Raw genomic sequence first — 115343 nt, forward strand, 5'->3', positions numbered from 1 at the left:
AAAATGTTTTTTGTAGTATTCCATATGTTTTGGAGGGCAATCATGGTTTTCATGCATTAATTGAATGGATTGTTGCTTTTGTATATTCGTAGGGTGTAAAGGGTCATAGTATTGATACGTAGATAAGTAATTTTGTAAAGTATGTTGGTCCATATTGTATAGTACGGGTGTATCATGCAAATGCTCGTCTGATACTTCCCAAAAGAGCGTATGATGGAAATGCAAGTTCTGGCTGAATAACTGTAACACAGCGTATTTAAAACCTTCGTTGCTTTGAGATAAATTTATATTCGAGATTTGGTAAATCGTTTTCAAAATACTTTCATACTCGTTTTTTGTAAACAAATAAATCACCACTTTCTCTCTTTTATGTATTCTATATTCTCTTAAAATAAATATTATCCTTTCGGGTAATGTCTTTTTTTATTTTCTGTATTTAAACTGAGTGTAGGAAGTGAGTGGTTTTCATACATGAAATGAAGGAGTGGTTACATGAATTTACAAGAGTATGCTTCATATGATGGATTGGGACTAGCGGAATTAGTAAAAAACAAACAGGTAACACCGAAAGAGCTTGTACAATTAGCAATTCAAGGAATAGAAAAAGTGAATCCAACGATTAATGCGGTAGTGAGTGTTCTTGAAGAGCAAGCAGACAATGCCATTACAAATTTAGATGAAACACAACCTTTTGCCGGTGTACCATTTTTGATTAAGGAATTAGTATTACATGCAGAAGGGGTTCCTCACAGCATGGGGAGCCGTATTGCAGAAAACACAGTAGTACCTGTGGATAGTGAACTAATGAAGCGTTTCAAAAAAGCAGGGTTAGTATTGTCAGGTACAACGACAACACCAGAGTTCGGCTATAATGCAGCAACAGAAGCGGTTGTCTATGGACCAACAAGAAATCCATGGGATCCAAATTTTAGCCCAGGTGGATCAAGCGGTGGATCAGCGGCGGCAGTTGCTAGTGGGATTGTGCCAATAGCTCATGCAAATGATGGCGGTGGATCGATTCGTATCCCAGCTTCTTGTAGCGGATTAGTAGGCTTAAAGCCGACACGTGGTCGGATTCCCGAAGGACCATTCAATAGTGAATTATTAAATGGAATTGCAATCGAATTTGCTGTAACAAAATCGATTCGTGATACAGCTGCACTACTTGATCAAGTAGCTGGACCAGATATCGGCAGCTATTCAAAATTAGAAATGAATCATGCTCCTTACGGTAACTTAATTCAAACACAGGTAAGACCGCTAAAAATTGCTTGGACAACTGAACCAAATTCGGATGTACACGTTGATCCAGAATGTGTAGAAGCGGTTCATAAAACAGTCCAATTGTTAAAAGAATTAGGACATGAGGTTGTAGAGGCAAGACCGAAATATGAACAAGCTGCTTTTGCAAAGGCAACAGTGAACATTTGGACAGCGAATATTTATATGATGATTCAAGGGGCAGCAGCTAGTAGTGGCTTGAAGCCTTCACCAGAATATATTGAATCGGCTATTTGGAAATGTTATGAGTATGGTCGTGAATTAAAGGCGAGTGAGTTGTTAGAGGCAACAGCAGTCAATGCGGGAGTATCTCGTCAAGTTGCGACATTCTTTGAAGATTATGACGTATTATTAAGCCCAACGATTGCTACATTACCAGCAAAAATTGGTGAGCTAAATGCCAATAATCCATCGATTGATGCTGTAGAATGGACAGAGCAAATTTTCACGTATGCACCGTTTACGAATTTATTTAATGCAACAGGGCAGCCTTCATTGTCATTACCAATAGCTATGAGTAAAACAGGGTTACCAATCGGTTTACAATTTACAGGTAAATTTGCAGATGAGTTAACTTTACTACAATTAGGTAAGCAACTAGAGGAAGCTGTACCGTGGAAAGATCGTATACCAACTATTCATGTGAGTAAGCCTATCAACCAAAATGTAACAACTGTTTAAATTAGAATAAGGATTAATTTTAAGGCAGCATCGGGAAATAGATTATTTTCCGATGCTACCTTTTTCCTTTGTATGAATGAAAATCTAATGCGCGTGATGATGTTCATGCTGTGTATCAAAATTACATAAAAGTGTATTTTCATGCTTGTGTGAGGCTGTTTCTAGTTGGATAGTCACATGATGTATCGATAAATGTTGCAGTTGATGCTCTAATGTTTGAAGTATAAGTTGGCCTTCTTTTATCGTCAGTGTGTCTTGAACGACGGCATGGCAAGATAATGCATTTTGGCCACTTGTAATCGACCAGATGTGAAGGTCATGCAGGTCAAGTATACCTTCTGTTTCACGGAATGTACGGATAATTTCATCGATATTTACATTCGATGGTGTACCTTCCATTAATACATGGACGGCATCTTTTGTGACACGGAATCCACTCACTAACACTAAAGCAGCGACAATGACACTGGCTAATGGATCAGCCCAACCCCAATCGAAAAAGAGAATGAGAAGCGCGGCAATAATAGCGCCGACCGAGCCGAGCATATCACTAATCACGTGTAAAAAGGCAGCTCGCATATTCAAATTGTCCTTTGTATCGCCCCCACGCATTAATATCCAAGCAACCACAATATTTACAAGTAATCCGATACTCGCAATATATAGCATCCCCGTTGAAGCTACTTCTGGCGGATTGGCAAAGCGTCCGATTGCTTCGTAGAAGATGAAAAGGGCGATAGCAATTAAAGTAATGCCATTAAAAACAGCAGCCAAAATTTCAAACCGTTTATAGCCATATGTTTTTTGATTATTTGCGGCTTTCTCTCCGAGCGAAAAGGCAAGAATACCAATAGCAAGGGAGATCGCATCGCTTAACATGTGACCGGCATCGGATAAGAGCGCTAAGCTATTCGTGAGTAGTCCGCCAATGACTTCGACAATCATATAGCCTGTAATAATAATAAAAGCAATAAATAAAGTTTTTTTGTTTGCTCCGTGTGTATGGTCATGACTATGACCATCATGATGGTGTCCCATAATAAACCCTCCTACATATGTTTGGCATGTTCAATCATTTGTTGTAAAACGGCCATTACGTGCTCATCGTCCTGTGTGTAATAAATCGTCGTTCCTTCCCGACGAAACTTCACTAATCGCATATTTTTTAAAAATCGCAGCTGGTGTGAAACGGTAGATTGCTTCAGGTTGAGGTGCTCTCCAATCTCATGTACGGCATATTCTTGCTTAGATAATAAATGTAAAATACGAATACGCGTAGGATCTCCTAAAGCTTTAAACGTTTGTGATACTAAAAATAGTACTTCCTCATCTAAATCTGTAGTTATGGTTTCCAATTTTTCATTATTCATAAACAATGCACATCCTTTATATTAATATATGCTTATATGATTAATTGTTCATATATAAATATAAGGTATGATGTGTTTAAAAGTCAAACTTTTTAGAAAAAAAGGTGGTTTTATTTATTTCTGTACAAAAGCTTTTCATCAATAATTTAAATAACAGCTGACACTTGTACATATAGTGAAACATAATGAAAAAGGAAAGAAGTGAGAGAGTAAATTAATGGAAAATTGGATTGAAGGCATTATGAATGAATGGGGATATATTGGGATTGCTTTATTGGTGGCATTGGAAAATATATTTCCACCTATTCCTTCGGAGTTCATTTTAACATTCGGTGGTTTTATGGCTATTCGAACTGCTATGACTGTACCCGGTGTCATTATCGCTTCTACGATTGGCTCGGTAGCAGGGGCGATTTGCCTTTATAGTATTGGTAAGTTAGTACAATTATCGACTTTAAAACGATTGTTAGCAGGGAAGGTCGGATGGCTTCTTCGACTTCGCCCGCAAGATATTGATTCGGCCGCTGTATGGTTTCAAAAGCATGGATTTGCGACGGTGTTACTCTGTCGTTTTATTCCGGTCATTCGTAGTTTAATTTCGATTCCGGCTGGGATTGCTCGGATGCCGTTCTTACTTTTTATTCATTATACAGCACTAGGTACATTGATTTGGAATACGGTATTAATTATGCTAGGGGCATGGGCGGGGGATAATTGGTCAAGTATTGTCACGACATTTGATCAATACAAATACTATCTCTTGATCCCGGTAGTTGTTTTTATTATTTATTCCATGCTTCGTTTGAATAAAAGACAAAAGGGGATTGGATGAAAGCTAAATGGGGTTTACGCATCATTTTATTATTTGGTGTTTATGCCGTTGCGATGTATTTTTATATTTTTTACAGCAGTAATAATAGTATACCAGACGTATTAAAAGGAACGGCAGCAGATCCAAGCACGTATATGACTGGACGAGAGCTATATTTAAGTGAGAACTACTCGAAAATAAGAAATTTTTTATATTTTATTAAAACACCATTTGAGTGGTTAATTTATCTGTTTGTTCTCATAACAGGTCTATCCAAACTGCTCGAAAAGTGGAGTTTAAAGTCAAAATGGACGATTGTAAGAAACGCCTTATACGTATTGTTGCTATCGGTCGTAACGTTTTTAATGTTGTTACCTATTAATTATGTTGCCTATTTTTTTGCCAAGAGCTACGGGGTGAGTACACAACCTTTTCAACAATGGTTGACACAATATGCGATGAACTTTGGTTTGGAATTTATTACATCACTTATCTTTGTCAGTATTTTATATTTCTTTATTCGCCGAGCAAAACAGCGTTGGTGGGTGTATGTATGGGCCGTTCAAATTCCGATTACGCTATTTTATGCATTTATACAACCACAAATCATTGACCCCCTCTATAATGATTTTACTGCGATAGAGGATAAACAGCTGGAGGAAAAAATACTGGCACTCGCAGAGCAAGCAAATATTCCAGCAGATCATGTATACGAAGTGGAAATGGCGGATGAAACAACGGCGATGAATGCGTATGTCAATGGGATTGGTTCGAATACGCGGATTGTATTATGGGATACAACACTGCAGCAATTATCGGAGGAAGAGGTACTATTTGTCATGGCACATGAGATGGCGCACTATGTACATAAGGATATATACAAAAATTTACTTTATTATTTTGGCATTACGTTCATCCTGTATTGGCTAATTGCTAAATGGATGCCTCGAATTATTGCGAAGTACGGAACGATTTTAAATATTAAGCGTATGGAAAGCCTTCATTCCTTACCGTTGTATTTAATTCTTTCATCGATGTTGTTTTTTGCAACGAATCCGCTAGATAACGCAGTGAGCCGTCATCACGAAATACAATCAGACAATTATGCGTTAACATTAATAGAAGATGAAGCGGCAGCCATTTCTTCATTTCAAGCTTTAGCGAGAGCGGGGCTTAGTGAGGTAAATCCGCCGCTACTTGTAAAATGGTTCCGGTATACACATCCACCACTAGTGGATCGGATTTATAATTTAATGGAACAATAAGGAGAATAACCATGTCCTCTACGGTGGGACTTGGTTATTTTTATCGCTCTCCGATAGAATACGCACACTCCAAGGAATGAGAAGGGGGTAGCCCAATGAGTAAGTGGGAGAGGAATGTCGGTTGGCGATTGCCAAAACTTGCATCATTGTGGTAAAATGGGAACAAATGTTCTTTCGGTGAGGTGAAAAGATTAGCGAAAGCGATTAGTGAAGTATCTTGGTCACGATTTCGAACGATGCTCGCATATAAAGCAACATGGTATGGCAAGCAAATCGTTGTGGTGTCAAAAACATTCGCCAGTTCTCAACTTTGTTCGTGCTGCGGTGACCAAAATAAAGACGTGAAACAGCTGAATGTCCGTGAATGGGATAGCCTAATCCAAACTTTCGGTTACGAAAGTGTTCTTAGGAATCTCCCACTTCTAAGCGTAGCGAAAGTGTGAGTAGTTCAATATGGTATAATAGTAACGAGGTGAATGAAATGTTTATATCAGAAAAGCAAGTAGAAGTCCGCTATGCAGAGACGGATCAGATGGGGGTAGTCCACCATGCAAGTTATATTATTTGGTGTGAGCTTGGACGTACACAAATCGTCAAGGATTTAGGGTTTAATTATGCCGAATTAGAGCGTTCTGGCTATGTTTCGCCGGTATTAGATATATCTCTTCAATATAAAAAAGCGATGCGTTACGGTCAGGTTGCTACAGTTCGTACTTGGATTGAATCGCATGGTAAATTGCGTACTACATACGGCTATGAAATTTTACATGAAGATGGCTCAGTTGCCGTAACAGCTACGAGTCAGCATACGATTATTCGAAAAGATACATTCCGTCCTGTACCACTCCGTAAAATAGACGAGGCGTGGGATGAGAAATATAAGCAAGAAGCGCGGGTAGTTGAATAGCGGAAAGGGGGTATCTGGAACGTTTTCGTGTTCTGGATACCCTCTTTTTAATCAATAGATACTAAGAAATATTACTGTGGCAGTGGTCGTAAAGATTCCATCCGCAGATGGCTCCTTTTTCACTTTCAAGGTATTTAAATTGTTGGTATAATTAAGTTTGTGACTATTTTTGAACGAATGAAGGAAAGGGTGTTCAGATGCAGACAGTAGCAACTGAGAAATTGCGTTTACATATCGTACTGACAAATACAGCACGTGAAGCGATTAAGCAGCATGTTCAAGATGAACACGCCTTTTTTAATTTACAAAAAGCGTTTGTTGTGTTCGTTGAAAAACTTGAAACGGATGGTACACAGCTTTCCTTAACGCTTTATTTTGACCCGCAAATCAATAAAGGGCTTGCAAAGAAATTTCCTGAGCGCGTTTGTATTATGGATTGCTTATTTGATATGAAAAGCGGCCTAGTAGCAAAAAGCTTCCGGACACGTGGTATTGGTACACCGGTTGCGACGAATCGACGTGAACGGATGTTAGTTCATTTTGTACCAACACGGATTAATGGTCATACATATCCGGATAAGTTTATTACATCGCTTGCAAATCTGCCGTTCTCTAAAGAGCGATATGATTATATTAATAAGCGCATTACGAGCTGGGAAGGGTATTTAAAAGTTTTAAATAAAAACGCAGAAATTGAAGACATTGAAGCGAACTTTTCAAGTCCACGTTTTAATGTCGAGTTTTCACATGTTGTCATGCAGTTATCGGGAATCGATGCTAAGCAGTGGAAGCAATTGAAAGGTTTGAGTTCTCGCGTACGCGGCTATCACGTGGATTTAGGAGATGTTGTGAAAGTCAATCGTGGTGATCGTACCGTAGAAATCGAGCTAAAACCGGATATGGCGCGTCGTGCACGAAAAAATGAGCTCCATTTTGAATCGAATAAAATCGAATTTAGCAATGCAGCGACAAAAGCACAATTACAACGCTTGCTGCGCGGCTTTGAGCGATTGAAAGAAGGTCTGGCAGCGAATGCGAACTTAGAAAATATTTTATTTGAAGATAAACCGGTTATCGCAGAGCGCCGCCAAGACGTCGAATTGCAATTTCATAATGCATTAAATGAATTCCAACAAGCGGCTGTTGTAGGAGCCATGAGTGCGGAAGATTTATATGTTATTCAAGGTCCTCCAGGCACAGGGAAAACAACGGTTATTTCTGAAATTTGTTATCAAAATGCAAAAGCGGGCTTAAAAACGCTTGTTGCCTCTCAATCCAACTTAGCGGTGGATAATGCGTTAAGTCGTTTACTTTCAAATAAAGATATCCGTATTCTTCGTTATGGTCGAACAGAGTCCATCGAAGAAGAAGGGAAGAAATTCATCGAAGAAAATGTTTCAGCCTATTGGAAAACACAAACGTATGAAACGATTACACATGAAGTAGAGCATCATGCTTCAAAAGAACAGCAATTAAATGATGAAATTGCTGAAACGAAGCAAAAAATGGAGACACTGACAACGCAAAAAGCGGAGCTAGAAGAGCAAATTGAAAAGAAGCAACAGGCACAAGAGCAGCTTGCTGAAATAGAGCAATCGATTACCGCCTTAAAAAAGCAGCTAGGTTCACTGAAAAAAGAGCGAGAGGAAACAGAGGCGGCACTGGACAAGCTTCGTGCTAATATTACCGGCTATGAAGCGGACATCGCTAAGTTAGATGAAGATTTATCCCAATTTGATACAGAAGAGGTCATTCAAAAGCGTTTAGAAGAGGCAACGAAATTGTTCGATGAAGCATCTGTAGAGCTAGAATTAGCGGAATTATTAGCAGAGCAAACAGAGGTACGTACACAACTTACGACTTCCGAACAAAAACTGCAGCACTTAACAGGCGGCATATCTGCGATTGAAGCACAGGCACAAGAAATTACGGCACTAAAGAAAGTGTATGAAGTCGAACGCTATATAGAGGAGCATGGTCTTCGTCGTAGCTTCGTATTAGATCGACTTCTCATGTCTCTCGGTGAACGTCAGCAACAACTCGAAAAATATAAAGGCATTAAAGATATCGCTGCACGCCTCGATAAAGCGATTGTTTATAGTGAAACGACACTTGGTATTCATGTCAATCACTTGCCACTTCCACCGAATCACACATACTCTATTGGAGAAGTAAGTGATTTTTTATCCAAGCTCAGTAAAGCATTTGTGGAGAAAAAAATTAATACGACAAATGGGACCCGTTCTATTCAAGGGCTACATTTACGAAAAGCATACATCGATGAGCAAATGCATCATTATAGTGCCTTAATTAGTGACACGGTCATTATTTTTGAACGTTTAAAAGAAGGACTCATCGCCGCCTTACAAGAACAACAAGGCGCAAATGAAGGTGTCATTCAATCACTGCAAGATCAAATTCAACGATTAAAAGGGAAGTTAACCGTTACATCGATGCATATCGAGTCACTGCCAGTGCAAGAGGCGCGTCCAGTAGACACATTACGTACAATACGTATGGAAGCAGACAAAACAAAAAAAGAAGCAACGAATTTACTTGCCAGCATAGCAGAAATTACATCTGCCAAAGCACAAAAGCAAGAAGCGCTTCACATTGTTCAGCAAGAGCTACAAAGCGGAGAAAAATTACTAGCAGAAACAGTGGCTACATTAAAAGACGTCAATCATACAGGACTCACACTTGAAAAAGAAAAACAAGAGTTGGAGCTACTCGTTAAGCAGAATCCTGAACAAGCATTAGCGAATGTTGAACAAGTGCTTGTTGCATGCACAGCTCAAATAGCAAAACTGGAGGAGCGTATTGCACTTCTTCCTGTTACACAAAGCTTGCAAAAACAGTGGCAACAGATGCTAGCATCAGCGAATGAGCATGACTTAGATGAAATTCGTAAGCTGTATGTGAAGCATGCCAACGTGATTGGGACAACATGTGTAGCTTCAGCTAATCGTGAGTTTATGGATAACTACCCAACATTTGATGTGGTCATCATTGATGAAGTATCGAAAGCGACGCCACCAGAGCTACTACTCCCAATGCTAAAAGGAGCAAAAATCATCTTAGTAGGGGATCACCATCAGCTACCACCGTTAATTGGCGATGAAACATTTGAAGAAACGCTAGAACAAGTATTAAAAGAAAGCGATACATTTGAAGAAAAACGGGAGCTTGAAAAACTGCTAGAAGAATCGCTATTTGAGCGTCTATATAAAAACTTACCAAAAGCGAATAAAACAATGCTTGCTATTCAGTACCGCATGCATGAAAACATTATGCAAACAATCGCACCATTCTATAAAAATGAAAGTGATGAATTGCAGTGTGGCTTATCTGATTCCGATGCCCTACGAGATCATCAGCTTGAAACAACGCATTTCAACCGCAACCATCATTTACTGTGGTTTGATGTGCCCAATGAAAAGCCTTATTTCGAGCAACGTATGCAGGAGGGGGCAAGTTTATTTAATGAAGCAGAACTGGCCATTATTAAAAACCTTCTTCTTGATATGAACAATGCAACAGAAAAAGCAAAAGCGGCAGGTACGCTAGAGCAAGATGCTTTAAAATCGGTTGGGGTTATTAGCTTCTATGCAGAGCAAGTGAAGCGGATTAATCGCCTAATCGAACAGGAAATTAGTGTGCCGCATCTCCATATCCGTACAGGTTCAGTCGATAAGTTTCAAGGGATGGAAATGGACGTGATTTTAGTGTCGATGGTACGAAATAACGGGGGCAACGGGGAAATTGGATTTGCTAAAGATTATCGTCGTCTAAATGTTGCGCTTTCAAGGGCGCGTGAATTACTCGCTCTCATTGGCAGTACACAAATGTTTGCACAAAAACCGAAAAGACGGGAAGTGCGTGACATGTACAGTCATGTACTTGAAACAGTCAAAACACAAGACGGCTACCGTGCATTTAAGGAGGCGCACTAAATGGAACTGACAACATTACAAAAGCAGTTAGCCTCTCAGCTCACACAACTGGACGGGGCGAAAATTGTCCATGATATGCGCTTCTGTATTCCAGTTCATACGTTTAAAGTAACGTATCATCCCGTCTTAAAAAAGCCGATGGACATTTTAATGAAAATGATGCTGCTATCTTTTCAAACGGGTGTCTTTCAAGACGGGGAAACCGTAGCGGATGTGCTGCTTGTCGAGCCGCTTTTTATTAACGATTTATTAAATAAAATGATAAAGACAGGTCTTGTTGAAAAAGACACGACGTTACAGTTAACTCCGAAAGGCGAAAAGCAATTAGCCGAAGGTGTTTATGAGGAAGAGCTTGATGCGGTAAGTGATGTATTGCAATACAGTCCGCTTCATGAAAGCTTTTTGCGCGGGGATATTGAGACCGTTCTGGATTTTGATGAATTCCCAGACGAATTATCGTATGCATCCGATATGGAAGTAGGCCAACTAGATGAACAACAAATGATGGAGCTTCTAACCGACCAGCAAGAAGATGAAGAGGAACTGAACACGTACGTTACCTCTATTCTATCGAGTGAGGAAATTCAAATTAATGACGTTCCATGCCTAGCCTTTATTTTACACAATGAATCAGAGGATGCATTGTATGCGCGTGTTTATAATACGCTAACAAATGAATGGGACAAGCAACTGGAAGACGTATTACATGCCAATGAACGGGCGATGTGGAAAGAGCGGTATTTGTAAGAAGCATAAGAGGATAAAAAGAACTGTTTTCCAAAATGGAGACAGTTCTTTTTTTGTTTTAAGGGAATATACATGGTTTAGTTAGAAAAAAGCCCACAATTAGCTAGAATTTCCTTTGTACTTAGTAAAGTAGCTTCTTTTATTCCTACATGATTAATTTTCATAAAGGACTGCACAGCTTGATATCCAACTGCATAGCCTGCAAATGGTGATAAGCCAACAGGTTGATATCCTTGTTCTTTCGCAATCGTATCGCCGAACATATAGCTACTAACTTCAGCAAAACCTTTTACATGCAAGGCCTCTTTTATTACTTCAGTTGAATAAGCCAAGTCTTCCTTCTCAAAATCACTAACCCAAGGACCTAATAGCTCTTCTCCATAAAGTTCTTTTGCAAAGGATTCTGCTAATCCCTCAATGATTAAATAATCACCAACCGTAATGTTACCATGATCCCAATCGAAATAAGAAAAACGAATATTATGGTGAAATTCATGTGCAATGACAGCTGGGAGTTTAGAAATGTTATAGGCATTAGGAAATAGAATGACTTGAATGAATCCTGGAATTCCTCCAAAACCAGTATATCCTTTTTGTAATTGGAGTTTCTTTGGATTGGCTATATACAAACCAGATTTTAATTCATCCGTATTTAGCGTTAAATTGTTTACGTTCATAAAATCCAAACAACGCTGTAAAGCATCATGTACCTTTTGTATAGCTTGAATTTTTTTAAAGCGTGCTAGTGCCTCAGTCCCCATTTCTGTTTCCCACACATTAAGATATCCGAGCATTTCTGTAGCCATAATAACATCGTAGCCACCCGGGGACTTTGAAGTTAAAGGAACATTAATTATATTCCACATCTCTTCAAAGGGCTTCATCATAGTATACCGAAAATAGTTTTCTCTTTCATTATTCAGCGTAAATAACTTTTCGTATTGTTCTAGTGTATTCTCAATTATTATTTTCATTGCTATTCACTCCTTTAAAGGTAACTATAGGGGGTGACGCAACGTAAAAGTCAATAAGATATCCATTTTATTGAAACAATTGGAAATTTAGTTCGTATATAGTAAGAAGGAAATAGTGTATTCAAAATAACTGTAGTACTTCCAGTTATCTGAAGTGAGAAGGAGGGTTAACGTGAAAAGGGTCATGGTTGTAGGAAGTTCAGGTGTTCTTGGGAAGTTAATATGCACGGAGCTACTTCGGATTTTTGGCAATACCATTCACTTGGTCGTAAGTGATTACAAAACTAGTAGGGGGAAAGAAACAGCTACCACGCTTGGTAGTGGTGTTCGTTTTCAATATTTAGATATTCATCATAAAGAGAGTGTTGAACAGGCACTTCAAGAGGTAGATATCATCATTGTTGCGACGAAGCAAACAACACCGATTATTCAAAAGGTATGTATTGAACAGAAGGTCTTTTGTATTGATGTAACGGTATTTGGTGATTTCGTGATTTCGTACATAAAGTAAGTTTATTGAATGAAGTGGCAAGAAATCAACAAATAGGATCCATTGTCATGGCGGGGTTTATTCCGGGTTTATCCGGCTTACTAATTAAAAAAGCAGTTTCTGATGTCGATCAGATTTCATCAGTGAATATTGGCTTTCTCCAAAATATAAATGCAAAAGCAGGATTAACTGGCATATTAGATATGCTTGCCTTAGTAAACCAAGATATTACTACAAAAGAAAATGATAAGAGGTTATCAGGTTTCACCAAAAAAAGAAGAATGGAATTTCTTCCTTCATTTAAACAAAAGGAAGTGAGACTTATTGAACATCCGGAAAAGTTATTTATAGAAATGAAATTAGGCATTCGCAATATTCGTTATTGGACGGCATGGAATAATAATGCTTTTAATAGAGTCATCTCTAGTTTAAAACAATTTCATCTCATTGATTTTATACTTAATATGAAGCAAAAGAAAATTCTTTCGACAGTTGTTAAACATAATCCAAATAAACCTGAACATGCTTTTCTCACAGTAGAGGTGAAAGGAATAGTAGGCGGTCAAAAGTGTATTAAAACCTTAGCATTATCTGTTTTTTCAGATTATCATGCCACAGCAATGGTTACGGCAGCATTAGCTAAAATTGCTTCTGAGAAAAATTTGAAAGGAGTTTTATTCCCTTTTGAAATGACAAATCTAGATGAAATTTTGTCGATTATGGATTGTGAGGAAATAGCATTGGAGAAGAAAATAATCTATTTCAATTAATGAAACGAAGACAGAAAATAAGCTTCATTATAAATCAAGAGGGAGAAGTTAAATATGCCTTATTTAAAAATGACAGATGGAGTAGAAATTTATTATGAAGTTTATGGGGAGGGGCAACCGCTTGTTTTTATTCATGGCTTAGGTGCCTCTTGTTCGATGTATAAGCCGCAAGTGGAGTATTTTAAACCGTTCTTTAAAATTATCCTAATTGATTTAAGAGGTAATGGGAACTCCGGAAAGCTTGAAACGAATATACAAGGTGTGTTACCTAAACAGGCTGATGACATCAAACAGCTTTTACGCTATTTACATATAAAAAATGCACTGTTTGTAGGCGTCTCCTATGGCGGTGTTTTAATACAAAAATTAGCGATTGTTCATCCTGAAGTGGTAAGGGGACTAATTATAGTTGATAGTTTTTGTGATACTTCTATCAATTCTATTCAAAAATTATTTGCGATGGTAGGAGCTTATCAAACTTGGGTTTTACATATGCCTAAAAAGTTGATTGCTAATTTGACAAAGACCTCTTACAAGCAGTGGCCACTAGCTAGTGATGAGATGCATCATATTATTTTAAATATGCGAACGAAGGAGACGAAGATTCAAAGAAAAGCCGTTAATAAAGTGAATTTCACGAAAGATTTAAATACTATAAACGTGCCTGTTCTATGTCTAGTGGGAGATTATACAACTTTAGGTGTACAAATGATGATGCAAGTAGCTAGTTGTATACCTAACTCGGAAATGAGGATAATTGAGAATTCTTTCGATCCGAGTAACCTTTGTCAGCCAGAAGTATTTAACCATTTAGTTCAGAACTTTATGGTGAAATTAGATGTTCCCGCTGACATGCACAAATAGTACTGTACGTTTGAATAATCAATAAAGTTTCAGAAAAATAAATTTATTTACCAATCGACCTATAATTATGTATTAATTTTGAATTTTTAAATAAAAATTACCATATTTTATTTATTCCTTTATCATTAGTAGTGTAACAAATGAAAGGGGGAGATTGAATGATAAAACGATTGTTATCATTCATTTTAGTAGCAGCGTTAGCCGTTTCAATACCAGTTACGGCTTTAGCAAACGATACGACGTCTGTTACAAATGAAAGTAACCAAGTGACAATTAAAGCTTTTCTTGAAAAAGCCGTCACTGCTTTAACGTATGAGCATGGTTCGGACTACATGCGAGCGGAAATTATAGAAAATTGGCTTGGGGATGATCCGTTCGAAGATGAAAATGCTTATATTACACAAGATGAAGCTGCACTTGTGTTAATAAAAGCATTAGGTTTAGAAGAGGATGAGAAAACACTAGCTGACTATAAAAAATCAGCTGCAAAACTAGGATTCTTTAAAGGGATTTCGATTTTACAGCCAGTTACAGAAACAAATTCATACAAAATCTTTGATAATGTACAACAATATTTAAATAAAGATATTGATAACACAGGAGTAGCTGAAATTTCAGTCGAAGATTTTATGAGAAACCCTGGCAATGGAGGCTACCAACTTTCTCCAGATGGACAGTACATTTCTTTTGTATCTGATTGGGAAAGCCGTTTAAATGTGTTCGTTAAAAACATGAATGATGACAGTGAGCCAGTACGAGTAACAAGCACAACAGATCGTAATATTGCTGGATTCTTCTGGAAAGATGATCATATTTTCTATATGAAAGATAATGGTGGAGATGAAAACTACCATATTTATTCTTCATCATTTAATGGTGCAACAGAGCAAGATTTAACACCATATCCGAATGTTGTCGCATATCCAATTGATTATTTAAAGGACGTCAAAGATGAAATCTTAATTATGATGAATAAAGAAGATGCCACTGTATTTGACGTGTACAAATTAAATGTAACAACAGGTGAAACAAAATTAATTGCAAAAAACCCTGGGAATATTCAAAGCTGGATTCCTGATAGCAATGGGCAAATTCGTATGGCTGTTGCAACAGATGGTGTTGTAGGGACTGTTTTATACCGTGAAACAGAAGAAGAGGCATTCAAACCATTTATGGAGATTGAAGCGGGTGATACGGTATCGCCACTAGGGTTTTCACAAGATAATCAATCGATTTACGCTTTATCCAATAAAGGGCGTGATAAGATTGAACTAGTCAAATTTGATTTAAAAGGCAATGAAGAAGTTATTTTCTCCAATCCTAATGTAGATATTGCCGGAGCATTGTATAGTTCATCGAAAGATCGACTTCTTTACGGTGCATACATTACAGATAAAGTACATTACGAATTTTTTGATAGTGAGTTTGAACAAATTTTTAATCAAATCAAAGAAAAGCTAGGTGTGCATGAGAGTGAACTAGGTATTAACGATTATAATAAAGAAATGACGAAATTTATCGTAAGTGTTTCGAGCGATACAGTGTACAGTCAATATTACTATTATAATGCGGACACGGATACAATTACACCATTAGCAGAGCTAGCCTCTTGGTTAGATGTGAACAGCTTAGCAGAAATGCACTCTATTTCATATAAAAGTAGAGACGGCTTAACGATTCACGGCTATTTAACATTACCGAAGAATAAAGTAGCTGAAGATTTACCGTTAATTGTTATTCCGCACGGTGGACCATGGGCTCGTGATGTATGGGGATTCAATCCTGAAGTGCAGTTATTAGCAAACCGCGGCTATGCTGTTCTGCAAATGAACTTTAGATCGTCAACAGGCTACGGGAAAGCGTTTGTAGATGCAGGGAATAAACAGTGGGGATTAAAAATCCAAGATGATATAACAGATGGTGTACAATGGGCGATTGACCAAGGAATTGCAGACCCTGAGAACATTGGTATTTACGGTGTTTCATTTGGTGGATATGCAACATTAGCTGGTATTACGTTTACACCAGACCTGTATGCAGCTGCTGTAGATTATGTAGGGATTTCAAATATCTTTACATTACTCGACACAATTCCACCATATTGGGAAACGCAACGCGATGTGTTTTATGAGCGAATAGGGCATCCTGAAAAAGATAAGGAATTGTTAAAAGCCGCTTCACCAGTATTCCATGTTGATAAAATTAAAACACCTTTGTTTGTTGCACAGGGAGCAAATGACCCACGTGTTAATAAGCAAGAGTCTGACCAAATTGTTGAAGCGCTAAGAAAAAGAGGCGTTGAAGTGCAATATATGCTTAAAGATAACGAAGGACATGGCTTCACGAATGAAGAAAACCGTATTGAATTTTACAATGCAATGGTTGACTTCTTTGCAGAACATTTAAATTAAGATAAAAAGATGATTTCTGTTTTCAAAGCAGAGATCATCTTTTTTATTGGATACCTTTATCGTGAGTATGTTTCAGGCAACTCAGCACGTAACTTTACTATTTAATTAAGTTATCCAACTCACTAAGACTATGTATTTCAGTGAACATATTATAACTCATAGATTTATTTCTATTTATCCATATTCCATTCATTCCACATTTTTTACTGGCAATAACATCAGCTACTAGTTCGTCACCAATATAATAAGTTTCCTGTGGATTCACGTTGGCTTGATGACAAGCTTTTAAAAAAATCTCAGGGTTAGGTTTAGCTATTCCAACTTCACTTGCCGTAACGATATAGTCAAAGTAATGATGTATTCCTAGAAGTTTTAATTTTCTTACCTCTTTAATATAATGACCATTACTTATAATACCGAGCCTAAACTGTCGTTGTTTTAATCGATCCAAACAAGGTACTACGTCATCAAAAGTATTACAATGCTTATCATAGCACTTGAGTAAATTATCAAATCTACTTTCGGCCTCTTGATCGGTTAGATGATAACCGAAGAATTCCTTCATTTCCTTTATTTTGTATTTTTGAAAAGATAAATCTTTCACTACATTATTTTTTAAGTAACTCGTGTACGATCTATACCATAAATCCGTGAATTCTGTTCGACTCATTTCCAACTCATTTGAATACTCTTTATAAAAATCAATTGTTGCGAGTCGATCTGCGTGCTCGCGATTAAATAAGGTGCCGTTAATATCAAAAAATATCACGTGTACTTCCCTCCAAAAATAATATATGGGTGAAGAAATTCTATCAATTGCTTTAAATATTTCTTTTTCAATCTCAAATTTTGTTTTTCAATCCATTATAACTTAGTGTAAACTAGAAAAAATTTCATATTATTAACAAATTGTGAAATTTCTAATTTTTGTTATTTACGATATTCATGATAAAAACGCTATCCCTTATTTTACTAACGAAATCGCTCATAATATGTTCCATTCTAATTTTAGCTGCTTCAAAGTTCACTATAAATTGACAGTGAGCTTTTCTTTCTAAGTGGGATATATTTGACGTTTTTGTAAAATAACTTTGAAATCTGATTTACAAAATGGTGAACTCCCTATATTTCACTTTTCTCACAATGTTTCTTCAAATTTCTCACATAACTTTCCGTTACGATGTAGCCATTAACGTAAAAGGAGGCTACAACAATGAATTTTCCATCCGTTGACTTTCCATGGTTTGGAAACGGGACAGTTATTGCAGCGATAGCGATTATCCATGTCATGATTAGTCATGGGATCGCAATCGGGATGACCGTATTGACGGTGTCAGCTGAATACCGTGCAATGAAAAAGAAAAATAACGAATTAAATGAACTCGCTAAAAAGATGGCGAAATGGATTTTAATTATTACGACGACAATGGGGGCTATGACAGGAGTAGGGATATGGTTTTCAACGACGGTTTTGCAGCCCGATTCCATCGGCTCACTACTTCGCATATTCTTCTGGGCATGGGTCGTTGAATGGATTGTCTTTATCACAGAAGTTGTGTTGCTCATTATTTATTATTACACATGGGATAAATGTCAAACGATTGCCCAGCGTAAAAAACATATTAATTTAGGGATTGCGCTAGCCCTTTTTTCATGGTTGACGATGGCGATTATTACAGGTGTTCTTGCGGCAAAGCTAACGCCAGGAAATTGGATTGAAACGAAATCATTCTGGGATGCATTTATGAACCCAACGTACTTACCGTCACTTGGTTTCCGTATGTTCTTAGCAGTTATGTTAGCGATTACGATTACGTCATTCTTTGTGAGATGGCGATTAAAGAATAAAGAATTACAATCAGAAATGCTCAATGTTTTTGCTTTCTGGGGGGCGATTAGCTTACCAGGAACGATCATCACAGGATTATGGTATTTAAAAAGTATTCCCGCAGAAACATATGACATGATTGTATGGTCTACGGGCATGAGTGACACGATGTTTCAGGTGATAAATGGGGTAGGGTTATTACTACTCATCGTCTTTTTATTCTGGATTACAGTAAAACCGAAAACATTGCCATGGGTTTTATCACTTGTTGTATTTGCGACTTCTTTAAGTTTTATCGGGGAATTTGAAATGGTTCGGGAGTCTATACGTAAACCGTATATTATTTATGACTATATGTATGCCAATGGTTTACTAGCAGAGAAACAGGATGAAATCAATGAGGAAGGCTATTTAGTGAATGCTGCTTGGGCTACATATGATACAGTTGACCAATATACAACAAAAGCAGAAGCAGGACGCGATATTTTCATTGGTCAATGTTTAATTTGTCATACGGAAAATGGTTGGCGTTCCAGTCGTGCGATGGCTAATCGTGTGGATGGCTGGTCTGAAGAGTCGATCAAAACATTTATACCGACGATGCACAATGTCCGTAAAGCGATGCCACCGTTTATGGGAACAGAAGAAGAACTAGAAGCACTTGCCGCCTATTTAGCAAAAATTACAGAACAGGAAAACGAGGTAGCTGCGAATGAATAATATTGTGCTTAGTTTCATATCAAACGATATTAATTTGCCGATTCCTGCAAATATTGGATTACTGGAAGTACTTATCGTCATTACATTTATTTTGCATATTTTATTTGTGAATTTTACGATTTCACTAGCTTCAAGTGCGGTATTACTTGAAGGAGTAGGGATCATCAAAAAAAATAGTAAGCTAGATGCAATGGCAAAAATTTGTTCATGGCATGCATCGATTCATAAAAGTATTGCTGTTGTATTAGGAGTTGGACCGCTGTTAATAATCAGTGTTATTTATACGCAGTACTTTTACAACTCCACGATATTAATCGGTAAAGCATGGTTAAGTGTAATACTCCTATTAATTATTGCATTTCTTTTACTGTATTTATATAAGTTCACATGGGAGCGTTGGCAACAGAAAAAAGCGCTACATATGATGGTGGGGGGACTTGGTGCAGCGATTTTGTTGTTTGTACCGCTCATCTTTATCGTCAATGTTGTGTCGATGCTATATCCCGAAAAATGGGGAGATGCACAGGGGTTCTTTCATAGCCTGATTCACTACCCACAAATTTGGCAGCGCTATTTCCATTTTATTTTAGCGAGCTTAGCCGCTGGTGGATTTTATTTATTTGTTTATTACACATGGAAAGGGCGAAAACAGAAAGCCATTTTAGAGCACGAGCAAGGATTAAAAAAGTTTGGTGTGAAAATGGCTTTATGGGTCACATTATGCCAAATCGCTACAGGATTTATTTTATTATTCTCATTTGAGACAAATATTCGGATGCTTTATTTAGGAGAAGATGTATTATTAACCTCGCTGTTAGTTGCTTCTATTGTTTTAACGATTGTACTTTGTGGACTTCTACATGTAGCAGGAGAGCGAAATAGCGGAAAAGCATTTTTCCTATCTGTCGCAACATTCGTCCTCATTCTTGGGGTCATGGGGTATATGCGCCACGAACTGCGTGAGAATTATTTACAGCCCTATATGGAAGAGCATCCACGTTTCGCAATGGATGAAATAGATTCAAAAAGATAGTAGTCGTTCAGGGTGAGCTCATAACAGGGGCTCATCCTGAATGCTTATAGAAGGTTAATAATGAAATTTGACACGGACGGTTGCACTGATCGTCATTTCCCCTTGTTCGATAGGGGTTGATATGGCCTCATTTGCCATTGCTACCTGGCGATAGAGAGCAGGGCCTTCTGTACGTTCTTCCACAATTTCGATTGGTTGAGGATACAATGGTAAGTGCATTGTCTCTGCTATCGTTTTTGCTTTCATCTGCGCATTTTGTAGCGCTAAACTGAGTGCTTGTTGATAATAGACGTCTGCATTTTCGATTTGAAATTGTAAGGAAGAAATCTGATTTGCGCCGTTTTGTACAGCCACATCCATAACTTTTCCAGCCTGACTAATGTCTGTTACTTTCACGGTAATGGCATTTGTCACCACATAGTCTCTAAATACTTGCTTCCCTTCAATATAATCATACGTTGGAGAGATTGTATAGGCAGCTGTTTGAATAGCTTCTCTTGGTATATTTAATGCTAAAATCGATTGGATAACACGATTCATACTGTTTGCATTGTCTTGCTGTGCTTTTCGTATATCTTGCCCGCGTGTACTCACCGCTATTTCAATCTGAATATAGCTTGCTTTTGCCGTTACCTTACCATTTCCTGTCACTGTAAGCACACGTCGATGAACATTTGTACAATGCATGGCATGCCACCTTCCGTATTCTTCATACTACTTATACTATGCGTGTGTTCTTTGAAGATTGTCAGTCATCACCATTCGGCCTGTCCTCGGGGCAAAAGGGGAGTATTATATCCCTCATTCTTCATGTTTAGCTATGTATTTATTGCTCCCAGGAAGCTGTTTGATTTCCTTCCAAGCGGTAATAGCATCGTCTCGCGTTTTTCCGCTATTTTTTGGGTCTGCAAAATAATCTTGGATGAACTGATTATATTCAAATTGTGGGGCGATTACTTTCTTATACGCTGGGTCCTTTTGGCGTTCTAATTCTTCATACCAAGCGTTGACAACATCACGATATGTTTTGCCAACGTTTTCTTTAAAATAATTTTGAATATAGGTAGAAAAATGAAAATTAGGAATTTCAGCTTTAAAAAAGGCTCTTACAGCTTGGCTACAACGATGATTTTCAGTAATCACTGTATCCAAACTCAAATTGGTAGCTATGTTTTCGATAGAGAGTGTTTTTCTTTTTTGGAGTGGCTGTTGTATTTCGCCTGTTTGCAGGAATACAGCAATTCGATCAGTTAGCTCTAGTTTAGCTCCAGAAGCACTCATGCCATTCTCACGACAAAATGATTGTAGCTCTTCTTTCAACCAGTAATAATTGCGAAACTCGTGTGCATTTAAATCTTTAGTCAGTGGTGGTCTCATATGTTACACCTCCATTTGAATTAATTACCATTATAGAACGTATATTCTTGTTTGTCATCTTGTTTGTATGGAGAAGTATCCTTAAAATAGTTTATTTCATCTGTTCATAGATTTAAATATACTTAAAATTGTTGTTTATGAACGAAATTTAAAGCTCTATTTCCTCTTATCTAGTATAATATGTTAACCCATTTTTTGTTATATCTATTATCCTAAAAATACAGTTAAATAAGAGCAAGGAGGGAGAAAATGAAGAAATTAGAAAACAAACTCATTACCTTAATTCCAATAAGTAGGGAACACGTGGATGGCATTTATAAAGCGGCACAGGACAAGCGCATTTGGGAGCATCTGTCGGTCGATTTAACGGAGCGAGAACAAGTCGTAGCGTATGTACAAGAGGCAGTCGAGAAGCGTGAGGCTGGGACAGATTTTGCTTTTGTGATGGTTGAAAAAGCGTCAGGAAACATTGTTGGTTGTACATGGTTTTTAGATATTTCACGTGAGCATAAACGTCTTGAAATCGGTGCTACATGGATTACACCTGCATATTGGCGAACAGCAGTTAATACAAATTGTAAATACGTATTGCTACAATACTGCTTTGAGAAGCTGCAGTTCAACCGTGTGCAAATCAAAACAGGGCATGAAAATATCCGTTCACAAAGAGCGATCGAACGAATTGGCGCAACAAAAGAAGGGGTCCTCCGTAATCATATGATCCGAAAAGAAGGCACCATTCGTCATACAGTGATGTATAGTATCACGAAAGAAGAATGGCCACATGTAAAAAAGCATTTTGAAGAAAAGTTATTATAGATATATTTCTTTGTGCATTTGGACGGTCAATGAGTAGGAAGCAAGATGTTATTAAGTGGATTTTTATTCCATGTACATTGTTTTCTTGTATAATGAATAGTTGTAATATTTAGTTATTTAATTAGAGACATTCATTAAGGGAGGACGTATCATGCCAGTCATTACTATCAAGTTAGCAAAAGGAAGAACAGTCGAACAAAAACAGCAATTTGTAAATGCAATTACGGCAGAGGCAGAAAAAATTTTGAATGTCAAAAAAGAGTGGATAACAATCATATTTGATGAATATGACCGAGACAATTGGGCTAGTAATGGGCAATTGCATTCAATCCAATTCGGCGAAGGTTACGGTAAGCAAGGAACAGAATAATTCATCCAATCCGATAGCAGGATATATGGATAGCATTTGAAAAGGGTGATGTTATGAGAGTGATCAAAGTGATTTCCACGTTTGCTTTTATGATATTTTTATGTGGATGTGTTCAGGAAGAAGATCCTGCTGAAACGATAAGAGAGTATAATATTAATGAAGCAACCGCAAAAGAACAATTCACTTACCTCGAAGAACTAACAGAAGAAAAGCGAGAGGCTTACAATCGGTTTTTAGAAAGTGGCTCTATAGCAAATCTTACAAACTTCACACCAGAAGAAATGGTCTTAATCCATATGAATTTAGTAATGAATCAAGAATTAGAAAAAATTTACAAAATCACTTATAACGGTGGGAAGATTGATGATAGTACAAAGTTTGTTGAACAGTACATCGAAACCGTATCTTCACAATTTGAAATCGATTATTTAATGTATCGTTATTATGATTCCATTTCAGTTGTAGAGGATACAAGTAACGAAGAAATGAAAATTGTTGAAATGAAGATTTCACTTGGTTCATCCACATATGCAATAACCTTTGCGATGTTAAGAGAAGATGGCATTTGGAAAATGGATTACTATCATTTAATTGAATCTAAATTATAAGTAGGGCGAATGAGCGTGTTAAGGATCAAAAACTTTAACACGCTTATATGTTAAGGAAAAGCAACAAGTAAACTCAACAAAATCATTTAAAAGTTTATTAACTTCTGAATGAGCTACTAACTACATATACTTTCTTTGCTACAAACATTTGCAAAAGAAAGGACAATACATAGTGGATATTATGACGACCGAGTTTTTAACGGCTTTACTGTCTATCATTGTCATTGATTTAGTGCTTGCTGGTGATAATGCATTGCTGATTGGATTGGTGGCGAAAAATTTACCGAAAAAGCAGCAAAAGAAGGTCATCCTCATAGGCACTTTTGGCGCTATTTTTGTACGAGTTCTGTTAACGTTAATTGCTGTTCGATTATTAGAAATTGATGGGCTGTTATTAGTTGGCGGTGTACTGTTAGTTTATATTGCTTATAAGCTTTTATTGAATGAGGAAGAAATGGACGTCAAACCTTCTGAGAAGAGCTTTTGGGGGGCCGTTGGTACGATTTTATTAGCAGATATTTTAATGGGTGTCGATAATATTATTGGCGTTGCGGGTGCAGCACACGGTAATTTCTTATTAGTCGTGATTGGCTTGTTCATCTCGATTCCTATTGTTGTGTGGGGAAGTACAATCGTCATTAAATTGATTGAGCTTTTCCCGCTTATCATTTATATAGGGGCTGGTATTTTAGCATGGACAGCCTCTAAAATGATTATGAAGGATGCTTATGTCGCACCTTTTTTCCAAAGCCATGTATCCATGTTTAGCTTTGAATTATTAGTAGTAGCGACCGTATTGTTTACAGGTTTTATCACGAGACATCGCCTACAAAAAGCAAAAGTGGCAACCAGATAAAAATAAGCCCCTTATTAAGACATATTCTTAATAAGGGTCTACGTTTTTATTTTACAATTAATGCTGGGCAGTTTACACGCTTCATTACTTTATGGCTTACACGGCCTAGTACCATTTCTTGCAATGTATTCAATCCGCGGCTACCGATAACGACTAAGTCTACTCGAGATGCATTGGCATAGCGAACGATTTCCGAACCAGGTGTCCCTTTTAAAATCGTAATTTTGGATTGAATCTTTGCTTCTTTTACTAGTTGTTCAATAGGGGCTACTTTACGGCGACGTTCTAATGCTAGACTTTCTGGCGATGCTGCATGTAGAACATCTTGTTTCGCTTTTTCAAAGTCTGCTACATAGACAATATCAATAAGTGCACCTTCTGAAAGACTTGCAATTTTAATCGCTTCTTTTGCTGCACGGATAGCATTCTCAGAGCCATCTGCGGCTAATAAAATGTGCTTATACATTCCTATTCCTCCTTAGTGACCGCCTGTTAAACCGACTAGTTTATCGTATAATTCTTCACTTGCCGAGTTTAATCCTTTCACGTGAACTGTTGTTCCTTGCTCTTCTAGCTTGGCTACTACTTTTACAACAGCGCCAACTGCTGATTCATCCCACAGGTGAGAGCTTGATAAATCGATCGTTATTTCTTTTGCAGACACTTGTTCAAATGCCTGTACAAAGCTTTGTGTGGAGGCGAAGAAAAGGGGTCCTTCAATCATATACGTTGTGCCGCTTTGTTTTATTTTTACTTTTGAAATACTGGCAACAAAGAATAGCGCACTTAAAATAACACCAATCACGACGCCAATCGCTAAATTATCTGTGTACACAACAATCACAACGGTTGCAAGCATGACAATGGCATCTGCACGAGGGGCTGTTACGATATATTTAAACGATCCCCAGTCAAATGTCCCGATCGATACCATCACCATAATGCCGATCAGGACAGGCATAGGAATATCGACTACTAAGTCACCTAATACTAAAATAAGGAACATTAAGAAAACACCCGCTACTAATGTAGAGAGGCGACCCCGACCACCTGATTTTACGTTAATGACCGATTGACCAATCATCGCACAGCCAGCCATTCCGCCAAAAAAACCGTTAATGAAGTTCGCGATTCCTTGACCACGTGCTTCACGGTTTTTATCTGATTTTGTATCAGTCATATCGTCTACAATTTGTGCTGTTAATAAAGACTCTAATAAGCCAACAACCGCAAGTGCTAATGAATACGGTAAAATAATGCTAAGTGTCTCCAAATTAAATGGCACATCTGGAATAAAGAACGACGGTAAACTTTGTGTAATCGTACCAAGATCACCGATTGTTTTTAATTCCACACCTGACATAAATGCGACTGCCGTTAATACAACAATGGCAATGAGCGGAGCAGGAATCGCTTTAAAAAAGCGCGGTACAGTGTACACAATGAGTAAGGTCACACCGATAAATACATACGTTAGCCATCCTTCACCAAGGAAATGGGGAACTTGGGCCATAAAAATTAAGATGGCTAATGCATTGACGAAGCCAATCATCACGGCATTTGGAATGAATCGCATAAGCTTAGCAATGCCGAAAACCCCCATGACTATTTGAATGATCCCCGTTAAAATCGTTGCGGCTAATAAATAATTCAGTCCATAATCAGCGACTAAGTTTACCATGACAAGCGCCATCGCCCCTGTTGCAGCTGAAATCATACCAGGACGTCCACCGACAAAGGCAATAATGGTCGCAATACAGAAGGAAGCATAAAGTCCAACCATCGGGTCCACCCCAGCAATAATAGAGAAGGCAATCGCTTCTGGAATAAGTGCTAATGCAACGACAATACCTGATAAAATATCCCCACGAATATTCCCAAACCATTGCTCTTTTAATGTTTGCATACTATTTCTCCTTTCGATATAGTACTACCTAAGTAGTTAGTGACTCGCAATGAGTAAAAATACATCCTAAAAATACCAAGTGAATAGTAAAAGATATTAAAATAAAGCGTAATCATAGCCTCCGCGCTTTGCCACAGCCTACACAGGAGCTAAAACAGGCGCGGCCTGTTTGGATCTCCTGTTCCTGCTCCTGACGCTTGCGCTTTCGTCGCAAAGAAAATCTTGGCTCCTGTGGCGATGGCGCGCTACGGCAAAAGTGAATACTTCTCGATATGCTAGAAAAACATTTCTATTCTTTAAAAGAAATCATTTTCTTTTCATTTGCACGTATTATCGCCCAGTCTCTACTATAATGAATGCGAATCTTTCATTATTTTTAAGCAACCGATTTTTTATGGAACAGTAGTTGCTTGTAGCGGAGGCAGGAGAGTGTAGCTGACGGCATGCGCCTTTCGCTACAGAGCAAAGCTTCCTACGGGAAAAGTGAGACAATCAAGACCCCGCAGGAGCGAAGGATGAGCGACGAGGAGGCTTGATGCTCGCCCGTGGAAAGCGAGTGCCGTAGCGGAAAGCAACGGTTAGCCAAATGGTAATATGTGTTTCAAAATTTACTCAATATTAGTCACAAAAATAACATTCATAATAGTACCATTATTATTCCCAAAAAGAAATGGTTTTGGGAAAATGGAGGGGAGAACATGATTTACGGGTATAAGCGTCCTATTCAAGGGGATGAACAAATGACAAACCAATTGACAACCGTGGAAGTGGATCAACTATACATAGAACGACATCCTTATGCTAAAAAGCGAACACAGTTGGAAGATTTGTTGATGAACCTTCAAGCGGGAGATGAAGTGTATGTGGAAAATATCGTTGTACTGGCGGACTCCTTGACGCAATTCGAAGATTTACTGAAAGTCGTTGAACGTGATGAAGTAGCGATTCATTTTCTACATGACAACATTTCAAGTACATCGATGTTACAGATGTCTCTTATAGAAGCAACGACTTTTTTTGCTAAGCTTCAAACAGCTTGTATGAGCCATCGTACAACATTTGGGATGCAAGAAGCGAAAAAACAAGGAAAAGTAATCGGTCGACCGAAAAAATCAGATGATAATTTAAAAAGAGCCTTTCACATGTATCAAAGTAAAAAGTACACCTTGCAAGCGATTAAAGAGGAAACAGGGATTAGTAAGTCGACATTATACCGCTATATCGATCAGCTAGGGGAATAGTATATAAATTTACAAAACCTTTACAAAGGCGATGAACACTTCTATTAAAACATTTGATATTACAACTTTGTAAATTTCCGCTTTGAGCACTCATTCTACCCTTTACACTGCATCAATAACTTGATATGTTGTAGCAAATAAATAGTTTTAAGCATGGAGGAGTCAGTCACATTGGCACCCCCATGCTTTTTTATTGAAAGGAGTTATTTATGCTTAGGTTGTGGGAAATTTTTATCGTGTCGTTCCGTCTAGGATGTACATCTTTTGGGGGTCCGACCGCGCATTTAGGTTATTTTCAACAAACATATGTTAAGCAAAAGAAATGGTTAACAGACGAGGAATACGCGGATCTTGTGGCACTGAGTCAATTTTTACCTGGTCCTGCTTCAAGTCAGGTTGGAATGGGCATCGGTTTAATACGGGGCGGGATAGTAGGGAGCATCGTGTCATTTATCGGCTTTACGATGCCATCTGTATTGTTACTTATGCTATTTGCGGCATTTTATTTGCAGGCTGATTTTAATATGAACTGGATTCATGGCTTGAAGCTTGTCGCTGTGGCGATTGTAGCCCATGCCATTATCGATATGGCGAAGAAACTACTACCAACTTGGCAGCATATTACATTAGCTGTTGCGGCTTGTGGAGTGCTATTATTTTTCGCTACGGCTTGGACACAAGTAATCATCATTTTAGTCGCTGGTGTTATCGGCTACCTGTTATTTAAAGGGGCTCCGAAAAAAGTCACTGCGACGCAATTATTATCTAAAACAACAGGTGCCATTTTACTCGTACTATTTTTTGTATTACTCATCGTGCTTCCTTTTTTAAATAGCATACTAAATATAGAAGCACTCGTATGGTTCGAGAAGTTTTATACGGCTGGGGCGCTCGTATTTGGTGGAGGTCATGTTGTACTCCCGTTATTAGAAGCGCAGTTTGTTCATAGTGGACTTATGTCGTTAGAATCCTTTTTAACAGGCTATGGGGCAACACAAGCGGTGCCAGGTCCACTATTTACATTTGCAGCGTATATTGGCATGGTATTAGGCGGAGTAGGTGGTGCTTTCTGGGCAATATTTGCGATCTTTTTACCCGCATTTTTACTTATACTCGGTGCTTATCCATTTTGGGTATCGTTAAGTCAGCATCCAAAGCTGCGCGGTGCCATCGCTGGGATGAATGCCGCGGTAGTAGGTATTTTAACAGCTGCCTTCTTTACACCGATTGTATCAGGAACAATTAGCAATGTATGGGATGCTGTCTTTGCGATCATTTTGTTCATATTACTAATGAAATGGCAAGTAAAGCCATATATTATTGTAATCATCGGAATTGTCATCGGAATTGTATTTTATTAAAAGTATGTAAAGCTATCCATTCATGCTATTTTAGTATGAGTGGTTTTTTAATCGGTAGTGTAGAGTAAACTTTGGGAACTCATAAAGTCATCATGACGTATATAATAGTATAGAAGGCAATAAATGGGGGACTGTCGAAAACTTTCGGCATCTCCCATTTTGTCTAGGAAAATGATTTCGGGTAGGTGACATGTTGCTTATTTATTATTTAGTTATTAGTTATTTAATCGGTACATTTATGACCGCTTATTTCGTTGGTAAATGGAAAGGAATTAACCTACAACAAGCAAATACAGGCAATTTAGGTGCTCGTAATGCAGGGCGCACATTAGGAAAAACAGCCTTCTTGCTCACTGTTATTGGCGATGGATTAAAAGGGGTTCTCGTTGTATGTTTAGGACGCTATCTCGGTTTTGAAGATGTATGGATTACAGCGGGGATGTTGTTTGTTGTACTCGGTCATCTATACCCGTTTTGGTTAAAGTTTAAAGGGGGAAAGGGAATTGCGACGGGTATTGGTGCTTTACTTACCTTTTCACCGATTCTCCTGTTAGCGCTAATCGCTGGTTTTGTTGTTTCATTACCGTTTACAAAAAGTTTAACGATTAGCATGGTAATTGGTTTTATGACATATAGCATCTATATAGTAGCAACGGGAAAATTTGACCTTTTTATACTCGTTGCGATATTGGCATTACTGACATTTGAGCACCGTCACAACCTAATAGAAAGAGTGAAATAATATGTACTGGACAAAAATCGCGACAACAGAAAAAGAATTTGAGCAAATCGCTAGGTTGAATTACGAAACGTTCGTTGAGGAAATTCCGCAGCACAAGGAAAATGATACACACCGCCTTGTCGATCGCTTTCATCATGAAAATACATACATCATTGTTTACAAAGAAGCAGAGCTTGTAGGAATGGTTGCCTTTCGTGCTATCCGCCCATTTTCGCTCGATGAAAAAATAGGGCCTGTAGAGCACCATTTACCAAAAGAACTTTGTCGTCATCTATGTGAGTTACGGTTACTGGCTGTCAAAAAAGAGCATCGCAACGGTCGCGTCATGCTCAAGTTGTTTAAAGCACTGTATGCCTACTTTTACGAGCAAGATTTTTCTGCTTGTGTGATTTCAGGCACTACACGGGAAGAAAAAATGTATAAGCAAATTGGCTTTACACAATTTGCACCCACTGTTGGACCAAAAGAAGCACAGTACTTGCCAATGGTACTGACAAAGGAGGCGATTCATACATTCCGCCACCGTATGTTAAAAGAGTTGAAAACATTTTACCCTGGTCCTGTGAAACAAACGACGGCTATTTCCCACACGGAACTATCACATCGTAGTATGGATGCGACAATGTTATATCAAAATGTCCAACGACAGCTATTAGCGCTTGCCGATAGCCGGTTTGTAGCAACAATTGTTGGTTCAGGAACCGCAGCAAACGAGGTGATGCTAGGCGCTGTAAAAGCAACTTGTCCGAATGAGCCAGGACTTGTGCTGAGCAACGGGGAATTTGGTGAAAGATTAATGCAACAGGCGAGGAACTGGCAGCTGTCCTTTACGGAGAAATGCTACAAGTGGGGAGAGGCATTTAATCTTGAAGAACTTGAGCACATTATAAAAGAACATGATATAAAATGGCTTGCCTTTGTACACGGCGAAACATCTACTGGCACATTAAATCCTTTCAATGAGCTCACTTTACTTTGCCAAAAATACGATGTAAAGCTTTGTGTGGATTGCATCAGCTCCTTTGGTACACATCCGTTCTCATTACAGGATGTCTTTTGTGCAACAGCTGTGAGTGGGAAGGCAATTGGTGCACTGAGCGGTCTTGCCTTTGTCTTTTATAATGAAGCGCCTATTGCTAGCGATCATATCCCTTGCTATGTCAACCTTTCTACGTACCATGAAAAAATGCCGTTTACAGTTCCAGCATACTTATTAGTAAATACATTTGCAGCACTTGAACAATATCCAGCCCGTTTTGAAGCATTACAAAATCGTCTTGAATCAGTGCTTACTTCTCCGATTTATAAGCACTCCGGCTTGCAAACATGGCACTATCCAATTATCGTTACATTTGTAGAGATGGAAGATTTTTATACGTGTACACAGTTAAATGATTTTGCTTTGCACGGTGCGAGTCGTTACTTAAAACAGCGAGGGCTTGTCCAATTAAGTATTATTCAGCCAACATTTGAAAAAGATTTTGCGGCACTAGTACAATTATTTTCGCACTATAAGAAACTAATAGGATAGAAGGTGACTTTTGTGTCTCAAGTACAAGATGCAAGCCTTATTTTAGAGGGCGGGACATTTCGAACATTATTTACAGCAGGTGTACTCGATGCGTTTATCGATGAAAAAATGAAATTGCCATACATCGTTGCCATTTCAGCAGGTGCGATTAACGCCTGTTCCTACGTAGCGGAGCAAAAGGAGCGTACATTACGCGTTCTTTCTACGTATAGACATGATAAGCGCTATATGGGCATTGGTAATTTCCTGAAAGAGCGTAGTTATTTTGGGCTCGATTTTGCGTATAATGTGTTACCTAATCAGCTCGATCTATTTGATTGGGAGACGTATCGTACTTTTGATGGTCAGCTTGAGTTTGGGGTCACAAATGCTTACACAGGAGAAGTGGAGTACATGGACGCACTGACAATGGATACACAGTGTACGATGTTACGGGCAACATGTGCACTTCCGATTTTATTTCCAGAGATCAAATTGAATGATGTGCCGTATTATGATGGCGGTTTAGCTGACCCGATTCCTGTGAAGCGAGCAGAGGAGCATGGTTTCAATAAGCATATTTTCGTGCTTACGCGACCTAAAGGCTACCGGAAAGAAATGGATCGTAAAAGTAAATGGGTGATGAAATTATTTGCTCGGAAGTATCCAGCGCTAGCTCAAGCAATGGCACATCGGGCAGAACGGTATAATGCGACTTTAGAATATGTGGAGTCACTCGAAGCAACGGGACAAGCATTTATATTTCGACCTGATTATGCGCTAAATAGTTTTGAAAAAGATATTACTATCATGCGTAAAACGTATCAAATGGGTTACGAACAAACAATGAAGCGTTATGAAGAGTTAACCAAATTTATGCAAAAATAACCTAACATTTTGATGTCCGTTTCGTTACAAACGGGCATTTTTGTTTGTTTTCAGTAATATTTCTGTAACGGAAACAGCTTTGATTTGTAACAAGCATGAAATCTAAAATGGTTAAGATTATATTGTATGGAAAAACTTTAATCATAGTGGAGGTAATTCATGCGCAAACAAAGTATCTTGTCTTTACTAGGGGTCTTACTTTTAAGTATGACATTGTTTGTAACATCGGCTGATGCGGCAACACACAAAGTACAAAAGGGCGATACGTTATACGGTTTAGCAAAAAAATACGACACAACAGTAAACACACTAAAATCTTTAAATAATTTATCGAGCGATATAATCAGAGTAGATGAAGTACTAACGATTTCTGAAGAATCGAAATCAAATACAACAGCTAAAACAGATGTACAGGATGAAAAAGAAGTGAAAACATTGGAGGTAACAGCAACAGCATTTACGGCCAGTTGTCGTGGCTGTTCAGGCGTTACTAGTACAGGTATTAATTTGAAGAAAAATCCCGATGCGAAAGTCATTGCAGTTGATCCAAAGGTCATTCCACTTGGGACAAAAGTGTGGGTGGAAGGCTACGGTGAAGCGGTTGCAGGGGATACAGGTGGTGCGATTAAAGGCAATAAAATCGATGTCTTTATGCCAACAAAGGATAAAGCGTATAGTTGGGGACGGCGCACCGTCACCGTGAAAATTTTAGAATGATGAAATAGGCCATTCTCTTAAGTGGGGATGGCTTTTTTAGTTGCTATCGTATTTAAAATCCGTAACAATAGAAATACTAGAAAGGAGCTGAGTAGAACTGAAAGCGGGTTCTTTGATACATAATATAGTGGGGATTGGCTTAATTGTTGTCAGCCTTTTACAAGCGGTAAATTATTGGGATGAAAGTTTACCGAAATCTATTTTTTATCTTGTTTTTGCGGGTGTCATCGGCTGGCTCATGTTATTTGTAACGAAAAAACGGAAAGAAATTGAGCGAGAAAAAGGGTGAGGACATGGAAAAACTAAAGCTGCCTATTTCGGTATTAGATTTAGTACCTGTACTAGAAGGACAAACGGCACATGAAGCCTTTATAAGGGCGCGTGATTTGGCACAGCATGTAGATGCGTTAGGTTACAACCGTTATTGGCTAGCGGAGCATCATAACAGCCGCGCTATCGCAAGCTCCGCTACAGCGGTAGGGATTGGCTATATTGCAGAAGCAACAAAGCATATCCGTGTCGGCTCAGGTGGTGTAATGCTACCAAACCATGTACCGCTTATCGTAGCAGAACAGTTTGGTACATTAAATGCGATGTATCCAGGACGTATCGACTTAGGTCTTGGTCGCGCACCTGGAACGGATCCGTTTACCGCTCGAGCACTTCGTCGGAATATAGCTGGGGAGGATTTTGAAGAAAATTTACTGGAACTACAGCATTATTTAAGTGACGCTAAAGAGACAGATACAATTTGCGCTTACCCAGGTTTTGGTGACAATATTCCGATGTGGATTTTAGGGTCTAGTCTGTTCAGTGCGGAGCTCGCTGCTCGACGTGGCTTGCCATATGCATTTGCTTCTCATTTTGCACCAGATTTCTTGACACGGGCCATCAAGCTTTATCGGGAGCAATTTACACCGAGTGAATATTGTGAAAAACCGTATGTACTAGCATGTGTCAATGCGATTGTAGCGGATACTGATGAAGAAGCACACTACTTAGCGACAACTTTCTATCAATTCTTTTTATCTATTATTCGACGCGACCATCAGCTATTGAAGCCACCAGTGGAAAATATGGATGCGATTTGGTCACCTTTTGAACGTGACGCAGTGATGCAACAACGACAATACACATATATTGGTAGTAAAGAAACGGTAGCCAAGCAGTTAAAGTTGTTTATTGAAGAAACAGGCGTAGATGAAATCATGTTTAGCGCCTCTATTTTTGATAATGAAGAGCGGAAACACTCGTTTACATGCCTACGAGAAATTTTTGATTGAATTGTTGAAATATTCTAATTCGCGTGATACAATTTATCTAATTTAATAATCTTATCAAGAGAAGCAGAGGGACATGGCCCGATGAAGCTTCAGCAACCTCTAGTCATACTAGAAAGGTGCTACTTCCAGCAAGGACTTTCCTTGAAAGATAAGAGCGAGCGTCTAATACCCTCTCATTCTTATTTGCTGGAATGAGAGGTTTTTTGCGTCGATAGGAAAGTTTTAAGAAAGGACATCATCTATACCTATTGTAGTGTAGATATGTTTTTTCTAATTTCATAGAAATGGGGGATACGAGTATGCCGATTAACATACCGAAAAAATTACCAGCTGGAGATTTACTACGAGAAGAGAAAATCTTCATCATGGAGGAAGACCGCGCCCGCACGCAACAAATTCGACCACTAAACATTTTAGTTTGCAATTTAATGCCAGAAAAAGAGAAAACAGAATTGCAATTACTACGTTTACTAGGAAATACACCACTTCAAGTGAATGTGACATTTTTAAATACAGCGACATATGAATCAAAAAATGTATCGAAATCGCATTTACAGCTTTTTTATAAAACATTTGATGAGGTGAAACATCGTCGATTTGATGGCATGATCATTACAGGTGCACCTGTAGAACGGATGGAATTTGAAGAAGTTATTTATTGGCAGGAAATCGCAACGATTATGAACTGGGCGAAAGTCAATGTGACATCGATTATGTACATTTGTTGGGGAGCACAAGCAGCCTTGTATCATCACTTTGGGATCGGGAAATTTGAGCTACCGAAAAAATGCTCAGGTGTGTATTCACATGTTATTACAGACTTAACGGTTGACTTAGTGCGTGGGTTTAGCGACGAATACGTAGCACCACATTCCCGCCATACATCTGTTTCGATTGATGAAGTGCGTAATCATAGTGATTTAAAACTGTTAAGCTATTCTGATGATGCGGGTGTATTTATTGTCCAATCTAAAGATAATAAACACATTATGATTACAGGTCACTTAGAGTACGATGCAACGACATTACGCGATGAATATGTACGCGACATCGCCAAGGACGATAATGTTGAGATGCCGGTGAATTATTTCCCGGAGAACGATCCACTAAAAGAGCCTAAAAACACATGGCGTGCACACTCACACTTACTGTTCTACAATTGGCTTAACTACTACGTATACCAAGAAACACCGTACAAATGGGACTTCGTTGAAGAAAATATTGAGTTTCATATTTAACACAAACCGCATGATTGGGAATTACTCGTCATGCGGTTTTTTACGTTTAGTAGAAGGAATCTGCACTTTAATCAAAATACCATTTAACCGCATTGGAGTATAAAATTTTATCGGTAGCTTGTTCATCGAATAGCTGTTGGATTAGTTCAATATCTGAATACTCAAAAGGTCTTTTTGCTCGTGTAGAGGGTAAATCTGTCCCGAACATCAGCGCATCTGGATTCACTTCATAAATCGATTTTAAGGCATTCGTGACATTTAAGTCTACGCGACCAAAACCAGTAGCTTTGACGTACACCCCTTTATCCACTAGCTTTAGTAAATGTGGCAGTCCTTCTTCCGATAATCCTAAATGGTCGATTGATATGGCCGGTAATGTTTCAATCGTTGTTGCAATTTCAGGTAACTCTTTTGCATCCATATAAAGTTCACTATGCCACCCTACTAAATCATAAACCCTTCTAGCGAAGTAATCCAACTTCGATAAGTCTTCTGAACCGCCTCTTTTAATGTTGAAGCGTAATGCCTTTACACCGTTTGCATGTAAATGAAGTATTTCTTGATCCGTCACTGAAAAAGGTAATTGTGTGACGCCGCAAAATGTGGGCCCCATTTTTTGGAGCGCTGCTAATAAATACTGTTGGTCAAATCCTTGGAATGAACCCGACACAATAGCGCCACCTAATACATTGAAATGAGCTGTTTCATCCTGATAATCTTCAACAACATAACTAGGAGGCAAATAGCCTTGGTTTTCGGTAATCGGAAAGTCAAAATCAATAATATGAAAATGTGCATCAAAAATTCGCATAACAATACCCCTTTCTTTTCCTTAACATATCAAAGAAGGTGTATAAAGAAAATTACGGGTTATTAATGCAAGTGCATTAATATATCTTATCGAATGAACTGAAACATATTCATTTCATAATATAGAGATAAGCATGAAAAATTTTTAAAAAGGATGATGAATATTTCGGTAGTGAGCACAGTTTTGTCTCTTCGTCAAGGAAGAATGCCTGACAGCTTGGATGATTCCTTAGACATTGATCGCTGGGAGAATGACGGGGGGAGCTGTCCGAGGACAAGGTATAGCCGCGGTCATGACTGAAAAGTTGGGAGGAGCTTGAGCTAAAGAGGGAGGCGAGCAGTCTCTCTCTTTCAAAGAGGTTCTGGCTATTTCAAAAAAACGATACAATCTATGCTATACTCAAGTAGTACAGAAGGGGGATACATATGACAACTTCATTTTTAATTATTTTCCCAGTTGCATTTGCCGTTTTTGTTGTGGCGTCTGCATTTGCATTTTATAAATTCCGCCACTTTTTCTCCCGTGAACAATAAAAGAAGGTAGCACTCACTTTTGAGGCTACCTTCTTTTTATATTAGTTTTGTAAGTAAAGCTTGGGCAGGTGCAGCGTCTGCTTCGCCATTGTTTGCTGCTTTCATCAGCAATTTACGGAACTGATTTTTCATCTCTGCTGTTAGTGCGTCCTTATCAAACAGATCAAATTTACATTTATGAAGGGGGATCGTATCGGATTCACTAAATCCATCCTCGTAAAATAAATTCCACGTGATGTACTCGCCGTCATCATCGATACCAACAGAGCAAGTAAGTAAAAAGCTTTCAGCGGTTCCTTCCGCTACTACTTCCTCATAAAAATCTTCATCGTCCAGTAATTGGTCCTCTAACTGCTCATAAGCTGTTGTTGTTGTAATCGTAATCATCTTTTCAACTCCTCTGTTTGCATTATAACAGGGGATGTAGATTTTCACCTAGTTTAACTAATTAGTTATAAACAGAGCTTTCCGTACCAGTTGCAGCGTAAAATAACTTTTCGTTTACTTTCAGTGCCCATTGCACAATCGGACCGAGTCCAAAAGACATAATGATCGTGCCGATTCCAATCGGACCACCAAGTAAGAAGCCTGTAATCGCTACTATGATTTCCATCGTCGTACGAGCTCGACCGACACTCCAGCCAAGCTTATGTGAGAGGAGTAACATTAATGCATCACGTGGGCCAATCCCTAAGTTTGCTACAATATACATGCCACAACCGAAGCCAAGCAGTAATAGACCGATACAAAAAGCAATTAATTGCGGGAAGAACCCGTTTAGCGTCGGTAACATGGCATTGAAAATATCAATGAAAATACCAGCTAAAAACATATCTAAAAATGTCCCGATTTTCGGTAATCGTTTCATAAACACGGAGTCAATCGTTAAAATGATTAAACCAATGATAATCGACCATGTCCCAATCGTTAAACCGAACGTATCTGCCAGCCCGATATGGAGTACATCCCAAGAGCCAACCCCCAGCGATTTCGCTTTAATCGTTAATGTTATGCCAAATGATAATAGAAGTATCCCCAGTAAAAAAAATGCACTGCGCCAATAAATATGTCTTTCCATCGTATCCCTCTATTTCTCTGTTGTACAAATGATTCTAAGATGCCACACATTATTATAGCGAAAGAAGGGGGGAAACCGCTTTTTTCTGCTAATTCCCAAAATAAAGACTTTATTCTTCAACACGCTATATTGGTGGGGCGTCAGATTTATGTGGATTTATAACGGGAAGTAAAGAAATATCCCCGAACGACGCTTTGGAAATAGTATTGTTTAACTTGTGTTCAACAATCGGGAAACGCAACCTTTTATTATGAAATAAGTCAGATTACACAATGAAGTATTATCAGTTTATTACTTTGTATTTTTAGCTATGGAATATCAAAGATGTAAATGGAGTCCGTCAGATTTATGCGGATTTACAACGGTAAGTAAAAAAAATATTCCCAACGACGCTTTGGTAACTTTATATTTGCAAATTCAGTTATACTTTTATAAACGGGGGTGACTATGTTGAAAAATAGTAAACTGATTCTTTCCTTTACATTAGTATTTACAGGAATTATATTTACCAGTTCTATATTGGTAGCTTCTGCTAGTTATATCAATAACAAGGAAATCAATTCTTTGACAAACAAATGCTATCAAAATAATGGGGTACCTACTTTAGACATTAACAACGAACTTACAAACAATTACTCTTTTGAATGCAACAAAATTCAATTTAATTAATTCAGAAAAACTTATATGTTTATACAAATCCATACAAGATAACGTTCCGAAATCAAAGTTTGGAACTACACCAAAAAAGCTACGAATCCTTGTGAAATCAACGGTTTCGTGGCTTTTCCTATGAACATTATTTATACAGCTTTTTATGTAGGAAGCGCAAATACTGGATACATCGATATATACACGATTATGGCTTGCCTTTTAATATGCATAAAATGGTTTATATTTCTTAGCGTTATCAATCCGCATTTACCCCTATTGGAAATACATTTCAATCAACGAGCAAACCCCTTTATCAAACATTCCACTAAAAAAATCACGCTGATAGAAAAGATGTTATCTCATTAAAAATCTATATTCCTAAATGAAAACCTCATACATTGATTCTTTATCCTCTTTAATTTTTATAAAAATAAGAATAAATGTTGATTTTTAGTTATATATAACTATAATAGAGTAAAATGGTTGAAGTGATGAACACCGTTTTATGTAGGTGATTGAATGGATGTAAGCTAGTAGTGAAACACCTTCATATCGCTACTATAGGGGATTATGTTGGTTTTTTTGCACTCCTTATTACTATACGAAAAGACCCTTGGAACTTCTAATTATTTATAGTTAAAAATACCTAATTCCAGAACAACTTCAAGTCTACTAACCGAATAGAAATACGAAATGGAATGTATGTATGCAAGTAAAAAAATAATATTATGTAAAGGTGGGGAAAAATGGTCTTCTTCATAAATAAATCTAACAAATGGGATCAATATGTAAATGCTTCAGAAACAGACTTACCTAAAGTGGGGGAGCGAGCGAAGGAGCGCTTATCGTTCTTAGGTGTTGACCAAGAAACGCTTAATAGGGTAAAACAATCAGCGAATATATTAGCTCCTTTTAAAAAGGAAATAATCGATAAATTTTACGGAAGAATACAATCTGAACATATATTTAATCAACTGATTGCGCAACACGCCACAGTCGATCGTCTGAGAGAGAAAATCGAACAATATATCGATCAATTTTTAGAAGCGGAAGTCGATCAGCATTATATCGTGACGCGAATAAAAATAGGGGAGTACAATAGTCGAATCAATTTGACAGCAGAAAATTTTGTCGCTGCACATGATTTATTGATGCAGATAATGACTACAATTTTAATGGAAAAACTACACCGTCATCCTCAGCGTATGATAGAATGCGTGGTTGCTGTACAAAAGCTAGCAGCCTATGACAAACAATTAATCGTTGAAGTATATATGGAAAATACGTTTAAATACTTTTTAAACGAAGTATCTGACATGTTAAATGAGATGATGAGTTTAGATACAATCAAACAACTGCTTTCAAACATGCAGAAAAAGATAGATGAGACCCATAGTGTAACTGCCGCAACTGAAGAAATGAGTGCTTCTATACAGGGGGTAGCAAATTATGCAGTTGAAGTAGCAGAAGGAACAGATGAGGCGGTTCATTCAGCGGAAGAAAGCGGGAAAGTTGTAGATGAAACGATGGAAGATATAAGGCGAGTCGGTCATGTATATGGAAAAATTGTAAAGAATGTGGAACAACTGAATCAAGAAATTGACTATACACAGGATATTGTGAGAATCATTAAAGAAATCGCGGATCAAACCAATTTATTAGCGCTAAACGCATCGATTGAAGCGGCTCGTGCAGGAGAGCATGGGCGTGGTTTTTCAGTAGTTGCTTCAGAGGTGAGAAAGCTGTCGGAGCATACGAAGGAACAAATTGTGAAGATCATTGCTAATATGGAGTCATTGCAAAATGTCTCTTTAGAAGTCATTGAAGGGATTGGCCAAACGGAAAAATTAGTTGAAAAGAGTGTTGTAGGGGCGGAAAGTGCAAGTGAAGCATTAATCAGTATCGTTGAAATGATGAAAGGAATTAATGAATCAACCTCCCAAATAGCAGCGATGAGTGAAGAGCAAACGGCTACGATTGTGGACATCGCTTCGAGAAATGCGAGTATTTACGATAATAGTGTGGAATCACAAGAAATATCAAAACGAACAGCAAAAACATTTTTTGAAATTAGTAATAAAATGGATACGTACCGCAAGAAATTTTTAAATATTAATGTGAAACTAACGTCAAAAGATATTTTAAAAGTGGCGAAAACGGATCATTTGCTATGGAAATGGCGAGTGTATAACTTAATTTTAGGCATAGGGACGATCGACTCAAAAGAAACGATTTCTCATAAAGAATGTAGGCTAGGGAAATGGTATTACGGAGATTTACCTGAGCATGTGAAAAGCAAAAAAGCATTTAAAGACTTGGAACAACCGCATATGCAAGTACATCAAAGTGCTCAACTGGCAGTGAAATGTTTTGAAATGCATGATCCTATAGGAATAGAGAAAGCTTTTGAAGAATTAGAGAAATATTCCGAAATTGTTTTGAATTTATTAACAGATTTAGAGAAGGAACTTTAGTAACAAATAGAAGCGCAATAACCCTTATATTGTTAGGATTATTGCGCTTTCATAATGCTATCTTATTTGTATGTTTAATGGTAATGGCTATAGTTTATATTGTTTGACTAATGCATCTAGTTCTGTAGCAAGAGTAGCTAGTTGCTCTGTTCCTCTTGATACTTCTTTAATTAATGTACTGGATTGGACTGCTGTTGCCGCTGTTTCTTGAACACCAGCTGATGCCTCTTGTGTAATGGCATTGATTTCTTCAATAGACGCATTGATTTCTTGTCCTTCTTCCGCCATGCCCTGGACATTTTGCATCATACGCATTACATGATTCGCTACTTGTTGCATCGCTTCGTTAATAGATATAAATGTTTCTGTCGTTTTTTGTAATTGAGCGGATCCTTCTTGTACTTTGCTAAATCCAGTAGCTAAGGACGTATTGACGTTTTTGGAATCTTGTTGAATCGTTTGGACAATCGTTGTAATTTCATCTACGGAACTTGCTACTTGTTCTGCTAATTTCCGCACTTCTTCTGCTACGACAGCAAAGCCTTTTCCGTGTTCACCAGCACGCGCCGCTTCGATCGATGCATTGAGCGCCAACAAATTTGTTTGATCAGCTACAGCTTTAATGATAGAGACAAAGGAAGAAATATCTTGTGCTTGGTCGTCTAGTTTTTTCATTTTCTCCATCGAATCTTCGACAATTTGATAAATGGACTGCATTTGTTCGTTCGAATGGGTGATGAGTGTTCGTCCTTCATCTGCTAAAGCGACAACTTCAGCAGTCCCTTGCTGCAATTCATTTGCATGGTTACTTGTATCTTGTAGTTTCCAAGCATAGTCATTCATAATCGTCGATAATTCCGTTGTTGCATGAATTTGGTTTTCTGTTCCCGCTGCGAGTTCTTCCATCGTGTTGGCTATTTGTGTAGCCCCTGTAGCTACTTCTTTTGATGCGGAAGATAATTCGTCGCTATAAGAAGATACTTCTGTCGCCGTTGTTGCTACTTCGGTAAGCGTCTGTTTTAAGCTATGTTGGAAGTGTTGTATGCTTTCGATTAAATCGCCCACTTCATCCTCTTGCTTTTTGAGCGTTAGGTGATTTCGTAAGTCACCTGTTGCTAATATAGTCATTTGTTTAGAAACGGCTTTCACCGGATTGGAAATCGAGCGACTAAATAAAATAGAAATAACCACAACGACAATCGTTGTGACAATTAATAAAATGGTTGCTACGATAAAAATTTGTTTTTTCGTATCTGCAATCACTGAAGTGTCTTGACTAATATGTATCATACCAATAATGTTCGTATTTGTTGGATCGTACATCGGCATATACGTTTCAATCATTGAGTCATTGTGCATACGTACAAGTTCACCGTTTTGAATAGAAGGGACTATTGTATTGTTTTGTAATGTTTGACCGAGATGTTGTTCTTCGGAAGATACAACAATTGTCTGTTCTTCGTTATATAAATTAATCGTAGTATTCGGTAGTAATTCCTGCAGTTCTTTTACAAAAGTATCATCCAAGCCTGTTTGGAGTGTCCCGATGATTTGATCATCGTGAACAAGTGGCATAAATGCTCGAACAGATAATCCGCTACTACCAAATTCAAAGCCAGCAGTCGATTGACCCGTTAATGTAGACTGAATCGCAGGTAAATTACTTTTATCGTCACCGTATTTCTCTGGATTATGCCCGCGCAGCATCACGATTCCGTTTTGATCGCCCACTTCAAAAACCGTTATGCCATGTTCCGTTTGTAAACGCTCATACATAGGGATTAATGTTTGTTGAATTTGTGTGCGATCCCCTGAAGCAAAAGCATTTAACACCGCTTCATCTTCTGCGTATAGCGCGGAAAGAGTTAAAAGTTTATTTGCTGTCGCTTCGAAATGTGTTTTCACTGTCTGTTCCACTTCTATTTGCTGACTTTCACTCATGGCATTTAAACTATTTGCAGAAGTGAAAAATAAAATGGTAACGGTCATTCCTAATGCAATGAGAGTGACAGATAAAAATACAGCGACTAACTTTTTGTTTAATGTATTAAATTGCATAAGTACTCCTTTCTAAACAATCCTTTCCAATATAACATAAATATAGTCCATTTCGTCTATAGGTTTTGTTTGAAAGCGAAAAAATAAGTATAAAAAAACTTGCTACAAATTCGTAGCAAGTTTGTATTCATAGGCTAATTCATCTAACTGTTTATTCAATGATACATATAAATCATGCTCATTAAAGAACCATTCATCAGCTTTTTCAATATAAAAATGGACACCGCTTACGTCCGTTTCCACACCGATTTCATGTGGTAACTCACGATTCATACCAAGTGAAAATCCTTCATGGAACGGGGAGGAACCACCATACCGTGCATAAAAGCGAATATAGTCACCTTGTTCGACTTCCATTTCTTCTTGAAACCATATAAATGCATCTTCTGTTATGACAATTTTCAATTTCATCACCTCGTTGTTTATTATGCAAGTAAATTAAACGAATGAAAATAAAAAAGCTCTCGAGTAGAGAGCTTAAATCCATTTGACTTTTGGTTCTGTGCCATTTTTGATTCGTTTAATATTTTCACGGTGACGGTAAACAATAAACGTAAATAAACAAGCGATTAAAATGCTTAATTCCCATTCACCACTGACAAATCCGTAAACGATGCTATAAATAAGTGCTACAGTCGCTGCAATGATCGATGTGAGACTGACCATTTTTGTTAATTTTAATGCCAACAAGAAAGTGCAGAATAAAACGATAAATAACGGCCAAGTATAACCTAATAATAAGCCTGCACTTGTTGCCACTGCTTTTCCACCACGGAAGCTTGCAAAAATCGGGAACATATGACCAATTACCGCGACAACACCTAAAATAAGTGGGTGAATGCTTGTCTCCTGAAAATAGGGGAGAAGTGGCAATAATACGGCTGCTGTTCCTTTTAACACATCAATAATAGTGACAGCAATCCCTGCTTTTTTCCCAAGTGTGCGGAATGTATTGGTTGCTCCTAAATTTCCGCTACCGTGTTCACGAATATCCGTTTTATAAAAAGCTTTTCCGACCCATAATCCAGATGGAATGGAACCAATTAAATAAGCACAAAGAATAATAAGTGCATTTAGCATGCGGTTGTGCTCCTTTCAATAGTAAAAAAATTATTAGTTGGTACTAATAGGTTGTATTAAGTATTTTACACGTTTTTCATTCAATTAGAAAGTGGAATTTATCATATATAAAGATATCCTACCATGGAATGAAGCATCATTAGTAGAAAGAAATCCATTTCACATAGGAAAAAGGGTATATTTTTGTCATTATTTTTTAAAAAAAGAAGGAAATATGCCCCTATTTCATGAATTTCAATAGTGCATGAACTTTTATTGGGACAGAGATGATGATACAATAAATGTCTAATTGCGCTTGTTGGAAATATTGACAGCGCCTACTATTCCAAGTACGATTAGTAGCGATAGAACGTTTGTTTGGTTTTGGAGGGGAATTGATTTGGTAAATAAGCAACAAGGGATCGCCTATAATGACGATGCCATTCAAGTATTAGAAGGATTAGAAGCTGTTCGTAAACGACCAGGGATGTATATCGGTTCTACAGACGGGCGCGGTCTTCATCATCTAGTGTATGAGATAGTGGATAATGCGGTTGATGAAGCACTTGCTGGGTTTGGTTCACATATCATCGTCAAAATTCATGAAGATAATAGTATGAGTGTACGTGACTTCGGACGAGGTATGCCTACAGGAATGCATAAAATGGGTAAACCTACGCCAGAAATCATCTTTACAGTATTACATGCTGGAGGGAAGTTTGGCCAAGGTGGCTATAAAACAAGTGGCGGCTTACATGGTGTAGGTTCATCCGTTGTCAATGCCCTTTCATCATTTTTGGAAGTCACAATTTATCGCGATGGTATTATTCACCGTCAACGTTTTGAGCAGGGAGGAAAGCCTGTTACATCGCTTGACACAATTGGAAAAACGAAAGAAACAGGCACACTTGTTCATTTCTTACCAGATAAAGAAATCTTCTCCGTAACGAAATTTAATTATGATACATTAGCTGAGCGTCTTCGTGAATCCGCTTTCCTGTTAAAAGGGCTGAAAATAGAGCTGATTGATGAGCGCGGTGAGGGTACGTCTGATATTTTCCATTATGAAAGTGGTATTGAAGCATTTGTCGCTTATTTAAATGAGGAAAAAGACGTGCTACATCCGGTTCAATATGTCGAAGGGTCACAGCAAGAAATTGAAGTAGAGTTTGCCTTCCAGTTTAATGATGGCTACTCTGAAACGATTCTTTCATTCGTCAACAATGTACGCACACGAGACGGCGGCACACATGAAACAGGTGCAAAAGCGGCCATGACACGTGTGTTTAATGAATATGCACGGAAAATTGGGTTACTCAAAGAAAAGGATAAAAATCTGGAAGGGACAGATATTCGCGAAGGTTTATCTGCCATCATCTCTGTTCGTATCCCGGAGCATTTACTGCAGTTTGAAGGACAAACAAAAGGAAAGCTCGGTACAAGTGAAGCCCGTTCTGCTGTGGATACGGTTGTATCGGAGCAGCTTTTATATGTACTGGAGGAAAATGCTGAATTATCCTCTTCTTTAGTGCGTAAAGCGATTCGCGCTCAACAAGCACGTGAAGCTGCACGGAAGGCACGTGAAGATGCGCGACACGGCAAGAAAAATAAAAAGAGTAGTACGCTGTTATCAGGTAAATTAACACCGGCTCAGTCCAAAAATGCGGCCAAAAATGAATTATATCTGGTAGAGGGAGATTCTGCCGGTGGTTCAGCCAAACAAGGACGTGACCGCAGTTTCCAAGCGATTTTGCCACTGCGCGGGAAAGTGATTAATACGGAAAAAGCGAAGCTACAAGATATTATGAAAAATGAAGAGATTGCAACGATTATTCATGCAATTGGTGCGGGTGTTGGATCGGACTTTAATGTGGCAGATACTGCATACGATAAAGTAGTCATTATGACCGATGCCGATACAGATGGTGCACATATTCAAGTCTTACTACTGACGTTCTTCTATCGTTATATGCGTCCACTCGTTGAAGCGGGGAAAGTATTTATTGCACTGCCGCCACTGTATAAAGTATCTAAAGGGGCAGGCAAGAAAGAAGTCATTGAATACGCTTGGACAGAAAGTGGGCTACAGCAAGCGATGAAAAAAGTCGGCAAGGGCTATGTCATTCAGCGCTATAAAGGGCTTGGTGAGATGAACGCCGATCAGTTATGGGATACAACGATGAACCCTGAAACACGTACATTAATCCGGGTAACAATTGACGATGCCGCGCGTGCGGAACGTCGTGTTTCCACATTAATGGGCGATAAAGTAGAGCCTCGTCGTAAATGGATAGAGACGAATGTGAACTTCGGTATGGAAGAAGACCTCAATATCCTAGATAACGAGTTCATTCACGAGGAGGAAGTATAATGGCAACAGAACGTTTTCAAGATTTACCGTTAGAAGAAATTATGGGTGACCGTTTTGGTCGCTATTCGAAATATATTATTCAAGACCGCGCGTTGCCTGATGCACGCGACGGTCTAAAACCAGTACAACGCCGTATTTTGTATGCGATGTATAACGATAACAATACACATGATAAGCCGTTCCGTAAATCAGCTAAAACAGTCGGGAACGTTATTGGTAATTACCATCCGCACGGTGACTCATCTGTTTATGAAGCGATGGTACGTATGAGCCAAGACTGGAAAGCGCGTCATATGCTCATTGAAATGCACGGAAATAACGGTTCTGTCGATGGAGACCCAGCAGCAGCGATGCGTTATACGGAAGCACGTCTGTCAGCGATTGCCGGGGAAATGCTGCGTGATATTGGCAAGCGAACAGTAGAGTTCGTCCCAAACTTTGATGATCAAGACGTGGAACCAACTGTGTTACCAGCACGTTTCCCGAATTTATTAGTAAATGGTTCAACGGGGATTTCGGCTGGTTATGCAACGGATATTCCACCACATAACTTAACGGAAAGCTTAGATGCGGTATTAATGCGCCTGGATCATCCAACTGCTACTGTAGATGAATTAATGACGGTCATTAAAGGGCCAGATTTCCCAACAGGTGGTATTATCCAAGGGGTAGACGGCATTAAGAAAGCATACGAAACAGGGCGCGGGAAAATTATCGTTCGTGCGAAAGCAGACATTGAAGCGATTAAAGGCAGTAAAGAACAAATTGTTGTAACGGAGCTGCCGTATGACGTCAACAAAGCGAATTTAATCAAAAAAATCGACGAACAACGGATGGACAAGCGTTTAGAAGGCATTTCCGAAGTGCGTGATGAATCAGATCGTAATGGACTACGTATCGTCATCGAAATGAAAAAAGATATTCCATCACAAGGGATTTTAAATTACTTATATAAAACGACAGATTTACAAGTCACATATAATTTTAATATGATTGCCATTCATAATCGTCGTCCAACGATGATGACATTACCACTCATGTTAGATGCGTATATTGCACACCAAAAAGAAGTGGTGACAAAGCGTTCGGAATACGATTTACTCAAGGCGAAGGACCGTTTACATATTGTAGAAGGTCTCATGAAGGCGCTATCCATTTTAGACGAAGTGATTGCAACAATCCGCGGATCGCTCGATAAACGAGATGCGAAAAATAATTTAATTGCAAAGTTTGACTTTACGGAAGTACAAGCGGAAGCGATTGTCAGCTTGCAACTGTACCGTTTAACGAATACCGATATTACAGAGCTGCAAAAAGAACAAAGTGAGCTCACAAAGCTGATTGATCAATTAACTGCTATTTTAAATGACGAGAAAAAGCTAATACGAGTCATTAAGGCTGAGCTAACCGATATTAAAAAGCGTTTTAATGAGCCACGTCGTTCACAAATTCAAGCGGAAATTGAAGAGATTAAAGTGACGCTTGATGTGCTTGTACCAAGTGAAGAAGTCATCGTGACAGTGACGAAGGACGGCTATGTCAAGCGAACAAGCCAACGTTCCTATGCGGCATCTAACGGTAAAGATTTTGCGATGAAGGAATCAGACTTCTTACTATACGAAGAAACGTTGAATACACAGCATCATTTACTATTATTCACAAGTAAAGGGAACTATATTTATCAACCGGTGCATGAATTACCAGATATCCGATGGAAAGATCTTGGTCAGCATATTTCAAGTATCGTACCAATTGATACGGAAGAACATATTGTGTCTGTGATTGGGATTGAGAAGTTTGAACTAGAAGATATGTTTGTATTTACAGCGACGAGGGAAGGGCAAATTAAACGCTCGCCACTTGCGGATTATGCTGTCACACGTTATTCGAAACCGATTAAGACGATGAACTTAAAAGGGGACGATGAAGTCATTACTGCCGAGCTTGTGACATCAACTCAAGAGCTATTACTCACATCGAATACAAGCTATAGCATTCGCTTTGTGATGGAAGAATTGCCTGTAACCGGCGTAAGAACGGCGGGTGTAAAAGGCATGCAGCTAAAAGAAGGGGAATACCTTGCTGCAGCGAATGTGTTAAACCCTGGTGCAGAGCAAGATATCGTCATCGTAACGCAGCGTGGTGCTGTGAAACGTATGAATGTCGCAGAAATTGAACTGAGCAATCGGGCAAAGCGCGGCGTTGTGACGTTGAAGGAACTAAAAACGAACCCACACCGTGTATATGCGATTGTCGTGGTAAAAGTATCGGATACAATTGTTCTAGAAACGGAAAAGGGCGTGCAAGAGGAAATTCAAATTGTCAACCTTTCACGTACAGACCGCTACTCAAACGGTTCACTCCGTATAGATACAGTAGGAGATGGCAAACTAGTTCGTGTAGCCGTTGCCAAACAATAAAGTATATGAAGCATCCTAGAAATAGGGTGCTTTTTATTTTTAAAGATGATTAAAAGGGTATAACAGCGGAACAAATAGGGTAACTTATCTTTTTTCACTTTTGAAAAACAATCCAAAAAGTTGACAAATAAAAAACAAAGAGCTATGATTTACATACCCCATATAGGTACCTTGTAAACATAAAAGGAGGTATTGCATGGATCATTGTGAAGACACTTGTCGAAAAAGTCATCATCCTGAGCATGTGAAAAAAGATTTAATGAATCGTCTCAACCGTGTGGAAGGGCAAATTCGCGGCATAAAAGGGATGATTGAAAAAGATGTGTATTGTGATGATATCATTACACAACTTTCCGCCACGCAATCTGCTTTAAATAGCGTAGCGAAAGTGCTACTCGAAGGACATTTAAAAGGCTGTGTGGTCGACCGCTTAGCGGATGGGGACGAGGAAATTATGGATGAGTTATTAGTAACCATCCAAAAATTAATGAGAAAATAGCAAAAGGAGTCAAGAAATATGCAAACAGTTACATTAAACGTACACGGCATGTCTTGTGGCCATTGTGTAAAAGCAGTGGAAAATAGCGTAGGAGAATTAGCAGGAGTAACAGAAGTAAAAGTACATCTAGAAGATAAGAAAGTAGATGTTACATTTGACGAAGCAACAGTTACACTGGATCAAATTAAAGAAACAATCGATGATCAAGGCTACGATGTAGTGGAATAATAAATGAGAGAGAGTGCGTATTTACGCACTCTTCTCTTTACAAACAAACATACCCTATGCAGGTATGAGTGAGAGGTGTGACATGTAGTGAGTGAGCAAAAAAAAGAAAAAACACTTCAAATTTCCGGTATGACCTGTGCCGCTTGTGCAACACGAATTGAGAAAGGGCTGAATAAACTTCCAGGTGTGGAAAAGGCGAGTGTTAATTTAGCACTTGAAAAATCCGTTATTCAATACAATCCACAACAGATAGACGAAAAGGTATTCGAAGAAAAAATTCAAGCACTCGGTTACGAGGTAGTGAAAGAAAGAAAAGAGTTTACGATTACAGGTATGACCTGTGCTGCTTGTTCTTCAAGGATTGAAAAAGGGTTAAATAAATTAGCAGGTGTTACCGTTGCCAATGTAAACTTAGCACTCGAACAAGCAACCGTTGAATTTAATCCTTCCGAACTTACCGCTTCAGATATTATTCAACGAGTCGAAAAACTAGGATACGGTGCACAACTGAAGGTAGATGAACAAGAAACGACGGATCATCGGGAACAGGCTATTCAGAAGCAAACACGAAAATTTATTTTTTCGGCTATCCTGTCTTTACCGCTTTTATGGACGATGGTCGGGCATTTTTCCTTTACTTCATTTCTCTATGTGCCGGACATTTTAATGAATCCTTGGGTACAATTTGCGCTTGCAACACCCGTTCAATTTATTATCGGTCGCCATTTTTATGTAAGTGCCTACAAAGCATTGCGCAATAAAAGTGCAAATATGGATGTCCTCGTTGTGATGGGTACATCCGCTGCTTACTTTTATAGCGTTTATCAGGCAATCAAATTCTCGGATCATCATGCGCAGTTATACTTTGAGACGAGTGCCGTTTTAATTACGCTTATTTTGCTAGGGAAATTATTCGAAGCAAAAGCGAAAGGACGTTCGTCAGAAGCAATAAAAAAACTAATGGGCTTACAGGCGAAAACAGCGGTTGTCGTTCGTGATGGAAAGGAACTTGAAATACCACTTGAAGAAGTGATTGTTGGGGATGTTATTCTCGTGAAACCAGGGGAGAAAATTCCTGTTGATGGAGAGTTAATCGAAGGCTATACAACAATTGATGAATCGATGCTAACAGGGGAGAGCATCCCTGTTGATAAGCAAAAGGGAGACCAATTATTTGGTTCCACAATCAATAAAAACGGCTTTATTCAAATGAAAGCAATAAAAGTCGGGCGAGATACGGCGTTAGCACAAATTATTAAGGTAGTAGAAGACGCGCAAGGTTCAAAAGCGCCTATTCAACGTTTAGCTGATAAAATCTCAGGGGTTTTTGTGCCAATTGTGATCGGTATTGCGCTCATTACATTTTTAGTTTGGTTTATGTTTGTGACGCCAGGTGAATTTACACCCGCACTTGAAGCGCTCATTTCTGTATTAGTCATTGCTTGCCCTTGTGCATTAGGTTTAGCCACGCCCACTTCCATTATGGCTGGTTCAGGCCGTGCTGCCGAGTTAGGGATCTTATTTAAAGGTGGCGAACATTTAGAGCGGACGCATCATATTGACACGGTTGTCGTCGATAAAACAGGGACCGTAACAAACGGCAAACCAGCATTAACCGATGTGACAGTAGCCAGCACGTTAGATGAGATAACTTTCCTTACACTCATTGCATCAGCGGAGAAGCAATCCGAGCATCCGTTAGCGGAAGCGATTGTACATGGTGCGAAGGAGCGAAATATATCACTTATTGCTGTTGACCAGTTTGAAGCGATTCCAGGTTACGGCATCCGTGCAACCGTAAAAGGGACAGACATTTTAGTAGGAACACGCAAACTAATGGCACAACATCATATCGACATTGCGCCTGTTTTATCAAATATGGAATCATTAGAAGCAGAAGGAAAAACAGTAATGCTTGCGGCATTTAACGGGCAATATGCTGGAATGGTAGCAGTGGCCGATACCGTGAAAACAACTTCTGAAGCCGCGATTAAGCGACTCCTTGATATGCATGTTAATGTGATTATGATGACAGGGGATAACGAACGAACAGCACAAGCAATCGCAAGGCAAGTTGGGATTACCGAGGTCATTGCAGAAGTATTACCAGAAGGAAAAGCTGCTGAAATTAAAAAATTGCAAGCAGCAGGAAAAAAAGTAGCGATGGTCGGCGACGGGGTCAATGATGCACCAGCTTTAGCCGTTGCGGATATTGGGATGGCAATCGGTACAGGAACGGATGTTGCGATGGAAGCCGCTGATATTACGTTAATTCGTGGTGATCTAAATAGCATTGCAGATGCCATTTTAATGAGTCATAAAACGATGACAAATATTAAACAAAATCTTTTCTGGGCATTTGCTTACAATACATTAGGCATTCCCATTGCAGCGATTGGACTGTTGGCACCTTGGGTAGCTGGAGCTGCGATGGCATTTAGCTCTGTTTCCGTTGTACTCAATGCACTCCGCCTGCAACGAGTGAAATTAACCAAATAATAGATAAAAAGCTATAAAATCTTAACGGGTTTTATAGCTTTTTTTGTAAATATGTATCCAAATTTATTCCATACGAGTATGAATTCTTTTTTGTTGTGTCATGAATGCTGTGTGTTGAAGGCTATGCTGAAATTTATAAACCTTTCATTCTCGGAATGTTAGGTTGATGATATTATCACGATTTACAAATGATGTTTTCCATAGAAGATTTCTAGTGTTTCTGCTAATACTCGCGGAGCTTGTATATTTACTTCATGTCCTGCATTAGCTATAAACCGAAGTTCTGCTTCTGGAATACGTCCCACTAAACCTTTTGAGGCATTTCTATTTGCACGGTCTTTCTTACCACAAACAATCAAGGTGACACAAGAAATATCGATTAAATTTTTACTGAAATTCAAATCTACCATTGAATCGGTTAACTTAAAAAAGTCTTTCTTCTTGAATCCGATTTTCTCAAAAGAAGTCTTTGGCATAAAGCGGAAGATGATATTCTGTAATTTTAATAGTAACTTAGGCATTACATACTGTGTGCCAATCAATACTAAAGATCCTACTTTTTCTGGATAATCTATTGCATAATTTAACGCTAAGATTCCACCTAATGACAATCCGCATAAATTCAACGGCTCGTCCATGCCTTCACAGTATTCTACAAAGCTGTTATACAGGTTATTGTAAGTAACCTCTTTATCATTAAGTATGGTAGATAAATCAGGGCAATTTATATAGCGGTGTTCCGATAAATAAGAAATCGTTTGATTCCAACTGGCTGAATTTTGTCCAAGTCCATGTATAAAAATGTATTTCATATATACTACGTCCTACTTTCGTTTAACTTATTCTCTGAATGAACGATAAAATAATCTATACTAAAACAAATGGCCGACAACACAAGTACAATAATAGCATGTAGTAAATCAGAAGCTCGATCTATAGATGAATCTTGGATAAAGTAGGCTGAAATATGAGTGATTCCCCATGTTGAGGTAGCCCCAGAAAAATGCGGATTCACAACGCTAAGAAATATACATCATTTTATGCACATTAGACCGCAAGCCATAATCGTATAAATATTGATGTATCAAGTGTTTGTACACCCTGTATAAAAGTATGTATAAAGAAAAGCCACAAAACGTTGATTTTACAATACACAATCGTATTTTTTTGTGTAGTTCCAAACTTTCATTGGGGAACGTTTATTAGGTTTGTTTTGTATATTTTATCAATGCTTGTTACACAAAAGCCCCCTTTAGCGCAATAAGCATTTACCTTGTGAAGTAAGCACCCACCATACCCGTTATCACAAATAACCAAAGCCAAAAAACAGGGTTCTTTAATAATTTCATCCATTCCTCTCCTCGAACTGTGATATCTGTATTACTACTTTCTTTACTACCTGATATTATCACAATAACTCATATAAATTATTTAAGTAAACTGCTACCGTTAGTTGAATAAAAAAGTCCCAAAAGCGAGGTTTGGGTGGACGATGTAAATCTAAATTTCTGATGCTACCTATATAGTAAACTTTTTTTGTTGTCTAACCTTTCATTAGTTTATGCATGATTATTTGAATATAGTTTGTAGGTGTTAATTTAGCTAATGATAGCAAGGCTTTATATCGAGTATTAGGTATAATTACTCGTTTCTTTTGTTTTATACATTTGACAGTGGCAATTGCTACACTTTTTGCAGAGACTCCAATTATATTTGTCATTTTACCAAGACTATTCATAGATCCTGTTATTGTAAAGTCCGTTTTTGTAGGACCAGGACAAACTGCTGTAACAACGATATTACCATGTTTTTTTAGTTCTGTATGAAGAGCTTGTGAAAAGTTTAATACAAATGCTTTAGTACCACTGTAAACTGCCATTTGAGCTGTTGGGATTGGTCCAGAAATAGAAGATAGATTTATTATTCGACCATATTGACGTTCTACCATCCCTTGCACAAAATAATGTGTCAGTTCTGTCAAGGCATTGATGTTTAATTGAATCATTTGGATTTGCTTTTCTAAAGATAACGTTTGAAACGCTCCTTCTAAACCAATTCCGGCATTATTTACGAGAATATCAACTTTTATGTTTTGTGAGTAGAGTAAATCATATAAATGTTTTGCTGCATTATGTTTTGTTAAATCTGTAGAAATTGTTAAAATTTCAGTATAAGGACTTAATTGAGCAGAAGCATATGCTAATTTTTCTTCATTTCTTGCAACAAGTATAAGTGGATATTTTTTATTTGCAAATTGTTTCGCTATTTCAAATCCAATACCTTCACTGGCTCCTGTGATGAGCACTGTTTTTTTCTCCATGTAATATTCCCCCATTAAATCAATCGACTATTTTTTGAATGATGTATCATTGTAGGTATATATAAATATAAGGCATATGCAAAGGACATCCAGGCTGTAATCCAATAACCTGTGAATCATCTAATTTAGAGGAAATTAAATTGTGATTAGACAAAGAGAATGTATCCAATGATAAGCCTGCTATAGTTCATACTATTCTGAAATTTATTGTTGCATTTTTGACTTGTCAAAAAAATAAATAAAAATATGAAGCACCCCATAATAAGCATCCTGTTCCAGTTATTAATAGCAAAAGACTCATTCCATAGTTAGAGTAGTCCCTGGACTAAAGAAGACTCCATCTCCGAGAAATACGGAAAACATTGTTGCAAAAAACCACACCAGAATTTCTGATAAAGTTGTAAATAAATATCCTTTCATTACTCATCCTTCTCGTAAAGTAAATTACTAAGGCCTTTAAATAGTTGTTCAACTTCTTCGTATGTTTTTTCTACCGGGAAATCTTTTTGTAATAGTGCTTGTAATGCTAATCCATCTACAATCGCGGTTAAGAGAATACCCCATGTTTCAAGAGAAACACCGTCTATCGGTGATTTCGACCAGAATTTTGATAAATTTTGAGTCAAAGTATTGTTTTCATTTGAAACAATTTCCCCTAATTGTATTCTCATTTTTTCATTATTAAAACTTGAAACAAGTAAAGCACTAAATAATTTATGAAAATAAGAATCATACGAACAACGGTTTTTAGCAGATTCAATTGCTTCACTTATAATATATTGATTGCTCTTTTGTGAAATTTCAGCCCAAGAATTTTTACTAATATCCTGAACAATAGCTAATAACAACTGTTCCTTCGTTCTAAAATGATAATAGATTGTTCCTTGCGTTACGCCTGCCATCTCAGCGACTGACCTTAAAGTAAACTTTTCTATTCCGTTAGTAGCTAAACACTCCTTTGCATATTTAATTAAATCATTCTTACTTATAACATTAGCTTTGGCCAATTTTTCATCCTCCAATACTTAGTTAGTTAGATAACTAAGTAAAATTTACCATATAAAGTAATTTCATTCAAGTAGCTATTTATTTCCAATGGTTTTAAAGCGTAAAGTAATATAAATTATTTTACGCTTTAAAATTCTAATTCCTTCTGTATTCGAGAGATTTTTACTTTCAGAATGTCTCCAAACCCTATTTTGGGAATAAACATGAAAATGTTCCAAGTCACTTCAAATAAGATTGAACTGGTGAGCTCCTCTACCATCTCTTTAAAAAAGTCGGCCTGACTTTATGAGGTAGACTTTTTTATAACTACATATTAAATTCTCATAATGTATGTTGTCTCTCGCGTTGGAAGGTACAGTCCTAATTATCTACTGTTACAATTTGAATATTATCTTAATTATTAATATACTTTTATATATAGTATCTTAGTTACTAAGATATTTTGAAAAGGAGGTCTATGTTTTGAACATCTTTGAAAGTTTATTAACTTCATTAAAAAGAGCAAGTGAAGTGAGTGTTTCGATTATGAAGCCTAGAGATGAAGGAGAGGTTACTCATAGCTTAATGATTTTTCTTTTTATGCTTCAAAATAAGGGGGAAATTAGAATAAGTGAAATTTCAGAGCATTTTGGTGTGACATCAGGTGCTGCAACAGGTATTGCTGATAAGCTTGAAGACTTAGGTTTAATTGAAAGATATCGAAGTAAAACAGATCGAAGAGTTGTCACGTTAGTTCTGTCTGAGAAAGGAAAAAAACTTGTACAAGATAAGAAAAAAGAGCATGTTGAATTGTATCAATACATTTTGCATGATTTTTCTGAAGAAGAGCTATTAAAGATAATCCATATGTTAAATAAAATTTCAGATCGAATCGATAGTTATAGCAACAAGGGGGATATATGATGAAGGTTTTAGTAACAGGTTTTACGGGAAAAGTTGGATTACAGGTTGCTAATTATTTAAAGAATAGAGCTATTCCAATGGCATGTGGGGTTCGAAATGTTGAAAGAGCTAAAGCTAAGTTTGGTGATGCATATGAATATGTGAGTCTTGATTTTTCGGATTCAAGTACATTCGATGGAGCTCTTGAAAATATTGATCGTATTTTTTTAATGTATCCACCTGGTGAAAATCTTCAATTTGATATTTTTTTAGAAAAAGCAAAGGATAAAGACATTAAACACATTACTTATTTATCGTTAAAAGACGTACAATTCATGCCATTTATCCATCATTACAAAATGGAAAAGCTAATAAAAAGCTATAAGATACCTTATACATTCGTTCGGGCGGGGTATTTTATGCAAAATTTAAATGATTTTCTTTGTAAGGAAATCAAAGAAAGACAACGTATCTTTGTTCCAGCAGGTAAAGGGAAAACAAGCTTTGTTGACACTAGAGACCTTGCTGAAATCTCTGCTTTATCATTGGTTGATGAAGTAAAGCATAAAAACCAAATCTATGCCATTACAGGGAATGAAGCTCTTGGCTTTTTTGATGTTGCAAGAATAATGACTGAAGTTCTTGGAGTGAAAATTGAATACACGAACCCATCAGTCAAAGAATTCAAGGAATATATGAGGAAAATAGGTGAAGATGAAGGATTCGTAAATGTTGTCGTGGGTGTTCATATGCCAACAAAGCTTGGCCTTGCAAAAGGAATTAAGCATGATTATGAAAAAGTAACAGGCAAAATGCCTACAAATATTAGGAAATATATTGAGGATTTCAAAGAGAATTGGATCTAGGGGATTTACATAAAATTCATAATATTTTTTACAATAGGTAACGTGTTTTGTTGTTGTATTAAGATTATACTGTAACAAGCATTCCTAGAGTGGAAGGGGGTATTCGTTTATAAATCTGGACATTTGCGCATGTTTTTTCAATGAAAACCCGCCAATTCCTTTATAAACCTGGACAAAATATAAATCACCGAATAGAGGTTGCTTGAACAAATAACTGAACTTTTTTATGTTCGGAATCGTAACTTAGAGCCATTAATTAACACGTTTTTTGCATTAATCGTAGAATTAGAAATCCGTTTCTTATTCAATTAACAGGTGCTTTAGTGCAACAAGCACTTCAAAATGCAATCGTTTAATTACACAAAATTAAACGACTGTACGTGTATAATGAAATAAGTGAATATTGAATGAACTGAGAGGGTGAAGGTTATATTTGCACAATTATTTTTGGGTATTTATTTTGTAGTGAAAGGTATCGTACAGCATTACTCAATAGAACCTAACTTATTTGTTTCACACATTGCGACACAAACTATTTCTAAAGGTAAATTGCCGATTTATCTAAAAAAAAGTAGGGAAAATCCATATTATTTTAGGGATTATTATTGCTACAATGGGACAAATAGAATACAGATATAATCCAGAACCACGAGTTTTTCTTATTACATACATTACGTTAGGATTGGCTTGTATATCAATGATATTTTATTTAAATAAAAAGTATACTGGTAACTATCTTTTACGGTTATAATTTCTTTTAACTATAGGAGTTTATTTAAGCATGCAAAATCAATCTAATAAACATCTGAACATACACCAAAAAGCCGCAAATGTTGTTTTCAAAATAAGGTTTTTGTATTTGTTGATTGAGCAGCATTTCTTAATAAAACTTTATTCCCAACTAACAACAAAAACCGTTACGAATGATTAAGCGTCTTCGTAACGGTTTTTATGTTTGCGTAAATTCTTTTCCATGACTTCTTTTTTCGTTTTTGTCAGCCGAACATGTGTAGAAAAATCGGCTGTGCCACGCTGTTCTGTTACATCTTTCCCTTGCTGACGGAGTAGCTTAATCCGTTTCTTTTTTGCTTCAGACTTAGACATCGGATCACCTCTATTTATATTTTATCATTTTCTGAAAAAAGTGCCTATTATAAAAGTAGGGAAGGGGAGATCCGTGTTTTAACACTTCATGCATTTAGCTTGTTCTAAATAAAAAGACTCTCGACCTAAGCCGAGAGCCCATCCCCTTGTGAATGAAACGATTAGTGTGATACGTCTTGTACAGAAATACCAGTTTGTGCTTTAACTTCTACTTCACGGTAGATTGCTGGGTTTTCAGCAGGTGTTAAGTAACTACCTAACCAACCAGCTAAGAAGCCAAGTGGTACTGTAATGATCGCTGGGTTTGTTAATTTGATTAACGCTTCACCAACGAAGATTGCTTTACCTGGTTCTGGGTTCCATACGTTTGGAGACATTGCTACTAACACTAAACATGAAACTAAACCTACGATAATTGCAGTTACTGCACCTGTAGTATTGAAACGCTTCCAGTAAATTGTGTAAATGATAACTGGTAAGTTTGCAGATGCTGCGATACAGAATGCGAATGATACTAAGAACGCTACGTTTAATGTTTGAGCGCCTAACGCTAAAAGGATTGAGATGACAGCGATTGTGATTGAACCAATACGAGCAGCCACAACTTGCTCTTTCTCTGACACTTGTCCTTTTTTAATAATTTGACCGTAAATATCATGTGATAGGGCAGATGCACCTGAAAGTACAAGACCTGCTACTACCGCTAAGATTGTTGCGAACGCTACAGCAGATACGAATGAGAATAAGATTTCCCCACCAAGTGCTTCTGCTAATAATGGCGCTGCTAAGTTACCAGCTGGGTTTGCTGCGACAATGTTGTCAATGCCTACGAATGCTGCAGCACCGAAGCCTAAGAAAATTGTTAATACATAGAAAATACCTACAATCCAAGTAGCCCAAATGACAGAAGAACGAGCTGTTTGTGCGTCTTTTACTGTGAAGAAACGCATTAGGATATGTGGAAGACCCGCTGTACCAAGTACTAGCGCGATTAACATTGAGATCGTATCAATCCCGTTCGTATACTTTAATCCTGGATTTAAGTATGCTTCACCATATTCAGTAGCCGTTTTCATTTCTGTAAACATTGTACCGATGTTGAAGTTGAACTTTAATAATACTAAGAATGAAATAATGATTGTACCAACCATTAATAAACAAGCTTTAATGATTTGAACCCAAGAAGTGGCTGTCATCCCACCGAATAATACGTAAGTTGTCATCATAATACCTACAAGAATAACAGCCCACTTGTACTCGATACCTAATAATAATTGAATAAGTGCACCCGCACCAACAAGTTGTGCGATCATATAGAAGAATACGATAGTAATAGTAGATAATGCCGCTGCCCCGCGTACCTTTGCTTTGTCGAAACGAGCTGTAATCATATCCGCTAACGTGAATTTACCTAAGTTACGTAAAGGCTCTGCTACGATGTAAAGTACAACTAAGTATGCTACTAAGTATCCGACAGAGAAGAAGAATCCGTCAAAACCGAATAATGCAATCGATCCCGCGATCCCTAGGAATGATGCAGCTGATAAGTAGTCACCAGCGATTGCTAAACCATTTTGCCAGCCCGTTAAACCGCCACCAGCTGTATAGAAGTCACTTGCACTTGATGTACGTCTAGATGCCCACCAAGTTACGACTAATGTTGCACCTACAATTGCTACGAAGAAGAAAATCGCTATGAAGCTCATTAGCTAACACCCCTTTCATATTCTTGAATAATTTCTTTTGCTTGGCGGTCAAATTTGTTTGCTCTCGCTACATATAGATGACAAAGACACCAAGTCATGATAAACAGACCGAAAGAATAGAACCAAACCCACGTAACATCTCCAACTGCTTTCTGATGCAAAATATCAGTGTAAGAAGTTAGAACTGGTAGTAACATATAGGCTCCTAAAAAGATTACTGTGAGTGTCCAAAGGAATGCATTCTTTTTCTTTGACAATTGTTTGAACGACTCTTGTTGCGCGATTCTGTCATAATCGACAATTGGTTTGTGTTTTTTCGACATAACCATACCCCCTTTTAAATTAAGAAACATTTTACTGCTTTGTGTTTGTAAAATTCTGCTTGAGAACCTTTACATTTTTCATTTTATGGCAGTGTTTACAAGATTGCAATAGTTATTCTACAAATTTTCTGAAAAAAATTTATAGAATATTAGTTTTACCGAGATAATTATATGTTTTTTATAGAAGAATAACGTTCGACAAGAATCGAGAACGTTGATATAACAACGTTTGCAGAGGTATTGACAAACAAAAAGAGTGCGTAAGGGAGAAAAAAATGTATTCTGTTATAAAAAAAGGGGAGAGATAATGTTTCGTATACTAAAACATTTCTGGAGATTTTAATATAGTCTTATAAGATATTGTTTTTCTTATATACAAAAAAGCACCAGGATTTACATCCTGATGCTTGAAAAAATTAGTGAGATATGTCAGAAACCGACACACCTGTATTGGCTTTAACGCGGATTTCTTTGTAGATTTCTGCCGCTTGTTTTTGATCCACTTTGCTAGCTGTTAACACAGATGCTAACCAACCTGCCAAGAAGCCAAGTGGAATTGTAATAATTGCTGGTACTGCAAGTGGAAGTAATGGATCACCAACGAAAATAGCTTTTCCTTCCACTGGATTCCATACGTTTGGACCCATAGCACCTAATACTAAACATGAAACTAAACCAACTACCATTGCTGCAATGGCACCATTTGCATTGAACTTTTTCCAGTAAATTGTGTACAGGATTACTGGTAAGTTTGCAGATGCACCGATACAGAACGCAAATGATACTAAGAACGATACGTTTAAGCTTTGTGCAAATAACGCTAAGATAATAGAAAGAATAGCGATTGAAATAGAACCGATACGAGCAGCAATAACTTGTTGCTTTTCAGTTAATTTACCATCTTTAATGATTTCACCGTAAATATCATGAGAAATGGCAGACGCACCTGTTAATACTAAACCAGATACTACCGCTAAAATTGTTGCGAATGCTACTGCACCGATAAATGATAATAAAATATTGCCACCTAACATTTCAGCTAAAAGTGGGGCAGCTGTGTTACCTGCTGGACTTTGCGCAACGATGTCATCAATTCCTACAAAATGCATAGCACCGAAGCCTAAGAAAATTGTTAACGAGAAGAAAATCGCTGTAATCCAAGTTGTCCAGTTAATAGATTGACGTGCTGTACGAGCATCTTTTACCGTGAAGAAACGCATTAAAATATGTGGTAAACCAGATGTACCAAGAACTAATGCCATCATCATCGAAACAGAATCAAGAGAACTTGTATATTTAATACCAGGGTTTAAATATTGTTCACCGTGCTCTGAAGCGATCGTATCAAACATCTTCATTAGATTGAAATCGAATTTCATAAATACTAAAAGTGCAAGTAATGCTGTACCAAATAATAATAAACCAGCTTTAATGATTTGTACCCAAGATGTTGCTGTCATACCACCAACTAATACATAAGTTGTCATCATGACACCTACGATTAATACAGCAACTTCATATTCAATACCAAATAAAAGTTTAATAAGTGCACCCGCACCTACTAATTGTGCGATCATGTAAAGAATTACGATTGTAATTGTACTTGCCGCAGCTACACCACGTACACGCTTTTCGTTAAAACGAGCCGTTAACATATCCGCTAATGTATATCGACCAATGTTACGCATTGGCTCCGCAATAATGTAAAGAAGAACTAAGTTTGCTACTACATATCCTACAGAGAAGAAGAAGCCATCAAAACCTGTAAGGGCAATGGCACCAGATACTCCTAAAAATGCTGCTGCTGATAAGTAGTCCCCAGCAATCGCGAAACCATTTTGCCAACCTGTTAACCCGCCACCAGCAGTGTAGAAGTCAGCGGCAGAAGAAGTTCGCTTTGCTGCTAAATACGTTACAAAAAGTGTTAAACCAACAATTCCAACGAAAAATCCAATTGTTACTAAATTATCCATCGATTAATTACCGCCTTTCGAAGAATGTTCAGCAATAACAGCTGCCGCTGCTTTGTCGAACTTTGCAGCCATACGCACATAAACCATTGCTAAGATGACCGTCATAATAAATAGTGCAGCCGAATAAACCCAAACACCTGTAATGTTACCAAACCATTTCTGTTGTAATACAGACGTGAAGGCTAGGATTGGTAAAAAGATATAAAATGTTAAAAATGCTGCTGCAACGCCAAAAAGAAACGTGTTTTTCTTCTTAACAAATTGATTGAACGACTCCATTTGGTCGATCTTCGTGTAATCGATAGAATGATTACCCTTTTTCTCTTGAGCCATTATAATTCCCCCTAATGAATTATTATTCTGTTTTAAACGGTTTATTTCTGTTTGCCTCCCGTTATAAGTCTTTATTGTAGGAGAGAAATCTTTATAATGCAATACTAAATTTTCAGAATTGAAGAGAAGAATATTAAATTCAGACAAATTAAATTGTATAGAATTATCAAGTGTTAAGTAGAAAATATGTGTATAAAGTAGAAACGTAACATAGGAAAGAATAATATTCCTAATATAATTAATTAGAAAATTTATGGCGCAATACAGAAGAAAAAATGCACGATGCAGAAATTAATGTTTCGCTTGTCTAAAATAATAATTACGCGCTAAAAGAGGTCTAACTACTGCTTTGTTATATAACAAAGTGTGTTTTTGTATTTTTTTGCTCTTTTAAAATTTCGAAAATAAATTTCTTGACAAATAAATTTCCGCTAAAATCTGACATAATCAAACTGAAACCTGCCCTGTATGGAATAAATTTCTTGTCGAAAAGTAGAGTAATGAGTTAGGAATGAATGCGATGTTCATAATGAAGTGAGTTACTTATCATAAAAAATTAGGGAATATAATTTAAAAGGTGGGATAAGAGTACGAATAGTTGATTGGTATTGTAGTCAGATGTTTACCAATAAATGTGTTATGAAAGCAATGTGATATTTACTTACATGCGAGCATCGCTTAAAGATGTGATTAACTCAAAAGATGTCCTAAATGGATAAAGTATGGAACCTTTCAATTCATACCTTCTTTATAAATATTGGCATTAAGCTAATTTAATTATATACTTACTATATAGTTTACATTGTAAATATTTTAATGGGTTGTGATTAGATGACGGAAAGTAATCAACTAAATAATATAGAAGTTGTTATGAGAGAGATGCTGGAGATACAACAAAAGTCAAAGATGTTTGTTAATCTGCTCTCTGAAGGAGATTCATTATCTCAAAATCAGCTTATCCTTCTTATTCAGCTGAAGATTATGGGGGAAATGAAAGCAACTGAAATTGCAGATACCTTTAGTGTGACACCTGGTGCTGTAACCTCGATGTGCGATAAGCTAGAAAAATTAAATTTAATACAACGGGTTAGAGACAACGAAGATCGCCGAGTAGTAAAAATGACTTTAACGAATAGTGGAGAACTTAAGGTCCAAGAAATATTTTTAAAGTTTTCCCCAGACAAACTTACAGACATAGCAAAAACATTAATGAATGTGAATCAGTTAATGAATAAAATTTTTTAGGATTTCATAAAAAATGAAATCCTTTTTTATTGCTCAAATATATCATTGTTGTTCTTGACAAAGTGATGGAACATATAATTTAATGAACATATATTTTAATAACTAAAATATATACAAGTTGAAATTTATAGGGAGTGAGTATGGATGCTAAACAAACCTGTACAAAGTTTACGTAGTATAACCCTGACAAATGGTAATATAAAGGACTTGGCTTCACATATCGAACAATTAAATATCCGTGGTTCGGTTTCTTTACATCAAGAAGTAAGCTTACAAAAAATTTCTACGCATGGATATAGTTCCTTTTATTTTCGTGTTGAAGCACATACGTTAAAAAGTTCAGGATCATGTAAAATAAAAGGAGTTTGTGAAATTAATGAAGTAATGAATGCAGGAAATTTAAAGATACGAAAGGGGCAAGTAAAAACACTCAATAGCTCAGGGAAGCTCACAATTGAACAATACTTACAAACAGAAAATATGGAAGCAATCGGTATTGTGAAAGCCTTAGAAATACAAGCAAAATCCTTTTCTTTAAAATTATCTGGGGAAAGTACGATTGAGCGGCTGATTGCAGATGAAGTATATGTAGAGAAAGATAAATTAACCTTTTCTTTCTTAAAGAAAAAGCTGAATTGTAAATGTATAAAGGGAAAAACGTTAAATCTCTCCTTTACAACTGCAGACGTTGTTGAAGGCGATGTTGTAGTAGTAGGGAATAACTGTAATATACGAACACTTTACTACACAGAAAGTTATTCAATTAGTCCAAATGCCAAAGTCCAACAGATCATTCGGAGGGAACGGGAATGACATTAATCAAAATAACGACTGCTTTCTTTTACTCACTCGCAATCGTTGTTTTATCCGTCCTATTTATAGGGCTAGTTTTGAGTGCAGTATTGTCAATACTAGCGGGCATTTTACGAACGTTTGGTTTTGAACAAATAAAGATGAGTATTGGGTATGGTATTGATCTCCCTATTGCTTTAAGTATTCCTTTATCACTCCTTGCAGCTTTTCTACTGTTTTTCTGTTCCTTTTATATAAAACGATTGATTAAATTTATCCTTCTTAAGCTTAGATTTTAATATGTTCATAAGTATTCGTTAATGTTTTCAAATAATTATTCTATTGTTCTTAATATCGTATTTACAAAAAACGAAATGCATTTAATACCATCTTTACAAATAGCTTGTAGGCTAAAGCTAACTAACGAAAAAGGTGGTCAATTCATGGGGAAATATGTTTTTTCAAAAGCAACATTTGCACTTAGTTTAACTGGAGCAGCAATCATTGTACCTACAGTCGGAGCGGAAGCAACAGAACTAACGTACAAGTTATCATTAGATGCCCGCTATGATTCAGGTGTACAAAACGAAGATGGCGGCACAACGGAAATTGTTACGTACAACAAACATAATCATGCTACGTATTTAGTAAATGGGGAGACGAAAAAGGTAGAAGCGGTTTCATTAAATTATCAAAATGATAAAGTTTTCGCATTAAAGCCGTTTTTATCGATTGATATTGCTGAATTAATCCAAACAGTGGATGCAAGTTTTCAATATGGTGATTTAACAAGCATCGCTGTACATCCAAATGAAAATGTCATCGTTGCATCTGTGCAGGCTGAAGACTATAACGAGGACGGATATGCCGTATTTTTAACGGGCGAAGGGGCGCTACTAAACTTAGTGAAAGTGGGGAAACAACCAGATAATATTACCTTCTCACCAGACGGTAAAAAAGTGCTCTTAGCAAATGAAGGGGAACCACGTAAAGGGTATGGGCAACATATTATCGACCCTCAAGGCTCTGTTTCGATTATTGATCTATCAAACGGCCTTAAAACTTTACAAGCACAATCTGTGACATTCGAAGGTTTTGATCAAGCAGAAAAGCGTATGGAGTTAGTAAAGAACAATGTGCTATTAAAGAAGGAGACAGCGCCATCTGTTGACCTTGAACCAGAATACATTTCAGTAAGTGAAGACAGTCAGTTCGCTTATGTAGCCATGCAAGAAAATAACGCCATTGCCACGATCAATCTTACATCAAATGAGGTTATCTCGATAGATGGCTTAGGCTTTAAAGATTTTAGTGTACAAGGCAATGAAATTGATGTACGTAAAGACGATCAAGCACAGCTTCAAAATGAAAACTACTTCGGCATTTATATGCCAGATGGAATAGCGACATATAGTGTAAACGGAAAAAACTATATCGTCACAGCAAATGAAGGAGACGGTCGTGAATGGGGAGCGGAAGATTCACCAAACTTCCACTTAAACGAAAAAGAAATTGAAATAGATGGTAACGAAATTGTCTTTTACGATACAACAAGCTATGACGGCTTTGAAAAAGAGAAAGAGTACATTTTTGGTGCACGATCATTCTCTATTTTTGATGCCGATACAATGGAGCTTGTTTATGATAGCGGCAGTGATTTTGAACGCATTACTGCAAAAGCTTTCCCTGAATATTTTAACTCCAGTAATGATAAAGTAAAGCTAGATAATCGAAGCGGCAAAAAAGGGCCTGAACCCGAAGATGTAAAAGTAGGGAACATTGGTGAGGAAGTATTTGCATTTGTCGGCTTAGAACGAATTGGTGGCGTAATGATGTACAATATTACAGACCCAGCCAATGCGACATTCGTCGATTATTTAAACTTACGTGATTTTAGCAAAGATATCGCAGGCGATGTATCACCTGAAGGGCTGGCTTTTGTGCCGGGTGATCACCCTCAATTAATTGTTGGGCATGAAGTAAGTGGAACGGTGACGGTACTAAATTTACTCGCCAAAGAAGAAGTACTTTATCAGGACATCGAAAATCATTCAGCAAAAGAAGCGATTATAAAAGTAACGGAAGCGAATTTATTTAAAGGGGTAAATGCAACGACTTTTGCGCCAAATAATAACTTCACGCGCGGTCAAGCTGCCACTGTCTTACATCGATTGGCTGGTGAACCTAAGACTAGTGATCATACATCATCCTTCAAAGATGTAAAGTCGTCGGATCATTATGCACAAGCAATTAGTTGGGCGGTAGACAATAAGTTGATAGCGTCATTAAATAATCAGAGCTTTGATCCAAATAAACCAATTACTCGTGAACAATTTGCAGTAGCGATGTATGCGTATTTAAGGAGTACGGATTATGTATTCGAAAACGAGGAGCATGTAGTGTATGTGGATGATGCTAAAATCAGCGCGGAAGCCAAAAACGCCATCTATGCATTGCAATCAGCAGGTATTATGAGTGGAAACGATCACAATTTTGAGCCTCAACAACCACTAACACGGGCGCAAGCTGCGACTGTATTTGCGAAGTTATTTTAATGTAATGTAGCCGAACCTAACACCTTGAAGCAGGGGATGATTTCTTTGTTTCAAGGTTTTTTATTTACGAAAAACAATGGAAGTTAGATACTATTGATTAATCATAAAGCGGATACTGTGGCTAACATTGAAACAATGGGCGCTGACAAAAGAAAAGATTCATTGTTAGAACAATACATTCTTTTGTATATTGATAGAGTGAAAAAACATAATCGCGAGTGAAAAGAGGAAAAAGTAGTGAAATATATCATTTTTGATTTTGATGGCACCTTAGCGGATTCAAACGAACTGTTTATGAAAGCTTGGAATCTATTTGCGGAGCAATATAATTATGATCAGGTGAATGCGGATGACTTAATTACATCTAGAAATTTAACTATCCCACAAAGAGCGAAGAAATATCGCTTTCCTATGCATAAGTTGCCGATTATTTTACCGAAGATTTATCGTTATTTTAAAGACCATATCGAAGAAGTAAAGCTATTTGAAGGAATTAAAGAAATGCTCGATACATTAGCACAAAAAGGCTACACGATTATTATTTTGTCATCCAATGCGAAAGAAAATATCGAACTGCTGTTACAGCAAGAGCGAGTGACGAGTGTATCGCAAGTATTAACATCCAGCAAAATATTTGGTAAAGATGCTATTATTAAAAAATTTATGAAGCAACAGCAAGCAACACCAGACGATGTACTCTATGTGGGAGATGAAGTACGAGACATTATCGCATGCAATAAAGTGAAGGTACCATTTATGTGGGTGAGCTGGGGACTAGACGGATTTGAGCTCATCGAGAAGGAAAACCCAAAATATGTCGTACATACACCAGCACAGCTTATTGATACATTAAAATAGTTAGCCAAACTCAGTGAAGATGTTTTTCTTTGCTGAGTTTTTATGTTTGTAGCTGTATCTTCTCTAAATGTGCTTTAATTTACAAATATTAACTTAAAAACAATGTATTTGACCTTGTAGAGTACACTCTTTAAATTGTATATTATTAACAGAAATATAAAATAGGGGGAGATTGTATTGTCCATTAAAAGTAAACTTATGAGCTTTTTCTTCGTTTTTGCTACACTTTTAGTGCTTACAATAATCGCGTTACTTTTAGTTGAAAAGAACAATTTAGGGAAACAATCACAAGAAACGAATACAAAATTAGAGCAACAAGCTCAACAACAAGTAACGGGAACACTTGAAAGGTTAACGGAGACGATTGCGAATCAAGTTGTAACATTGGAAAAAGAAATCGATGCCTCTATGCTGAATGCAGCACTGATTGTAAAAGAAATGGATACCAATAGCACACTAACTATTCAGGATTTAGAGCGCTTAAAACAAAGTACAGACATGAGTGATTTTTACATAACAGATAATACTGGTATTTTTACAACAACAACAGAAACAGAAGCAGTAGGGATTAGTTTATTTGATATTTGGGAAGGGTACCGCATGCTTCTAACAGGAGAAGCGGACATCCTTCCATCCGCTATGAAAATGAAAGTCGAAACGGGTGAGATTTTTAAATTTACGGCGATTCCTCGTGCAAACGGGGATGGCATTATCCAATCGGCTCTTGCTGTAGACACCGTTGAAAGTGCATTAACGAACTATTTTCAGCAAGACTACGGCTTACAAAGCTTACACTTATTCGATAGCAGCAATTTAGTGTTAACGGAGAATATTACGGAAGGGGCCACTTCGCCATTTACAAAAGGAGACACTGCAAATAATGCAACGATTTCGTCAATTTTTACAGGTGAAGAGGGGTCTATTACAATTACCGAAAACGTGGCTGAAATTTATGCACCCGTTTATTTTGATAATGAAATTCGCTATGTCCTCTACGCTTCCATTGATGCAGCGCCGTATTTTGAATCCGTGCATTATACAAGTGAAGCATTAGCGAGTACAACTGACGCGATTAACCGTTCTATTGTGACAGTCATCATTAGCAGTATTATTGTGACGATTGTATTATTGCTCATTTTATCTATGGCGACACAAAAGATACTACAGCCTTTAGCGTTATTCGCCAATAAACTGCGCTCACTCGGTAAAGATCAGCAAGATACAGAGATTGTAGTAAAAGAGGCTGAACTACTAGCCATTCAAGACGCAATCAATGATGTGACAACACATTATCAGACGATTTTACAATCTGTTCACGAAAATACAACGGCTGTATCGAGTGTGCAACGAGAATACAGCGAGGCTATGCTGACAACAGCCACTACATTAAAAGAAGTGACAACAGCTGTACAAGCTACAGCTAAAAATAGTCAAGCGCAAGCAGAACAAGTAGCGGAAGCCGAAAAAATCGTAGAGCGGAAAGCGGTCACGTTACAAAGCATTGCAGCTGAGGCAAATGACTTAGATAAATTATCTGATAAGTCTAAAATTTCAGCTGAATTAAGTGTCAAAGGAATCGAAACACTCCATGCAGCCATTGATAATATTGCACGTGAAGTAAACGATAATAAAGAACGTGTACATGTACTACTAGAAAGCTCCGCGCAAATTGGGGAAATCATTCATTTGATTAAGGGCATTGCAGATAATACAAATTTACTCGCACTGAATGCATCCATCGAGGCAGCTCGTGCTGGCGAAGCAGGAAAGGGCTTTGCCGTTGTAGCGGATGAAGTAAGAAAGCTAGCGGAACAAAGCGGTGAAGCAACAGGCAAAATCAGCAGTATTTTAACCGATTTACAACAAGAAATTCAATATAACAAAGAGAGTACAGACCAGCAAATTGATGCTATTGAAACAAGTAAAGATAAAATGGCTGAAGCAAAAGTCTCGATTGAAAGTCTTATTGAAAGCACTGTACAATCAAGGCAGAAAATACAGCAATTCAGCGAGCTCATCGCTGAATTACAGCAAGATAGTCAAGTCGAAAACCAAGTATTCGATGCATTGTATGAGCATATTCAATCGAATGCTGGAAACAGTGAAGAATTACTATCCATGATTGAAGAAGTTTCGCATGCTATGGATCACTTAAATCTCTTATTAGAAAACGTAACAAACAACACACGAAATTTAGAAAATATGTTTTAATCAAAATTACTTTTCACAGGAACCAAGCCTTCATTTGGTTCCTGTTTTTTTTGTCTAGTAGATAAATATGTACTATTCTAACTTATCTCATCATTCTTTCAACTAAATAATTTAGTTCATAATATTGACACATTCTCGATATCAGGCTATTGTTGTTACGTAAAGTAACCAGGATATTAAATATTACCTATCTAATAAAGGGTGCGCCTATCATTCTGGAATATAAAAATATACCTATTTTACTAAACACACTAGTAATCAATTAAGTGAATCGAGGATAACATCATGAGTCAGTCAACGAAAAAAATCCACTATGCTTGGTGGGTATTATTAGGGTTAGTTGTAATGGTCGGAGCTGCTAAAGGTGGCATTATGACTACAGGGGGATTATTTTTAACTCCTGTTACTGAAGAATTAGGCATTGGCATGGGCAGTTTAACATTGTACTTTAGTATATCATCCATCGTCACAATGATTTCCTTACCAATTGCAGGTAAGATGATAACAAAATACAATATTAGAGCACTTTTAGTAGTAGCGGTTATTTTGGAGGCAGGCTCCTTTGCGATGTTTGGTTTCATGAACTCCGTATGGGGTTGGTACCTATTTGCTATTCCAATGGCAATGGGGTCTGTATTAGTAACACAATTGGCAGGTCCTGTACTCATTAATAATTGGTTTAAAAAGCACAGAGGTTTGGCAATCGGCATTATGGTCGGAGCTGGTGGTTTAATCGGTGCTTTCCTTCAACCAGTAGCAGGTAATTTAATCGCCAGTGAAGGCTGGCGAAATACGTATATTATTTTAGGGGTCGGCGTAATGGCGGTCGTGATCCCGGTCGTGCTCTTAACGATACGAATGGCACCACAACAAAAAGGGTTACAGCCATATGGTATGGATGAAATGAAGCCAAATCAAGAGAATCAAGTATCAACTACTACAAATAGCGGTGTAAGTTTTAAAATAGCCAAAAAATCCAGCGCTTTTTATTTTTTAATCATTTTCTTCTTATTCGATACTTCTATCGGTGCATTTAATCAACATGTTGCACCGTTTGCAATGAGTTTAGGCTACGATATTAAGTTTGCAGGGAATGCGATGGGTACTTGGTCGGTCGGTGTTGTGATTGGTGCATTATTTTTCGGTTTCCTCAGTGATAAAATTGGCGTGAAAAATACAACGATTGCCGCGATGCTGATAGGATTAGTACCAGTAGGCATTCTATTAACAACTCCTGAAAACCCATTGATGTTTACGATGGCTACAGGCTTATATGGATTTGTTGTTTCATCTCTTGGGACATTAGGACCTCTTTTAACGACAGCTCTATTTGGCAATAAAGAGTTCAGTCAAATTTACGGACTTGCAATAACGGGCTTAGCCATTGCAGGGATTGTGGCATTACCCGGATATGGCTTTATTTTTGAAGTCACAGGTAGTTACACGTATGTGCTATACGGTATTTTTATTATGTTTATCTTAAATGTCGGAGCGATTATTTTCGCATTTAAAGGGAAAAAGAAATTAGAACAAGCAGGATTGTGGCATGAATAATAGGATGAGAAGTGGTGGCTAACTGCTCATTTCAGACTGTAGGCAAACTCGAAAAAATTCGAGTCTGCCTACAGTTTTTTTATCCGCTCGATGCCTTTTATTCACATTCCGAAGTTTGTTTTCTAAGTATAGAAAAAAGAGAGTTATATAGCAGAAAAACAAAATGAATTTCAAATCGAAATTGGCACAAAGCTAGAAGAGAATTTGGACAGCTTACAAACAATGCTAGGGAAGCCCAGTGATCTAATTATTCGTGAAGTGAATATAGGTGAACAGAAACTCGCTTCTGACGGGATAGTGGTTATATCGTGACTATTGGCATGCAGGAAACTAAGATAAAGAATGACTCGAAGAAAGATCGTTTCATAACAGAGCGTAGACAAATTTTAAAGTTTATTTTATATTATTGGAGAAGTTTTTACTATTTCTAAGGGTGTGTAACGATGAAGATGGCAGTGAAAGTGGCCTCTTAAAATCATTTTAAACATTTTAGGAGGCGAATAAATTGAAATTTAATGTAATTGATATTGATCATTGGGATAGAAAAGCTTATTTTGAGCATTTTCTAAATAATACTAGGTGTACTTTCAGTGTGACTGCGAATATTGACATCACACAGTTATTAGAGAAGTTACGAAAAAAGGATATCAAATTATATCCTACTTTTATATATATGGTTACTCGCATTGTTAATGCTCACAAGGAATTTAGAACTTGCTTTGATGAAGAAGGACGGCTTGGATATTGGGATGAAATGACGCCTAACTTTACTATATTTCATAAGGATGATAAAACATTTTCGAATATATGGTCGGAGTACTCGGTTGACTTTACGTCCTTCTATAAAAACTATCAAGAGGATATGAAGCTATACAGTAATGTGAAAAACATGAACCCAAAGAAACATGAACCGAAAAATACTTTTCCTATTTCATGTATTCCATGGATTAGCTTCACAGGCTTTAATCTAAATATTTTTAATGATGGAACGTATTTATTACCGATTATTACTAGTGGTAAGTTTTTCGAGCAAGGGGATAAAATTTTGTTCCCTATTTCATTACAAGTACATCATGCCGTTTGCGATGGATATCATGCGAGCGAATTTTTGAATGAATTACAGCAATTAGTTGATAGTTGTGATGAATGGTTGCATATAAGTGAGTATAAATAATATTAACTTTAGTGAGGAGCTGGTATTAGCTAGTTCCTTTTCCTATTCAGCAACTTTGTAAATCCGCATTTTCCTGACATTCCCCATATTTCATCTCATTATAAATCATGTTGAGGTGAAAGAATAAACCATATATAAGTAAATAATTATTTACAAATACATAAGCTACCGTTAATATATAAGTGAATTCTTATGTAAGGAGTGATAAATATGCAAATCGAACTGATGGAAAAGCAGTTAAAAGCATTGGCAGATCAAAATCGGCTAAAGTTGCTTTCCTGTCTAAAAAATGGGGAAGTGTGCGTATGTGAATTTGTGGATGTATTGAATATTTCACAACCAGCTGTTAGTCAGCATTTACGAAAATTAAAAGATGCAGGCATTATTGCAGAAAGAAAAGTTGGCACATGGAAGCATTATCGTTTAGCTGAAAATCCATCGCCCGTTGTTCAGCGTGTGATTGATGAGTTGAAAGCTGTTTCTATTTGTACATGTAAAGTTACGGAGGATAGTTCATGTTCGTCTTAGCAAGTTTAATCTTTATTGTAACGTTAATTTTTGTTATTTGGCAGCCGAAAGGACTTAATATTGGCTGGTCTGCCTGTGCAGGTGCGCTTATTGCACTCGCTGTAGGTGTGGTAGATTTTAACGATGTACTCGATGTTGTCAATATTACATGGAATGCCACATTAAGCTTTATCGCGATTATTATCATCTCGCTCATTTTAGATGAAATTGGTTTATTTGAATGGGCTGCTTTACATATGGCTCGCGCGGCAAAAGGGCACGGCATCAAAATGTTTGTCTATGTCAGCTTACTTGGTGCAATCGTTGCAGCACTTTTTGCCAACGATGGTGCGGCATTAATCTTAACACCAATCGTTCTTGCAATGGTTCGTAATCTACAATTTAAAGAAAAGATGATTTTCCCGTTTATTATGGCAAGTGGTTTTATTGCTGATACTACATCTTTACCATTTGTCGTCAGTAATTTAGTGAATATCGTATCTGCAGACTTTTTTGACATTGGTTTCGTTGAATATGCAGTACGCATGTTTTTACCAAACATTTTCTCATTGATCGCAACAATTACGGTATTGCTATTGTATTTCAATAAATCTATACCACGTACTTATAATTTGACGATGTTAAAGAAACCTGAAGAAGCTATTAAAGATAAAAAAATGTTTCGCTTATCTTGGTACGTGCTAACGATACTTGTCATTGGTTACTTTTCAAGTGAATGGACAGCGATTCCTGTATCTTTCATCGCAGGAATTATCGCCATTTTCTTCTTACTTATGGCTAGGAGAAGTCCAGTTGTCAATACAACAACGGTCATAAAAGGCGCACCGTGGAATATCGTGTTCTTCTCCATTGGTATGTATGTAGTCGTTTATGGGTTAGGGAATGCAGGATTCACAGAAGCACTCGCTGGTGTTATTGAATATACGGCTGAGCAAGGGTTGTTTATCGGTACGATTGCAATGGGCTTTATTGCAGCCTTTTTATCTTCTATGATGAACAATATGCCGACAGTTATGGTCAATGCGCTCGCAATTGCTGAAACGAATACAACGGGTGTAATGCGCGAAGCATTAATCTATGCAAATGTTATTGGTTCTGACTTAGGACCAAAAATAACACCAATCGGTTCGCTTGCAACACTTGTATGGCTGCATGTATTAAGTCAAAAAGGTGTGAAAATATCATGGGGAACTTACTTTAAAACAGGGATTGTGCTGACGATTCCAATACTATTTATTACATTAGTCGGCTTATATATTACACTGCTAATCATTTAAAAGGAGCTAAAAGAGTATGTCCAAAAAATTGATTTATTTTTTATGTACAGGGAACTCATGCCGTTCTCAGATGGCAGAAGGTTTTGGGAAAAAGTACTTAGGTGATAAGTGGGAAGTGAAAAGTGCTGGTGTAGAAGCACATGGCTTAAACCCGAATGCAGTAAAGGCAATGGCTGAGGTAGGTATCGATATATCGAATCAAACGTCTGATATCATCGATGTAGAAACACTAAATAACGCAGATTTCATCGTGACTTTATGTGGAGATGCAGCTGATAAATGTCCGATGACACCACCACATATCCGCCGTGAGCACTGGGGCTTTGATGACCCAGCAAAAGCAACGGGATCAGATGAAGAGAAATGGATCGTATTCCAGCGTGTACGCGATGAAATCAGTGAACGTATTCAACGTTTTAGTGAGACAGGGGAATAATCAAGGGCATGTCTCTTGATTTTTTCATCCTTTATATATAACAAAATACTTATGTAAGGTGAGGGAAATATTATGGAATTCAAAATCATTAACCAATCTTCAGCTTGCTGTGGGCCAAGCGATTCTTGTTGCGATACGAAACTTCCTGTAGCGATTATCGGTGCGGGGCCGATTGGTTTAGCAGCGGCAGCCCATTTAACACAACGCAATATCCCATTTTTCGTGTTAGAAGCAGGGGAGCTTGCAGCGAATGTCCGCTCTTGGCAGCATGTGACGCTTTTTTCACCTTGGCAATACAATATTGACTCTGCCGCACGTACATTACTAGAACAAACGGATTGGCAATCTCCACAAAATGAGGTCATTCCTACAGGTAAGGAGCTAATTGAACTTTATTTAGCACCTCTGGCAAGGTTGTTTGAGAAGCAAATTCATACAAACCACCGAGTTGTTGCCATTACACGTGAAGGAACAGACCGTATGAAGTCCGTAAAGCGTGAAAACAAGCCGTTTCTCATTTATGTGGATACATGCTGTGGTACTAAAATGATGAAGGCAAGTGCGATTATCGATGCTACAGGCACTTGGGGTAATCCGAATCCAGCGCTAAGTAACGGTTTATGGTTACCGACAGAGAAAAAGTTAGCTGATCGAATTGAATATCATATCCCAGATGTTAATAACAATGAAGAAGTCTATGCAAATAAACGTATTGCAGTTGTCGGCGGTGGTCATTCAGCAATCAATTCTTTATTAAACTTAACAATATTGAAAGAAAAGTTCCCAAACACAGCGATTACATGGATTTTACGTAAATCGCGAGTAGAAGATGCTTTCGGTGGTGGTTCGAAAGATGAACTAGCAGCTCGTGGAGAGTTAGGCTTACGTATAGCAGAACTAGTAAAAAAGGGCGTTATTCAAGTAGAAACACCTTTCCACATTCAATCTATTCGTGAACAAGAAGGCATTGTATTAAGAGATGAAAACAAATCAATCGGGCCATTTGACCGACTAATCGTTAATACAGGAAGTCGTCCAAACTTCGAGATCCATCGTGAATTACGATTCCAGGCAGATGCTATTACAGAAGCGGTACCAGCACTTGCACCATTGATTGATCCAAACGAACATAGCTGTGGTAGTGTACCTGCACACGGTGAAAAGGAATTACGCCAATCCGAAAAGAACTTTTACATTGTCGGCTCTAAATCATATGGAAGGGCGCCAACATTCTTAATGGCAACAGGCTATGAGCAAGTCCGCTCAGTCGTAGCCTATTTGGCAGGGGATGTAGAAGCTGCAAGTAATGTACAACTCCATTTACCTGAGACAGGTGTTTGCCATAGTGGAGCAGGTGGGTGTTGTTAAAAAAGCTAACAATTTAGCTGAAAAATGAACGTTTTTATTTAAAAAGGGCGCATTCTGAATAGCTGTTGTGATAAAAAAGAAAGAAATGTACTGAAAAAGGTGCTTGTGTGGGGGTTAAAAATCTTCGCGAACAAGCACCTTAATTACGCTTTTTTTTTCGAAAAATACATCGTAATCCAAAGAGGGTGATATGCTCCTTTATGATGTGGTCACTTGTGAAAATAATAAATACCTTTTTGTTTTTGTGAAAACGAACGATAAGCTTGTGATTTTTTAATAAAAAAATAATGCGTTTACTGTAAAAGCGACTAAACCTTCATTGACTGATTACGTTATTTGAAACGATCGGGGGTAAAAAAATGATTAATTAGTAGAAATGCGTTTAATTTGCATTTGTTTAAAACTCTTATATCAATAACGAATCAGGTTAGAGGCAAATGGATTATTTTGCTTAAAGAGGGTTAATGCTTTATGTTAAAATATTGCGAGTGAAATAGTTTTTTACTGATTTAATCAAGTAGTAAGCAAAAAAGAAAAAGGGACAATAACAACATGGAAAACGTATCAGATGTAGTGAAATTAGAATCATTAAAATCTTTACAATCGACAATCAGTAAGCTCGAAAATGCCTTGTTCCAGATGACTCAAAAAGGCGCAAATATTACTTTAGTAAAGAAACGACTCAAAGCTGTTTACATCGGGTTAGACATGCTAGACAACGTGTGGAATCAAAAACCACATCATTACACCTTGGAAGACTTAGTAGAAGCTCGCAATGTGCTTACTGGTTTATTTCCATCCATTGAGAAGGTTTATGCTAAGTTAAAGGATGGTAGTGCCCAAAGAACGTTGTTAACAAGGCGAATGAAAGCGTTAGAATTAGCTGTTCAAGCCATTGATGATCAGCTTGCTAACAAATAGCTTATTGGAAGCTGAGATATAATGCCACAATGTGATTGCCGATGTTTAAAAGATAAATAGATAGATATTTTCGTGATTTGTTAACAACCAGTCGTAATCAGTTAAAAACGATTGGTTGTTTTATGATGTATAATAGCGAGGAAAATGCATAAATTTTTAAGCAGCATAAAATTCGTTAGTGTCTAAAACGCGAGGTTTCTTTGTAAAATTCACTATTTTGTCTCACTATTTAAAGTATACTTTTGAGACAATTTTAACTGACTATAATTTATATTATGACCACATCCCTATTTTGGGTTTTAAAAAAGAGGGATTTTCATCTCCTCTTTTTTAGTGCTCAATTCTATATCTCCAATTTCCTTTTTTGATAGCATCCAAGTTGATATATTGAGCGCTTGTTTCGATTACATCATTTAAATTTAATTTATGCTCTTTAGCAAATGTTCTTAAATTTTTAAGTATCTCTTCATCACACGTCGTTCTAAATTCAATTCGATCTTTAGGACGTTTTTTCTTATCATAGTTTATATAATCTTCATATAGCAAGTTTTCAAAGCCATTTTCTAATAAATAACCGACATGTGTATTGTGTTCGTTAGCTATTATTTTCAATTCATCCAAGATGGCTTTACTGATTCTTGTTTTATATTCTACTCTTGTTGTATCGACTGTTTGAACTAATCGTCCATTTATTTGCTTCCACATTATAAATCACTTCCATTTCTTTTACCCACTGTGTTAATCGTTCTTTTTTAGAATAATTGCAGCTTTCAACACAATTTAGATAAATAATCTCAGCTAATTTTATTATACTTTGCTTCCCCTTTATCCAAGTTCGGTAAATGTCAGTACCTTTTTGGCTCTTTTCTACTGTGATTTCACTTTTTAACTCCCATGTTTGAAAAACTTCATGTAAACTCTCAGCAAAACCCTTACTACCCGTAGTCACATTCATTACATAGCCTCTATCTTGAACCCAACCATCTCCATCAATGACACCCCTAATAAATGATGGCAAATACTGTTCTGGCACATGTGGAAATTTTAGCGTTAATGACTTATTTGGTGTAATCCCCATCTGTTCTAAGTCTTTTTTGATTTCTTTTGAATTCATAATAATTGTCGGTGTTGTCTTTGTTTTACCGAATGGCATTAAAACATAATCAGCTTCCATATATGTTGCTATCAATTTTAGAATTCTTTCATCTTTTTGAGAGAAATAAATACTATGTGTACTTTTATTGATATGACCATCCGTAACAAAAACACCTAGCACCCATGCCATTTTATCGTTCCAAAATTTGAAAAAATCTTCGTTTACTTTATGCTTTCTAGGTTGTCCTATAGGTCTTGTATTGATCCCGTGTTTTTTTACGACATTGCGAATAGCACGTTCAGATAACCCTGTCTGCTCTATCATTGATTTGTAGGACATCCCTTGATTGTACATGTGAATAATATCCTCATCACGAATATTCGGCTTTCTCGGCATTCAAATCCCCCTCCAATCAACTTATGTATAACATACAAATTTTCGGTTGTTTTAATAAGGCTTTGGATTAACCGTTTTAAGTATAAGTAGTCCTCTTTTATGTGGCCTTTGATTCTACCCTCTTATATACATTATATAAGAACATACGTTTCTTTGGAAGCAATAAGACTGTTTTGTGTTCATTCCGTTAAATAAAACCTTAAAATCAAAAATTAGTGTTATTATTCGGTTTTCATTCAAATGAGGTTGTATCCAGCCGATGGGAGATTAGCATTTCTATGGATTAAATGCGAACGTTTTTAATTAAATTAACATAAAAAGTTCGTTTTTATAGGAAGGTTAATATACACTTTATCGACAACAAATATTTTCCCACTCTCAAATTGCAAGTTCAACTCTTTTACTATGTAATATGTCTTCACTAGAATGTATGATGGGGCAAAATAGCATTGGTTCTCTTTCTATCCCATAATCATTTTCTAATATCTTAATATTAATAAGGCCGTTCAATCGAACTTGAACGACCTCTTCTTCACTTGCTTATTCTACCTAAATCAAATTAATTAATTTGATTTCCGCGCTGTAAATTTTCGTACTAAAACATTTCCGCTACATAAGGCTCTCTTTTAAACATATTTATGTCTCCTTTTAAAAGCTAATCTTATTGATGAGTGTATATCTAAAGATTGTTCTGTAATAAAGCGCTTTAAAAGCAGTGTGTTTTTAATATAATGGCCTGTACCATCTCACTCGAACATCATTCCCCCTCCATCTGAATGCGCTCCAAAAGGATTCACCAATTCGTCCAATAATGCCTGGATTTCAATGATTGACGCCTTCATTGTAGTTTTGGAATAAAGATTGATTAAAAAACATCCTTTAATCCTTATCTAACAGTAACTTCAAAAACCCCATTTTGAAAAAGGATTCATCAAAATGGGGTTGCTCTTTTTAAATAAATATAAGATTTTTAGAAAAAAGTTTAATTATTTTCCACCTACGTTATTAAAGAGTAGCTCCCTTTTGTTGAATAGGCAACTTTCTTTTTCTTAACTCATTAAGCTTTATAACATCTGTTCATTTTCGTATCGGAAGCCATTTCCAATACGTACCACATCGCCAAAGCCATTCTATCGGACCATACTTGAAAAATCTAAGCCAAAGTGAAGATGAGATGATCTGTACTACCACTACCAGTGAGCATACAATTGTTGCAACAGAGTATGAAACAATTGTCTCGCCTGGTATAAACATTGCAATAATAACCAATATAACAGATTGTCCAATATAGTTTGTAAATGCCATTCTTCCAAATGCATTTAGTGGCGATAACAATTTCTTTACTAAAGGTTCAAGCAAAACAAGACAACTCACATAAAAAACAGAGAAAATCGGGGCGAACGTCAAGGACAAGTTGGCAAAGTCATAAAAAGCACGATTTGATAACACTTGTGCTTCGGTTAATTCAACACCTTCCATATAGTTTACTAACCCATCGACAGGTGCTTTTTTCCATAGAAAAGCAACTAAAATACTCGTTACAACAAATGAAAGAACAGCAACTATCATCCATGTTTTTCGTCTTTTTATATAAGATTGAAATACACGATACTGTCCGAACGCTAGACCTAGCAGCATTAAAGGCACGGGCAAAAGCAGTTTTGCTCCAAAAAAGCTCCCTATAATAACGCCTGCAATACCTAAAATTAAGTTAATCTGTTTCGGAACCTTATCAAAGAAAACAACAAGCATGCCTAAAATTGCATAAAGCAATAAAGCTTCACCGGGGTTTATTAGGTTATGTATTGCTCCTACTAAACCCAAGATCAACATACGCCGAATAAAAAGGGTATACGGACGATCGTTCTTTTCTTTAGCCCTCGATAAAAAAATCCAAATCCCTAATCCAAACAAAAAAGAAAATATAGCGTAAAAACGTCCTTCAACAAATAGATATAAGAAACGTTGAACCCAAATATCCTCCTGCGTTCCTGATAAGTTAATGTTTGAGCTCCAAAAAGCAAGCACATTCACGAAAGGAAGCCCCATCAGAGCAAACCCTCTCATCAAATCAATAACGTTAATGCGGTTCTCATTTATTACGGGCTCCATTATGATTTACCTCTTTCTTATGATTTTCATACGCTATGCTATTGAGTAGTCTGCGTACCCACAATACTATTCTTTCGCAATTAAAAGCTGCGTATAACAAGGTTTCATTATAAAAATAAAATCTTAAGAAAGAGTGAGGAAAACTATGAAGAAATTATTAAAGTGTGAGTGAGCAGGATATTTCAAAACTTGTATTTTCATTGGCAGCAAATTGATGTAGTGTCGTTCCATACGTTCCTGTACATCATCAGAATATGCTAAGCCACTGCCTTTAAATAGTAAATCTACACTATCCTCTTATGGGAGAACATATTTTTTAAGTAAGGCCGTTTATGTTAGTTCTATCGAATGAACTCTTAAAATGAACACCTGGAAAGAGTGTTATTACTCGGTTTTTTATCAAATGAGATTATATTCAACTGATAGGAGAATGACATTTCCACACCACAAAATTGTATAATAGGTTACGGTTCGCTAATTCCCATAGCTAACAGTAATAGAAAAGCGACAACTAAAACTACTATATTTCCTAACAAACCGACAATTAAAAGAACGAGTCGTTTAGACATCCACCAAGAGACTACAGCAAATAAAATACCGAAAATTGATAACATACTAAAAATTGTGCTAATCAAATAAACATCAGCATTAGGTCCTCTTAGAACATAGAAAACGATAATACTTATTATTACAAGTAATATAGAGGTAAGGCCTAAAATGCTTCCAACTTTTCGATTGTTCAAACGCTACTCCTTCTTAATGACTGCCCATATTCAACTTACAACAATCACTTACCCAAATATTAAAAGCAATAAACTGATTGCAAATAATATATACGCGACTTGAATTGCTATGTACATTGTGAATTCAAAGGTTGAAAGTTTTCTTTGTTTTTTCGTTCTTTCCAGATGTCTAAAATAAAAAGAGGAACTAAAAATTAATATAACGATTGAAATTGTACGCAAAATTTCTACTAATAGTAGCAAGCGAATCAACTCCCTCCTATTACATTTCAACAAACCTACACTTCTATACATTCACAGTAATAACAAGTTCCAAAAATCCATTCGGTAAAATTGTAAAAATATTCAATTAAATAAACCTTTCGTACCTTAAAATAACATTTTCGAAGTCGATACTTTTTTATAAGAGTAAAATGGAGGAGATAAATTATGAATATAGCCAGTTTAAATACCAAAAGCTTAAACATGCAAAATGCTGTTTCATTAAAAAATAATTCGTTAAGTAAGAATGAGCAGTTAAAACAAATTGAAGAACAAGCAAGAGAAATTATACAAAACAACCCTGCTGTTAAGTTCGAAGGAAATACTTCAGTGAATCCTTCAGAAATCAAGGTAACTGTTACAGGTGAAATGGCTCACTTCGATTTTATTAAGGATATTGAGGAACTTAGTTCGGATGAAAAAAGAAACATTCATCGGTTGATTCAGCAAAGTATAAAGAAACCAAATGGTGGAACAGGTGATTATTTTATAATGGACCGCGCTCAAGCAGGCGTACAATTGCAATTGATTGCCGAAAAATTGATTCCTGATAAGTATAAAGATCAGATGGAGCAAGTGATTAAAAATTATCAAGAAGAAGGCTATAACTTTGATGTTAAAATATATGAAGCAGCGCAAGCAAACTATAATAAGCTATTAACAAAATTCCCATCATTAGGTGAAAAATCAATAATGGCTAATGGGATTAAATCATTAGAAGAACAAGAGCAAACATTTCGCAGTTTTTACAGTGAGCTCAATTTATCTAGCCAAGCTACTTTTGTACAATCATTTGAAAATGCTTTAACGAAATTTAAGGAAAACCAAAAGAATTTAGAGAATAGCTTGGACGATGTGCTACATCAATTTCAAGACGAACTACGTACAAAATGGAATGACTTTGCTTCCATATTAAACGATTCAAAAGTGTACAAACTCCCAACTGCTGAAACATCTTTCATTGATATTAGTCTCTAATGAAGGAGGGAAAAATAATGAATAAATGGTTTAAAGGCTGGAGCATATTCATTTTTTCAGTTGCAGGAATAGTGTTATTGTTGGTAGTAGGCACGGTCTTCGTATTTATGAATTTTAGGGCCTCGTTGATACCAGATGAAAAAGAAGAGGAAAAGGTATTATTGCAAGCAGAACAATACTTACAAGAGACGTATGCAACTATGAAATACGAAATCTATCATATCCTTTATGATCAGGGGGAGCAATACGGTAATTTTGATTATGCGGCAGTGGTTGTAAATACAGAAACACAAACAACATTTAAGGTGTATGAAAATACATTTACAGAACAAATGGAAGATGATATCTTGATTCAAGAAAAAGCAGCATTTATAGAACAAGTAAAACCGAAAGTGTATAGCTATATACATGAAACATTCGGTGAACCTAAAGGTATGGCATTTACCCCTTCTTCTGATGTAGGAGGTATCCCTACACTTAATATTCGCTTAAATAACACAAAAGAAGAAATCAGTGAAGAAATGTTTCAGTCTTTTATCGAGTATTTGCAAAATGAATTAACTATTGAACATGCAGATGTACATATTATGTATGAAACTGAAATATGGAATATGAGTTTTTAAAAATAAAGCATGAGGTGTTTTGTCATGCTTTATTTTCATTTGAATTTGTCTCTATTTAAAGCTCATCTAGCTCCAATGGCAAAAAAGCATATTCTCCGTCTTTTACAATGTCACATTTACGAACAGGAATCGGTTGTTTAAAAATGGGGCCATCGATCACAGTCGTATGGAATTCCCCGCCTTCTCCGCACGGGTCAATGCCACGCGCTTCGAGTTCTTTCACGTATTCATGAGTTAATGTTCGCCCTAAGTCGTCTTCTCGCATACCTAATGATAGGTTCACCGTGACAATGATCGTGACAAATCCTAGATTGATGAATTCTTCGACCGCTTCACGATGATCCATTTCCCATAAAGGCATGCCTAGCTTCAATCCAGCATTCTTTGTCACCTTGTCATGCCAACAGCCATGAGCAGGCATATCTAAATCGCCTGTTACTAACACTTCTGCCCCTTGGTTTTTCGCTTTGTCTAAAAGGCCCATAAATACTTGTTCATAATCTGTCCAGCTTGAAGCGGCAGTGTATACAGGCAAACCGATAGATGTCGCTTGAGCACGTATGAGTTCTGGAGGCATACCGTGAGATCTGGAGCGTTCCCCTTCTTCTTCTAGCATGACAATGAGTCCAATTGCTTCGCCCACCTTCATCGCTTTATATAAAGCTAATACACTGTCTTTCCCGCCACTGAAAGAAGCGATAAATTTGTGACCGCGCGCATTATTTTTCCATTCTATTAGTTGTGACATTTCTATCTTTCTCCTCTATTCAAATTTTCCTACTCATTACTATGACCTTATCATACTATTTGAATTTTACGGATAGATATTTGACTTTTTAGAGAAAAACGGTTGTATTTTAGCCACTTTTATGTAAGTAATGAAAAATAATCACGGCCATCGCTAACAACTCCTCTTGTTGATCATGTATTCGAAATTGTAAATGACCGTTTACCAATTTCGATAAATCCCCTTCTCCTATTTTTTGACCTTCTCGGTAAATGAGGATTTGATTGCTCATTTTATAGGACAAAACTTCATATGTAGTAGCTGCTACTGTTAGCTGTAGTCGTTCTTCAAAATTGACTTTATCTTTTAAACTTGATTTATAGCGAGCTTGTGCGATTTCATGCCCATTTTCAGTGATTTTCCAATTGGCTTTACTCGACGAAAACTTGCTCAACTCTTGCCAGTCAACTTGCTTGTTTTCATTCGAGAATGTTACATGAATATATTTATCGGGTGCATTTAGTAACTCTACATAAAGCCGTTGCCACACGGTTCGATAGTAGCGATTATAATAAAATATAATGTCATGTCCCTTTGTCAGCTTCTTTTTCGTTGTTTTCATGCGCTCTGTTAATCGCGTTTGCCAAAGGTTTTCATCGCTAACCGATTTAAATTGCACATCCTTTTTACTTTGCATTTCCTGGAGGAAATAGATTCCTACACCAGCAAATAAAAACATGCAACTTAGAAAAAATTGAGAAGGCTCAAATATTCCTTTGAGCCAAAACCTCAGTCCAATCCCAATTTGACTTACGATGAATAATAAGAACAAATACAGCATATACATTCCTCCCTATGTTGGGTAGTACCAGTAAAGCTGTCACCACCTGCAATAAGAAAATATCAAGATAATGCAAAGATTATTTATCCATTATTATTCTGAAATGAAATCAATCTTCTCTACTATGTTCTCTATTACCAAATTTATATCGGCATAACCATAATAACGAACGTAGATGACAGCTTTTCCTTTTGAAGCAAATACTTCTTTAAACTCATCTTCCTCATGAACTATCAATAGATCAAGGTCTACATGCTTTGTTTCAATAAAATGATCATCACTATACCTCTTTATTAAATCAGCAATTAGATTATCCGCCAAAGCGGGTACACTTAGCTGATAAACCATTGTGTGGATACTTGGAGAATATTCACCGCTTTTATCCTGCCACATTTCTCCGGGAACAACCCCGTGTTCATCTGATTCATATTGGACAGGTGCCAATGGACTCCAATTATACGTATACCGATTAGCCCAATCAACACCGTCTCTCATATATGCAGATTCCCCTCGAGTCAATGTAGGGTCTTGCTCTATATCTGCTAATCTGACAATCGGTAAATCAAGATTGGCTTCCGGCAATGTTTTTGTTTCGCCTTTTACAAGTTGGATGAACGGGAGTATGGCACCTAACCCCACAACTGTTATAAAAAGGAAAACGATAACAGAATTTAATCGGTGGTGTTTCTTCCAAGGCGCATGATGATCAATCGGTTTTCCGTTGATAAGACTTTTTCGCAAAGCACGAATGGATATGGCAGCTTGTAGTGAAGTATAGGTCAAATACGCAATGAAAATGGTTAAAATCGTTTGTTGAATCGCCATACCTTCGACCAAAATGTATGTAGGTGTCCGATCTAGAAACCAACTAGCTGATAACATACCGATTATGAAGATGATTGCAGCAACCAGTATACTAGCATTAAAGGCTAATTTCTTGTCTAGCGCCTTTAGTGTAAAAGATTGCTCGGCAGGGTCTGTATGTAGCTCTGGTGCATTAAGCTCAACAGGTGATGAATACACTTTAAAAAATTGATAGTCCGTTACATAATCCCATCCACTATCCGAATACATCTCAATCTGTTCTGGAGTAATCTTCTTTTTTAATGATACATCTATTCTGTACCTCATTTTTTTCGGTTCACCTTTAACAAAATGAGCAAAATATAACCCCATCTTTTTTAGATGGAATCCCTTTGCCGCCATGTCTTGAAACCAGCTTTCATGCTCACCGATTCGCCAATAATCACTAGGGCGAAGTTTACGAACTGTCTTATTCATTCTCATCACCTACCTCTAAAATATTTCCGTCTTGGATCAAGGATTTTAATCGACTATACTCTGTTCTTAATGCGTGTTCTCCTTCCAATGTAATTTGATAGGTCTTTCTCCTACCATCATCTTCTGCTAATGAAATAAGGCCATCTTTTTGCATCCGTGAGAGTACCCCATAAAGTGTCCCAGGCCCCATTTTTAATCTACCATTCGAAACCTCGGTAATTGCATGCATCAGCTGATATCCATGGTTAGGATGCATAAGCGCTAGTAAAACATAATACATTGCTTCGGTCATCGGTCCCCCATTGTACGCCATTTCTTATATTCCTTCTTTCGTTTTCAGAGATATTATGTCTCGCGATATATCGTATAACATAACAATACCTCGTAAAATATCTTTTGTAAATATAAAACAATGATTAGTTTTGTTCCTGATATCTACATATTTGTTCTAAGGATGGGCCAACTAAATGTTCCAATAATTCACAATCCATGCGCGACATTTTTTCGTACATTTGCTGTGATAAATAATAAATACCGTACTAACACATACAGAACCATACATGTAGCAATGAGCAGCTCCACGTGTGTTAACACATGAAATAACGGCATGGAGTGGAAGAAATGCGCGGCTGTGTTCATCGCTGTCGCAGAAATGACTAACGGAAACGTAAATGCTGCGTAGCTTGGGTAAAATGGTAGCTTTAATAGTTTTGGTAATTGCCAAAGTACCACTACATATACCAGTTGAGATAACCCCAAAATAGCTACTACAAAATACAAGTTTGGATGCGTAAAGTGCTGTAAATAAGCTGTTAAACATAGTGATCCAGGTGCAGCGATGATCGTTAACAGTGGCATTGTTGGCTCTTCTAAGTGTTTTATCCGTTTCCATACAATCGGTAGCAATAACACGTAACATAAAAAGGCAATCCAAAACACGATATCTATCAATAGAGCATGAAAGTGCCCAGCTGTAATCGGTATAATGCCAATGCCTACATACACAATAAACCAGCTTGGATAGACAGATTGGATATTGACTTTATGCTTCCAAACAAATGCATACGTAAAATACAGGACGAGCGTAAATTGTAGACAAGCTGCCATCCCCCATCCAATCATCGCGAGTGTTTGAAGTGAAGTTTGTGCAGCGACAATACTACACATGACCATCGTCCCCATTGAAAAGGTTGGTGCTACGGAAGCGATAATCGGATTTTTTAAATCGCTCACAACATGTGAAAACGTAAAAATGATTTTACATAACAATAATAAAAAGAGTGCAACCCCTATTGTGAAATACAAAGCCCCTAACAGCTCCATATTTAATGAAAAGTGTAACTTTGCTAATGATACTAACCCAAGCATCAAGCCACTCATTGGAATGGGTATTGTTTTTAACCATGATGTCATCTTTCTCTCTCCTTAGCTTGTTGATACTTTTAGATTACCTGAACATTTATTATTTGAAAAATACATATTTGATATAATAATTATTAAGAAAGCTAATAATTAGAGGAGGTATTTCCATGATAGAGACGCTAAAAGTTTTTACAAAAGTATACGAACTCCAAAACTTTACGAAAGCATCGGAAATTTTATTTATTTCACAGCCAACGATTTCAATGAAAATAAAGCAACTCGAAAAACAGCTACAAGTGCCGTTATTTATTCGGCAAGGGCCTAAGCATATCCAACCAACACCTGCTGCCACCTATTTGTACGAACAAGCAGTCATGATCATTGAGCAATGGGAGAAAACAGAGGCTTTTTTGCAGCATGGGCAGTTATACGAACAAACATGTACGATGGTATGCTCCAATACATTTGGTCTGTATTACCTTCCATCGTTCATGCCACAGCTAACAACGCAATTTCCGAGCTTTGAATTTACGATTGATGTTGTGAATTCTGAACAGGCAATCGACCAATTGATGAAGCGTGAGGCAGATTTTGCTTTTATTGAAAAACCGATTGAAACGACAGGTATTGATAAAAAAATTATCTTTCAGGATGAGCTTGTGCTGGCGGGGCAGCTTGACTCGAACTACTGGCTGATGCGCGAGAAGCACTCGGGTATTCGCTACTTTAATGAGCTATATATCGCGGAAAATAATATTGAAGCCAATTATTTATACGCCAATCACTCTGAGCTCATTATTCGCTTACTCCAGGAGAACATCGGTAAATCGATTGTGTCTAAAAAAACATTGCCTGCTTCGATTCCATATATGACACTGCCTGAAAAGTATAATCGAAATATGTATTGGTGCAGTCGTTCCATTGACAGCGGTCATCCACTCCAATTAATTGAACAATTCATCGCACACTACTTCCATACAAAAAAGCAAGAGGAGTAAAGTACCCCACTTGCTTTTTTAGCTTAAATATTAAAGTTTTTCGGCGCCTTCCAAAACATCGCCAGTACGAATCCAGCGACTAGCATCACCGTTGCAAAATAATACGGATAATGAATATCTACATCGAATAACATCCCACCAACAATCGGACCAATGACATTGGCAAGAGACGTAAACATCGAGTTCATGCCCCCTACGAAGCCTTGATCATTTCCTGCAATTTTAGATAAGTATGTTGTAATCGCAGGACGAATTAAATCAAAGCCAACAAATACAATAAACGTTACAAGTAAAATAGCAAAATATGAACTAACAGTAGTCATTAAAAATACTAAAATAGCTGAAAGGATTAAACAGTAACGAATTAACACAATCTCTCCAAGTCGTTTCATCAATCGGTCAAACAAGACAACTTGTGCAATGGCACCGACGATTGCGCCCCCTGTAATCGCAATCGCAATATCAGACGGAGTAAAGCCAAATTTATGGTCCACAAATAGACTAAAGAAAGATTCAAAAGCGGCAAGTCCAAACGATGAAATGAAAATCAAGATAAACGCGATGAAAAACATCGGAATAACTATTTTTCGTAAACTGCTCTTCTGTTCCTCGCCCTCAGTAGCTTCTTGCACCTGACGAGTAGGTTCTGCTAAAAAGAACAACGATAAAATCGCGGCAACGGTACCAAGAGCAGCTGCTGAATAAAATGGTACACGCGTCCCAATTTCAGCTAAAAATCCGCCAATGCCAGGTCCGATAATAAAACCTGTACTAATCGCAGCAGACATATAGCCTAATGCTTTTGATCGTGTTTCAAGCGTAGTAATATCGGCTATGAATGCCGTAACAGCAGGCATAATAAATGCTCCACTCATACCTCCTAAAATACGGGAAATAAATAGTACTTCAATTGTTTTCCCCATACCAAATAGCAATTCAGAAAAGGCAAAGATAAATAAACCGAGGACAATCATGATTTTACGACCGTATTTATCGACCGCTTTTCCTGTAAATGGTGAGAAAATAAGTTGCGTTAATGCAAATGCCGCCGTTAAATACCCAACAACCGTTCCATTTACATTCATTTCATTCATAATCGTTGGTAATATCGGAATGACTAGCCCAATCCCTAAAAAGGCAATAAACAAGTTGCCTAATAGGATGGTCAGTGTCATATTGTTTTTTAATGTGCTCATAAAGAACGCTCCAATCATAAAAAATAGCTCGTGAGAATCGCTCTTTACACCATAAACCCTCTAGTTACTATAGAGTCAACTGATTGATCTTTCAGTTTCACTTTTAATTCCACCACATACTGTTCTTCTTTAGTAGGCGCATAATGTGTCGGCATATAAAACTCATAGACATCTGATTCAACAAGTAACTGATTCGCTTCAATATAGGCATATAATGTTTTGTAGTGCTGGATATATTTTTCCAATGAAAAAATAAAAGCAATACATACATATCGACCTGCTTTTATTTTCATTACATCCATTTCTCCGGATAAATCATGAAGAAAACGACTTGTTAAAATCGGCGTAAATATATTTTGATAATCAATCTCTTCGATTGATTGATAAGGCTTCAATTGATAAGTACAGCCGTAGCGACTTGTGATGACACTCCCCTCATTTTCAATCGTTTTGATCAATTCACTAAAATAGGTATGAGGGATATATTTAGGTGTTGCATTGTGCACTTTTATATAAAGTACTCTAATATCTTCTTCCATTTTTTCGTACACTTCATTCAATGAAGGGATAGCGAGTTGCTCTTCTAACTGCTTTTTCGTTTTTAGCAACGTATATTGTACTTCCTGTAGTCGTTGAATACTCGATTCAATCACTTGCTCTTGTTTACTTAAAAACGCCACCAGTTCCTCTAATGGATAATTTTGTACTTGTTTGATTGTATCTAGCGGTGTCCCTACATACTTTAACGATTTGATTAAATCTAAATAATAAAATTGTGATTCATGGTAATAGCGATAGTTTGTGACAGGGTCCGTATAAGCGGGTTTAAAGAGATCAATTTGATCGTAATAGCGTAATGTTTGGATGGATAAATTGGTCAGCTTGGCCATCTCTCCAATAGAATAATAATGCTCTTTCATCGTTCATTTCCCTCATTATAATATTTGGTGCTAGTGCATTTCGTTATTTTCTATTTTTGTTCCCTCTCTTGTCTTATTTATTCATCTGTCTTTGTAAAGAAATTAGATTCATAAATGCGTGCCATGTTACATAAGTTAAAAGTAATTCATTGACATGTATAGGCTATTTGCCTACAATGAAGGTAGTAAGATTCATGCGTGATGGATCTACAGCAGTACGTGGCGATTGGGTGGCTCCCAGTCGCTTTTTTTTTTTACTAAAAACACCGCCTTGTTGGCTAGACAAAGCGGTGAAAACAAGTTTTTTACAACATCATCCGAAAAAGACGATACACAGTATCAATAAAACGGAATAAGTCCGCAGCGTGACGAAAGATGGCTAATCTTTGTTCACGCTTCTTTTTCGTGTCAGCCTTAGCCTTTTGAGTGCGTGATGGATAAGACACAGCAGTACACCTCCTCTCCCAAAAAAGGAGTCAGCTGGATGCTGCGAAACTATTGTAACATGAAATAGAAATACATTTATAGAGTGTTTAAAGAATGAAAAAGAAGGGGGCAATCATTTTGACCCCTTCCTAAGTATTAGCTTTGTACCTGCATATATGTCTCTTCATAAGGCTGTACGATGACGAAACCGTCTCCTTCAAATCTCATTTGAATCGACTCGCCACTTCCCCTACCAACGAACGTTTTTAATGATATATCCGTTTGAAACTCAGGCTGTAAATTTCCTGACCATGCGACCGTTGCATTCGGATCTGTAATCACGGGTTTCCCAGGTGTAACACGTAATGTGAGCGGTTCATAGTGCGCTGTAATCGCCACTAATCCTGTTCCTTCACAGCGAATATTAAATAAGCCACCTGCCATCATCCCCGCCACTTTTCGCATTAGCTTTATGTGATGCTTAATCGAAGGCTCAAAAGCAAGCAAATCATTGCCATTCACATAAATGGCTTCATTTTGCAAATGCAGGATGATAATTTTCTTACCGCTATCTGCAAGGTATAGCTTCCCTCTTCCATTCGCCTTCATTAAAGAGGCCCCTTCGCCCGTCAATGCTTTTTTAAACATCGCCCCAAGCCCATTTTCGAGTATGCCTTCCCGTACAAATTTAATCGATCCCTCGTAAGCAACCATTGAACCCGCCTTTGCCCAAACAAGCCCGTCTAAATTGACTTCCAATAAACGTGGCGTCTCTAGCTCAAAGAAGCCTTCTCCCCTATCCACTTGCTCCGTATTTTTAATGAATTCCGCAATCGAGTATTTATTCATGCCATACACCTCTTCTTTTTTGATGTGCAAACGTAATAAACATAAGGATAATCTTTCATTTAACTATACGGATACAAGTATAAAAGGATTCGGATTTTCTTGAAATTTATGTTAAAAATAGTGTGTTCTATACGTTATTCTTCCTCCAACCAATTTAAAGCATAATAGCTGCCGCATAAAACATCATGATACCCCCAGCCAATGTCTTGAGAGTCTTCCACAACTGCATAAAGTCGATCCTTGAATAGTAAAAAGCATAACAATTAAGTACAGACAGTTAGTTGAATCCTTTCTTTCTGCACTAACCATTAATAAATGATTTGGAAACGGGCCAACAAACCTTTTGTTGGCCCTTCAATCTAGATCATTCTTTTAATCCCCTAATGCAAGCAATTGCTCAAATGTATCAACACAAAACGTTGGTTGTTCTTCTAATAGACGTGCTTTCGTATGGCTTCCCCATGTCACCGCGCAAGTTTTACAACCAGCAGCTTTGCCCATTTGAATATCAAAAATAGAATATCAAAAATAGCATCCCCAATCATTAAACACCTATTTGCTTTTAATTCGTAACGATTTAGTAGTTGTTGAATGCCTTGTGGATGAGGCTTGAACTGTGTCACTTGATTAGAGCCGATAATGTCTTTAAAATATGAACGAATCCCTAGTGTCTGTAAATTCCGATCGAGTACATTTGTTTTTTTGCTTGATACAACAAATAACAGAAATTCTTGTGCTTGAAGTCTTTCAAGTCCCTCTTTCACATATGGAAAAAGGCGTAAATACGTATCTTCGATTGCCCCATACATTTGGCGGAACGTATGTAATAACTGTTCAAATGCATGTGATGATAAGTGATGCGCACCCATTTCTTTAAATGAACGCTCAATAGGAATCCCCATATAGTAAGAAATTTGTTCTTCAGATGGTACAGGCAGCGATAATTGCTGAAACGCCACCTGTGTTGCGTGTAGCGCACATGCCGCAGAATCAGCTAATGTACCATCAAAATCAAAAATATATGCTTTCATTCCTCTCTCTCATTACTGCATCTCATATGGATGTTCTGTTGCCTTTTCATTTAAAGCCTGTTGTTTGATGATTTCAATACCACCTGGCACTCGTGTTAAAATCCCCTCCTGCACAAATGATCCGATAACCCGATTTTGATGTCTAACCGTTGTACCAATAAATTCAGCAATATCTTTTAATTCATTTTTCGGAATGAACCTTGTTTGAAACACACCGTATTCATCATGTGTGATCGAAATAAGATAACTAGCTAGACGGATTTCTGTTTCATGGAGTAAATGAAATGACAACACATTCGACTAAGAAAAATAAGTGTGTAAGGATGGAACCTTGTTCACAAATACATTCGCCTGACTCATATTCCATATAGACCCATGGGGAGTCTTTGAACAGCTGTAATTGAAATTGGTTTATGTAATCCTGGCATAAGGCCTCGTTTTGCAATATTTTCATCATTTCCTCCCCGTTAGATCTATGGTAAATGAATACTGGATAGTGTTGTTTTGTAAAAAAGACTGATCAATCATTTAGAATAAAGTTTGATTAAAAATAACCTCTTCGGGTATGTTGTCCGTAAGAGATTCAGATGTAGTAGTAGATATACATGAACAATTCCCCTTATTACCCCAAGAAGAGACGAAAATAATAGCTGAGAAATTAGGTTTAAAACATCCTATTCACCCCAAAACAAAAAACCCCAATTGTTAGTTGTGTCTAACAATTGGGTGACGTTCAGCGATTAGTAAAAGCTTTTTACAAAACGTCCTGTAAAAAGAAAAATACAGTACTCTCAATTATGATTATTCATTTTTATCTGAGAAAAATGGGAATTCATAGTCTTGTATCGTATTCGTATTTTGTTCATTTTGAATGAATTTCACAGCATTTAAGCCAATCATTTGAGCAGCAAGAGATGTGTTTCCATCAGGTAAAATGGGTGAAACTGAAAGATCTGCTACTTTTAAATTTTTTATCCCAAATACATTTAAGAACCCATCAACAACGCCATCTTGAATCGTTCTTGCCATCTTACATTGCCCGCCATAATGGTCAAAATTGATATAAGTGGCTCTTGCAAAATTAGCTAGTTGATATGATTTTTACACATTTTGTTCTTCCTTTCATATGAATTTTGAATCTCTTTATCGTATGTTGTAATCTATATCTTGTTATAGGCTTTGGACAACCTCTTTAAAAAGTTATCAAGTCAATTGGGTTTATTATAGGGTTGGATTAGCGATAATCTGAAATTTTATTCCTAAACACTTGGTTTATATCAGTTCTTGTGGCCATTATCTTCTAGGATTCGAATAATAGGGTGATTGCTAGGAAAAATTTCCTTTAATTTAGTTAAACTTTGTGTCTTATCCAATGGCATGGGGGTGCTTGCCTTGATTCGAATAAATGGATGATTAGGTGGAAGAATTTGTTTTAATTTAATCAATTTATGATTAGGTGTGTTATCCAAATTTATCACTCCTTTCTTAAAGATGAATGATAGGTTTAGTCTTTATCCCAATCCAATGTTCTAAAGTCAGTATCAAGAACAGTTTGTCCTGTGACATTTGCACTATTAATTCTGCTGATCCCGTTACTTGTTACAAAAACGTTTTCGTCGGAATCTAGGAACGTTACTCTAATTTCGTATATGAGAATAATCTTATCATCTAAAAAGTCGGTAAAGAATACTGCTGCTGTTCCTTCTTTAATTTTAATTGGACCTCCATTACCTACTATAGAATCTGGTCCGTTGAATGAAAAAAGGGGTATTTCAATTGGTTTATTTGAGGTCCAATCAAAAACCTCCACCTTCACACGTCGCTTATCATTCTTGTTCAGATTAACAACATTGATAAGAATTAGCAGAGCTTCCTCACTTAAATTGGCCAGGAGTCCACTAGATTTTACTATATTACAGTGTCTAATACCCATTATTTAACCTCCCTTTACTAAAAGTCATAATAGTAAATGCAGCAATTAGACAATCTGTAACGGCAAACATCCTATCTCTAGTTGAAAACTTTCAACTTATGGGTTATTAATTTTCAAAACACTCTTTTAGTAGATTGTGAAGATATGTACTTAAAGTTTAGAGGTGCTTTAAATAAAGATTCGCATTCCAAAATAATCAATCTTTATTATAAAAACTAGATTAAAATAAATAAAAACCAACTATTTTGATCAATCTTTGTTTCAAAACAGTTGGTTTTTTCTGTGTAAAATCAGCGATTGTAACTTCCTTTTTATCAAAGTTTATTCTAAAGCTACAGATAGAAAATAAAGGATATATGTCTGAAATATTAAGGGTTTTTAAAATTAAGACTCTCCTAACGAACTTTATAAAACTACTCAATTCTTCTTAAACCACATGTTGCGTATTTTGTATATTCCGAGTGTTCTTACAATAAATTCAATTACATTATTTTAAGAATATTATGGATTCCCCTATATTATATTCTTTGCTTTTTTCTTCTCCATTCAACTTCCAAGATACAGTAACATATCCTTTATCTAATAAATTTTCTATATCCTCTTTTGTTATTTCTCCGATATACATTATGACTTTATAATGATGTTGTACGTGCCTTTTATTTGGATCCGGAAATTCCCAACCACTCCCAGTCCAATAGATTTCACGGCTTAATAATTCAATAAAAGAATAAGGCATATTAATTTGTATATCTTCAATCTTATTCGAATAAATCACATTTAAAGAAAAAATGAGTTGCTTAAAATTTTCTTGTTCTGGATATTTAACGACTTCTAATCCCCCAATACTTTCGTATGTTTCATCATCTACTCCCGAAATTTCTGTATGCATAACAATGGCTGGATTATATTGACGATGTATATAGATGATAACCGTTACGATTCCAACCGAAATTAGCAATAACAACAGTAGTTTTTTCTCACGTATTCACCTTCTTTAAAAAAATTATTTATTTTCATTTCCCTATTCTTTCATCCAAGGTACTAAAAACACTTCTCCGCGCGGTAAACCTAGCATCATAAGCCTCCTTTTGCATATTTGTAAAATTTATCTATTAAAATTTAATACTATCAATAAAATTCTGAATTGACAAAAATATAAATAATATTTTATATTTATAAATAAAAATGCTTAAAAATACAATGTATCTAAGGGGGTTTTGAAATGTTAATAAGAAAAGCAAAGGTAGCTGATGTGCCGGGGATTTGTAAATTGATTGAGAAGTATGCGAAAACAGGTGAATTATTAATTCGTACACATGCTTCTATTTGTGAAGATTTGTTGAGCTTTTACGTAGCAGTCGAGGACGATGAGGTAATTGGTGTAGGTAGTTTGTATATTTATGATGAATCATTAAGTGAAATACGCTCTCTTGCCGTTTCAGAAGGTCATATGGGCAAAGGGGTTGGAAAAAAGATTTCGCAAAAAATCGTAGAAGATGCAGAGCAATTAGGCATCGGTAGAATGATTTCATTAACGTATCAAATCGAATTCTTTTCAAAACTAGGCTTTCAAGTTATTGAAAAAGAGACAATTCCACAAAAAGTACGTAAAGATTGCCTTGGATGTCCAAAGTTTTTCGCTTGTGATGAAACCGCAATGGTCATTAATTTAAATTAGTAGTTTACTATTTATCTTCAACGTCGACAAAAGAGGTCAACATCATGCTTTATGATGCTACCTCTTTTTCGTGAAGTTCAGGATGAAACTTCTCATCCTTTAGCTATTCGCCCGATAACAGCTGCTACACTGGATGGCTCGATTTGTTCTGTTGCCTTTTCGGAAACAGGGTGATTCCCTACACAGACGCTATAAACGGCCTGTTCAAAAAGGCAAGCATCGTTTGCATCGTTCCCAAAGGCAATAAACTCATAAATTTGTAGCCTATGCAATCCACTTATTTTATCGATATGCATGGGGCTAATATCAAGAATGTCTTCTGCATGATGCTCAAATACATTGACAGGTAGCTTCTTAACTACTTCTTTTACTTCATTTGGCGGTGAAAATAATACGAGTTTACAAATCTCATTTAATTCATCCAATCCTTTATGCACAGCTCTTTTTTGCGGATCGATATTTCGGTAAATGGGATGATTTGTGCTACCTGTGTAAGCATAATCCCAATCGCTATCTGCCAGGTATGTAAGCCTAAATTGTTTGATTACATCTTTTAATATCCTCGTCGTTTCGTTTGAAAAGTACGTGACATTTACTGTGCCTTGACGGTATGTAAAAGCACCATTCCCTCCGACCATAGCACATGTATGGTATTTTTCCTGCAAGACTGGCAGCATGTCCCGAATCGGCCTTGCGGATGCAAAAATGACTTGATGACCGTTACGTAGTAGAAGGTCCAGTGCCGCGCAAATGTGCTCCTCTAACGGTTGCCCCTGAAAACAAATTGTTCCATCTAAATCAAATACAAAATTCATACGATTCACCTCCCTTCAATCTTAGCTTACTTTTGGTAAAATAAGTAGGACAGGTGTCCCGGAGGTATCATATGAATATAAACGATGCATTAAAAAAATGGAAAGTTAGTTTCCCTAAAGAAATCGCGAACAAGCTAACATTTCGTATATATAAACAAGGTGAAAGCATTCTGCAAACAGGTAGCGCAATAGATGGCTTATATTTGCTAGTGGAGGGTCGATACTATGTGACAACAAAAGAAGTAACCGGAAAGGAGCTACTCCTTAGGTACTGTAATCCCCCTGCCATCTTAGGAGATATTGAAATTTTCCAGTCGTGCTCGGTTCAATCCGATTGTATTGCAGATCGAGCATGCGTATTTTTGTTTATTCCGTTAACAGTTTATCAAACACATTTACAATATGACGGTGCATTTTCTCAGCTTCTTTTGAAAGAGCTCACATTTAAACTGCAAACATGCACGATTTCATCGAGAGTAAATGCACTGGCAGCCGTATCCACAAGATTTGCGGCTTATTTATGTACGATTGCTTCAGACACCCAGTTTCAGCACTATATGTCTACGACGAATTTAAACGATATTGCTTCCCTCATTGGCACAACGAAGCGCCATTTAAATCGTGTATTAAAGGATTGGGCGAATTTGAACATTGTAGAAAGAACAGATGAAGGTATTCGTATACTGGATTGGTCCCAAATCGAGGCACTTTCTGAAAATGTACGTTATGAATAGACAAATCCCCTGCTTTCTTAAATCCAATTGGATATTTATGTTAAAATGTAGGTGAGATTATTAAAGTTTGCACTTAAAATATTGAAAAGGCAAGGAGGTACCCATTGAAAAAGTTACTTGTCGGGCTTATTTGCATAATGATCATGCTTTTCTTATACATGTATCAGTTACCCATCATCAGTTCAGAAGAAGCAATCAAGTATGCAGAAAGCGTCTTAAATAACCCGCCTAAGGAGTGGCAAACATCCATTGTTTATAAGGGAACGTCGTCAGAGAATATGACTACATACTTAACTGAAAAAAGTGGATTTTGGAATGAATTAACTAATCAAACACAATGGGAAGTCACGATAAAATATAATGGAGGCAAATCAACCGTTGTTATTGATGCTTACAACGGTGACTTTGTTGATTTATACGGTCCATTTCATTAGTTTTTTTGAAAGACTTTGTTCCAAGGGGACACGATGGTTGATAAACTGTATAGTAATTCATAAGAAAAAATCCATTTTGATCAATCTTTTTTCAAAACGGATTCTTTTCATTTACTTAAAATTGAGCTACTTTTTATCGAATTTTATTTCATGGAACCGTAGTGTGGGCTTAAAAACTTACTTATCAGTTTCTTTAAACTGAATATTGATGACTTTTTCGGATGCCGTTACAAATGTAATGTACACGAAGACACCAAATTCACGGTCCCCCTCGTTTAGCCATAGTTTAAATGTTTCGGTCGTTGTATCTTGCTGTGTCTCTCTGCCTACATGCAAATAATCTACAATCGAGGCATTTGGATATTTGGATTGTACTTGTTCAATGGCGACCTTCCCCCATTTTGCATAAGCTGGTGTTTGTTCTTGGACGGTTTCTTGTTGGGCATTCATGATCGTTGGAATATACGTAATCGCTAAACCTGTCGCAATGACTGCGCCCATTGCAAATAATAACTTCCGCACGATTAAGCTCAACTCCTTTTATATAGGATGAGACATTTACTCGCAATCATGCGGAATAAAAAAACTAGGCTTCACGTTAAACGAGAGCCTAGTTGTACTGTTAAGCATTTATAATCGATTTTTTAAAGGATGGCTTCACTTCCGCGATAATAATCGCTATGAAGATTAGGAAGCAGCCGAAAATCATTCTTCCTGTTAACACTTCGCTTAATAATAGGACGGAGAAAAGTGTACCAAATATAGACTCTGTTGACAGAATTAATGCAGATTTTGTTGGGTCTGCATATTGCATCCCAATATTTTGACATGCATAAGCAACAAGCGTACAAAAAACAGCAAGATAAAGAATGGTTAAAACGCCTTCTGTACTTGCGGAAGTTGGGACTTCCCCAAGTGCAAGGACACCGATCCAGCTTAAAATCGAAGCCGCAAAAAATTGGACAATTGTTAACGCTAATGCATCTTCCTTTTTTACGAAAACATTCGTATAAAAAATGTCGAATGCAAACGCAATGGCACACAGGATGGATAACATATCCCCAAGATTCATCGTAAAGGAATCTTGTAATGATAAAAATCCGATACCGACAATGGCGATGATGGCTGCCATAATCTCAAAGCGGTCAAATCGACGTTTATAAATGATGTACGCAATGATGGGTACAATAATGACGTTAATCGCCGTTAAAAATGCATTTTTGGACGGAGTTGTATACTCAAGCCCTAATGTTTGCAACGTAAACGCAACAAATAAAATCGCGCCTAAAATGGAGCCTTTCCAAAATACACTTTTCGAAATGAGCCTTAGTTTTTTATTAAAAATAAGGGCTAATAGAATCGTTGCTAATGTAAAACGGAGCGCCATTAATTGCATTACGCTCCAATGTTCTAAGCCTACTGCCATCCCAACAAAGCCGCTCCCCCACATGACAGCGGTAATGAGCATTAATAATTCACCTTTATACTTCTTCATGAAAAACCTTCTCTCTAAACCTAGCTACAACAATAGGATATTGTTTCCTACTGTAATCAAATATACACATTATAGTATATTAATTCAATACTTGTCTTTTGTCCTTATAGTGTTTCATACGTCTATTTTGAAAAAAAGATAGATACGCTCTACCCTGGGTTACTGAACAACACAATTCCCTTCACTAGATAATATTTTCGCTCCAGTCAATTGCTCCCTTAGTGCTTGATCAACCATCTGTATGAACTCATCTACTGTATAATCCATTTCCCCCATTAGCCAACTAATCGCGATTGCTGTAAAGGAAAGTGTGTAATAATGCGCTAAAAATCCTAAATACTTGTCATCGCAAACATTCATTTCTTCGGTAAACTGCTGAATCACATTCATGATTAAATCATTTACTTCTTGATAGAAAAAGCGATTGAAATGATCACGACCTAAAGACTGTACAGCATTCACTGCAAATGCACGATTTTGATCCAAATAGTGTAGCAACTCTCGTAATCCCTCATTCCAAAGCTGTTCATCCTTTCGTTCATACAATAATTCAAGTGCCTCTCGCTCTAACGTCCACTTTAATAAATCGTAAATATCCTCAAAATGATAATAGAATGTTTGCCGCTTCAAATCAGCGTTGTCTGTTACTTCTTGTATAGAAATTTTCTCTAACGGCTTCGTTTGCATACAATTCTTCAATGCTTTTGCAAGCTCTAATTTTGTTTTCTCACTGCGTTTCACGTACTTACCCCTCTTCATACAAAAATATAAATCTGTCAAAAATTATACAGCTAAAGCGATTTGTCTATAGTTTTTCTAAGTGTTTTCTCGCTATAGTAATAATTGGAAATTCACTACAAAGGACTGATGATATGCAACAACTAAGAAATAAACGTTCTCTTGCTTTTCTATTTTGGCTTGTCGTAGTCATTACTATGTTAATAGTAATGCCGAATCTTGATAGGCTTGTACAAGAAAAAGGTCAGATCTCACTACCAGAGCATGTAGAAAGTTATTTAGGAAATGAGTTACTCAATGACATTTCACATGAAGGAAAGTCTATTTATTCATTTGCTTTTGTCTTTCACAACGAAGAAGGTTTGACTGATAGCAACTTTACAGAAATTGAAGAAGTGCTTACCTACTTCATGGAAAATGCCGAGACTTACGGCATTACAGCTTCGCTTCTCCATACAGAGAGTGAAGCAATTGCCAATCAACTAATTAGTGAAGACGGCACAACCGTTATTAGCCAGTTTTCTATTGATGCTAAACAAGGAACTGCTTCCGAAGTAGTCAAAAAACTTCGTGAGCCACTACAAGATGTATCGATTGAAACATATGTAACAGGTGCAGACATTGTTAACGATGATTTTGCGACAATGACACAAGAGGGCATTAAAAAAACGGAAGTGATTGCGGTCATTTTTATTATCTCAATTTTAGTGATTATCTTCCGCTCCCCTGTTGTACCAATTATTTCCCTGTTAACAGTGGGTATTTCTTACATTGTATCACTTTCTCTTGTTACGCTGCTTGTCGAGCATTTTAATTTTCCATTCTCTACATTCACACAAGTGTTCTTAGTCGTCATTTTGTTTGGGGTTGGTACTGATTATAATATTTTATTGTTTACACGTTTTAAAGAAGAGCTTGCTCGGACAGGACATGTACTAAAAGCGATTAGTGAGACATACAAAACGGCTGGAAAAACGGTTATTTACAGTGGAATAGCTGTATTGATTGGATTTATCGCTCTGTATTTCTCTCAGTTCCAAATGTACAAAGCAACATCAGGCGTTGCTATAGGCGTCTTTGTCTTGTTGCTGGTATTGCTCACATTAAATCCATTTTTTATGGGCTTACTCGGCTTTAAATTATTTTGGCCAGTTAAAAAAGTTCAAGAGCACGGGGATAATAAATTATGGGCAGTTCTAGCTAAATTAGGGTTCCTACGTCCTCTTGTGGCGATTCTATTTGTTGGTATTTTGTCCATTCCGTTTATCTTAACGTACTCAGCTGAGCTGAATTACAATGATCTAGTGGAAATTGATAATCAATATGAATCGAAGCAAGCAATTTTAGTCATTGAAGAACACTACGAAGCAGGAATGAGTGCCCCAACAACGCTTGTTATTCAGCATGATGAAGTACTTACGACACAGCAAAATCTACAAGCACTTGATGAATTAGCAGCAATCATTAAGGGGACACCCGGTGTAGCTTCTGTGTACAGTGTGACACGTCCTGAAGGCAAGCGAATCGAAGACCTATATATCGCTCAGCAATCTTCTACACTTGAAGAAGGTTTAACTAGCGCACAAGATGGTGTTAGCACAATAAAAGATGGGTTTTCAGAAGCACAAACTGACTTGGAAAAAGAGCAAGATTTAAGTGGTGTGCAAACATTAATTGATGGAACCACACAACTACAAAATGGTGCTGCAAGCTTACAAAACGCCTTAAATAAACTAGCAACTGGTACAACTAATGCTAAAGCTGGGGCAACTGAATTAGCATCTGGTGCGAGCTCAGTAGAAAGCGGCCTTGCTGAAGTGGCAACTGGCTTTGCTACCCTACAGCAAAACTATGAAACGATTGCGGCAGGCTTTACTCAGCTTCAGCCAGCATTTATACAAATGGAGCAACTGATAAACTCTTCTAAACAAGGTTACGAAGCGATTTTAACTTCTATGCAGGCCTATATTCAAACAACACCAGAAGCTGCATCAAATGAATACATTGAAACAACCATTGGCGTTGCCAAGCAAGCGATTGCTGAACTGGAAGATCTATCGGTTCAAATGCATGGCTTGTCCGCTCAGTACGAGCAGCTTATATCGGGCTTTGCTCAAACAAATACAGCCTTTGACAATGCAGAAGCGGGTCTTGCACAGTTACAACACGGAGTCGCTACTCTTGGAACAGGCGCAAGCTCTTTAGCAACCGGCTTACAGCAGACGAAAGATGGCGCCAATCAAATTGCCACACAATCACAAGCCTTTTCAAGTGGTTTAAATGATTTGCAAGCTGGGCAAACATTACTACAAACGAGTCTAGAAACATTGCAAACGCAAATGCAGCAGCTAGCAGATGGTTTGCGTAAATCAACAAATGGTTTAGGTGAAATTTATGATGGCTTAGATGAGGCAAATACTTACCTTGCTGGGCTTTCAACGAATGAAACAGGAACGTTCTATATTCCGCAAGAAGTACTTAAAGGAGAAGACTTTAAAGCAAGTTTAGATGCGTACTTATTAGCTAATCAAACAGCTACAACATTTAATATCGTTCTCGATGTAAATCCGTATACAGAAGAAGCGATGGATACTCTTCGCGAGGTAAACAAACGAATCGACGGTTATGTGGAGAGCTCGGCATTAAATGAGGCGGATGTTTATCTGGCTGGTAAAACGATGAGCAATGCTGACTTACAAGACATTGCACAGCAAGACTTTATTCGCAGTGCAATTATTATGATGGCGGGTATTAGTATCATTTTATTCATCATCACACGTTCGTTTTTACAAACGATGATTATCGATGTCAGTTTACTACTGGCAACATTTGCAAGTCTCGGCTTAACGGAAATTCTTTGTACGCAAATGCTTGGCTACGATATGCTAAGCTGGAATGTGCCATTCTTTACATACATTATGATTGTGTCACTTGGGGTGGACTACTCCATCTTCCTTATGATGCGTTATAACGAAACGAAAGAATTAGGTCGTGCTGAAATTGTCAATGCTTGTCAACAAATGGGCGGTGTCGTACTTGCTGCCGCTGTTATTTTAGGTGGGACATTCGCTGCGCTTATTCCGTCTGGCATCATTACCCTTATCCAAGTAGCCATTGCTGTTCTAATCGGCCTTGTACTCCTTACCGTCTTCATCATGCCACTATTTATTCCTGCGTGCTTAGGGCTGGCTGAAAAAGGCACGTCTTGGATGCAACGTCGTAAAGCAAAAATAGAGTAAATGCATAAAAGAGCGTATCCGCCGAGTGATACGCTCTTTTACATCTTGCTATGCTTGGAAAGATATTGTGTTTCTATTAATTCCTTCAGAAGCCGGATCATTTCTTTGTTTTGCTCGATTTGCATGTTACTATTTAGTTTCATAATTCTGATCCAATTGAATACGAAAGCAGCTAAAATGATAGGTATTAATACAAATAATGTGGTCAATGTGTAATAATGCGAGAATCAATCGTATATTATATTTTTCCCTTGTTCACTTAATTCTTTTAAAGATGTAAGCATATGATTTATTTCTTCATCGGAATGTCTTTCCCATGAGCTTAATTCAGCTATTATTTTCAAAGGAGATTTAGACCTATAAGAACGTGTTGGATTTCCAGGAAACCGCTTGTCAGTTAGGTTCGGATCATTTTCAAAATCACCTAATGGCTCTACAATATAAATTCTCTCTTTTGATTTAGATCTTGCTAATTCAGCACCCCATTTAGCAGCGTCTAATGTTGCAGTAAAATATATATGGTTAGATTTTTTATCCTGATAATTGGATAAGTGCAAAGGTTCAAGCAGGTCTCCGATTTTCAGTTCTGCTTTAGTACCATGAAAGAACGGACCGAGATCTAAGATATTTTTTTTGTCATTCATATAAACGCACCCCTTATACTTTTTTGACTTGTGTATAACAGTATAAGGTAAGGACTGGGAGAAAAAACAGTCTATAATTTATTATCAGATGTTGTTATAATGTAAGTAGAGAGGGCATCATGCTTTACTCATTGGTGATATTAGGAAGAAGGGTGAATACAACTTTATTATTTTTTAAAAGAACTTACTTATAAATTAAACATCTTTATTATTTCTACTCACAATATATCTCCGAAGTTCATGCTATTCGTATCCCCTTTTAGTTCTCTAAAAATGAATCAACGAGTAATAACCATCTTCATCAGGCTGTGTATTTTCAAGTTTGTAACCTATTGATTGGAAGCATTTGATACAAGCAAAATTATCTGCTTCAATTCCTGCGAACCATTTTTTTATAACGCTCATTTCTGGTAGTAACATTGTTTTTTCTATGATTAATCTACCATATCCTTTCTTACGGAGAGACGGTTTAACAACAAGTGCAACACTACCTATAAAATCATTTTCTGTTTCTACCATAATCATTCCTACTGGTTGCCCATTTTCAAGGGCCAGTCATACAAAATAGTGCTCATTATTATGAATATAGTTATACCATTCATTTAACGGCAGCATTCCCCCTAGACGACGTTGAATCTCAAAGTCATTAAACCATCCCTGGATTGTCTCCATATCTTTTGATTCAAAAACACGTAATTCAATTGGTTTTATCACCATATAACCCCCTTTCATTCAATTCTGTAATGTTTAATTTAATACGATTGCAACTCTACCAACCAATTTCTAAGTTAATCAAACATCCTTATTGCACTAAGCTTCCTTTTAGTTCCACAAGAATTAAACAACCTTATTATTTCTCCAAAGAGCGAAAGTTAATTACTCTCCCTTACGTAGATGCGACAGTTCTTCTTTCACTTGTGTTTGAAATGCTTCATCCGTAAGAAACTTCAATTGAAAGCTATTTAGATTTCTTGAAAGTCTCGCTTGTTCTATTAAAGTTAAGTCATTTGAGAAAAAGGCGAATTCTGTTTGGTTGCCACCTTGATCTGTTGCATACATCGCATTCGTCAACACAAAAGCGGTGGAGCCCCCCTTTTGTCCCGCATGCATTAGCCACTCACGATTGGCTGGATTTTGCATTAGCTGTTCCATTACTGGATCTAAATAGTGGTGTATTGTTTCGCTAAAGTATGCTTTGCTATTTAGATTTTGCATAATCGTCACATAATCTGAAGTGGTAGCTCTTGGCAATCGGTCAGACCAGATTTTTTGAACATCCATGTCCATCACCTTTAAAAGTTTCTCCCTTTCTTGTTTGTCCAGCGGTTCATGTAACCATTTCTTGTGAATCGCTATAGCACGGTTTCGGTACTCATCCATATCCATATTTTTTAGTTCATTCACTACTTCTTTTTTCGTTAGTCCTTTTTCGTGCATCAACTGAACAGGTATATATGATGCACTGACAATCGGATACAAAGGCTCGTGATGACTAAGTTTTAAGCTTTTCGGCACAGCATTAATATTTGTAAGCCCTAGCACCTGCATTAAATATTCGGTGTTTGCATTGGAACTGTAGGCTATCATCCCATTCGCTACCTCACTCAACGGTACATCATCTTTTGCATTAATGTCCGCTAACCACGCAGCATGTGCGCCTCCATCTGTTTTCGGGAGATAAAAATGATCCAGCTCCTCTAAACGGACTTTTTGTTCAGGGTTAATTCGCCCATCTGCAGCTTGTTTTGCATATTCAATCGCAACAATCGTTTTGACCGTACTTGCTAGTGGAAGAGGCACCTGTTCATTGACTTCTATCCAACTATCCCCATTGTAGTGAATGGAAAGCGCGACATTTTGATTTGCTGCTTTGTCCTTTATAAATTGAATCAGATACGCTGGACTGTCCTTCTGAAACAGCCAAATACCAACGCCGATCGCGATACTTCCTAAAGCGATAATGGTTATAAGCAGCCATCTTATCATCTTCAAATGTAACTACCCCCTTAGTTAGTGTGTGTACTACTTAATTCAGGAAAATTATTCCTCTTCAATTTTACGGCTACTATTAAGAAAAGTTTCACATACATAAAAACCTGACTCTACGATTTGCGTAGAATCAGGTCTTTTCCGTTCAGTCTGTGTAAGATTCCAATTTTAAAATAAGTTCAGTAAAGACATTAATAAGTAGTAGTGTAATAGGTGTGAAGAATGGTGTTAAAACGACAGCATAAAACGTTCCCCATCCTAATGTATCTGAAACATTAATTGTTTCGGATTCCCCTTGAATGATGCTTGCCCAAAACATAACGCCGATTGTTCCGCAATAAAGAATAATAAAAAGTGTGGTCATAAAACTGATTTTCCACAGTGTTTTTGTACGTACTTGTTTTCTGTCAAAGAAATAGCCGCCTAACCAAGCAAATGCCATACTAAATGGAATGATGACAGCAAAATACAACCATCGTTCTCCAGAATTCAAAACCGTGCCGAAAAGATAACCACCTGCTACCATTCTTACTACCATCGTAAATAGAGACGCAATTAAGAAAGAAACAACTGCCCCAAATAGAGCCCCCTGCAAGATAAATTTCTTTTTACTCAATTTGATTCTCCCGTTCTATCACAACAGTTTGCGCCTGATTTACGCAAAAAAAGCCATTAATAAAACAACACCTAGTATACTTGAAAGTAATAATAAATCGTATTTTACTTCTTGATCCATATATACAACTCCTAAACTAAATTTCTAATTCTACCATAACATGGTGCATACCGAAAAAACGATTTCGGCTTTCCGAAAAATTCCTTTCGGTACCCTATCCCCCATTTCATTATTTTCCGAAAATTATCCATAACTACTTCACGTAGAGGTGTGGTTCATTGATAATAGATATAGTCATAACAAGTGAGGGAGTTATATGGATTTTTTAAAATACTTAAAACAATATTGGTTTTACATAGCTATCTTCTTTTATATTGTCATAGGGGGCTACGTGCTAACGGTCGCGTACCAACAGCCATTGGTCGGTATTCAAATTCAACAACAGGATGATAGCTGGACCATTGAATCGATATGGGCTGAAGAATGGGCGAAGGAACAAGGGATTGCCGTTGGAGATCTTCTGTTATTAGTCAATGAAGAGCCTATAAAGGCAGGGACAACCTACATCTCGACTGCCACTCAACTTCAAGTGCTTCAGCACACAGAAGTAAAGGACATCACGGTAAGTAACGCACATTTACCGTATATGTTTTATATGCACTTTGTCATTCCGCTTATTTATTTTATCATTACGTTACTGACAGCTTGTTATTTATATCGTTATAAGCAAAATCAGCTACTACCGATGCTCATTTTGTTTTTGCTTGCTGTGTCACTTGCTTATATTAGTGCAGGTGCTTCGAGCCGAGGTAACCCGATTGGAAGTGTAACGATTTCAACCACGATGTTACTTGGTATTAGTATATTGGTGCATTTTTTACGCAATTACTTTGCTCTACTACGAGTACGATGGCCGTATACGAAAAATCTGATGTTTATATATAGCTTTCCTATTGCGATATTCTGTATCAGTATCCGTGCTATATGGAGCAATCCGTTTAGTACATTTGCTGGATTGGGTACACTTGTATTTTTCTCCACAGGTTTACTAACGGTGTTTGGGATTTTGCTATATGGATATATGATTTCAAAGCGATTACAGCTTAAATTTTTAATTTATAGTTGCATTTTACCTATTTTACCGTTTGTCTTTTTATTTGTTGTTCCTGAGGTATTGTTTCAGCGACCTCTTGTGTCATCTGAAATTTTAGCTGTGTTTTTACTATTCATCCCGTTTAGTTTTATTTTTACTCAATTAACGGAGCGGCTGTTTGGTTTACAATATCACCTTTCCCGAATCCGCTATTATGGGAATATATCCGTTATCACTGCGACCGTTTTAACGACAATCATTACAGTTATTTGGCGGGATGTTTTTGATGTTCAGGATGCGTTGATTTTGTTTTGTTTAACGCTCATTCTTACGTTTATACTCCTTTATGTGAAAGAGAAAGTAGATTTTCAACAACGAAAGCTGCTCGTCACAACAGATGGGCGTTCGATTCATGGCTTATATGCTGTCATTCAACGAATTGGTAAAGCGCGGTCAGAAGTACAGTTAACCGATATCGTTTTAAAAGAAGTGAAAGAGAAGCTTGGCTTTGAGGCATTGTCCATTTATACGATGCCCGCGCAGCAAATTTCTGTAATGCCTTTTGAAGTAACAAAGCGCGGTCCTTTTTATGAGCTCTTACTTCATCGTAATGTAGACCAACAGTATATTTTATCGATTGGCTCACAAGATGAAAAAATTCAACTGCAGCATGAGGAAATTATTTGGTTAGAAATGATTGCGCTGTATTGCGATACCTTTTTACATACGCTGAAACAAGTAGAAGAATTAGTCCAAGAAATGTCACTGCAACAAAGATCCATTCCATGGCTCGATAAATTAATCTGGCAATTTGTAGAGAAGGAAAAAGTGATTTTAGCACACGAATTACATGATACCATTTTGCAGGAGCAGCTTTTTTTAGCGAGAGAGCTTGATCTTGAGCAAGGTGAACTAAGTGAGCAAAAAATTGAGACGATTCGTGATCAGCTACTTGAAGTGTCCTATGAGCTACGGGAGTATTGTGAAAATTTAAACCCTCCCCTACTTGATACGTTAGGCTTGCAAGCAGCACTAAAGAAATTTACGCAAAAAATGAAAATGCGTGCCGATTTCATTTTGCAAGAGCGAATTGAGCCGTTATCGTTAACAGATACTACTTATCCTTTAATGATTTATCGCCTTGTGCAAGAACTCTTAAATAACGCGTATAAACATTCGCAAGCAAAGCATGTCACATTAGAAGTGTTAGCGATTCCAGGTGGGGTCGAAATTCATTATAAAGACGATGGAATTGGTTTAAATATAGATAATTTGGATGAGAGTGATTCGATGGGGTTAAACGGCATGCGTGAACGTGTTCGGGCATTTAATGGTACAATGCATATCTCTTCCACAGAGGCAGAAGGTTTATCGATTTTAATATCAATGAAGGACGTGATGTTGTGAAACTATTAATAGTAGATGATCATCCAGTTGTACTAAACGGAACGAAAGCTTTACTTGAGCCAATTGAGCAATGGTCGGTACATACAGAGCAAAACCCTGATGCGGTCATGGAACGATTACAAGGTGACGACTATACCTTATGTTTACTCGATATCCATATGAAACCGATCAATGGGGTGGAGCTCGCCGCAAAAATAAAGGCGATTTCCCCTGAAACATACATTATTTTATATACAGGCTTTGAACTGACGGACTATTATGAGTTGCTATCATGTCGTAAAGTAGACGGCTTATTATCGAAAACCGCAACGAAAGAACAGGTAGTCCAAACGATTAGTGCTACACTCCGAAATGAAATCCTCGTACCGGCTGACTTTTTAGATTTTATGGCAAGAAGAACGAAAGCTTCATCAACGGAGCATGAAACAATTTTAAACGAAAAGGAATTAGCTATTGTGAAACGCGTAGCACAAGGCTGGACGAATAAAGCCATTGCTGTTGAACTAGGTGTTACACAACGAACAATTGAAAATCATTTATCGAAAATCTTTACGAAATTACATGTTGAATCCCGCGCAGAAGCGGCCATCCTCGCGAAAGAACAGGGGTGGATTGATTAAGTACATGAGTATAAAAAGGATTAGGGGAGGTTTGGAAAGCTGAAGCTTTTCAAACCTCCCCTATTGCTTATCGTAAATAGCTACTAAAATTCTTTGCTCGATACGAATCTTTGTGGCAAAGGAAACGTCGCAGAATCACTTTTCGGTCGCCTTCTTTAACTAAATCTTTAAAATTTTAGATGGAGTTTTGATAAACAGATATAATTTTCTGTTTAGCTTTTTGACCTGTTATACCTGTGTTCAAAACTTCCTTCAAATTTTTCGTATCCATTAATTGATTGTACAGGACATCCTTTAAATTGTTACTTGAACTATATTCATTCTCTTGGGATTTTGGTAATTTTGTTTCTTTTATCATTATTTTTTCCCCATTTGGTTTATTTACATAATGACGAATATAACCGTTTTCCTTTTTAATTTCATAGATGGAAGCGGGTTTTTTATTTCCTAAAAATAAATTTGAAGATAAACTCGATGAATTTGTATTCTGTATAAACATTTCTTCCCCCTCTTGCTTAAACATTTTAAATAATTACAAATAATATCGGCACTCAATTTACTAAGTTCACTCATCAAACAGAAAAATAAAATTTTCCATTTTATTAGACGGTGTTACCTTTTATGGAACAGCAACATTTCGCTCCTTTTTGGGTATTTTAAGTTGGAGGAGGTTTAGGTATTTCATTGAATGGGGCATGATGATTATGTACGTTTCGAAAAAGGAGTTGAGTGTATGTACCATTTCTTCCAGCCGCTTTTACACATTGATTTTGGCACAAATACACGTATACATCATTATTTGTTGTTAAAAGAAGAGGAACTTTTTGCTCGGTTAGGCTGTTCCGAATCTTCTCCATTTCTTTCAGATCATATCCATTTTGTAAAAAGCTCTATTCGATTGATTCAAAAGCAGGTGTATGAACTTACTGCACATCTACAGTATGAACTATGTCTTCCGACTAGATCTTTTTCACTTCATAACACAACTTACTATTCTCATCTCAATTCGTATTCATATTTTTTATTTTCATATTTACAATATGATGCGCTTTTAAAAAAGCATGCATTTAGTATATTTGAGCTCGATGTCAGCACGCCCGATAAAAAAGTAAGACAATGCTCATTAGCCTTTTCCTCAGCACATATTAGTGACCTTCTAAAATACCCGATTGACTTGAAAATTGAAATAGAAAAGTTTGATACGATGCAGTCGATCGAACAATCGAAAAAACATCTCAACTACTGTCAAAAGCTATTAATGGACTACTTTGATGTGAATGAGCTTGTCAATTTATACGATATCGAGGAATCGTTACTATTAAAATATATAGGAGACCCGTTAGTATTACTACGAACGATTCAAAAAAAACATAATGATAATCGAATCAAGCTTAGCTTAAATCCCCTAACTTTACACGAAATCGATGCTTCTCTTATTGAACTGATTCATCTTGAAAGAAGAGTCGTCAAACAAGAGCAATTGCGGAATTTCTTAAGTGCGGATGATTTTAATAGCTATACGAAACAATTGCAACAAACGAAAGCTAGAATGATGTGTGTATTAGATATAACGCAAGAGCAGCTAAATGTATTCATGGGATGCTTACCTGCTGATTTTTTATGATTAAAAGGCACAGAATGATATTTCTGTACCTTTTTTGTCTGACTATCCCTATTCCATCCCGCATAACAATTTTCTTTTGTGCAAAATTCGACGCACGTTTTCTACTGTATAAATCCCAGTTGCTGTACAAGTAAACTTGTGCTATTATCTAACTGACGAACGTCAGGAAGGTGATGACATGACACTGCAGAAAATTAAAGCAGCAGCACTCAAAAACTTCGCTGAAAATGGCTATGATGGCAGTTCTCTCGCGCAAATTGCGGAAGAGGTCGGCATAAAAAAACAGTCCATATATACGTATTTTAAAAGTAAGGACATGCTCTTTCAGACACTTTATCAGGATGTGTTAGAACAGGAGCTTGCCTTTATGCGCGATTTTTTAGCTACGCATGATGACGTTTTACAGCGTAAGTTATTTGCATTATTGCGCGCATGGGAGCAACGTTTTCAAGAGCAGGTCGCAACGAAGTTTTTTATTCGCACATCGTTTTTTGCACCACAGCATTTAGAGGCAGTCATTACAAAGCACGTATATGTTTACTTAGACGCTCTTGAGCAGCTTTTTAGCGCATATTTTGCGAAGCATCCGCTAGCTGTACGTGCTGAAGATGCGGCAATTGCTTATTTAGCCTTACTTGATAGTTTATTTGTAGAAATGTTATACGGGGGGCATGCGCGCTTCGAACGACGATTGCAAGCTGGTTGGCTTGTATTTTGGAATGGGGTATCACAACAGGAGGTTTCATCATGAACCGTTATTGGGGACTCGTATTATTAGCGGGTATTATCGAGATTTTATGGGCGATGGGGTTAAAATACGCCAGCTCATTTTGGATGTGGAGTGGCGTGATCGCTTTAATCGTCCTGTCCTTTTATATTTTACTAATTGCCAATGAAAAACTACCAGTCGCAACGGTATATGCTGTCTTTACAGGTATTGGTACAGCGGGTACCGTCATTGTGGAAACACTTCTATTCAATGAACCATTTAGCTTCACTAAAGTGGGCTTTATTACGTTATTACTTGTTGGTGTGATTGGCTTAAAGCTCGTATCCGCTGAACCGAATGAAACGAGGAATGCATAATGGCCTGGATCTATTTAATTTTAGCTGGCATATTTGAAGTAATTGGTGTCATCGGTATGAATAAGGTCGTACAAAAGAAAGCCTTATCTTCGTTTGGTATTTTGTTTGGTTCATTTATTTGTAGCTTCAGCTTTTTAGCGCTCGCCATGAAAACGTTACCGATGGGCTTATCCTATGCGGTTTGGACAGGGATCGGTACCGTTGGTGGAACTCTTGTCGGTATGATTTTTTATAAAGAATCAAAAGAGTGGAAACGTATTTTATTTATTTCGTTTATTTTAATTGCTGTCGTTGGCTTGAAAATGACACAGTAAAACAATACCACCTGCGATTGTGCGGGTGGTGTCTAATTGATTACTTTTCCTTTAGCATTCAAGATGTTGATTTCGTAAGAATCGATATTAGATAATGAATTCCGTTCCTTAGAATGTAAGATGTCATGTACGGTTCCTTCCATTTCCATCGCTAATATGTGTGCCGCTTGATCTGAACTGTTTATTGATGTTTGAATAATAATGGAAGATTGATTCTCTATCGTTATATTTTCGAAAACGTCGTAAACTTTAAGCCCGTCCATTAAAGTCGCTGTTAAATGATGGAGTTCTTTGTTTATCATTTTATTTTCATCGCTAATAAATTCCCATCTCTCAAAAACAATCGTATAATCTTTTAATGTAGTCGTTTGAAGTACACGTTTAGCAATGGACGCCATATCCTTTTTTACGGAATCGACATATTGCTCATCCCCTACTATTTGTATGATTAATTCTTTCTTGGAAGTTATTTTTACATCCACACCTACGTATTTCTCATGAAGTTTTTCTTTCACCATTTCCAATGTAGTCGTATGTAATTCTTCTTTAGGAACAATATCTTTAGTTAACAAGATAAACAAGGATATCCCCACTATAAATATTACGACAATCATCCATATGTTTTTTAACATATAACCCCCTCCTATTAAGAAGGTATGTCTTTTATCTTTGAAAAAGCACAGTGTTGAAATGACCTGTTGCATTAGTGTAATTTGAAGGCGTTATTTAAAAATTTCTAAATACCGAGTTGAAGTAGAAAGGTAAATTACTTTATCTTCTTTAGTATAGGTTATGACCGTCCCATCCATATTTCCTTTCTTCCACCCTTTTTTTCTTATGACTAGCTTATAAGATAATGGAATACCATTATCTCCACCTGCTTTTGACCAAGTATAATGTTTGGAGTAATCGCCTTCTACTTCTAATTGAGCCTTTTTCGGAACTGGAAAACCGTACATTTCATCAACCGTATAATAATCGCCATCTACACTGTTATAATAAAAAATACCGTAGCTAAGTAATACAGCCATTGTCAATATAGCTAATAAAAGCTTCTTCACTCGCTGGTTCAACCCTGCTCCTCCTTTTTACTTACTCGTTCCTATTTAAAATGGCTGTGTATCTCACTGATTTTCTTTATTGTATCTCAAGTATTTCAGCTAAATTATATGTTCTTGTATGTTGTTTTTCATCTTCCATCCATACAATATGTATCTCTGTTTCTTCAAATGCTTTTGTTAATTGCTCATTTGACACACCTTTTGTATAGATGACAATTTGTCGTTTCATATTCAGCTCGTATTCCCAACCACTCCCATACCAGTATCGTTCTGTGCCATCGATTGTATTGAGTGTTTCTCTCAAATTATCAAACCTCACTTTTTCACTAGATACAGTGCCATTAGGAAGTTCGACATTCAGTTCAAAATCGAGCATTTTAAAGTCTTCTTGGTTTGGTTGATCGATACCGCCAACTTTGCTAAATTCTTCATCTGAAATCGGCGAAATCGTAAATGAAACATTGATTTCTTCTTTACTGCAAGCTGTTAATAGTAATAGGCATAGTAATATAATTCTTTTCATTTCCGTGCTCCTCACTGTTTTTATCCTCTATCATTCTAAATAACAAAAACCAGCACTTATTAGTACCGGTTTTATGCTAGCTTAATCTAACGCTACTGTTACAGCATTTTTCGCGTGGATGACAGTTGTATCAAATACAGGCACTTGTACATCTTCGTGCTTAATTAATAATCCAATTTCTGTACAGCCTAGAATAATCCCTTCAGCCCCTTGCTGTATGAGTTCATCAATCACTTGAAGATAATAATCTTTGGACGATGGCTTGATGTCGCCTAAGCATAGCTCTTCAAAAATAATTCGATTTACTTCTAGTCGTGCTTCTTC

Annotated in this window: 114 protein-coding genes, 2 pseudogenes and 1 riboswitch (2 of these 117 cut by a window edge); of the genes and pseudogenes, 60 read left to right on the top strand and 56 right to left on the bottom strand. The window is 37.1% G+C overall.

The window, feature by feature from the left end; all coding sequences use genetic code 11:
- Window positions 1-345: the start of a response regulator transcription factor gene (locus tag AAGS61_RS09645; protein WP_391370715.1), read on the bottom strand. Its footprint begins 384 nt before the window's first position; the window shows 345 of its 729 coding nt (coding positions 1-345); its start codon is at window positions 343-345; its stop codon lies off the left edge, out of view.
- 147 nt (window positions 346-492) lie between these two features.
- On the opposite strand from AAGS61_RS09645, the gene AAGS61_RS09650 reads away from it, so the two are divergent.
- Window positions 493-1962: an amidase gene (locus AAGS61_RS09650; protein ID WP_391370718.1), complete on the top strand. Its 1470-nt coding sequence runs from the start codon at window positions 493-495 to the stop codon at window positions 1960-1962.
- An 84-nt stretch (window positions 1963-2046) separates the two neighbouring features.
- Here AAGS61_RS09650 and AAGS61_RS09655 read toward each other — a convergent pair whose 3' ends face one another.
- A complete protein-coding gene (locus AAGS61_RS09655; protein WP_391370720.1) occupies window positions 2047-3000 on the bottom strand; it encodes a cation diffusion facilitator family transporter in 954 nt (317 codons plus the stop codon).
- A gap of 11 nt (window positions 3001-3011) precedes the next feature.
- Window positions 3012-3332, bottom strand: a complete 321-nt coding sequence (locus AAGS61_RS09660) for an ArsR/SmtB family transcription factor (protein ID WP_391370722.1) — start codon at window positions 3330-3332, stop codon at window positions 3012-3014.
- A gap of 217 nt (window positions 3333-3549) precedes the next feature.
- On the opposite strand from AAGS61_RS09660, the gene AAGS61_RS09665 reads away from it, so the two are divergent.
- The 6 genes and pseudogenes from AAGS61_RS09665 to AAGS61_RS09690 all read left to right on the top strand — a co-directional run bounded on the left by AAGS61_RS09665 (window position 3550) and on the right by AAGS61_RS09690 (window position 11015).
- Window positions 3550-4164 carry a DedA family protein gene (locus AAGS61_RS09665; RefSeq protein ID WP_391370725.1) on the top strand — a complete coding sequence of 205 codons (615 nt, stop codon included), beginning with the start codon at window positions 3550-3552 and terminating at the stop codon, window positions 4162-4164.
- Window positions 4161-5408, top strand: a complete 1248-nt coding sequence (locus AAGS61_RS09670) for a M48 family metallopeptidase (RefSeq protein WP_391370728.1) — start codon at window positions 4161-4163, stop codon at window positions 5406-5408. The genes AAGS61_RS09665 and AAGS61_RS09670 overlap by 4 nt, the downstream gene beginning before the upstream one ends.
- Window positions 5409-5596: 188 nt before the next feature.
- Window positions 5597-5779 (top strand): annotated as a pseudogene (locus tag AAGS61_RS09675) (zinc ribbon domain-containing protein); the annotation flags it as partial.
- A gap of 110 nt (window positions 5780-5889) precedes the next feature.
- On the top strand, window positions 5890-6315 hold the full coding sequence (locus tag AAGS61_RS09680; protein WP_391370730.1) for an acyl-CoA thioesterase: 426 nt from the start codon (window positions 5890-5892) through the stop codon (window positions 6313-6315).
- A gap of 197 nt (window positions 6316-6512) precedes the next feature.
- Window positions 6513-10268, top strand: a complete 3756-nt coding sequence (locus AAGS61_RS09685) for a DEAD/DEAH box helicase (protein WP_391370733.1) — start codon at window positions 6513-6515, stop codon at window positions 10266-10268.
- Complete coding sequence (locus tag AAGS61_RS09690) at window positions 10269-11015, top strand: nucleoside-diphosphate sugar epimerase (RefSeq protein ID WP_391370736.1); 747 nt, start codon at window positions 10269-10271, stop codon at window positions 11013-11015.
- 77 nt (window positions 11016-11092) lie between these two features.
- Here AAGS61_RS09690 and AAGS61_RS09695 read toward each other — a convergent pair whose 3' ends face one another.
- Window positions 11093-11989 carry a DUF2268 domain-containing protein gene (locus AAGS61_RS09695; protein ID WP_391370739.1) on the bottom strand — a complete coding sequence of 299 codons (897 nt, stop codon included), beginning with the start codon at window positions 11987-11989 and terminating at the stop codon, window positions 11093-11095.
- A gap of 172 nt (window positions 11990-12161) precedes the next feature.
- On the opposite strand from AAGS61_RS09695, the gene AAGS61_RS09700 reads away from it, so the two are divergent.
- The 4 genes from AAGS61_RS09700 (at window position 12162) to AAGS61_RS09715 (ending at window position 16524) form a co-directional block, all read left to right on the top strand.
- On the top strand, window positions 12162-12500 hold the full coding sequence (locus AAGS61_RS09700) for a saccharopine dehydrogenase NADP-binding domain-containing protein (protein WP_391370742.1): 339 nt from the start codon (window positions 12162-12164) through the stop codon (window positions 12498-12500).
- 47 nt (window positions 12501-12547) lie between these two features.
- Window positions 12548-13249 (top strand): hypothetical protein, encoded by a 702-nt coding sequence (locus AAGS61_RS09705; RefSeq protein ID WP_391370745.1) that lies wholly within the window; start codon window positions 12548-12550, stop codon window positions 13247-13249.
- A gap of 54 nt (window positions 13250-13303) precedes the next feature.
- Window positions 13304-14113 carry an alpha/beta fold hydrolase gene (locus AAGS61_RS09710; RefSeq protein WP_391370748.1) on the top strand — a complete coding sequence of 270 codons (810 nt, stop codon included), beginning with the start codon at window positions 13304-13306 and terminating at the stop codon, window positions 14111-14113.
- Between the two features lie 158 nt (window positions 14114-14271).
- Complete coding sequence (locus AAGS61_RS09715; RefSeq protein WP_391370751.1) at window positions 14272-16524, top strand: S9 family peptidase; 2253 nt, start codon at window positions 14272-14274, stop codon at window positions 16522-16524.
- Between the two features lie 97 nt (window positions 16525-16621).
- Here AAGS61_RS09715 and AAGS61_RS09720 read toward each other — a convergent pair whose 3' ends face one another.
- A complete protein-coding gene (locus AAGS61_RS09720; protein WP_391370753.1) occupies window positions 16622-17293 on the bottom strand; it encodes an HAD family hydrolase in 672 nt (223 codons plus the stop codon).
- 444 nt (window positions 17294-17737) lie between these two features.
- Here AAGS61_RS09720 and AAGS61_RS09725 point away from each other — a divergent pair, with 444 nt between their 5' ends.
- Both AAGS61_RS09725 and AAGS61_RS09730 read left to right on the top strand, forming a co-directional pair.
- Window positions 17738-19072, top strand: coding sequence for a c-type cytochrome (locus AAGS61_RS09725; protein WP_391370756.1), 1335 nt, complete (start codon window positions 17738-17740; stop codon window positions 19070-19072).
- Window positions 19065-20105 (top strand): cytochrome ubiquinol oxidase subunit I, encoded by a 1041-nt coding sequence (locus AAGS61_RS09730; RefSeq protein ID WP_391370758.1) that lies wholly within the window; start codon window positions 19065-19067, stop codon window positions 20103-20105. Before AAGS61_RS09725 ends, AAGS61_RS09730 begins: the two co-directional genes overlap by 8 nt.
- A 54-nt stretch (window positions 20106-20159) precedes the next feature.
- Here the strand turns inward: AAGS61_RS09730 and AAGS61_RS09735 are convergent, their stop codons facing one another.
- Together AAGS61_RS09735 and AAGS61_RS09740 are read right to left on the bottom strand one after the other, a co-directional pair.
- On the bottom strand, window positions 20160-20792 hold the full coding sequence (locus AAGS61_RS09735; protein ID WP_391370761.1) for an SIMPL domain-containing protein: 633 nt from the start codon (window positions 20790-20792) through the stop codon (window positions 20160-20162).
- 114 nt (window positions 20793-20906) lie between these two features.
- Complete coding sequence (locus tag AAGS61_RS09740; RefSeq protein WP_391370764.1) at window positions 20907-21482, bottom strand: DUF6434 domain-containing protein; 576 nt, start codon at window positions 21480-21482, stop codon at window positions 20907-20909.
- Between the two features lie 249 nt (window positions 21483-21731).
- On the opposite strand from AAGS61_RS09740, the gene AAGS61_RS09745 reads away from it, so the two are divergent.
- From AAGS61_RS09745 to AAGS61_RS09760, 4 genes are all read left to right on the top strand, one after another.
- Entirely contained in the window at window positions 21732-22301 is a 570-nt protein-coding gene (locus AAGS61_RS09745) for a GNAT family N-acetyltransferase (RefSeq protein ID WP_391370767.1), read from the top strand.
- Between the two features lie 151 nt (window positions 22302-22452).
- Complete coding sequence (locus tag AAGS61_RS09750) at window positions 22453-22671, top strand: tautomerase family protein (RefSeq protein ID WP_391370770.1); 219 nt, start codon at window positions 22453-22455, stop codon at window positions 22669-22671.
- A 53-nt stretch (window positions 22672-22724) separates the two neighbouring features.
- On the top strand, window positions 22725-23279 hold the full coding sequence (locus AAGS61_RS09755) for a hypothetical protein (protein ID WP_391370773.1): 555 nt from the start codon (window positions 22725-22727) through the stop codon (window positions 23277-23279).
- A 172-nt stretch (window positions 23280-23451) separates the two neighbouring features.
- Window positions 23452-24135 (top strand): TerC family protein, encoded by a 684-nt coding sequence (locus AAGS61_RS09760; protein WP_391370776.1) that lies wholly within the window; start codon window positions 23452-23454, stop codon window positions 24133-24135.
- Window positions 24136-24181: 46 nt separating this feature from the next.
- Here AAGS61_RS09760 and AAGS61_RS09765 read toward each other — a convergent pair whose 3' ends face one another.
- Both AAGS61_RS09765 and AAGS61_RS09770 read right to left on the bottom strand, forming a co-directional pair.
- Complete coding sequence (locus AAGS61_RS09765; RefSeq protein WP_391370779.1) at window positions 24182-24601, bottom strand: universal stress protein; 420 nt, start codon at window positions 24599-24601, stop codon at window positions 24182-24184.
- A 12-nt stretch (window positions 24602-24613) separates the two neighbouring features.
- A complete protein-coding gene (locus tag AAGS61_RS09770) occupies window positions 24614-26041 on the bottom strand; it encodes a SulP family inorganic anion transporter (protein WP_391370782.1) in 1428 nt (475 codons plus the stop codon).
- Between the two features lie 698 nt (window positions 26042-26739).
- Between AAGS61_RS09770 and AAGS61_RS09775 the strand changes: the two genes are divergently transcribed.
- The 9 genes from AAGS61_RS09775 to metA all read left to right on the top strand — a co-directional run bounded on the left by AAGS61_RS09775 (window position 26740) and on the right by metA (window position 35021).
- Window positions 26740-27282: a recombinase family protein gene (locus AAGS61_RS09775; protein ID WP_391370784.1), complete on the top strand. Its 543-nt coding sequence runs from the start codon at window positions 26740-26742 to the stop codon at window positions 27280-27282.
- 209 nt (window positions 27283-27491) lie between these two features.
- Entirely contained in the window at window positions 27492-28643 is a 1152-nt protein-coding gene (gene chrA / locus AAGS61_RS09780) for a chromate efflux transporter (protein WP_391370787.1), read from the top strand.
- Window positions 28644-28836: 193 nt separating this feature from the next.
- On the top strand, window positions 28837-29385 hold the full coding sequence (locus AAGS61_RS09785) for a glycerol-3-phosphate acyltransferase (RefSeq protein WP_391370789.1): 549 nt from the start codon (window positions 28837-28839) through the stop codon (window positions 29383-29385).
- Window position 29386: 1 nt separating this feature from the next.
- Complete coding sequence (locus AAGS61_RS09790) at window positions 29387-30916, top strand: aminotransferase class V-fold PLP-dependent enzyme (protein ID WP_391370792.1); 1530 nt, start codon at window positions 29387-29389, stop codon at window positions 30914-30916.
- A 12-nt stretch (window positions 30917-30928) separates the two neighbouring features.
- Window positions 30929-31783 (top strand): patatin-like phospholipase family protein, encoded by an 855-nt coding sequence (locus tag AAGS61_RS09795; RefSeq protein ID WP_391370795.1) that lies wholly within the window; start codon window positions 30929-30931, stop codon window positions 31781-31783.
- Window positions 31784-31942: 159 nt separating this feature from the next.
- A complete protein-coding gene (locus AAGS61_RS09800; RefSeq protein WP_391370798.1) occupies window positions 31943-32500 on the top strand; it encodes a 3D domain-containing protein in 558 nt (185 codons plus the stop codon).
- Between the two features lie 112 nt (window positions 32501-32612).
- A complete protein-coding gene (locus AAGS61_RS09805; RefSeq protein ID WP_391370801.1) occupies window positions 32613-32789 on the top strand; it encodes a hypothetical protein in 177 nt (58 codons plus the stop codon).
- Between the two features lie 4 nt (window positions 32790-32793).
- Window positions 32794-33783: an LLM class flavin-dependent oxidoreductase gene (locus AAGS61_RS09810; protein WP_391370804.1), complete on the top strand. Its 990-nt coding sequence runs from the start codon at window positions 32794-32796 to the stop codon at window positions 33781-33783.
- 48 nt (window positions 33784-33831) lie between these two features.
- A riboswitch (SAM riboswitch) is annotated at window positions 33832-33938 on the top strand.
- Between the two features lie 144 nt (window positions 33939-34082).
- Window positions 34083-35021 carry a homoserine O-acetyltransferase MetA gene (metA, locus tag AAGS61_RS09815; RefSeq protein WP_391370807.1) on the top strand — a complete coding sequence of 313 codons (939 nt, stop codon included), beginning with the start codon at window positions 34083-34085 and terminating at the stop codon, window positions 35019-35021.
- A gap of 67 nt (window positions 35022-35088) precedes the next feature.
- On the opposite strand, the gene AAGS61_RS09820 is transcribed toward metA, so the two are convergent.
- From AAGS61_RS09820 to AAGS61_RS09830, 3 genes are all read right to left on the bottom strand, one after another.
- Window positions 35089-35832: an amidohydrolase family protein gene (locus tag AAGS61_RS09820; RefSeq protein ID WP_391370810.1), complete on the bottom strand. Its 744-nt coding sequence runs from the start codon at window positions 35830-35832 to the stop codon at window positions 35089-35091.
- A gap of 569 nt (window positions 35833-36401) precedes the next feature.
- Complete coding sequence (locus AAGS61_RS09825; RefSeq protein ID WP_391370813.1) at window positions 36402-36752, bottom strand: hypothetical protein; 351 nt, start codon at window positions 36750-36752, stop codon at window positions 36402-36404.
- Window positions 36753-36813: 61 nt separating this feature from the next.
- The gene (locus AAGS61_RS09830; protein ID WP_391370815.1) at window positions 36814-37443 is read right to left on the bottom strand and encodes a YczE/YyaS/YitT family protein; all 630 of its coding nucleotides are present in this window, start codon (window positions 37441-37443) and stop codon (window positions 36814-36816) included.
- 1397 nt (window positions 37444-38840) lie between these two features.
- Between AAGS61_RS09830 and AAGS61_RS09835 the strand changes: the two genes are divergently transcribed.
- A complete protein-coding gene (locus tag AAGS61_RS09835) occupies window positions 38841-40568 on the top strand; it encodes a methyl-accepting chemotaxis protein (protein ID WP_391370818.1) in 1728 nt (575 codons plus the stop codon).
- Between the two features lie 87 nt (window positions 40569-40655).
- Here the strand turns inward: AAGS61_RS09835 and AAGS61_RS09840 are convergent, their stop codons facing one another.
- The 3 genes from AAGS61_RS09840 to plsY form a co-directional block, all read right to left on the bottom strand.
- Window positions 40656-42626, bottom strand: coding sequence for a methyl-accepting chemotaxis protein (locus AAGS61_RS09840; protein WP_391370821.1), 1971 nt, complete (start codon window positions 42624-42626; stop codon window positions 40656-40658).
- 102 nt (window positions 42627-42728) lie between these two features.
- A complete protein-coding gene (locus tag AAGS61_RS09845; RefSeq protein ID WP_391370824.1) occupies window positions 42729-43031 on the bottom strand; it encodes a HesB/YadR/YfhF family protein in 303 nt (100 codons plus the stop codon).
- Window positions 43032-43103: 72 nt separating this feature from the next.
- Window positions 43104-43706 (bottom strand): glycerol-3-phosphate 1-O-acyltransferase PlsY, encoded by a 603-nt coding sequence (gene plsY, locus AAGS61_RS09850; protein ID WP_391370827.1) that lies wholly within the window; start codon window positions 43704-43706, stop codon window positions 43104-43106.
- 379 nt (window positions 43707-44085) lie between these two features.
- On the opposite strand from plsY, the gene parE reads away from it, so the two are divergent.
- The 5 genes from parE (at window position 44086) to AAGS61_RS09875 (ending at window position 51702) form a co-directional block, all read left to right on the top strand.
- A complete protein-coding gene (gene parE, locus AAGS61_RS09855; protein ID WP_391370830.1) occupies window positions 44086-46056 on the top strand; it encodes a DNA topoisomerase IV subunit B in 1971 nt (656 codons plus the stop codon).
- Window positions 46053-48476 (top strand): DNA topoisomerase IV subunit A, encoded by a 2424-nt coding sequence (gene parC, locus AAGS61_RS09860; RefSeq protein ID WP_391371151.1) that lies wholly within the window; start codon window positions 46053-46055, stop codon window positions 48474-48476. The genes parE and parC overlap by 4 nt, the downstream gene beginning before the upstream one ends.
- A 196-nt stretch (window positions 48477-48672) precedes the next feature.
- Window positions 48673-48975 carry a metal-sensitive transcriptional regulator gene (locus AAGS61_RS09865; protein ID WP_391370832.1) on the top strand — a complete coding sequence of 101 codons (303 nt, stop codon included), beginning with the start codon at window positions 48673-48675 and terminating at the stop codon, window positions 48973-48975.
- A gap of 18 nt (window positions 48976-48993) precedes the next feature.
- A complete protein-coding gene (gene copZ, locus AAGS61_RS09870) occupies window positions 48994-49203 on the top strand; it encodes a copper chaperone CopZ (RefSeq protein ID WP_391370835.1) in 210 nt (69 codons plus the stop codon).
- Between the two features lie 87 nt (window positions 49204-49290).
- A complete protein-coding gene (locus AAGS61_RS09875) occupies window positions 49291-51702 on the top strand; it encodes a heavy metal translocating P-type ATPase (RefSeq protein ID WP_391370837.1) in 2412 nt (803 codons plus the stop codon).
- A gap of 182 nt (window positions 51703-51884) precedes the next feature.
- Here the strand turns inward: AAGS61_RS09875 and AAGS61_RS09880 are convergent, their stop codons facing one another.
- The 3 genes from AAGS61_RS09880 to AAGS61_RS09890 all read right to left on the bottom strand — a co-directional run bounded on the left by AAGS61_RS09880 (window position 51885) and on the right by AAGS61_RS09890 (window position 55029).
- On the bottom strand, window positions 51885-52514 hold the full coding sequence (locus tag AAGS61_RS09880; protein ID WP_391370840.1) for an alpha/beta fold hydrolase: 630 nt from the start codon (window positions 52512-52514) through the stop codon (window positions 51885-51887).
- 731 nt (window positions 52515-53245) lie between these two features.
- Window positions 53246-54022: an SDR family NAD(P)-dependent oxidoreductase gene (locus AAGS61_RS09885; protein WP_391370843.1), complete on the bottom strand. Its 777-nt coding sequence runs from the start codon at window positions 54020-54022 to the stop codon at window positions 53246-53248.
- A gap of 419 nt (window positions 54023-54441) precedes the next feature.
- A complete protein-coding gene (locus AAGS61_RS09890; protein WP_391370846.1) occupies window positions 54442-55029 on the bottom strand; it encodes a TetR/AcrR family transcriptional regulator in 588 nt (195 codons plus the stop codon).
- 463 nt (window positions 55030-55492) lie between these two features.
- Here AAGS61_RS09890 and AAGS61_RS09895 point away from each other — a divergent pair, with 463 nt between their 5' ends.
- Window positions 55493-55933: a MarR family winged helix-turn-helix transcriptional regulator gene (locus tag AAGS61_RS09895; protein WP_391370848.1), complete on the top strand. Its 441-nt coding sequence runs from the start codon at window positions 55493-55495 to the stop codon at window positions 55931-55933.
- Window positions 55933-56778, top strand: coding sequence for an SDR family oxidoreductase (locus AAGS61_RS09900; RefSeq protein ID WP_391370850.1), 846 nt, complete (start codon window positions 55933-55935; stop codon window positions 56776-56778). Before AAGS61_RS09895 ends, AAGS61_RS09900 begins: the two co-directional genes overlap by 1 nt.
- A gap of 927 nt (window positions 56779-57705) precedes the next feature.
- Here AAGS61_RS09900 and AAGS61_RS09905 read toward each other — a convergent pair.
- The 5 genes from AAGS61_RS09905 to AAGS61_RS09925 all read right to left on the bottom strand — a co-directional run bounded on the left by AAGS61_RS09905 (window position 57706) and on the right by AAGS61_RS09925 (window position 62217).
- Window positions 57706-57882 carry a hypothetical protein gene (locus tag AAGS61_RS09905; RefSeq protein WP_391370852.1) on the bottom strand — a complete coding sequence of 59 codons (177 nt, stop codon included), beginning with the start codon at window positions 57880-57882 and terminating at the stop codon, window positions 57706-57708.
- A gap of 161 nt (window positions 57883-58043) precedes the next feature.
- Window positions 58044-59588, bottom strand: coding sequence for a solute symporter family protein (locus tag AAGS61_RS09910; RefSeq protein WP_391370855.1), 1545 nt, complete (start codon window positions 59586-59588; stop codon window positions 58044-58046).
- The gene (locus AAGS61_RS09915; protein ID WP_391370858.1) at window positions 59588-59911 is read right to left on the bottom strand and encodes a DUF485 domain-containing protein; all 324 of its coding nucleotides are present in this window, start codon (window positions 59909-59911) and stop codon (window positions 59588-59590) included. Before AAGS61_RS09915 ends, AAGS61_RS09910 begins: the two co-directional genes overlap by 1 nt.
- 416 nt (window positions 59912-60327) lie before the next feature.
- Window positions 60328-61884 (bottom strand): solute symporter family protein, encoded by a 1557-nt coding sequence (locus AAGS61_RS09920; protein ID WP_391370860.1) that lies wholly within the window; start codon window positions 61882-61884, stop codon window positions 60328-60330.
- A gap of 3 nt (window positions 61885-61887) precedes the next feature.
- On the bottom strand, window positions 61888-62217 hold the full coding sequence (locus tag AAGS61_RS09925; RefSeq protein ID WP_391370863.1) for a DUF485 domain-containing protein: 330 nt from the start codon (window positions 62215-62217) through the stop codon (window positions 61888-61890).
- An 831-nt stretch (window positions 62218-63048) separates the two neighbouring features.
- On the opposite strand from AAGS61_RS09925, the gene AAGS61_RS09930 reads away from it, so the two are divergent.
- The 13 genes from AAGS61_RS09930 to AAGS61_RS09990 all read left to right on the top strand — a co-directional run bounded on the left by AAGS61_RS09930 (window position 63049) and on the right by AAGS61_RS09990 (window position 77136).
- Complete coding sequence (locus AAGS61_RS09930; RefSeq protein WP_391370866.1) at window positions 63049-63462, top strand: MarR family winged helix-turn-helix transcriptional regulator; 414 nt, start codon at window positions 63049-63051, stop codon at window positions 63460-63462.
- A gap of 144 nt (window positions 63463-63606) precedes the next feature.
- Window positions 63607-64275 carry a hypothetical protein gene (locus AAGS61_RS09935; protein ID WP_391370868.1) on the top strand — a complete coding sequence of 223 codons (669 nt, stop codon included), beginning with the start codon at window positions 63607-63609 and terminating at the stop codon, window positions 64273-64275.
- Window positions 64272-64553, top strand: coding sequence for a hypothetical protein (locus tag AAGS61_RS09940; protein WP_391370870.1), 282 nt, complete (start codon window positions 64272-64274; stop codon window positions 64551-64553). Before AAGS61_RS09935 ends, AAGS61_RS09940 begins: the two co-directional genes overlap by 4 nt.
- Before the next feature lie 144 nt (window positions 64554-64697).
- Complete coding sequence (locus AAGS61_RS09945; RefSeq protein ID WP_391370873.1) at window positions 64698-66809, top strand: choice-of-anchor I family protein; 2112 nt, start codon at window positions 64698-64700, stop codon at window positions 66807-66809.
- A 237-nt stretch (window positions 66810-67046) separates the two neighbouring features.
- Complete coding sequence (locus AAGS61_RS09950; protein ID WP_391370876.1) at window positions 67047-67667, top strand: HAD-IA family hydrolase; 621 nt, start codon at window positions 67047-67049, stop codon at window positions 67665-67667.
- A gap of 177 nt (window positions 67668-67844) precedes the next feature.
- Complete coding sequence (locus tag AAGS61_RS09955; protein WP_391370879.1) at window positions 67845-69878, top strand: methyl-accepting chemotaxis protein; 2034 nt, start codon at window positions 67845-67847, stop codon at window positions 69876-69878.
- 285 nt (window positions 69879-70163) lie between these two features.
- Window positions 70164-71432, top strand: coding sequence for an MFS transporter (locus AAGS61_RS09960; protein ID WP_391370882.1), 1269 nt, complete (start codon window positions 70164-70166; stop codon window positions 71430-71432).
- Between the two features lie 505 nt (window positions 71433-71937).
- The gene (catA, locus tag AAGS61_RS09965; RefSeq protein WP_391370885.1) at window positions 71938-72606 is read left to right on the top strand and encodes a type A chloramphenicol O-acetyltransferase; all 669 of its coding nucleotides are present in this window, start codon (window positions 71938-71940) and stop codon (window positions 72604-72606) included.
- Window positions 72607-72816: 210 nt separating this feature from the next.
- A complete protein-coding gene (locus AAGS61_RS09970; RefSeq protein WP_391370887.1) occupies window positions 72817-73134 on the top strand; it encodes an ArsR/SmtB family transcription factor in 318 nt (105 codons plus the stop codon).
- Window positions 73122-74411: an arsenic transporter gene (locus AAGS61_RS09975; protein ID WP_391370890.1), complete on the top strand. Its 1290-nt coding sequence runs from the start codon at window positions 73122-73124 to the stop codon at window positions 74409-74411. The genes AAGS61_RS09970 and AAGS61_RS09975 overlap by 13 nt, the downstream gene beginning before the upstream one ends.
- A 16-nt stretch (window positions 74412-74427) precedes the next feature.
- Window positions 74428-74847, top strand: a complete 420-nt coding sequence (arsC, locus tag AAGS61_RS09980; protein WP_391370893.1) for an arsenate reductase (thioredoxin) — start codon at window positions 74428-74430, stop codon at window positions 74845-74847.
- Between the two features lie 72 nt (window positions 74848-74919).
- Window positions 74920-76215 (top strand): NAD(P)-binding domain-containing protein, encoded by a 1296-nt coding sequence (locus tag AAGS61_RS09985; protein WP_391370896.1) that lies wholly within the window; start codon window positions 74920-74922, stop codon window positions 76213-76215.
- A 552-nt stretch (window positions 76216-76767) separates the two neighbouring features.
- Entirely contained in the window at window positions 76768-77136 is a 369-nt protein-coding gene (locus tag AAGS61_RS09990; RefSeq protein WP_391370899.1) for a hypothetical protein, read from the top strand.
- Between the two features lie 330 nt (window positions 77137-77466).
- Here the strand turns inward: AAGS61_RS09990 and AAGS61_RS09995 are convergent, their stop codons facing one another.
- From AAGS61_RS09995 to AAGS61_RS10010, 4 genes are all read right to left on the bottom strand, one after another.
- Window positions 77467-77841, bottom strand: coding sequence for an rRNA methyltransferase (locus AAGS61_RS09995; RefSeq protein WP_391370901.1), 375 nt, complete (start codon window positions 77839-77841; stop codon window positions 77467-77469).
- Window positions 77780-78628 carry an LAGLIDADG family homing endonuclease gene (locus AAGS61_RS10000; protein ID WP_391370904.1) on the bottom strand — a complete coding sequence of 283 codons (849 nt, stop codon included), beginning with the start codon at window positions 78626-78628 and terminating at the stop codon, window positions 77780-77782. Before AAGS61_RS10000 ends, AAGS61_RS09995 begins: the two co-directional genes overlap by 62 nt.
- A 1077-nt stretch (window positions 78629-79705) precedes the next feature.
- Window positions 79706-80740 (bottom strand): DUF418 domain-containing protein, encoded by a 1035-nt coding sequence (locus AAGS61_RS10005; protein ID WP_391370907.1) that lies wholly within the window; start codon window positions 80738-80740, stop codon window positions 79706-79708.
- Between the two features lie 464 nt (window positions 80741-81204).
- Window positions 81205-81483: a hypothetical protein gene (locus tag AAGS61_RS10010; RefSeq protein ID WP_391370909.1), complete on the bottom strand. Its 279-nt coding sequence runs from the start codon at window positions 81481-81483 to the stop codon at window positions 81205-81207.
- Between the two features lie 429 nt (window positions 81484-81912).
- Between AAGS61_RS10010 and AAGS61_RS10015 the strand changes: the two genes are divergently transcribed.
- Window positions 81913-82722 (top strand): hypothetical protein, encoded by an 810-nt coding sequence (locus tag AAGS61_RS10015; protein WP_391370912.1) that lies wholly within the window; start codon window positions 81913-81915, stop codon window positions 82720-82722.
- Window positions 82723-82739: 17 nt separating this feature from the next.
- The gene (locus AAGS61_RS10020; RefSeq protein WP_391370915.1) at window positions 82740-83345 is read left to right on the top strand and encodes a hypothetical protein; all 606 of its coding nucleotides are present in this window, start codon (window positions 82740-82742) and stop codon (window positions 83343-83345) included.
- 55 nt (window positions 83346-83400) lie between these two features.
- On the opposite strand, the gene AAGS61_RS10025 is transcribed toward AAGS61_RS10020, so the two are convergent.
- The 5 genes from AAGS61_RS10025 to AAGS61_RS10045 all read right to left on the bottom strand — a co-directional run bounded on the left by AAGS61_RS10025 (window position 83401) and on the right by AAGS61_RS10045 (window position 87607).
- The gene (locus AAGS61_RS10025; protein WP_391370918.1) at window positions 83401-84093 is read right to left on the bottom strand and encodes a diphthine--ammonia ligase; all 693 of its coding nucleotides are present in this window, start codon (window positions 84091-84093) and stop codon (window positions 83401-83403) included.
- A 109-nt stretch (window positions 84094-84202) separates the two neighbouring features.
- Window positions 84203-84913, bottom strand: coding sequence for a tubby C-terminal domain-like protein (locus AAGS61_RS10030; protein ID WP_391370921.1), 711 nt, complete (start codon window positions 84911-84913; stop codon window positions 84203-84205).
- A 93-nt stretch (window positions 84914-85006) separates the two neighbouring features.
- The gene (locus AAGS61_RS10035; RefSeq protein ID WP_391370923.1) at window positions 85007-86194 is read right to left on the bottom strand and encodes a DUF2812 domain-containing protein; all 1188 of its coding nucleotides are present in this window, start codon (window positions 86192-86194) and stop codon (window positions 85007-85009) included.
- Entirely contained in the window at window positions 86187-86507 is a 321-nt protein-coding gene (locus tag AAGS61_RS10040; RefSeq protein ID WP_391370926.1) for a PadR family transcriptional regulator, read from the bottom strand. Before AAGS61_RS10040 ends, AAGS61_RS10035 begins: the two co-directional genes overlap by 8 nt.
- A 167-nt stretch (window positions 86508-86674) precedes the next feature.
- A complete protein-coding gene (locus tag AAGS61_RS10045; protein WP_391370929.1) occupies window positions 86675-87607 on the bottom strand; it encodes a TDT family transporter in 933 nt (310 codons plus the stop codon).
- A 116-nt stretch (window positions 87608-87723) separates the two neighbouring features.
- On the opposite strand from AAGS61_RS10045, the gene AAGS61_RS10050 reads away from it, so the two are divergent.
- On the top strand, window positions 87724-88554 hold the full coding sequence (locus AAGS61_RS10050; protein ID WP_391370932.1) for a LysR family transcriptional regulator: 831 nt from the start codon (window positions 87724-87726) through the stop codon (window positions 88552-88554).
- Between the two features lie 23 nt (window positions 88555-88577).
- Here AAGS61_RS10050 and AAGS61_RS10055 read toward each other — a convergent pair whose 3' ends face one another.
- The 10 genes and pseudogenes from AAGS61_RS10055 to AAGS61_RS10100 all read right to left on the bottom strand — a co-directional run bounded on the left by AAGS61_RS10055 (window position 88578) and on the right by AAGS61_RS10100 (window position 95873).
- Window positions 88578-89750 (bottom strand): MFS transporter, encoded by a 1173-nt coding sequence (locus AAGS61_RS10055; RefSeq protein WP_391370935.1) that lies wholly within the window; start codon window positions 89748-89750, stop codon window positions 88578-88580.
- A gap of 44 nt (window positions 89751-89794) precedes the next feature.
- A complete protein-coding gene (locus AAGS61_RS10060; protein ID WP_391370938.1) occupies window positions 89795-90670 on the bottom strand; it encodes a MerR family transcriptional regulator in 876 nt (291 codons plus the stop codon).
- Between the two features lie 305 nt (window positions 90671-90975).
- Window positions 90976-91116, bottom strand: a complete 141-nt coding sequence (locus tag AAGS61_RS10065; RefSeq protein WP_391370941.1) for a hypothetical protein — start codon at window positions 91114-91116, stop codon at window positions 90976-90978.
- Window positions 91117-91252: 136 nt separating this feature from the next.
- Window positions 91253-91945, bottom strand: coding sequence for an AIM24 family protein (locus AAGS61_RS10070; RefSeq protein WP_391370944.1), 693 nt, complete (start codon window positions 91943-91945; stop codon window positions 91253-91255).
- 372 nt (window positions 91946-92317) lie between these two features.
- Window positions 92318-92446 (bottom strand): HAD family hydrolase, encoded by a 129-nt coding sequence (locus AAGS61_RS10075; protein WP_391370947.1) that lies wholly within the window; start codon window positions 92444-92446, stop codon window positions 92318-92320.
- Entirely contained in the window at window positions 92410-92976 is a 567-nt protein-coding gene (locus tag AAGS61_RS10080) for an HAD family hydrolase (RefSeq protein WP_391370950.1), read from the bottom strand. The genes AAGS61_RS10075 and AAGS61_RS10080 overlap by 37 nt, the downstream gene beginning before the upstream one ends.
- A gap of 12 nt (window positions 92977-92988) precedes the next feature.
- Window positions 92989-93267 carry a helix-turn-helix domain-containing protein gene (locus tag AAGS61_RS10085; protein ID WP_391370952.1) on the bottom strand — a complete coding sequence of 93 codons (279 nt, stop codon included), beginning with the start codon at window positions 93265-93267 and terminating at the stop codon, window positions 92989-92991.
- A gap of 510 nt (window positions 93268-93777) precedes the next feature.
- A pseudogene (locus AAGS61_RS10090) lies at window positions 93778-94056 on the bottom strand (GMC family oxidoreductase); the annotation flags it as partial.
- A gap of 424 nt (window positions 94057-94480) precedes the next feature.
- Window positions 94481-94909 (bottom strand): hypothetical protein, encoded by a 429-nt coding sequence (locus tag AAGS61_RS10095; RefSeq protein WP_391370955.1) that lies wholly within the window; start codon window positions 94907-94909, stop codon window positions 94481-94483.
- Between the two features lie 487 nt (window positions 94910-95396).
- Window positions 95397-95873 carry a hypothetical protein gene (locus AAGS61_RS10100; protein WP_391370958.1) on the bottom strand — a complete coding sequence of 159 codons (477 nt, stop codon included), beginning with the start codon at window positions 95871-95873 and terminating at the stop codon, window positions 95397-95399.
- Window positions 95874-96131: 258 nt separating this feature from the next.
- Here AAGS61_RS10100 and AAGS61_RS10105 point away from each other — a divergent pair, with 258 nt between their 5' ends.
- Window positions 96132-96587 (top strand): N-acetyltransferase, encoded by a 456-nt coding sequence (locus AAGS61_RS10105; protein ID WP_391370961.1) that lies wholly within the window; start codon window positions 96132-96134, stop codon window positions 96585-96587.
- A gap of 92 nt (window positions 96588-96679) precedes the next feature.
- Here AAGS61_RS10105 and AAGS61_RS10110 read toward each other — a convergent pair whose 3' ends face one another.
- Complete coding sequence (locus AAGS61_RS10110) at window positions 96680-97402, bottom strand: HAD-IIB family hydrolase (RefSeq protein ID WP_391370963.1); 723 nt, start codon at window positions 97400-97402, stop codon at window positions 96680-96682.
- 71 nt (window positions 97403-97473) lie between these two features.
- Between AAGS61_RS10110 and AAGS61_RS10115 the strand changes: the two genes are divergently transcribed.
- Both AAGS61_RS10115 and AAGS61_RS10120 read left to right on the top strand, forming a co-directional pair.
- Window positions 97474-98136 carry a Crp/Fnr family transcriptional regulator gene (locus AAGS61_RS10115; protein WP_391370966.1) on the top strand — a complete coding sequence of 221 codons (663 nt, stop codon included), beginning with the start codon at window positions 97474-97476 and terminating at the stop codon, window positions 98134-98136.
- A 104-nt stretch (window positions 98137-98240) separates the two neighbouring features.
- The gene (locus tag AAGS61_RS10120; RefSeq protein ID WP_391370969.1) at window positions 98241-98570 is read left to right on the top strand and encodes a PepSY domain-containing protein; all 330 of its coding nucleotides are present in this window, start codon (window positions 98241-98243) and stop codon (window positions 98568-98570) included.
- 177 nt (window positions 98571-98747) lie between these two features.
- Here AAGS61_RS10120 and AAGS61_RS10125 read toward each other — a convergent pair whose 3' ends face one another.
- The 3 genes from AAGS61_RS10125 to AAGS61_RS10135 all read right to left on the bottom strand — a co-directional run bounded on the left by AAGS61_RS10125 (window position 98748) and on the right by AAGS61_RS10135 (window position 100806).
- On the bottom strand, window positions 98748-99092 hold the full coding sequence (locus AAGS61_RS10125; protein WP_391370972.1) for a DUF3889 domain-containing protein: 345 nt from the start codon (window positions 99090-99092) through the stop codon (window positions 98748-98750).
- Window positions 99093-99192: 100 nt separating this feature from the next.
- Window positions 99193-100065, bottom strand: a complete 873-nt coding sequence (locus AAGS61_RS10130) for a DMT family transporter (RefSeq protein ID WP_391370975.1) — start codon at window positions 100063-100065, stop codon at window positions 99193-99195.
- 159 nt (window positions 100066-100224) lie between these two features.
- Entirely contained in the window at window positions 100225-100806 is a 582-nt protein-coding gene (locus AAGS61_RS10135; RefSeq protein WP_391370977.1) for a TetR/AcrR family transcriptional regulator C-terminal domain-containing protein, read from the bottom strand.
- A gap of 131 nt (window positions 100807-100937) precedes the next feature.
- Between AAGS61_RS10135 and AAGS61_RS10140 the strand changes: the two genes are divergently transcribed.
- A complete protein-coding gene (locus AAGS61_RS10140; protein WP_391370980.1) occupies window positions 100938-104042 on the top strand; it encodes an MMPL family transporter in 3105 nt (1034 codons plus the stop codon).
- Between the two features lie 227 nt (window positions 104043-104269).
- On the opposite strand, the gene arr is transcribed toward AAGS61_RS10140, so the two are convergent.
- The 5 genes from arr to AAGS61_RS10165 all read right to left on the bottom strand — a co-directional run bounded on the left by arr (window position 104270) and on the right by AAGS61_RS10165 (window position 107291).
- Window positions 104270-104686 (bottom strand): NAD(+)--rifampin ADP-ribosyltransferase, encoded by a 417-nt coding sequence (arr, locus tag AAGS61_RS10145; RefSeq protein WP_391370982.1) that lies wholly within the window; start codon window positions 104684-104686, stop codon window positions 104270-104272.
- A gap of 267 nt (window positions 104687-104953) precedes the next feature.
- Window positions 104954-105241 carry a GNAT family N-acetyltransferase gene (locus AAGS61_RS10150; protein WP_391371154.1) on the bottom strand — a complete coding sequence of 96 codons (288 nt, stop codon included), beginning with the start codon at window positions 105239-105241 and terminating at the stop codon, window positions 104954-104956.
- Complete coding sequence (locus tag AAGS61_RS10155; protein ID WP_391370985.1) at window positions 105242-105400, bottom strand: hypothetical protein; 159 nt, start codon at window positions 105398-105400, stop codon at window positions 105242-105244.
- A 162-nt stretch (window positions 105401-105562) separates the two neighbouring features.
- A complete protein-coding gene (locus tag AAGS61_RS10160; protein ID WP_391371156.1) occupies window positions 105563-106672 on the bottom strand; it encodes a serine hydrolase in 1110 nt (369 codons plus the stop codon).
- Window positions 106673-106820: 148 nt separating this feature from the next.
- Complete coding sequence (locus AAGS61_RS10165; protein WP_391370988.1) at window positions 106821-107291, bottom strand: hypothetical protein; 471 nt, start codon at window positions 107289-107291, stop codon at window positions 106821-106823.
- Between the two features lie 316 nt (window positions 107292-107607).
- On the opposite strand from AAGS61_RS10165, the gene AAGS61_RS10170 reads away from it, so the two are divergent.
- On the top strand, window positions 107608-109791 hold the full coding sequence (locus AAGS61_RS10170; RefSeq protein WP_391370991.1) for a sensor histidine kinase: 2184 nt from the start codon (window positions 107608-107610) through the stop codon (window positions 109789-109791).
- Window positions 109788-110411, top strand: a complete 624-nt coding sequence (locus tag AAGS61_RS10175; RefSeq protein ID WP_391370994.1) for a response regulator — start codon at window positions 109788-109790, stop codon at window positions 110409-110411. The genes AAGS61_RS10170 and AAGS61_RS10175 overlap by 4 nt, the downstream gene beginning before the upstream one ends.
- Window positions 110412-110586: 175 nt before the next feature.
- Here the strand turns inward: AAGS61_RS10175 and AAGS61_RS10180 are convergent, their stop codons facing one another.
- Window positions 110587-110910, bottom strand: coding sequence for a hypothetical protein (locus AAGS61_RS10180; RefSeq protein ID WP_391370996.1), 324 nt, complete (start codon window positions 110908-110910; stop codon window positions 110587-110589).
- 234 nt (window positions 110911-111144) lie between these two features.
- Between AAGS61_RS10180 and AAGS61_RS10185 the strand changes: the two genes are divergently transcribed.
- The 4 genes from AAGS61_RS10185 to AAGS61_RS10200 all read left to right on the top strand — a co-directional run bounded on the left by AAGS61_RS10185 (window position 111145) and on the right by AAGS61_RS10200 (window position 113435).
- Window positions 111145-112035, top strand: coding sequence for a hypothetical protein (locus AAGS61_RS10185; protein ID WP_391370998.1), 891 nt, complete (start codon window positions 111145-111147; stop codon window positions 112033-112035).
- 178 nt (window positions 112036-112213) lie between these two features.
- A complete protein-coding gene (locus AAGS61_RS10190) occupies window positions 112214-112786 on the top strand; it encodes a TetR/AcrR family transcriptional regulator (protein ID WP_391371001.1) in 573 nt (190 codons plus the stop codon).
- Window positions 112783-113121, top strand: coding sequence for a DMT family transporter (locus tag AAGS61_RS10195; protein WP_391371004.1), 339 nt, complete (start codon window positions 112783-112785; stop codon window positions 113119-113121). Before AAGS61_RS10190 ends, AAGS61_RS10195 begins: the two co-directional genes overlap by 4 nt.
- Window positions 113121-113435: a DMT family transporter gene (locus AAGS61_RS10200; protein ID WP_391371006.1), complete on the top strand. Its 315-nt coding sequence runs from the start codon at window positions 113121-113123 to the stop codon at window positions 113433-113435. Before AAGS61_RS10195 ends, AAGS61_RS10200 begins: the two co-directional genes overlap by 1 nt.
- Before the next feature lie 32 nt (window positions 113436-113467).
- Here the strand turns inward: AAGS61_RS10200 and AAGS61_RS10205 are convergent, their stop codons facing one another.
- The 4 genes from AAGS61_RS10205 to AAGS61_RS10220 all read right to left on the bottom strand — a co-directional run.
- Window positions 113468-114016 carry a hypothetical protein gene (locus tag AAGS61_RS10205; RefSeq protein ID WP_391371009.1) on the bottom strand — a complete coding sequence of 183 codons (549 nt, stop codon included), beginning with the start codon at window positions 114014-114016 and terminating at the stop codon, window positions 113468-113470.
- Window positions 114017-114157: 141 nt separating this feature from the next.
- Window positions 114158-114508, bottom strand: a complete 351-nt coding sequence (locus AAGS61_RS10210) for a hypothetical protein (RefSeq protein WP_391371011.1) — start codon at window positions 114506-114508, stop codon at window positions 114158-114160.
- 64 nt (window positions 114509-114572) lie between these two features.
- Entirely contained in the window at window positions 114573-115019 is a 447-nt protein-coding gene (locus tag AAGS61_RS10215) for a hypothetical protein (protein ID WP_391371014.1), read from the bottom strand.
- An 81-nt stretch (window positions 115020-115100) separates the two neighbouring features.
- Window positions 115101-115343, bottom strand: partial view of an aspartate/glutamate racemase family protein gene (locus AAGS61_RS10220; protein WP_391371158.1) — the 3' end only. The gene runs 447 nt beyond the window's last position; only the last 243 of its 690 coding nucleotides appear in the window; its start codon lies off the right edge, out of view — the gene reads right to left on this strand; it ends in the stop codon at window positions 115101-115103.

Origin of the sequence: Lysinibacillus sp. KU-BSD001 (assembly GCF_042920265.1) — a bacterium.
Classification (GTDB): Bacteria; Bacillota; Bacilli; order Bacillales_A; family Planococcaceae; genus Lysinibacillus_B.

Coding starts and splice junctions, on each gene's coding strand:
- AAGS61_RS09650 (WP_391370718.1), top strand. CDS start 493: ATGAATTTACAAGAGTATGCTTCATATGATGGATTGGGACTAGCGGAA.
- AAGS61_RS09655 (WP_391370720.1), bottom strand. CDS start 3,000: ATGGGACACCATCATGATGGTCATAGTCATGACCATACACACGGAGCA.
- AAGS61_RS09660 (WP_391370722.1), bottom strand. CDS start 3,332: ATGAATAATGAAAAATTGGAAACCATAACTACAGATTTAGATGAGGAA.
- AAGS61_RS09665 (WP_391370725.1), top strand. CDS start 3,550: ATGGAAAATTGGATTGAAGGCATTATGAATGAATGGGGATATATTGGG.
- AAGS61_RS09670 (WP_391370728.1), top strand. CDS start 4,161: ATGAAAGCTAAATGGGGTTTACGCATCATTTTATTATTTGGTGTTTAT.
- AAGS61_RS09680 (WP_391370730.1), top strand. CDS start 5,890: ATGTTTATATCAGAAAAGCAAGTAGAAGTCCGCTATGCAGAGACGGAT.
- AAGS61_RS09685 (WP_391370733.1), top strand. CDS start 6,513: ATGCAGACAGTAGCAACTGAGAAATTGCGTTTACATATCGTACTGACA.
- AAGS61_RS09690 (WP_391370736.1), top strand. CDS start 10,269: ATGGAACTGACAACATTACAAAAGCAGTTAGCCTCTCAGCTCACACAA.
- AAGS61_RS09695 (WP_391370739.1), bottom strand. CDS start 11,989: ATGAAAATAATAATTGAGAATACACTAGAACAATACGAAAAGTTATTT.
- AAGS61_RS09705 (WP_391370745.1), top strand. CDS start 12,548: ATGGCGGGGTTTATTCCGGGTTTATCCGGCTTACTAATTAAAAAAGCA.
- AAGS61_RS09710 (WP_391370748.1), top strand. CDS start 13,304: ATGCCTTATTTAAAAATGACAGATGGAGTAGAAATTTATTATGAAGTT.
- AAGS61_RS09715 (WP_391370751.1), top strand. CDS start 14,272: ATGATAAAACGATTGTTATCATTCATTTTAGTAGCAGCGTTAGCCGTT.
- AAGS61_RS09725 (WP_391370756.1), top strand. CDS start 17,738: ATGAATTTTCCATCCGTTGACTTTCCATGGTTTGGAAACGGGACAGTT.
- AAGS61_RS09730 (WP_391370758.1), top strand. CDS start 19,065: ATGAATAATATTGTGCTTAGTTTCATATCAAACGATATTAATTTGCCG.
- AAGS61_RS09735 (WP_391370761.1), bottom strand. CDS start 20,792: ATGCATTGTACAAATGTTCATCGACGTGTGCTTACAGTGACAGGAAAT.
- AAGS61_RS09740 (WP_391370764.1), bottom strand. CDS start 21,482: ATGAGACCACCACTGACTAAAGATTTAAATGCACACGAGTTTCGCAAT.
- AAGS61_RS09745 (WP_391370767.1), top strand. CDS start 21,732: ATGAAGAAATTAGAAAACAAACTCATTACCTTAATTCCAATAAGTAGG.
- AAGS61_RS09750 (WP_391370770.1), top strand. CDS start 22,453: ATGCCAGTCATTACTATCAAGTTAGCAAAAGGAAGAACAGTCGAACAA.
- AAGS61_RS09755 (WP_391370773.1), top strand. CDS start 22,725: ATGAGAGTGATCAAAGTGATTTCCACGTTTGCTTTTATGATATTTTTA.
- AAGS61_RS09765 (WP_391370779.1), bottom strand. CDS start 24,601: ATGTATAAGCACATTTTATTAGCCGCAGATGGCTCTGAGAATGCTATC.
- AAGS61_RS09770 (WP_391370782.1), bottom strand. CDS start 26,041: ATGCAAACATTAAAAGAGCAATGGTTTGGGAATATTCGTGGGGATATT.
- AAGS61_RS09775 (WP_391370784.1), top strand. CDS start 26,740: ATGATTTACGGGTATAAGCGTCCTATTCAAGGGGATGAACAAATGACA.
- chrA (WP_391370787.1), top strand. CDS start 27,492: ATGCTTAGGTTGTGGGAAATTTTTATCGTGTCGTTCCGTCTAGGATGT.
- AAGS61_RS09790 (WP_391370792.1), top strand. CDS start 29,387: ATGTACTGGACAAAAATCGCGACAACAGAAAAAGAATTTGAGCAAATC.
- AAGS61_RS09800 (WP_391370798.1), top strand. CDS start 31,943: ATGCGCAAACAAAGTATCTTGTCTTTACTAGGGGTCTTACTTTTAAGT.
- AAGS61_RS09810 (WP_391370804.1), top strand. CDS start 32,794: ATGGAAAAACTAAAGCTGCCTATTTCGGTATTAGATTTAGTACCTGTA.
- metA (WP_391370807.1), top strand. CDS start 34,083: ATGCCGATTAACATACCGAAAAAATTACCAGCTGGAGATTTACTACGA.
- AAGS61_RS09820 (WP_391370810.1), bottom strand. CDS start 35,832: ATGCGAATTTTTGATGCACATTTTCATATTATTGATTTTGACTTTCCG.
- AAGS61_RS09825 (WP_391370813.1), bottom strand. CDS start 36,752: ATGATTACGATTACAACAACAACAGCTTATGAGCAGTTAGAGGACCAA.
- AAGS61_RS09830 (WP_391370815.1), bottom strand. CDS start 37,443: ATGGAAAGACATATTTATTGGCGCAGTGCATTTTTTTTACTGGGGATA.
- AAGS61_RS09835 (WP_391370818.1), top strand. CDS start 38,841: ATGGTCTTCTTCATAAATAAATCTAACAAATGGGATCAATATGTAAAT.
- AAGS61_RS09840 (WP_391370821.1), bottom strand. CDS start 42,626: ATGCAATTTAATACATTAAACAAAAAGTTAGTCGCTGTATTTTTATCT.
- plsY (WP_391370827.1), bottom strand. CDS start 43,706: ATGCTAAATGCACTTATTATTCTTTGTGCTTATTTAATTGGTTCCATT.
- AAGS61_RS09865 (WP_391370832.1), top strand. CDS start 48,673: ATGGATCATTGTGAAGACACTTGTCGAAAAAGTCATCATCCTGAGCAT.
- copZ (WP_391370835.1), top strand. CDS start 48,994: ATGCAAACAGTTACATTAAACGTACACGGCATGTCTTGTGGCCATTGT.
- AAGS61_RS09880 (WP_391370840.1), bottom strand. CDS start 52,514: ATGAAATACATTTTTATACATGGACTTGGACAAAATTCAGCCAGTTGG.
- AAGS61_RS09885 (WP_391370843.1), bottom strand. CDS start 54,022: ATGGAGAAAAAAACAGTGCTCATCACAGGAGCCAGTGAAGGTATTGGA.
- AAGS61_RS09900 (WP_391370850.1), top strand. CDS start 55,933: ATGAAGGTTTTAGTAACAGGTTTTACGGGAAAAGTTGGATTACAGGTT.
- AAGS61_RS09905 (WP_391370852.1), bottom strand. CDS start 57,882: ATGTCTAAGTCTGAAGCAAAAAAGAAACGGATTAAGCTACTCCGTCAG.
- AAGS61_RS09910 (WP_391370855.1), bottom strand. CDS start 59,588: ATGAGCTTCATAGCGATTTTCTTCTTCGTAGCAATTGTAGGTGCAACA.
- AAGS61_RS09915 (WP_391370858.1), bottom strand. CDS start 59,911: ATGTCGAAAAAACACAAACCAATTGTCGATTATGACAGAATCGCGCAA.
- AAGS61_RS09920 (WP_391370860.1), bottom strand. CDS start 61,884: ATGGATAATTTAGTAACAATTGGATTTTTCGTTGGAATTGTTGGTTTA.
- AAGS61_RS09925 (WP_391370863.1), bottom strand. CDS start 62,217: ATGGCTCAAGAGAAAAAGGGTAATCATTCTATCGATTACACGAAGATC.
- AAGS61_RS09930 (WP_391370866.1), top strand. CDS start 63,049: ATGACGGAAAGTAATCAACTAAATAATATAGAAGTTGTTATGAGAGAG.
- AAGS61_RS09935 (WP_391370868.1), top strand. CDS start 63,607: ATGCTAAACAAACCTGTACAAAGTTTACGTAGTATAACCCTGACAAAT.
- AAGS61_RS09940 (WP_391370870.1), top strand. CDS start 64,272: ATGACATTAATCAAAATAACGACTGCTTTCTTTTACTCACTCGCAATC.
- AAGS61_RS09945 (WP_391370873.1), top strand. CDS start 64,698: ATGGGGAAATATGTTTTTTCAAAAGCAACATTTGCACTTAGTTTAACT.
- AAGS61_RS09960 (WP_391370882.1), top strand. CDS start 70,164: ATGAGTCAGTCAACGAAAAAAATCCACTATGCTTGGTGGGTATTATTA.
- AAGS61_RS09970 (WP_391370887.1), top strand. CDS start 72,817: ATGCAAATCGAACTGATGGAAAAGCAGTTAAAAGCATTGGCAGATCAA.
- AAGS61_RS09975 (WP_391370890.1), top strand. CDS start 73,122: ATGTTCGTCTTAGCAAGTTTAATCTTTATTGTAACGTTAATTTTTGTT.
- arsC (WP_391370893.1), top strand. CDS start 74,428: ATGTCCAAAAAATTGATTTATTTTTTATGTACAGGGAACTCATGCCGT.
- AAGS61_RS09985 (WP_391370896.1), top strand. CDS start 74,920: ATGGAATTCAAAATCATTAACCAATCTTCAGCTTGCTGTGGGCCAAGC.
- AAGS61_RS09990 (WP_391370899.1), top strand. CDS start 76,768: ATGGAAAACGTATCAGATGTAGTGAAATTAGAATCATTAAAATCTTTA.
- AAGS61_RS09995 (WP_391370901.1), bottom strand. CDS start 77,841: ATGTGGAAGCAAATAAATGGACGATTAGTTCAAACAGTCGATACAACA.
- AAGS61_RS10000 (WP_391370904.1), bottom strand. CDS start 78,628: ATGCCGAGAAAGCCGAATATTCGTGATGAGGATATTATTCACATGTAC.
- AAGS61_RS10005 (WP_391370907.1), bottom strand. CDS start 80,740: ATGGAGCCCGTAATAAATGAGAACCGCATTAACGTTATTGATTTGATG.
- AAGS61_RS10015 (WP_391370912.1), top strand. CDS start 81,913: ATGAATATAGCCAGTTTAAATACCAAAAGCTTAAACATGCAAAATGCT.
- AAGS61_RS10020 (WP_391370915.1), top strand. CDS start 82,740: ATGAATAAATGGTTTAAAGGCTGGAGCATATTCATTTTTTCAGTTGCA.
- AAGS61_RS10025 (WP_391370918.1), bottom strand. CDS start 84,093: ATGTCACAACTAATAGAATGGAAAAATAATGCGCGCGGTCACAAATTT.
- AAGS61_RS10030 (WP_391370921.1), bottom strand. CDS start 84,913: ATGCTGTATTTGTTCTTATTATTCATCGTAAGTCAAATTGGGATTGGA.
- AAGS61_RS10035 (WP_391370923.1), bottom strand. CDS start 86,194: ATGAATAAGACAGTTCGTAAACTTCGCCCTAGTGATTATTGGCGAATC.
- AAGS61_RS10040 (WP_391370926.1), bottom strand. CDS start 86,507: ATGGCGTACAATGGGGGACCGATGACCGAAGCAATGTATTATGTTTTA.
- AAGS61_RS10045 (WP_391370929.1), bottom strand. CDS start 87,607: ATGACATCATGGTTAAAAACAATACCCATTCCAATGAGTGGCTTGATG.
- AAGS61_RS10050 (WP_391370932.1), top strand. CDS start 87,724: ATGATAGAGACGCTAAAAGTTTTTACAAAAGTATACGAACTCCAAAAC.
- AAGS61_RS10055 (WP_391370935.1), bottom strand. CDS start 89,750: ATGAGCACATTAAAAAACAATATGACACTGACCATCCTATTAGGCAAC.
- AAGS61_RS10060 (WP_391370938.1), bottom strand. CDS start 90,670: ATGAAAGAGCATTATTATTCTATTGGAGAGATGGCCAAGCTGACCAAT.
- AAGS61_RS10070 (WP_391370944.1), bottom strand. CDS start 91,945: ATGAATAAATACTCGATTGCGGAATTCATTAAAAATACGGAGCAAGTG.
- AAGS61_RS10075 (WP_391370947.1), bottom strand. CDS start 92,446: ATGGGCAAAGCTGCTGGTTGTAAAACTTGCGCGGTGACATGGGGAAGC.
- AAGS61_RS10080 (WP_391370950.1), bottom strand. CDS start 92,976: ATGAAAGCATATATTTTTGATTTTGATGGTACATTAGCTGATTCTGCG.
- AAGS61_RS10095 (WP_391370955.1), bottom strand. CDS start 94,909: ATGGGTATTAGACACTGTAATATAGTAAAATCTAGTGGACTCCTGGCC.
- AAGS61_RS10105 (WP_391370961.1), top strand. CDS start 96,132: ATGTTAATAAGAAAAGCAAAGGTAGCTGATGTGCCGGGGATTTGTAAA.
- AAGS61_RS10110 (WP_391370963.1), bottom strand. CDS start 97,402: ATGAATTTTGTATTTGATTTAGATGGAACAATTTGTTTTCAGGGGCAA.
- AAGS61_RS10115 (WP_391370966.1), top strand. CDS start 97,474: ATGAATATAAACGATGCATTAAAAAAATGGAAAGTTAGTTTCCCTAAA.
- AAGS61_RS10130 (WP_391370975.1), bottom strand. CDS start 100,065: ATGAAGAAGTATAAAGGTGAATTATTAATGCTCATTACCGCTGTCATG.
- AAGS61_RS10140 (WP_391370980.1), top strand. CDS start 100,938: ATGCAACAACTAAGAAATAAACGTTCTCTTGCTTTTCTATTTTGGCTT.
- arr (WP_391370982.1), bottom strand. CDS start 104,686: ATGAATGACAAAAAAAATATCTTAGATCTCGGTCCGTTCTTTCATGGT.
- AAGS61_RS10160 (WP_391371156.1), bottom strand. CDS start 106,672: ATGATAAGATGGCTGCTTATAACCATTATCGCTTTAGGAAGTATCGCG.
- AAGS61_RS10170 (WP_391370991.1), top strand. CDS start 107,608: ATGGATTTTTTAAAATACTTAAAACAATATTGGTTTTACATAGCTATC.
- AAGS61_RS10180 (WP_391370996.1), bottom strand. CDS start 110,910: ATGTTTATACAGAATACAAATTCATCGAGTTTATCTTCAAATTTATTT.
- AAGS61_RS10185 (WP_391370998.1), top strand. CDS start 111,145: ATGTACCATTTCTTCCAGCCGCTTTTACACATTGATTTTGGCACAAAT.
- AAGS61_RS10190 (WP_391371001.1), top strand. CDS start 112,214: ATGACACTGCAGAAAATTAAAGCAGCAGCACTCAAAAACTTCGCTGAA.
- AAGS61_RS10195 (WP_391371004.1), top strand. CDS start 112,783: ATGAACCGTTATTGGGGACTCGTATTATTAGCGGGTATTATCGAGATT.
- AAGS61_RS10200 (WP_391371006.1), top strand. CDS start 113,121: ATGGCCTGGATCTATTTAATTTTAGCTGGCATATTTGAAGTAATTGGT.
- AAGS61_RS10215 (WP_391371014.1), bottom strand. CDS start 115,019: ATGAAAAGAATTATATTACTATGCCTATTACTATTAACAGCTTGCAGT.